At 64.8% G+C, this 114,513-nt stretch carries 100 protein-coding genes and 2 riboswitches (1 of these 102 only partly in view); of the genes, 43 read left to right on the top strand and 57 right to left on the bottom strand.

All coding sequences use genetic code 11. The features are described from left to right. Positions 1-723: 723 nt before the first annotated feature. Together ABZO33_RS00005 and orn are read right to left on the bottom strand one after the other, a co-directional pair. Positions 724-1,335: a trimeric intracellular cation channel family protein gene (locus ABZO33_RS00005; protein ID WP_203648189.1), complete on the bottom strand. Its 612-nt coding sequence runs from the start codon at positions 1,333-1,335 to the stop codon at positions 724-726. Between the two features lie 88 nt (positions 1,336-1,423). Then, positions 1,424-1,966: an oligoribonuclease gene (gene orn / locus ABZO33_RS00010; RefSeq protein ID WP_414534368.1), complete on the bottom strand. Its 543-nt coding sequence runs from the start codon at positions 1,964-1,966 to the stop codon at positions 1,424-1,426. A gap of 109 nt (positions 1,967-2,075) precedes the next feature. Here orn and rsgA point away from each other — a divergent pair, with 109 nt between their 5' ends. Further along, a complete protein-coding gene (gene rsgA, locus ABZO33_RS00015; protein ID WP_102682170.1) occupies positions 2,076-3,107 on the top strand; it encodes a small ribosomal subunit biogenesis GTPase RsgA in 1,032 nt (343 codons plus the stop codon). Between the two features lie 146 nt (positions 3,108-3,253). After that, entirely contained in the window at positions 3,254-3,733 is a 480-nt protein-coding gene (locus ABZO33_RS00020; RefSeq protein WP_414534369.1) for a molecular chaperone Tir, read from the top strand. A 32-nt stretch (positions 3,734-3,765) separates the two neighbouring features. Here the strand turns inward: ABZO33_RS00020 and motB are convergent, their stop codons facing one another. Both motB and motA read right to left on the bottom strand, forming a co-directional pair. After that, entirely contained in the window at positions 3,766-4,782 is a 1,017-nt protein-coding gene (gene motB / locus ABZO33_RS00025) for a flagellar motor protein MotB (RefSeq protein ID WP_414534370.1), read from the bottom strand. Between the two features lie 3 nt (positions 4,783-4,785). Continuing rightward, positions 4,786-5,637, bottom strand: coding sequence for a flagellar motor stator protein MotA (gene motA, locus ABZO33_RS00030; protein ID WP_414534371.1), 852 nt, complete (start codon positions 5,635-5,637; stop codon positions 4,786-4,788). 130 nt (positions 5,638-5,767) lie between these two features. Between motA and ABZO33_RS00035 the strand changes: the two genes are divergently transcribed. Genes ABZO33_RS00035 through asd form a run of 3 tightly spaced genes read left to right on the top strand, consistent with a single transcriptional unit; the run spans position 5,768 to position 9,031 of the window. Beyond that, complete coding sequence (locus ABZO33_RS00035; protein WP_414534372.1) at positions 5,768-7,303, top strand: HDOD domain-containing protein; 1,536 nt, start codon at positions 5,768-5,770, stop codon at positions 7,301-7,303. Positions 7,304-7,348: 45 nt separating this feature from the next. Beyond that, the gene (gene rhdA, locus ABZO33_RS00040; protein WP_414534373.1) at positions 7,349-8,158 is read left to right on the top strand and encodes a thiosulfate sulfurtransferase; all 810 of its coding nucleotides are present in this window, start codon (positions 7,349-7,351) and stop codon (positions 8,156-8,158) included. Between the two features lie 9 nt (positions 8,159-8,167). Next, positions 8,168-9,031 (top strand): archaetidylserine decarboxylase, encoded by an 864-nt coding sequence (gene asd, locus ABZO33_RS00045; protein WP_414534374.1) that lies wholly within the window; start codon positions 8,168-8,170, stop codon positions 9,029-9,031. 86 nt (positions 9,032-9,117) lie between these two features. Here the strand turns inward: asd and serB are convergent, their stop codons facing one another. Beyond that, the gene (gene serB / locus ABZO33_RS00050; RefSeq protein ID WP_414534375.1) at positions 9,118-10,332 is read right to left on the bottom strand and encodes a phosphoserine phosphatase SerB; all 1,215 of its coding nucleotides are present in this window, start codon (positions 10,330-10,332) and stop codon (positions 9,118-9,120) included. Positions 10,333-10,468: 136 nt separating this feature from the next. Here serB and ABZO33_RS00055 point away from each other — a divergent pair, with 136 nt between their 5' ends. Continuing rightward, positions 10,469-11,920, top strand: a complete 1,452-nt coding sequence (locus ABZO33_RS00055) for a histidine kinase (protein WP_414534376.1) — start codon at positions 10,469-10,471, stop codon at positions 11,918-11,920. 180 nt (positions 11,921-12,100) lie between these two features. Here the strand turns inward: ABZO33_RS00055 and ABZO33_RS00060 are convergent, their stop codons facing one another. From ABZO33_RS00060 to ABZO33_RS00100, 9 genes are all read right to left on the bottom strand, one after another. Beyond that, positions 12,101-12,811 (bottom strand): membrane integrity-associated transporter subunit PqiC, encoded by a 711-nt coding sequence (locus ABZO33_RS00060; protein WP_414534377.1) that lies wholly within the window; start codon positions 12,809-12,811, stop codon positions 12,101-12,103. A 176-nt stretch (positions 12,812-12,987) separates the two neighbouring features. Further along, entirely contained in the window at positions 12,988-15,246 is a 2,259-nt protein-coding gene (gene parC, locus ABZO33_RS00065; RefSeq protein ID WP_414534378.1) for a DNA topoisomerase IV subunit A, read from the bottom strand. 10 nt (positions 15,247-15,256) lie between these two features. Beyond that, positions 15,257-15,775: a TIGR02281 family clan AA aspartic protease gene (locus tag ABZO33_RS00070; protein WP_414534379.1), complete on the bottom strand. Its 519-nt coding sequence runs from the start codon at positions 15,773-15,775 to the stop codon at positions 15,257-15,259. Further along, the gene (locus ABZO33_RS00075; protein ID WP_414534380.1) at positions 15,772-16,758 is read right to left on the bottom strand and encodes an esterase-like activity of phytase family protein; all 987 of its coding nucleotides are present in this window, start codon (positions 16,756-16,758) and stop codon (positions 15,772-15,774) included. The genes ABZO33_RS00070 and ABZO33_RS00075 overlap by 4 nt, the downstream gene beginning before the upstream one ends. Then, positions 16,755-18,659 carry a DNA topoisomerase IV subunit B gene (gene parE, locus ABZO33_RS00080; RefSeq protein WP_414534381.1) on the bottom strand — a complete coding sequence of 635 codons (1,905 nt, stop codon included), beginning with the start codon at positions 18,657-18,659 and terminating at the stop codon, positions 16,755-16,757. Before parE ends, ABZO33_RS00075 begins: the two co-directional genes overlap by 4 nt. Positions 18,660-18,692: 33 nt before the next feature. Next, complete coding sequence (locus tag ABZO33_RS00085; protein WP_414534873.1) at positions 18,693-19,301, bottom strand: YqiA/YcfP family alpha/beta fold hydrolase; 609 nt, start codon at positions 19,299-19,301, stop codon at positions 18,693-18,695. 110 nt (positions 19,302-19,411) lie between these two features. Next, entirely contained in the window at positions 19,412-20,215 is an 804-nt protein-coding gene (cpdA, locus tag ABZO33_RS00090; protein ID WP_414534382.1) for a 3',5'-cyclic-AMP phosphodiesterase, read from the bottom strand. An 85-nt stretch (positions 20,216-20,300) separates the two neighbouring features. Next, on the bottom strand, positions 20,301-20,753 hold the full coding sequence (locus tag ABZO33_RS00095; RefSeq protein ID WP_023630808.1) for a DUF1249 domain-containing protein: 453 nt from the start codon (positions 20,751-20,753) through the stop codon (positions 20,301-20,303). Then, complete coding sequence (locus tag ABZO33_RS00100; RefSeq protein WP_414534383.1) at positions 20,744-21,361, bottom strand: NUDIX domain-containing protein; 618 nt, start codon at positions 21,359-21,361, stop codon at positions 20,744-20,746. The genes ABZO33_RS00095 and ABZO33_RS00100 overlap by 10 nt, the downstream gene beginning before the upstream one ends. A 184-nt stretch (positions 21,362-21,545) precedes the next feature. Between ABZO33_RS00100 and ABZO33_RS00105 the strand changes: the two genes are divergently transcribed. After that, positions 21,546-22,292, top strand: a complete 747-nt coding sequence (locus ABZO33_RS00105) for an RsiV family protein (protein WP_414534384.1) — start codon at positions 21,546-21,548, stop codon at positions 22,290-22,292. Here the strand turns inward: ABZO33_RS00105 and cytX are convergent. Both cytX and thiC read right to left on the bottom strand, forming a co-directional pair. Next, entirely contained in the window at positions 22,261-23,544 is a 1,284-nt protein-coding gene (gene cytX / locus ABZO33_RS00110; protein WP_414534385.1) for a putative hydroxymethylpyrimidine transporter CytX, read from the bottom strand. The two genes, ABZO33_RS00105 and cytX, sit on opposite strands and share 32 nt — an antisense overlap. A gap of 142 nt (positions 23,545-23,686) precedes the next feature. After that, on the bottom strand, positions 23,687-25,567 hold the full coding sequence (thiC, locus tag ABZO33_RS00115; protein WP_414534386.1) for a phosphomethylpyrimidine synthase ThiC: 1,881 nt from the start codon (positions 25,565-25,567) through the stop codon (positions 23,687-23,689). A gap of 157 nt (positions 25,568-25,724) precedes the next feature. Then, positions 25,725-25,831, bottom strand: a riboswitch (TPP riboswitch). Between the two features lie 162 nt (positions 25,832-25,993). Here thiC and ABZO33_RS00120 point away from each other — a divergent pair. Beyond that, positions 25,994-27,430 carry a TolC family outer membrane protein gene (locus ABZO33_RS00120; protein ID WP_414534387.1) on the top strand — a complete coding sequence of 479 codons (1,437 nt, stop codon included), beginning with the start codon at positions 25,994-25,996 and terminating at the stop codon, positions 27,428-27,430. A 135-nt stretch (positions 27,431-27,565) separates the two neighbouring features. Here ABZO33_RS00120 and waaA read toward each other — a convergent pair whose 3' ends face one another. Then, positions 27,566-28,837, bottom strand: coding sequence for a lipid IV(A) 3-deoxy-D-manno-octulosonic acid transferase (waaA, locus tag ABZO33_RS00125; RefSeq protein WP_414534388.1), 1,272 nt, complete (start codon positions 28,835-28,837; stop codon positions 27,566-27,568). A gap of 38 nt (positions 28,838-28,875) precedes the next feature. Then, on the bottom strand, positions 28,876-29,766 hold the full coding sequence (locus ABZO33_RS00130) for a LysR family transcriptional regulator (protein WP_414534389.1): 891 nt from the start codon (positions 29,764-29,766) through the stop codon (positions 28,876-28,878). 90 nt (positions 29,767-29,856) lie between these two features. Here ABZO33_RS00130 and ABZO33_RS00135 point away from each other — a divergent pair, with 90 nt between their 5' ends. From ABZO33_RS00135 to ABZO33_RS00150, 4 genes are all read left to right on the top strand, one after another. Next, on the top strand, positions 29,857-30,189 hold the full coding sequence (locus ABZO33_RS00135) for a DMT family transporter (RefSeq protein ID WP_023632892.1): 333 nt from the start codon (positions 29,857-29,859) through the stop codon (positions 30,187-30,189). Positions 30,190-30,326: 137 nt separating this feature from the next. After that, positions 30,327-31,502 (top strand): NAD(P)/FAD-dependent oxidoreductase, encoded by a 1,176-nt coding sequence (locus tag ABZO33_RS00140; RefSeq protein WP_414534390.1) that lies wholly within the window; start codon positions 30,327-30,329, stop codon positions 31,500-31,502. After that, on the top strand, positions 31,499-32,311 hold the full coding sequence (locus tag ABZO33_RS00145) for an aldo/keto reductase (protein ID WP_414534391.1): 813 nt from the start codon (positions 31,499-31,501) through the stop codon (positions 32,309-32,311). The genes ABZO33_RS00140 and ABZO33_RS00145 overlap by 4 nt, the downstream gene beginning before the upstream one ends. A 37-nt stretch (positions 32,312-32,348) precedes the next feature. Then, positions 32,349-33,317: a metal ABC transporter ATPase gene (locus ABZO33_RS00150; protein ID WP_414534392.1), complete on the top strand. Its 969-nt coding sequence runs from the start codon at positions 32,349-32,351 to the stop codon at positions 33,315-33,317. 63 nt (positions 33,318-33,380) lie between these two features. Here ABZO33_RS00150 and hldE read toward each other — a convergent pair whose 3' ends face one another. Next, a complete protein-coding gene (hldE, locus tag ABZO33_RS00155) occupies positions 33,381-34,802 on the bottom strand; it encodes a bifunctional D-glycero-beta-D-manno-heptose-7-phosphate kinase/D-glycero-beta-D-manno-heptose 1-phosphate adenylyltransferase HldE (RefSeq protein ID WP_414534393.1) in 1,422 nt (473 codons plus the stop codon). A 131-nt stretch (positions 34,803-34,933) separates the two neighbouring features. Next, the gene (gene msbA, locus ABZO33_RS00160; RefSeq protein ID WP_414534394.1) at positions 34,934-36,736 is read right to left on the bottom strand and encodes a lipid A export permease/ATP-binding protein MsbA; all 1,803 of its coding nucleotides are present in this window, start codon (positions 36,734-36,736) and stop codon (positions 34,934-34,936) included. Positions 36,737-36,846: 110 nt separating this feature from the next. Between msbA and ABZO33_RS00165 the strand changes: the two genes are divergently transcribed. Beyond that, positions 36,847-37,485 (top strand): phosphotransferase, encoded by a 639-nt coding sequence (locus tag ABZO33_RS00165; protein WP_414534395.1) that lies wholly within the window; start codon positions 36,847-36,849, stop codon positions 37,483-37,485. Positions 37,486-37,521: 36 nt separating this feature from the next. Here ABZO33_RS00165 and ABZO33_RS00170 read toward each other — a convergent pair whose 3' ends face one another. The 9 genes from ABZO33_RS00170 to putP all read right to left on the bottom strand — a co-directional run bounded on the left by ABZO33_RS00170 (position 37,522) and on the right by putP (position 48,286). Beyond that, positions 37,522-38,679, bottom strand: a complete 1,158-nt coding sequence (locus ABZO33_RS00170; RefSeq protein ID WP_414534396.1) for an O-antigen ligase domain-containing protein — start codon at positions 38,677-38,679, stop codon at positions 37,522-37,524. Then, positions 38,672-39,439, bottom strand: a complete 768-nt coding sequence (locus ABZO33_RS00175) for a glycosyltransferase family 2 protein (RefSeq protein ID WP_414534397.1) — start codon at positions 39,437-39,439, stop codon at positions 38,672-38,674. Before ABZO33_RS00175 ends, ABZO33_RS00170 begins: the two co-directional genes overlap by 8 nt. Positions 39,440-39,463: 24 nt before the next feature. Beyond that, on the bottom strand, positions 39,464-40,426 hold the full coding sequence (locus ABZO33_RS00180; protein WP_414534398.1) for a glycosyltransferase: 963 nt from the start codon (positions 40,424-40,426) through the stop codon (positions 39,464-39,466). Continuing rightward, positions 40,423-41,850 carry a PIG-L deacetylase family protein gene (locus ABZO33_RS00185; protein WP_414534399.1) on the bottom strand — a complete coding sequence of 476 codons (1,428 nt, stop codon included), beginning with the start codon at positions 41,848-41,850 and terminating at the stop codon, positions 40,423-40,425. The genes ABZO33_RS00180 and ABZO33_RS00185 overlap by 4 nt, the downstream gene beginning before the upstream one ends. A 2-nt stretch (positions 41,851-41,852) precedes the next feature. Further along, on the bottom strand, positions 41,853-42,749 hold the full coding sequence (locus tag ABZO33_RS00190; protein ID WP_414534400.1) for an antimicrobial resistance protein Mig-14: 897 nt from the start codon (positions 42,747-42,749) through the stop codon (positions 41,853-41,855). Then, the gene (locus tag ABZO33_RS00195) at positions 42,749-43,879 is read right to left on the bottom strand and encodes a glycosyltransferase (protein ID WP_414534401.1); all 1,131 of its coding nucleotides are present in this window, start codon (positions 43,877-43,879) and stop codon (positions 42,749-42,751) included. Before ABZO33_RS00195 ends, ABZO33_RS00190 begins: the two co-directional genes overlap by 1 nt. Further along, complete coding sequence (locus tag ABZO33_RS00200) at positions 43,863-45,620, bottom strand: carbamoyltransferase (RefSeq protein WP_102682199.1); 1,758 nt, start codon at positions 45,618-45,620, stop codon at positions 43,863-43,865. Before ABZO33_RS00200 ends, ABZO33_RS00195 begins: the two co-directional genes overlap by 17 nt. Positions 45,621-45,829: 209 nt before the next feature. After that, positions 45,830-46,666 carry a 23S rRNA (adenine(2030)-N(6))-methyltransferase RlmJ gene (locus tag ABZO33_RS00205; protein ID WP_414534402.1) on the bottom strand — a complete coding sequence of 279 codons (837 nt, stop codon included), beginning with the start codon at positions 46,664-46,666 and terminating at the stop codon, positions 45,830-45,832. A gap of 144 nt (positions 46,667-46,810) precedes the next feature. Continuing rightward, positions 46,811-48,286 (bottom strand): sodium/proline symporter PutP, encoded by a 1,476-nt coding sequence (gene putP / locus ABZO33_RS00210; protein ID WP_414534403.1) that lies wholly within the window; start codon positions 48,284-48,286, stop codon positions 46,811-46,813. On the opposite strand from putP, the gene ABZO33_RS00215 reads away from it, so the two are divergent. Then, on the top strand, positions 48,285-48,551 hold the full coding sequence (locus ABZO33_RS00215) for a hypothetical protein (protein ID WP_414534404.1): 267 nt from the start codon (positions 48,285-48,287) through the stop codon (positions 48,549-48,551). The two genes, putP and ABZO33_RS00215, sit on opposite strands and share 2 nt — an antisense overlap. A 96-nt stretch (positions 48,552-48,647) precedes the next feature. After that, a complete protein-coding gene (gene putA, locus ABZO33_RS00220; RefSeq protein WP_414534405.1) occupies positions 48,648-52,598 on the top strand; it encodes a trifunctional transcriptional regulator/proline dehydrogenase/L-glutamate gamma-semialdehyde dehydrogenase in 3,951 nt (1,316 codons plus the stop codon). Positions 52,599-52,672: 74 nt separating this feature from the next. On the opposite strand, the gene ABZO33_RS00225 is transcribed toward putA, so the two are convergent. From ABZO33_RS00225 to ABZO33_RS00240, 4 genes are all read right to left on the bottom strand, one after another. Next, positions 52,673-52,936, bottom strand: coding sequence for a DUF3077 domain-containing protein (locus ABZO33_RS00225; RefSeq protein WP_414534406.1), 264 nt, complete (start codon positions 52,934-52,936; stop codon positions 52,673-52,675). A gap of 133 nt (positions 52,937-53,069) precedes the next feature. Beyond that, positions 53,070-53,312, bottom strand: coding sequence for a hypothetical protein (locus ABZO33_RS00230; RefSeq protein WP_046854291.1), 243 nt, complete (start codon positions 53,310-53,312; stop codon positions 53,070-53,072). 387 nt (positions 53,313-53,699) lie between these two features. After that, positions 53,700-53,984, bottom strand: a complete 285-nt coding sequence (locus tag ABZO33_RS00235) for a helix-turn-helix domain-containing protein (protein WP_134690357.1) — start codon at positions 53,982-53,984, stop codon at positions 53,700-53,702. A gap of 52 nt (positions 53,985-54,036) precedes the next feature. Continuing rightward, entirely contained in the window at positions 54,037-54,369 is a 333-nt protein-coding gene (locus tag ABZO33_RS00240) for a type II toxin-antitoxin system RelE/ParE family toxin (RefSeq protein WP_414534407.1), read from the bottom strand. A 276-nt stretch (positions 54,370-54,645) separates the two neighbouring features. On the opposite strand from ABZO33_RS00240, the gene ABZO33_RS00245 reads away from it, so the two are divergent. The 7 genes from ABZO33_RS00245 to yccS all read left to right on the top strand — a co-directional run bounded on the left by ABZO33_RS00245 (position 54,646) and on the right by yccS (position 65,893). After that, on the top strand, positions 54,646-56,442 hold the full coding sequence (locus ABZO33_RS00245) for an acyl-CoA dehydrogenase (protein ID WP_414534408.1): 1,797 nt from the start codon (positions 54,646-54,648) through the stop codon (positions 56,440-56,442). A 30-nt stretch (positions 56,443-56,472) separates the two neighbouring features. Next, positions 56,473-57,915, top strand: a complete 1,443-nt coding sequence (locus ABZO33_RS00250) for a TldD/PmbA family protein (RefSeq protein WP_414534409.1) — start codon at positions 56,473-56,475, stop codon at positions 57,913-57,915. Then, entirely contained in the window at positions 57,915-59,246 is a 1,332-nt protein-coding gene (locus tag ABZO33_RS00255) for a TldD/PmbA family protein (RefSeq protein ID WP_414534410.1), read from the top strand. The genes ABZO33_RS00250 and ABZO33_RS00255 overlap by 1 nt, the downstream gene beginning before the upstream one ends. A gap of 103 nt (positions 59,247-59,349) precedes the next feature. After that, positions 59,350-60,777, top strand: a complete 1,428-nt coding sequence (gene mdtD, locus ABZO33_RS00260; protein WP_414534411.1) for a multidrug transporter subunit MdtD — start codon at positions 59,350-59,352, stop codon at positions 60,775-60,777. A 112-nt stretch (positions 60,778-60,889) separates the two neighbouring features. Beyond that, positions 60,890-62,227 (top strand): ATP-dependent RNA helicase DbpA, encoded by a 1,338-nt coding sequence (gene dbpA, locus ABZO33_RS00265; RefSeq protein ID WP_414534874.1) that lies wholly within the window; start codon positions 60,890-60,892, stop codon positions 62,225-62,227. 136 nt (positions 62,228-62,363) lie between these two features. Continuing rightward, positions 62,364-63,545 (top strand): NAD(P)/FAD-dependent oxidoreductase, encoded by a 1,182-nt coding sequence (locus tag ABZO33_RS00270; RefSeq protein ID WP_414534412.1) that lies wholly within the window; start codon positions 62,364-62,366, stop codon positions 63,543-63,545. 164 nt (positions 63,546-63,709) lie between these two features. Next, positions 63,710-65,893, top strand: coding sequence for a YccS family putative transporter (yccS, locus tag ABZO33_RS00275; protein ID WP_046853952.1), 2,184 nt, complete (start codon positions 63,710-63,712; stop codon positions 65,891-65,893). Positions 65,894-65,920: 27 nt separating this feature from the next. On the opposite strand, the gene ABZO33_RS00280 is transcribed toward yccS, so the two are convergent. Next, positions 65,921-66,658 carry a substrate-binding periplasmic protein gene (locus ABZO33_RS00280; protein WP_414534413.1) on the bottom strand — a complete coding sequence of 246 codons (738 nt, stop codon included), beginning with the start codon at positions 66,656-66,658 and terminating at the stop codon, positions 65,921-65,923. Between the two features lie 212 nt (positions 66,659-66,870). On the opposite strand from ABZO33_RS00280, the gene ABZO33_RS00285 reads away from it, so the two are divergent. Then, entirely contained in the window at positions 66,871-67,323 is a 453-nt protein-coding gene (locus ABZO33_RS00285) for a GNAT family N-acetyltransferase (protein WP_414534414.1), read from the top strand. Between the two features lie 31 nt (positions 67,324-67,354). Here ABZO33_RS00285 and ABZO33_RS00290 read toward each other — a convergent pair whose 3' ends face one another. From ABZO33_RS00290 to tkt, 9 genes are all read right to left on the bottom strand, one after another. Next, positions 67,355-67,657 carry a winged helix-turn-helix domain-containing protein gene (locus tag ABZO33_RS00290; protein ID WP_023631707.1) on the bottom strand — a complete coding sequence of 101 codons (303 nt, stop codon included), beginning with the start codon at positions 67,655-67,657 and terminating at the stop codon, positions 67,355-67,357. 14 nt (positions 67,658-67,671) lie between these two features. Next, positions 67,672-68,172 (bottom strand): M48 family metallopeptidase, encoded by a 501-nt coding sequence (locus tag ABZO33_RS00295; protein ID WP_414534415.1) that lies wholly within the window; start codon positions 68,170-68,172, stop codon positions 67,672-67,674. Positions 68,173-68,210: 38 nt separating this feature from the next. Next, positions 68,211-70,328 carry a putative bifunctional diguanylate cyclase/phosphodiesterase gene (locus ABZO33_RS00300; RefSeq protein ID WP_414534416.1) on the bottom strand — a complete coding sequence of 706 codons (2,118 nt, stop codon included), beginning with the start codon at positions 70,326-70,328 and terminating at the stop codon, positions 68,211-68,213. A 238-nt stretch (positions 70,329-70,566) separates the two neighbouring features. After that, positions 70,567-71,631, bottom strand: a complete 1,065-nt coding sequence (gene fba / locus ABZO33_RS00305; protein ID WP_023631710.1) for a class II fructose-bisphosphate aldolase — start codon at positions 71,629-71,631, stop codon at positions 70,567-70,569. A gap of 100 nt (positions 71,632-71,731) precedes the next feature. Beyond that, complete coding sequence (locus tag ABZO33_RS00310) at positions 71,732-72,061, bottom strand: MliC family protein (protein WP_414534417.1); 330 nt, start codon at positions 72,059-72,061, stop codon at positions 71,732-71,734. A gap of 159 nt (positions 72,062-72,220) precedes the next feature. After that, positions 72,221-72,439: a hypothetical protein gene (locus ABZO33_RS00315; protein WP_414534418.1), complete on the bottom strand. Its 219-nt coding sequence runs from the start codon at positions 72,437-72,439 to the stop codon at positions 72,221-72,223. A 32-nt stretch (positions 72,440-72,471) separates the two neighbouring features. After that, the gene (locus tag ABZO33_RS00320) at positions 72,472-73,635 is read right to left on the bottom strand and encodes a phosphoglycerate kinase (RefSeq protein ID WP_414534419.1); all 1,164 of its coding nucleotides are present in this window, start codon (positions 73,633-73,635) and stop codon (positions 72,472-72,474) included. A 12-nt stretch (positions 73,636-73,647) separates the two neighbouring features. Continuing rightward, a complete protein-coding gene (gene epd, locus ABZO33_RS00325; RefSeq protein ID WP_414534420.1) occupies positions 73,648-74,709 on the bottom strand; it encodes an erythrose-4-phosphate dehydrogenase in 1,062 nt (353 codons plus the stop codon). Between the two features lie 129 nt (positions 74,710-74,838). Then, a complete protein-coding gene (tkt, locus tag ABZO33_RS00330; protein ID WP_414534421.1) occupies positions 74,839-76,836 on the bottom strand; it encodes a transketolase in 1,998 nt (665 codons plus the stop codon). A 229-nt stretch (positions 76,837-77,065) separates the two neighbouring features. On the opposite strand from tkt, the gene ABZO33_RS00335 reads away from it, so the two are divergent. The 4 genes from ABZO33_RS00335 to ABZO33_RS00350 all read left to right on the top strand — a co-directional run bounded on the left by ABZO33_RS00335 (position 77,066) and on the right by ABZO33_RS00350 (position 81,627). Next, a complete protein-coding gene (locus tag ABZO33_RS00335; protein WP_414534422.1) occupies positions 77,066-78,058 on the top strand; it encodes an ArsR/SmtB family transcription factor in 993 nt (330 codons plus the stop codon). 19 nt (positions 78,059-78,077) lie between these two features. Further along, positions 78,078-79,268, top strand: a complete 1,191-nt coding sequence (gene metK, locus ABZO33_RS00340) for a methionine adenosyltransferase (protein WP_414534423.1) — start codon at positions 78,078-78,080, stop codon at positions 79,266-79,268. 144 nt (positions 79,269-79,412) lie between these two features. After that, positions 79,413-81,116 carry an NAD-dependent DNA ligase LigB gene (ligB, locus tag ABZO33_RS00345; RefSeq protein ID WP_414534424.1) on the top strand — a complete coding sequence of 568 codons (1,704 nt, stop codon included), beginning with the start codon at positions 79,413-79,415 and terminating at the stop codon, positions 81,114-81,116. 118 nt (positions 81,117-81,234) lie between these two features. Further along, positions 81,235-81,627 (top strand): DUF1090 domain-containing protein, encoded by a 393-nt coding sequence (locus ABZO33_RS00350; protein WP_318861528.1) that lies wholly within the window; start codon positions 81,235-81,237, stop codon positions 81,625-81,627. Positions 81,628-81,681: 54 nt separating this feature from the next. On the opposite strand, the gene ABZO33_RS00355 is transcribed toward ABZO33_RS00350, so the two are convergent. Next, positions 81,682-82,128 (bottom strand): c-type cytochrome, encoded by a 447-nt coding sequence (locus tag ABZO33_RS00355; protein WP_414534425.1) that lies wholly within the window; start codon positions 82,126-82,128, stop codon positions 81,682-81,684. Positions 82,129-82,247: 119 nt separating this feature from the next. On the opposite strand from ABZO33_RS00355, the gene ABZO33_RS00360 reads away from it, so the two are divergent. Next, complete coding sequence (locus tag ABZO33_RS00360) at positions 82,248-83,399, top strand: murein transglycosylase A (protein ID WP_414534426.1); 1,152 nt, start codon at positions 82,248-82,250, stop codon at positions 83,397-83,399. Between the two features lie 61 nt (positions 83,400-83,460). Here ABZO33_RS00360 and ABZO33_RS00365 read toward each other — a convergent pair whose 3' ends face one another. Both ABZO33_RS00365 and ABZO33_RS00370 read right to left on the bottom strand, forming a co-directional pair. Then, positions 83,461-83,847: an MAPEG family protein gene (locus tag ABZO33_RS00365; protein WP_046853941.1), complete on the bottom strand. Its 387-nt coding sequence runs from the start codon at positions 83,845-83,847 to the stop codon at positions 83,461-83,463. Between the two features lie 31 nt (positions 83,848-83,878). After that, on the bottom strand, positions 83,879-84,712 hold the full coding sequence (locus ABZO33_RS00370; protein WP_414534427.1) for an EamA family transporter: 834 nt from the start codon (positions 84,710-84,712) through the stop codon (positions 83,879-83,881). Between the two features lie 217 nt (positions 84,713-84,929). On the opposite strand from ABZO33_RS00370, the gene ABZO33_RS00375 reads away from it, so the two are divergent. Further along, on the top strand, positions 84,930-86,165 hold the full coding sequence (locus ABZO33_RS00375; protein WP_414534428.1) for a cation:proton antiporter: 1,236 nt from the start codon (positions 84,930-84,932) through the stop codon (positions 86,163-86,165). Between the two features lie 33 nt (positions 86,166-86,198). On the opposite strand, the gene ABZO33_RS00380 is transcribed toward ABZO33_RS00375, so the two are convergent. Beyond that, positions 86,199-86,600 carry an acyl-CoA thioesterase gene (locus tag ABZO33_RS00380; protein ID WP_003257757.1) on the bottom strand — a complete coding sequence of 134 codons (402 nt, stop codon included), beginning with the start codon at positions 86,598-86,600 and terminating at the stop codon, positions 86,199-86,201. Between the two features lie 177 nt (positions 86,601-86,777). Beyond that, positions 86,778-86,874, top strand: a riboswitch (S-adenosyl-L-homocysteine riboswitch). Between the two features lie 21 nt (positions 86,875-86,895). Here ABZO33_RS00380 and ahcY point away from each other — a divergent pair. From ahcY to ABZO33_RS00400, 4 genes are all read left to right on the top strand, one after another. Then, entirely contained in the window at positions 86,896-88,305 is a 1,410-nt protein-coding gene (gene ahcY, locus ABZO33_RS00385; protein WP_414534429.1) for an adenosylhomocysteinase, read from the top strand. 141 nt (positions 88,306-88,446) lie between these two features. Then, complete coding sequence (gene metF / locus ABZO33_RS00390) at positions 88,447-89,292, top strand: methylenetetrahydrofolate reductase [NAD(P)H] (RefSeq protein ID WP_046853938.1); 846 nt, start codon at positions 88,447-88,449, stop codon at positions 89,290-89,292. A 116-nt stretch (positions 89,293-89,408) separates the two neighbouring features. Then, the gene (locus tag ABZO33_RS00395) at positions 89,409-90,191 is read left to right on the top strand and encodes a substrate-binding periplasmic protein (protein WP_414534430.1); all 783 of its coding nucleotides are present in this window, start codon (positions 89,409-89,411) and stop codon (positions 90,189-90,191) included. 222 nt (positions 90,192-90,413) lie between these two features. Beyond that, complete coding sequence (locus tag ABZO33_RS00400; protein WP_414534431.1) at positions 90,414-92,327, top strand: DEAD/DEAH box helicase; 1,914 nt, start codon at positions 90,414-90,416, stop codon at positions 92,325-92,327. 93 nt (positions 92,328-92,420) lie between these two features. Here ABZO33_RS00400 and ABZO33_RS00405 read toward each other — a convergent pair whose 3' ends face one another. The 3 genes from ABZO33_RS00405 to ABZO33_RS00415 all read right to left on the bottom strand — a co-directional run bounded on the left by ABZO33_RS00405 (position 92,421) and on the right by ABZO33_RS00415 (position 95,640). Then, the gene (locus ABZO33_RS00405) at positions 92,421-92,999 is read right to left on the bottom strand and encodes a YceI family protein (RefSeq protein WP_414534432.1); all 579 of its coding nucleotides are present in this window, start codon (positions 92,997-92,999) and stop codon (positions 92,421-92,423) included. Between the two features lie 34 nt (positions 93,000-93,033). Continuing rightward, entirely contained in the window at positions 93,034-93,585 is a 552-nt protein-coding gene (locus ABZO33_RS00410) for a cytochrome b (protein ID WP_094012344.1), read from the bottom strand. A gap of 213 nt (positions 93,586-93,798) precedes the next feature. Further along, entirely contained in the window at positions 93,799-95,640 is a 1,842-nt protein-coding gene (locus tag ABZO33_RS00415; protein WP_414534433.1) for an FAD-dependent oxidoreductase, read from the bottom strand. Positions 95,641-95,844: 204 nt separating this feature from the next. Here ABZO33_RS00415 and ABZO33_RS00420 point away from each other — a divergent pair, with 204 nt between their 5' ends. From ABZO33_RS00420 to ABZO33_RS00430, 3 genes are all read left to right on the top strand, one after another. Then, positions 95,845-96,276: a hypothetical protein gene (locus ABZO33_RS00420; RefSeq protein WP_414534434.1), complete on the top strand. Its 432-nt coding sequence runs from the start codon at positions 95,845-95,847 to the stop codon at positions 96,274-96,276. A 73-nt stretch (positions 96,277-96,349) separates the two neighbouring features. Then, complete coding sequence (locus ABZO33_RS00425) at positions 96,350-97,756, top strand: adenosylmethionine--8-amino-7-oxononanoate transaminase (RefSeq protein WP_414534435.1); 1,407 nt, start codon at positions 96,350-96,352, stop codon at positions 97,754-97,756. Positions 97,757-97,837: 81 nt separating this feature from the next. Next, the gene (locus tag ABZO33_RS00430) at positions 97,838-98,557 is read left to right on the top strand and encodes a 16S rRNA (uracil(1498)-N(3))-methyltransferase (RefSeq protein ID WP_258599736.1); all 720 of its coding nucleotides are present in this window, start codon (positions 97,838-97,840) and stop codon (positions 98,555-98,557) included. Here the strand turns inward: ABZO33_RS00430 and trhA are convergent. The 7 genes from trhA to pilG form a co-directional block, all read right to left on the bottom strand. Next, positions 98,554-99,171: a PAQR family membrane homeostasis protein TrhA gene (gene trhA / locus ABZO33_RS00435; protein WP_414534436.1), complete on the bottom strand. Its 618-nt coding sequence runs from the start codon at positions 99,169-99,171 to the stop codon at positions 98,554-98,556. The genes ABZO33_RS00430 and trhA overlap by 4 nt on opposite strands. 68 nt (positions 99,172-99,239) lie before the next feature. Then, entirely contained in the window at positions 99,240-99,713 is a 474-nt protein-coding gene (locus ABZO33_RS00440; RefSeq protein ID WP_414534437.1) for a chemotaxis protein CheW, read from the bottom strand. Next, complete coding sequence (locus tag ABZO33_RS00445) at positions 99,706-105,000, bottom strand: Hpt domain-containing protein (protein WP_414534875.1); 5,295 nt, start codon at positions 104,998-105,000, stop codon at positions 99,706-99,708. The genes ABZO33_RS00440 and ABZO33_RS00445 overlap by 8 nt, the downstream gene beginning before the upstream one ends. An 11-nt stretch (positions 105,001-105,011) precedes the next feature. Beyond that, the gene (locus ABZO33_RS00450) at positions 105,012-107,036 is read right to left on the bottom strand and encodes a methyl-accepting chemotaxis protein (RefSeq protein WP_102682257.1); all 2,025 of its coding nucleotides are present in this window, start codon (positions 107,034-107,036) and stop codon (positions 105,012-105,014) included. A 63-nt stretch (positions 107,037-107,099) separates the two neighbouring features. Further along, positions 107,100-107,654: a chemotaxis protein CheW gene (locus ABZO33_RS00455; protein WP_046853926.1), complete on the bottom strand. Its 555-nt coding sequence runs from the start codon at positions 107,652-107,654 to the stop codon at positions 107,100-107,102. Then, positions 107,651-108,016: a twitching motility response regulator PilH gene (pilH, locus tag ABZO33_RS00460; protein WP_217867447.1), complete on the bottom strand. Its 366-nt coding sequence runs from the start codon at positions 108,014-108,016 to the stop codon at positions 107,651-107,653. The genes ABZO33_RS00455 and pilH overlap by 4 nt, the downstream gene beginning before the upstream one ends. Before the next feature lie 46 nt (positions 108,017-108,062). Continuing rightward, entirely contained in the window at positions 108,063-108,464 is a 402-nt protein-coding gene (gene pilG, locus ABZO33_RS00465; RefSeq protein ID WP_046853924.1) for a twitching motility response regulator PilG, read from the bottom strand. A 184-nt stretch (positions 108,465-108,648) separates the two neighbouring features. Here pilG and gshB point away from each other — a divergent pair, with 184 nt between their 5' ends. The 7 genes from gshB to ABZO33_RS00500 all read left to right on the top strand — a co-directional run. Then, complete coding sequence (gene gshB, locus ABZO33_RS00470) at positions 108,649-109,602, top strand: glutathione synthase (protein WP_046853923.1); 954 nt, start codon at positions 108,649-108,651, stop codon at positions 109,600-109,602. Positions 109,603-109,742: 140 nt separating this feature from the next. Further along, positions 109,743-110,642, top strand: coding sequence for a TonB family protein (locus ABZO33_RS00475; RefSeq protein WP_414534438.1), 900 nt, complete (start codon positions 109,743-109,745; stop codon positions 110,640-110,642). A 95-nt stretch (positions 110,643-110,737) separates the two neighbouring features. Beyond that, positions 110,738-111,307 carry a YqgE/AlgH family protein gene (locus tag ABZO33_RS00480; protein ID WP_046853921.1) on the top strand — a complete coding sequence of 190 codons (570 nt, stop codon included), beginning with the start codon at positions 110,738-110,740 and terminating at the stop codon, positions 111,305-111,307. Then, positions 111,307-111,732, top strand: a complete 426-nt coding sequence (gene ruvX / locus ABZO33_RS00485) for a Holliday junction resolvase RuvX (protein ID WP_414534439.1) — start codon at positions 111,307-111,309, stop codon at positions 111,730-111,732. Before ABZO33_RS00480 ends, ruvX begins: the two co-directional genes overlap by 1 nt. A 52-nt stretch (positions 111,733-111,784) precedes the next feature. Further along, positions 111,785-112,303, top strand: a complete 519-nt coding sequence (gene pyrR, locus ABZO33_RS00490) for a bifunctional pyr operon transcriptional regulator/uracil phosphoribosyltransferase PyrR (RefSeq protein WP_046853920.1) — start codon at positions 111,785-111,787, stop codon at positions 112,301-112,303. A gap of 12 nt (positions 112,304-112,315) precedes the next feature. After that, complete coding sequence (locus tag ABZO33_RS00495; protein WP_102682236.1) at positions 112,316-113,320, top strand: aspartate carbamoyltransferase catalytic subunit; 1,005 nt, start codon at positions 112,316-112,318, stop codon at positions 113,318-113,320. Further along, on the top strand, positions 113,317-114,513 hold the 5' portion of the coding sequence (locus ABZO33_RS00500; RefSeq protein WP_414534440.1) for a dihydroorotase. Its footprint extends 75 nt past the window's final position; 1,197 of the gene's 1,272 nt are visible here — the first part of the coding sequence; the start codon lies at positions 113,317-113,319; the stop codon falls past the right edge of the window. Before ABZO33_RS00495 ends, ABZO33_RS00500 begins: the two co-directional genes overlap by 4 nt.

A 114,513-nucleotide genomic window follows, 5' to 3' on the forward strand; every position in this document is an offset into this window, starting at 1 on the left:
CAAGGCATGGTCAGATCCTCGAAAACCGACCCTGCCAGTTAAAGACTGTTACCTATGTGCGTGAACTGATTTGTAACCCATGTGGGTGAGTCATACCCGCAGCGTTTTTTGGTTACTTTTTGTCGCGTTTGACAAAAAGTGACTCGCCGTAAGGGCGAAAAGGTGATTATGCGTCACCATAGCAAATGAATGCGTTTACATCTGTAGACACCCACGCCGACCGACCTTGACTTTGACTTTGACTTTGACTTTGACTTTGACTTTGACTTTCAGAGCGTGAGCTTTGAAAGTTATACGCGCATTCATTGACGATACCGACGCATAATCACCTTTCCGCCCTTACGGCGGGTAACTTTTTGAAGGATCAAAAAGTCACCAAAAAATCCTCGCTCCATCATCCGGCCCCTACGCTTCGCTCCGGGGTTCCCTCGCTCCGTTCTTGCTCCCGGGAGGACCGCGCTGAACGCCCCATCCTGGGGCGCAGCGCTTGACGGGCATCCATGCCCGTCACCTCCCTCCGCAAGAACTCCGCTCGTTCTCCTGAAGTCGCAATTTGTGTCGCCTGAACTATCGCGCACTTAGAAGCAAGAGCAGATCAAGATCAAGATCAAAAGACTTTTTAGTTAGCGAACGAGCCACTGACAGTGAGTCCATAGTTGCACCATCACGCCACCATGCCGACTCCCACAGCGACAACTTAACGCTCAGCGAACCGCAATAAACTTACTGCTGATCATTGTAATGAAACTTCGGCATCTCCCAATGAAACCGAATCGCCAACAACCGCACCAGAAAACCACCAAACAGTGTCAGCAACATGGCCTGTTCCGCAGGTACGTTGAAGTAAACACACCCCAGATAGAACCAAGCCGCCGCGAACGAAACACTGGCATACAGCTCCCGCCGAAACACCAACGGTATGTCGTTACAGAAGATATCCCGCAGGATCCCGCCAAACACCCCGGTAATCACCCCACTGATCGAAGCAACCAGGAACCCCTGCCCCATCTCCAGCGCCGTCATGCAACCGATCAAGGTGAACGCCACCAGCCCCAAGGCATCGAGCACCAGGAACAACGAACGCAGGTGGCGCATCAACGGCGCGATAAAGATGGTCAGCAGCGCCGCAAAGCTGGTCAGCACCAGGTACTCGGGATGCTTCACCCAGGTCAGCGGGTAATGCCCAAGCAACACGTCACGCACCGAGCCGCCACCGAGGGCGGTAACGCAGGCGATCAGCACCACACCGAACCAGTCCATGCCGCGGCGGCCAGCGGACAAGGCGCCGGTCATGGCTTCGGCGGTGATGGCGATGAGATAGAGCATCAGCAACATGGTGCAGGTCCGTGCGGGAAAGGCGCGCAGTCTACCCAGTCACGCGGGGCACCAAAAGGGGCGCGCCGACGATCATCGGCGCACAAGGTCAGACCTTGATGAAATGCTCGCGGTAGTGACGCAGTTCACCAATCGACTCACGGATATCATCCAGCGCCAAATGGGTGTTGCCCTTCTTGAAGCTGTCACGCACTTCTGGCGCCCAGCGCGCGGCCAGCTCCTTGAGCGTGGACACATCGAGGTTGCGATAGTGGAAGTAGTTTTCCAGCTCACGCATGTGGCGATAGAGGAAACGGCGGTCCTGGCAGATGCTGTTGCCACAGATCGGCGACTTGCCCTTCGGTACCCACTGCTCGAGGAAGGCGATGGTCTGCGCCTCGGCCTCGGCCATGCTCACCTTGCTCTCGCGCACGCGCTGGGTCAGGCCCGAGGCGCCATGGGTGCGGGTGTTCCACTCGTCCATACGCGCCAGCACCTCGTCGCTGTGGTGGATGGCGATCACCGGGCCTTCGGCCAGGGTGTTCAGCTCGCTGTCGGTGACGATGGTGGCCATCTCGATGATGACGTCACTGTCCGGGTCCAGGCCGGTCATCTCCAGATCGATCCAGATCAGGTTCTGTGGATTTTGCATGAAAAGGCTCCTCGAATAGCCCGTCATATTAGCCTAGCGGGGCAGCTCGTGGGCGTGCCGTGCTAAACTGCCTGCCGTTTTCTTTCTGCCCCGCCTACTCGGAACCTTCATGGCCAAACGCCAGCTCAACCGCCGCCAGAACTGGCGCATCGAAAAGATCCAGGGTGAACGCGCCGCTCGCGCCGCCAAACGCGAGCAGCATGTGCTGCAGGAACTGGAGGGTGGCGACCTGGGACCGGAGCAACTGGGCCTGGTGATTGCCCACTTCGGCGTGCAGGTCGAGGTCGAGGCCCAGGACGGCGAGGTTGCGGGCCAGGTGTTCCGCTGCCACCTGCGGGCCAACCTGCCGGCGCTGGTGACCGGCGACCGTGTGGTCTGGCGCGCCGGCAACCAGGGCATCGGCGTGATCGTCGCGCAGATGCCGCGCAGCACCGAGCTGTGCCGGCCGAACAACCATGGTCAGCTCAAGCCGGTGGCAGCCAACGTCGACCTGATCGTCATTGTCTTCGCCCCAGCGCCCGAACCGCACCCCAACCTGATCGACCGTTACCTGGTCGCCGCCGAGCATGCCGGCATCCGCCCGCTGCTGCTGCTGAACAAGGCCGACCTGATCAACGACGAGAACGCCCCGACTCTCAACGCCATGCTTGAGGTCTACCGAGGCCTGGGCTACCCGCTGCTGGAAGTTTCGGCGCACCAGGGCGATGGCATGCAGCGCTTGCAGCAGACGCTCGATGGTCATATCAGCGTGTTCGTCGGCCAGTCGGGCGTGGGCAAATCCTCGCTGGTCAACAGCCTGCTGCCTGATGCGGGCACCCGTGTTGGCGACCTGTCGGAATGGTCCGGCCAGGGCACCCACACCACCACCACTGCACGCCTCTACCACTTCCCCAATGGCGGTGACCTGATCGACTCGCCAGGCATCCGCGAATTCGGCCTGGGCCATGTCAGCCGTGATGATGTCGAGGATGGCTTCATCGAATTCCGCGAACTGATCGGCAACTGCCGCTTCCGCGACTGCAAGCATGACCGCGAGCCTGGCTGTGCGCTGCTCAAGGCCCTGGAAGACGGCAGCGTTACGCAACAGCGAATGAACAGCTACCGCTCGATCATCGCCAGCCTGCCGGAAGACACCTATTGAGGTGGCGGCAAGCACGCCAGCATCGTAGGAAATTTTACCGGAGCAGGTAGGACCGCTCCGGTTTCGCGGTCACCTATTGTCCCTCCCGCTGCTTTCCCTGATGGTCATGACTTTGTCGTCGGTATTGATCAGGGAGGGCAGCACAGATGCCGGTATTCATCAGTTACCACCAGAACGAACGGCTCGATGCCTTCATCCTCAACGAACGTTTGCTACTAGAAGGCATTCCCACCCAACTCGTCCCCTTCGACAGTGAAGGACAGACCCACGACGACCTGCATGGCAGTTTTTGCCAACACATGGCCGATGCCACTCACTGGATCGGACTGCTCTGCGAGGCCCATGCTGAAGACTGGTGGACGGCCTGGCTACTGGGCGCAGCGGCCATGGCGCATCGACGGGTGACTTTCTACCACGCTGGCTCGACTGACCTGCCGCAGCGGCTGGGCAAGTGGCCAGTAATGCGCGAGCGAGAGCATATAGACCTGTTCGTGCGCGCCTATCATGACGAGCAGACCTTTGGCCGGGCCATGGCTTCGCCCGCCGGGGGTGGCGTAGTGTCGGACAGGGACAATGCGGATTTCTTCCATGCCGATCTCAAGGCCAAGATCAGGCGGGGGTTCTGAATGCATCGGGGCCGCAAAGCGGCCCCTGTTGCTTACTGGTCTTTGGCCTCATCCATCTTCAGCACGCCATCCTCGAAGATGTTCAGCTTCTGACGCAGCTCGCGCGGCTGCATCGGCGTATCGCCCGGTGTCGCGGCCGCACCTGGCGCAGCGCCCGCAGGCGGTGTGTCAGCGGCAGGCGGCGCAGCCTCCGGCTTGCCCTGTTCACCCTCGATATCGCGCTGGGCCTTCTTGGTGAGGACGATGATGTCGATACGGCGGTTGACCGGGTTGAACGGGTTGGCACGGTCGAACAGCGACGACGAAGCATAACCGACCACGCGGGCCACCTGCTCATCCGGATAGCCACCGGCGACCAATGCACGACGCGCCGCGTTGGCACGGTTGGCCGACAGCTCCCAGTTGCCGAAGTCGCCGGTGCCGGAGTACGGCTTGGCATCGGTATGGCCACTGATGCTGATCTTGTTCGGCACCGCCTTGATGGTGTCGGCCATGGCCAGCAGGATGTCTTCGAAATACGGCTGCAGGCGTGCGCTGCCCAAGTCGAACATCGGCCGGTTCTCGGCGTCCATGATCTGGATGCGCAGGCCGTCCTGGGTGATCTCGAACAGGATCTGGTCCTTGAACTTCTGCAGTTGCGGGTTTTCCTCGACCTTGTTCTGCAGCTCCTGCAGCAGCAGCTCGAGGCGCTCGCGCTCGACCTGTTCGGCCATGGTCTCTACCTGGTCCTTGTCCAGCTGCAGGCTGGTGTCGGGCGTCGGCTCGGACTTCACTTCCGGGTTGATGGTCTTTTCCGGCGCCAGTTCTGGCGAGCCACCCAGATCGATGATGTAGGGCGTGCCACTTTCGGAGAAGCCGATCGGGTCCTTGAAGTAACCGGCGATGGCGATCTTCTGCTCGGGCGTGGCGGTCGACAGCAACCACAGCACCAGGAAGAACGCCATCATCGCCGTGGCGAAGTCGGCGAAGGCGATTTTCCAGGCGCCGCCGTGATGGCCGTCGCCAAAGCGCTTGACGCGCTTGACGATGATGGGCTGATTGTTCTCCATGGCTTAGCGACCGCGTACTGCTTGTTCCAGCTCGGCGAAGCTCGGGCGGTGCGCCGGGTACAGCACCTTGCGCCCGAACTCGACCGCCAGCGACGGCGGCATGCCGGAAGCCGAGGCCACCAGCGAGGCCTTGATCGCCTCGTAGACGTTCAGCTCTTCCTTGGCATCGTGGCGCAGGGCGTTGGCCAACGGGCCGAAGAAGCCATAGGCAGCAAGAATACCGAAGAAGGTACCGACCAACGCCGCACCGACGTGCAGGCCGATGGACTTCTGGTCACCGTCACCCAGCGAGGCCATGGTCACCACGATACCCAGTACCGCCGCGACGATACCGAAACCAGGCATGCCGTCGGCGATGCCGTTGACCGCATGGGACGGGTGCTCCAGCTCTTCCTTCATGCTCAGCAGCTCCATGTCGAACAGGCCTTCGAGCTCATGGGGCGCCATGTTGCCGGTGGACATGATGCGCAGATAGTCGCAGATGAACGCGGTCATGCGCTCATCGCCCAGCACGGCCGGATACTTGGCAAAGATCGGGCTGGCCGCGGCGTCCTCGATGTCCCCCTCGATGGCCATCATGCCTTCACGACGGCTCTTGTTGAGGATCTCGTACACCAGGCCCAGCACTTCCAGGTAGAAGGTATGGGTGAAACGGGTGCCGAACATCTTCAGCGACTTCTTGATTACATGCATGGTCATGTAACCAGGGTTGGCCTGGAGGAACGCACCAAAGGCCGCGCCGCCGATGATCAGCACTTCGAACGGCTGGATCAGTGCCGCGATCTTGCCGTGGGAAAGCACGTAGCCGCCAAGCACGCTCGCGAATACGACGATGATGCCGATAATTTTAGCCATAAGTTGGAAGCACTTGCTGTCGTGGTCAGGATAGGGAACGGAAGCTTGAAAACTCTTCTTCTACTTATCGGCAGAACTGCGCCAGACTATAGCCACTCATTGCGAAAAGCCAGTTCGGACTGATGTCAATATGCCAATTGAAACCAAGGTGCCAAGTCAGGTTCCGTCGAGTCTAGAGGCCTGGATCAAGCTACTCGACGGGATCCGCGTACCGGTGCCAAAAGAGAGCCATGATCGCGTGCTGCAGGCTATCAACGACAGCAGCCGCTCCCTGCGCGATATCGCCGAACTGATGCAGGACAGCCCCGCGCTGGTGCTCTGCGTGCTGCGCGAGGCCAACCACCCGGCCAACGCCAGCCAGGCGGAACCGGCCGAAAGCCTGGAAATAGCCCTTAACCGCCTTGGCCTGGCCCGCGTCAGCAAGCTGCTGGCACGCCTGCCATCGCTGCCGGCCGACGAGATCCCGCCGGTGCTGCGCCAGTTCCTGCTGATCAGCCAGCATGCCACCCAGCAGGCCAACGGTCTGTTCGCCAGCCGCCTGGCGCGGCTGTGGCAGGAAATCCACTGGGGCAGCCTGTTGTTCCTCTCGCCCCTGTGGCCCCTGGCCCTGGCCTATCCCAAGCTGCTGGACACCTGGGAGCTGCGAGTTATCCACAAGGGCGAGGAGGCTGCCGAAGTCGAGCAGCAACTGTTCGGTGTGCGCATCATGCAGTTGTGCCAGGCCATGGCCGAGCACTGGCGCCTGCCCGAGTGGGTCACCCAGGGTTACCGCCTGTTGATGGGCGAGCGCGAACAACTGGCGCAGGTGCTGAACATCGCCCGCGAGCAGGACCCGCTGGTCCAGCAACAGCGCCTGGACGAAGAGCCGGCCCTGCGCCGCTGGTTCAACCAGCCCCCAAATACCGTGCTGCTGGCCAACGGCCTTGCCCTCGCCGCCCAGGTTGGCTGGGACAACCCGCATTTGCTGCGCTGGCAGTTGCTTACCGCCCTTTATCTGCAGACCACGCTGGATGATGTCCAGCAGCAGGTTCACCAACAGGCCGCGGCCAGTGCCCGCCATCACGCCCGGCATGCCCTGTTCCACCCGGCCGAGGCGCTGATCTGGCCCTGGCACCAGCGCCGTCCGCACCCGGACATGCTGACACCACCGCCACCCAGCACCGAAGATCTTGGCCGCTGGCGCACGTTGTGCCAGGAACTGCTCGCCCAGCCGAGCCCGTTCAGCAATACCGTGCACCTGGCCACCCAGGCCCGTGAAGCGCTGCTGGCGTGCGGCATGCAGCGCCTGATGCTGCTGAGCCTGGACAAGGCTACCGACTACCTGCGGGTGCAGCAGACTGCGGGCCTGCCCAAGGAAGCCGGCGTCATTGCGTTGCCGATCGCGCAGAACAAACTCCTGCAGAAACTGATGAGCAAGGCCGGGCAATTGCGCCTGACGCCGGACAATCACGCCCAGTTCACCGCGCTGCTGCCGGCGCCACTGCGCGTATTCTTCCGCAGCGAACACCTGCTGCTGCGCTCGCTGGCGGTCGGCGACCAGGTGCTGATGCTGGCAGTGGCCGACCAGGACGGCAAACCGCTGGCCGATGTCAGCGTGCAGGCCTTCGGTAAAACCGTGCAATGCATCGAGCGCGCCCTGGCCCTCTTCGGCAACCGCCATTCATGATTGCCTTGCGCTACAATCGCCCCCTTTGCACCCTGGAGACCGTGGATGACTGACTTTTCCGGCTTGCCTCTGGTGATCGAAGCCGAGGACCTGCTGCCGCGCCTGGAATCGCCGCAACTGATCCTGGTCGACCTGACCAGCGTCAACCGCTATGGCAGCGGCCACATCCCCGGGGCGCGCTTCGTCGATCCCAAGCGCACCCAACTGGGCCAGCCACCAGCGCCTGGCCTGCTGCCGGCACGCGCCGACCTGGAAAAGCTGTTCGCCGAACTCGGTCATCGTGACGATGCGGTCTACGTGGTCTACGACGACGAAGGCGGCGGCTGGGCCGGCCGTTTCATCTGGTTGCTCGACGTGATTGGCCACCAGCACTACCACTACCTGAACGGCGGCATACAGGCCTGGCCGGCGGACAGACTGTCCACCGAGGTGCCCGCCAGCATGGGCGGCGCGGTGAGTCTGCGACTGCACCCGGAGCCCACCGCCACCCGCGAATACCTGCAAAGCCGCCTGGGCGCCGCCGACCTGGTCATCTGGGACGCCCGCGGGCCACTGGAATACAGCGGCGAGAAAGTGCTGGCCGCCAAAGGCGGGCATATTCCTGGCGCGATCAACTTCGAGTGGACCGCCGGCATGGACCTCAACGACCACCTGCGCATCCGCAAGGACATCGCCGTAGTCCTGCAAAACCTGGGCATCACCCCCGACAAGGAAGTGATCACCCACTGCCAGACCCACCACCGCTCCGGCTTCACCTACCTCGTGGCCAAGGCCCTAGGCTATCCACGGGTGAAGGGCTATGCCGGTTCCTGGGGCGAATGGGGCAACCACCCCGACACGCCCGTCGAAGTTTAAGGACGCTCAATGAAATCCCGCTTGTTCATCATCAGCCAGTACCTGCTGCCGCACCACCTGCTGTCGCGGCTGGCCGGCTGCGTCGCCGAGTGCCGCGCCCGCTGGTTCAAGAATGCCTTCACCGCCTGGTTCGCCAAGCGTTACCAGGTGAACATGTCCGAGGCACTGGTCGAAGACCTCAGCGCCTACGAGCACTTCAACGCCTTCTTCACCCGTGCCCTCAAGCCCGGCGCCCGCCCGCTGGACGAGACCTCCGGCGCGATCCTCTGCCCGGCCGACGGCGCGGTCAGCCAGCTCGGCCCGATCGAGCACGGCCGCATCTTCCAGGCCAAGGGCCACGGCTACAGCGCCCTGGAGCTGCTGGGCGGTGATCCGGCCCTGGCCGCGCCGTTCATGGGCGGCGAATTCGCCACCATCTACCTGTCGCCCAAGGACTACCACCGCGTGCACATGCCGCTGGCCGGCACCCTGCGCGAGATGGTCTATGTGCCGGGCCGGCTGTTCTCGGTCAACCAGACTACCGCAGAAAACGTACCGGAGCTGTTCGCCCGTAACGAGCGCGTGGTCTGCCTGTTCGACACCGAGCGTGGGCCGATGGCCGTGGTGCTGGTCGGCGCGATGATCGTCGCCTCGATCGAAACCGTCTGGGCCGGCCTGGTCACGCCGCCGAAGCGCGAGCTGAAGACCTTCCGCTATGACGAGGCCAGCCGTGCGCCGATCCATCTTGAGAAAGGCGCCGAGCTGGGCCGCTTCAAGCTGGGCTCCACCGCCATCGTGCTGTTTGGGCCAGAGCAGGTGAAATGGGCCGAGAGCCTCGGTGCCGGCTCCGCCGTGCGCATGGGTGAGCTGCTGGCGCAGCCGGCCCAGGCCTGATCATCCGGTAAGCAAAAGGCCCTGCATGATTCACGTCATGCAGGGCCTTTTTCATAGGGCCGGCTTTGCAGCCCCAGGGCTCAGGATCATCCGCGTGCTTCGCGATCGCGTACGCCGAGCAGGTACAGCACACCATCCAGGCCCAGGGTCGAGATCGCCTGCTTGGCCGACTGACGCACCAGCGGCTTGGCGCGGAATGCCACACCCAGGCCGGCCAGGGACAGCATCGGCAGGTCGTTGGCGCCGTCGCCGACGGCAATGGTCTGCTCGAGCTGCAGGCCCTCTTCACTGGCCAGTTGCTGTAGCAGATCAGCCTTGCGCTGTGCATCGACGATCGGCTCGACAGCCACGCCGGTGACCTTGCCGTCCACCACTTCCAGCTCGTTGGCAAATACGTAGTCGATGCCCAGGCGCGCCTGCACCTGCTTGGCGAAGTAGGAGAAGCCGCCGGAAAGGATCGCAGTCTTGTAGCCCAGGCGCTTGAGCTCGCCGAACAGGTGCTCGGCACCCTCGGTCAGGCGCAGCGAGGCGCCAATCTGGTCCAGTACGCCCACGTCCAGGCCCTTGAGCAGCGCCATGCGCTCTTTGAAGCTGGCCCGGAAATCCAGCTCGCCACGCATCGCGCGCTCGGTGATCGCCGCCACCTGCTCACCGACACCGGCAGCCTTGGCCAGCTCGTCGATGACTTCAGCCTCGATCAGCGTCGAGTCCATGTCGAACACCGCCAGGCGGCGGTTGCGGCGGAACAGGTCGTCGCGCTGGAAGGCGATGTCGATGTTCAGCTCTTCGGACAGGGCGAAGAAGTCGGCGCGCAGGGCCTGGGCGTCGCTGGCTTCGCCACGCACGGAGATTTCCAGCGCGGACTTGCCCTTCTCGATCTGGGCATCCAGGGCCACTCGGGCCGACAGGCGCTCGATGCGTTCGATGGTCAGGCCGTACTGGCTGATGATGGCGCTGACCCGCTGCAACTGTTGTGGGGTGACCCGGCGGCTGAGCAGGGTGACGATATGGCGGGCCTCGCCCTGGCTGTCGGCCCAGTGCTGGTAGTCGGCCTCGGAAATCGGCGTGTAGCGCGCCTGCAGGTTCAGCTCATGGGCCTTGGCCTGTACGCTCTGCAGCAGCGCGGTGGCCACCTCGTTGTCGGGGATGTCGACCAGAATGCCGAACGACAGCGTGCCGTGCATGACCGCAAGGCCGATGTCGAGAATATTCACACCGCCCTGGAGCAGGACGCCGGTGATGGCCGCGGTGAGACCTGGACGGTCTTCACCAGTGATGTTGATCAGGACGATTTCGCGCAAGACCGGGGCTCCAACTCGATGAAAAATGCGCATTCTACCGATTTTCCATGACCATCGGGCGCCAACGCTACTTTGCCGACAAAACACGTATCGCTATACTGCGCAGCAACTTTCTCGCCATAAAGAGCCGAGCTCTGTGAACCGGCCCACGCCCGTAAAACCCGACAACTTCTTCCTGATGATCTACCGAGCCCTGAGCCAGCGCCGAATCCCACTGGCCCTGCGCATTGCCAGCCATAACATCTTCCTGGTGGCCCTGGCCTTGGTGATCTATGCCTGCGTGATGGGCTTGCAGTTCAAGCAGGCCATGCACGAGCAGGCCGATGCCGTTGGCCAGAGCCTGACCACGCAAACGGCCACATCGGCCACCGAGCTGCTGGTGTCCAACGACATCCTTAGCCTCAACGTGCTGCTCGGCAACCTGGTGAAGAACCCGCTGGTGGCCCATGCCGCCATCTACAGCGTGGACAACCGCATCCTCGCCGAGGCCGGCCAGCGCCCACGCAATAGCTTGCTGGGCGAAACCGAAGGGGTCTACCAGACCAAGATCACCTTCCAGGACGTGACCGCCGGCCAGTTGCGCATCAGCCTGGACATGAGCCAGTTCCAGCAACCGATGCTGATCAGCCTGCAGAGCATGGGCATCCTTGCCGCGATCCTGTTGGCCCTGGCACTGACCCTCAGCCTGCGTCTGGGTCGCTTCATTTCCACCCCGCTGCTGCAACTGCGCGTCTGGTTGCGTGATCCGCACCCTTACACACCGGGCATCGACCGCCAGGACGAAATCGGCGATCTGGCCCGCCAGCTGCACGCCCGTCTCGCCCCGCCGCCGCCACCAGAGCAGGAAGAAGCGGATGTGGAAGACGATTTCGATGACATGCCTGCGCCCAAGGTTGACCCACGGGCGAAAACGGCAGTAGCGACGACCGATCACGATGAGGATGACGACGCGTTCGCCGACCTGATGGATGAGGAAAGCGTTCCGGCCAAAGCTGCCATCGTAGATTCCGACGAACCACAATACAGCGCCGTGCTGGCCGTGCAGCTGGGCTCCCAGGAGCAACTGCGCCGCCTGCCACGCACACGCCTGACCGAGCTGCTGGAGCGCTACCGCGACTGCCTGGACCAGGCCGCCTCGCTGTACGAAGGTGAGGTCCACACCCTGAACGACGGCAGTACCCTGCTGCTGTTCCACAGCCGTGACAGCGGCGAGGACTATCTGACCAACGCCATCTGCTGTGGCGAGCTGCTACGCGCCCTGGGCCACGCTCTGCAGATCGAGGTAGCCGACAGCGGCATCACCCTGCAACTGCAGCTCGGCCTGGTGCTGGCCGACGACCTGCAAGGCATGGATCAGGTCGACTTGCTGATGACTGAACAGGCTCAGGACGCCCTGGCCCTGTCGCAGCACAGCCGCAACCTGCTGCTGGTGGAACGCCGCATCAGCGATGACGCCCTGGTACGCCAGCGTGCGCGTATTCGGCCGATTGCCAGTCCTGAGGGCGCTTGCTGCGTCGAGCGCTTGATGGAGCCTTATCCGTCCATGCTGGAGCGCCAACTGGCGCGGATGCACGAGCGCCGCGCCTGAACCAACTCTGATTCAAGGCCTGCGTGGGAGCGGGCTTGCCCCGCGATAACGTCGGGGCAGGCAATGTTGCTGTCTTGGCGAGCCCTATCGTGGGGCAAGCCCACTCCCACGCCGTCCCGATCACATGGCGACGCCCACAAAAAAGCCCGCATCACTGCGGGCTTTTTCATGTCTGTCATATCAGAAGCGGAACACTTCCATATCGGTACGAATCGGTGAAGCCATCGGAATCTTTGGCTTCTCCGGCTCTTTCTTCACCTGCACCGGCGCGGCTGGCTTGCGTGGCGTCTCCTCGGCGATGGCCGGCTGGTTGGCCAGCGGCTTGACCGTGGTGCTCAGCTGTTCGACCAGCTTCTGCAGCAGCTGCCCCTGGGCTTGAACCTGCGCCGACTCGCTGCCCGCATGGGGCTGTTCGAGGTGGACGATACGGTTGTCACGCACCTGGCCACGGCGGTCCAGCACGCGCCACTGCGCATCGAGGATCGCCGGCTGGTTCTTGCCCGAGTCCAGGCGGGTGATAGACAGCAGCACCTGCACGTCCGGCGTGAAGCCGGCACTTGCCGGCGCCAGCACCACGCGTTGGCTGTCCAGGCGCCAGGCCAGCTGACGTACCAGCAACTGGTCGATATCCGACGAAAGGCTACCGGCCCAGCGACCGTCGGTCGCCGCAGTCAGGCTGCCATCGGTCTGACGCTGCAAAAAGGTTTCGCGTTGCAGGTAGTCGGCCACTGAAACAGGGCCAAGTACCACCGCCATGCCCGCAGCCTGGGTCGGCTGGCCGGGATCACCACTGTCGAGCTGATACAGGGCAACCGGCTGGTGCATGCTGCACCCGCTCAGGCCCAGCAAGCCAGTCATCAGCAGCGCAAATGGAAGGCGCAGAAATTTCATTCATCCCATCCAGGCGGTCGTCACCAGACTGACCGCAGTGATACTCATGTAGATTCATCCGGGCACTCGGCCACGCCGGCGCCAACGAGGGCCCTATCATCCGCGAAATAGTCGCCCGACTCCAGCATTTCCGCCCGAAGCGGCGTCGAAAACGCCGCAACAGACGGCCCATCCACTCAAGCAGGGGTTTCCACCAGCAACCCATCGACGCGCTGGAAACCACGTGGCAATTTGCTACCACGGCGACCCCGCTCGCCCTTGTAGTGCTCGAGATCATCCGGCTTGAGCGAAAGGGTACGCTTGCCAGCCTGCAATACAAGGGTCGAGCCCTCGCTGATCACCGCCAAGTCGGTCACGTACTCTTCGCGGCTGGCCACCCGATCACCCGGCACGCCGATGATCTTGTTGCCCTTGCCTTTACCCAGCTGCGGCAGGTCGGCGACCTTGAACACCAACAGGCGGCCCTCGGTGGTCACCGCGGCGAGCCAGTCCTGCTCACGATCGGCCACCGGACGCGGGGTCATCACCTTGGCGCCGTTGGGCAGGCTGAGCAGGCCCTTGCCGGCCTTGTTCTTGGCCTGCAGGTCCTCACCCTTGACCACGAAGCCGTAACCCGCATCGGACGCCACGACATACAGGGCGTCATCCTCCGGTAGCAGCACACAGTCGAAGGTGGCGCCCGGCGGCGGCGTCAGGCGGCCAGTCAACGGCTCGCCCTGGCCACGGGCCGACGGCAGGGTGTGGGCGGCCAGCGAATAACTGCGCCCGGTGGAGTCGATGAGCACGGCAAACTGATTGGAGCGCCCCGCTGCGGCGGCCTTGAAACCGTCACCGGCCTTGTACGAAAGGCCCGTGGCATCGATATCGTGGCCCTTGGCACAACGCACCCAGCCTTTCTCCGACAACACGACGGTGACCGGCTCGGTTGGCATCAGCTCGTTTTCCGACAGGGCCTTGGCCTCGGCGCGCTCGACGATCGGCGAGCGGCGGTCGTCGCCGTAGGTCTCGGCGTCCTTGATCAGCTCGCTGCGCACCAGCTTGCGCAGTTTGCTGTCGCTGCCCAGCAGCGCTTGCAGTTGCTTCTGTTCCTTGAGCAGTTCGTCCTGCTCGCCGCGGATCTTCATCTCTTCCAGACGCGCCAGTTGACGCAGGCGAGTCTCGAGAATGTAGTCGGCCTGGATCTCGCTCAGGTCGAAACGGGCGATCAAGGCCTGTTTGGGATGCTCCTCGGTGCGGATGATGTGGATCACTTCATCCAGGTTGAGGAACGCGGTGAGCAAGCCTTCCAACAGGTGCAGGCGCTTCTCGACCTTGTCCAGGCGGTGCTGCAGACGACGCCGCACGGTACCGATGCGGTACTCCAGCCACTCCAGCAGCAGCGCCCGCAGGTTCTTCAGCTGCGGACGGCCGTCGAGGCCAATGATGTTGACGTTGACCCGGTAGGTGCTCTCCAGGTCGGTGGTGGCGAACAGGTGCTGCATCAGCTCGGCGGCATCCACGCGGTTCGAGCGCGGGATGATGACGATGCGGCAAGGGTTCTCGTGGTCCGACTCGTCGCGCAGGTCGGCGACCATCGGCAGCTTCTTGGCTTGCATCTGCGCGGCGATCTGCTCGAGCACCTTGGCGCCGGAGACCTGGTGCGGCAGCGCGGTGACGACGATGTCGCCGTCCTCGATGCGATACACCGCGCGCATGCGGATCGAGCCTTTGCCGCTCTCGTAGATCTTCTGGATATCCGCGCGCGGGGTGACGATCTCGGCTTCGGTCGGATAGTCCGGCCCCTGGATATGCTCGCAGAGCTGCTCGATAGTGGCCTTGGGCTCGTCGAGCAGGCGCACGCAGGCGCTGGCCACTTCGCGCAGGTTGTGCGGCGGCACGTCGGTGGCCATGCCCACGGCGATGCCGGTGGTGCCGTTGAGCAGGATGTTCGGCAGACGCGCGGGCAGCACGGCCGGCTCCTGCAAGGTGCCGTCGAAGTTCGGTACCCAGTCGACGGTGCCCTGGCCCAACTCTGTGAGCAGCACCTCGGAGTAGCGCGACAGGCGCGCCTCGGTGTAACGCATGGCGGCGAACGACTTCGGATCGTCCGGCGCACCCCAGTTACCCTGGCCGTCGACCAGGGTATAGCGGTAGCTGAACGGCTGGGCCATCAGCACCATGGCCTCGTAGCACGCCGAGTCGCCGTGGGGGTGGAACTTGCCGAGCACGTCACCGACGGTACGCGCCGATTTCTTGTGCTTGGAGTCGGCATCGAGCCCCAACTCGCTCATGGCATAGACGATGCGTCGCTGGACCGGTTTGAGGCCGTCGCCGATGTGTGGCAGGGCGCGGTCCATGATCACGTACATGGAGTAGTTGAGGTAGGCCTGTTCGGTGAAGTCAGCCAGGGAACGGCGTTCGACGCCGTCGAGACTGAGTTCGAGTGAGTCGCTCATGCGGGCCTCGTCATTTCAGGTTCTGGCGCAGCAGCATGGTGCCGCCGCGCTGGGTAAATTCAAGTTGTTTCAGGGCACTCATGCCCAGCAGCACGCCCTGGCCATCCAGGCCGGGCACCACCAGCGCGCGCACGTCGCGCAGGTGGATATCGCCCAGTTGCAGGCTGTCGAGCCGCGTGCGGTAGCCTTGGGTACGGCCATTGGCGGTGCTCAACTGCACCGCGGCGCCACGCGCCAGGCCCAGGTCGCGGGCCAGCGCCTCGGGGATCGCCACGTCGGTGGCGCCGGTATCGAGCATGAAATGCACCCGTCGCCCATTGATCGCGCCATCGGCGACGAAATGGCCCTGGCCGTTGCTCAGCAGGCGCACCTCGACGAAGCCGTCGCCCTGCTCGCTCTGGACCACGCTGTTGGGGTTCTGCTGACGCTCTTCCCACTGGCCGAAAAAACGCGTGGCAAGGAACATCGCCGCCGCCCAGGCGACAATCATCAACACCCTGCCCGCGCGCTTGCCCGGTGGCTGGCTCATGGCTTGGCGCTCCAGCCGCCTTGCGGCGCATCGAAGCGCCAGACGATCGGCCGTGTTTCACCATCCACCCGCGGGCGGTCATTGTTGTCCACGCCGATCCAGGCACCACTCTTGTCGATCACCAGCGCCTCGGCCAGGCCGTAAGGCTGCGAGTAACGCCGCGATTCCATCAGGGCATCGGCGGCGAACGACCAGCAGCGCTCCACGGCGCCGGTGTCGGCATCCCGTCGGCAAATGCGGTAGGCATTGCGCTCGAGGGTGTACAGCTTGCCTTCGAACCAGGCCAGGTCGGCAAAGTCACGTGATACCGGGCGTGCCTCGGGGAACTGCGGCGGCTGCATCTCGACACCCGCCTCGCTGAGCAGCACGCAGCCGCGCCCGCAGGTCCACACCGATTGCTGGCGCTGCACCGCGAGCAGGCCACGGCGCTCGCGCTCGGCGGCCAACCACAGGCGATCGCCCGCCGGGTTGATCGCCAGCCCCTCGAACAGTGCGTTGAAATGCAGCAGCATGCCGCTGGCCCGCGCCTGGCGCACCATGGCCTGGTCGATTTTCAGCCAGTCGGGCTCACCGTCCACGGGCAACTGCAGCACGGCGGCGTGCGCCTCGCTGACGATAAAGAGGTTGCCGGCCTGATCGCAGGTGATGCCCTCGAAGTCCAGCTCGCCGCCGCGGATGTAGGACGCCGCCCAGTTGCGCGACTTGAGCCCCCAGGGCAGGCCGGTATCGGGCGCTGCCGGCGGGGTGAAGGTCAGTGGCTGGGCCTGCCACGTCGCGCCCTCCTGGTCCAGGCGGTAGATCCGGTCGTCATCGCGGTCGGACACCGCCCACAATGCCCCACGGCACCAGGCCAGACCCGACAGGTTGCCGCCGCGCATGCCATCGACCGCATGCTCGGCGCTGAGCTTGAGCTGCGGCCAGTCGCCTGCCTGGGCCTGCAGGGCAAACCACGCCAGGCAGGCCAGGAGCAACGGACGAATCAAACCAGGACCTCGGCCAGGTTGCCTTTGGTCTCCAGCCAGCTCTTGCGATCGCCCGCCCGCTTCTTGGCCAGCAGCATGTCCATGATCTCGGTGGTGCCCTGCACATCGTCCAGGGTCAACTGGACCAGGCGCCGGGTGTTCGGGTCCATGGTGGTTTCGCGCAGCTGCGGCGGGTTCATCTCGCCCAGGCCCTTGAATCGGGTGACCTGCGGCTTGCCGCGCTTCTTCTCGGCGACCAGGCGGTCAAGGATGCCGTCACGCTCGGCTTCGTCCAGGGCGTAGTAGATCTCCTTGCCCAGGTCGATGCGGTACAGCGGCGGCATGGCCACGTACACGTGCCCGGCCTCGACCAGCGGGCGGAAGTGCTGGACGAACAGCGCGCACAGCAGTGTGGCGATGTGCAGGCCGTCGGAGTCGGCGTCGGCGAGGATGCAGACCTTGCCGTAGCGCAGCTGCGAGAGGTCGGCTGCGCCCGGGTCGACGCCGATCGCCACGGCAATGTTGTGCACTTCCTGGCTGGCCAGGACTTCACCACCATCGACCTCCCAGGTGTTGAGGATCTTGCCGCGCAGCGGCAAGATGGCCTGGAACTCCTTGTCCCGCGCCTGCTTGGCCGAGCCACCGGCCGAGTCACCCTCGACCAGGAACAGCTCGGCGCGCATCGGGTCCTGGCCGGCACAATCGGCCAGCTTGCCAGGCAATGCGGGGCCCTGAGTGATGCGCTTGCGCTCGACCTTCTTGCTCGCTTTCAGGCGACGGCCGGCGTTGCTGATGGCCAGTTCCGCCAACTGCATGCCCAGCTCGGGGTGGGCATTGAGCCACAGGCTGAAGGCGTCCTTGACCACGCCGGAAACGAACGCCGCCGCCTCGCGGGACGACAGGCGCTCCTTGGTCTGGCCGGAGAACTGCGGCTCCTGCATCTTCATCGACAGCACGAAGCTGATGCGTTCCCAGACGTCCTCAGGGGCCAGTTTGACCCCGCGCGGCAGCAGGTTGCGGAACTCGCAGAACTCGCGCATGGCGTCCAGCAGGCCTTGACGCAGGCCGTTGACGTGGGTGCCACCTTGGGCGGTGGGGATCAGGTTGACGTAGCTTTCCTGGATGCTGTCGCCGCCTTCGGGCAGCCACAGCAGGGCCCAGTCCACGGCTTCCTTGTTGCCGGCCAGGCTGCCGCAGAACGGCTCGTCGGGCAGGCGCAGGTACTCGCTGACCGAATCGACCAGGTAGGAACGCAGGCCGTCCTCGTAGTGCCACTCGACCTTCTCGCCGGTGCCCTTGTCCTCGAAGCTGATGGACAGCCCCGGGCACAGTACGGCCTTGGCCTTGAGCACATGCTTGAGGCGGCTGATGGAGAACTTCGGCGAGTCGAAGTACTTCGGATCGGGGCTGAAGTACACGCTGGTGCCGGTGTTGCGCTTGCCGACGGTGCCGACCACCTCCAGCTCGCTGGCCTTGAAGCCGTCGGCGAAGGTCATCTGGTACTCGTTGCCGTCGCGCTTGACGCGCACGCGTACCTGGCTCGACAGGGCGTTGACCACCGAAATGCCGACGCCGTGCAGGCCGCCGGAGAACTGGTAGTTCTTGTTGGAGAACTTGCCGCCGGCGTGCAGCTTGGTGAGGATCAGCTCGACGCCGGAAACGCCCTCTTCGGGGTGGATGTCCACCGGCATGCCGCGACCGTCGTCGCTGACTTCCAGCGAGTGGTCGGCGTGCAAAACGACCTGCACGGACCGTGCGTGGCCGGCCAGGGCTTCGTCGACGCTGTTGTCGATGACTTCCTGGGCCAGGTGGTTGGGCCGGCTGGTGTCGGTGTACATGCCCGGCCGCTTGCGGACCGGGTCAAGGCCCGAGAGGACTTCGATGGCGTCTGCGTTATAGGCGCTAGCGCTGGGATTGGCCATGGGTTCTCGTCGTCAGTCTGGTGAATGCAAAAGTCAAAATACAGAAAAGTCCAGCGCCGCGTACTGCCCACGGGCAATGCCGGCGAACGCCAGCAGGGCCGGCAACTGTTCGGCGAAGCCCTGGTAACTGTGGTCGCCACCGGCCTGGATACGCAGGGCGCAGGCGCGGTAGTAGCGCTCGGCCTGGCGATAGTCCAGGGTTTCATCGGCGGTCTGCAACCACACTTGATAGCGGGCGGCGTCCTGCGGCGGCGGCACTTCCAGTTCGGCCAGGGCGTCCACGTGGTCGTGGGTAAGCTCCCAGGCTTCATCGGTATAGAGGTTGCGCTGGGTGCCGAGGTAACCGTCGAACAGCTTGTGCGGGGCCACCGCCGGGTTGATCAACAGCGCCTTGAGCCCGTGTCGCTCGGCCAGGTGGGTGGCATAGTAGCCGCCGAGTGAGCTGCCGACCAGCAAGGGCGCGCCGAGCTCGGCGATGGCCGTCTCCAGTTGGGCGATGGCCTGCCGCGGATGATGGTGCAGGGCCGGGACGCGCAGTTGCTCGGCCAGGCCGAGCTGCTGCATCACCGCTTCGAGCTGGCGTGCCTTGGTCGACAGCGGCGAGCTGTTGAAGCCATGGATATAGAGGATGGAACCCGACATGCTGCCCCCGGACGCAAAGACGCGCAGTGTAGCGTGTTCGATGGTCATTGGCGCAGCCTGGGGATTTTCGCAACAAATTCTTCAAATGACAGGGGCAACTGCGCGGCCCTTCAGTAGCCGGGGCTGTCGAAATCCAGCTTCACCACGAAATCCCGCGCCCGCTCCACCCCAGTCTCCAACCGCCCGTCGGCATGCAGGCGCAGCCAGCGGTAGCCCGGCTGTTCCTCGCTCACCTTGAAGTCCTCGCTGTGCGGCGCGAACTGGATGCAGGTCGAAGGCGTGGCAAGGAAACGGACGCCGTCACGCACTTCGTCCCATTCCTGGTGGATATGCCCCCACAGCAGTGCCTTCACCTGTGGATAACTGCGCAGACGCCGCAGCAGCTCATCGGCATTATGCAGCCCGATCGGCGCGATCCAGGCACAGCCGATATCCACCGGCTGGTGATGGCAGCACACCAGGCAATGGCGCTCGCCCGCACCGCTCAGTGCCTGGTCCAGCACGACCAACTGGTCATCGGCCAACAGACCGAAGGTGGCACCGACCACTGCCGAGTCGAGCATGACGATGCGCCAGGCACCGATATCGGTCACTGCCTGTACCAGTTCCGGCGCCACCTCGGCCATGACCCGCGCCTCGTCATGGTTACCTGGCAGCCAACGCGCCGGCGCGCCGAGCGTCGACGTCAGCTCGCGAAAGGCCGCGTAGGATTCGCCGCTGGCATCCTGAGAAAGATCGCCCGTGCACAGCAGCAGGTCGATGCGCGGTTGTTCGCGGCGAACCTGGCCGACCACGTGCCCGAGGCTTGCGCGGGTATTGAGGCCCAACAAGGTGCCCGCCGGTTCGGCAAACAGATGGGCATCGGTCAGTTGCACCACATGGACAGGTGACGGAGGTGAAAGTGGTTGCGGCAACGGCCGTCTCCTCGAACGGATTCAGCACGGATTATGGCGGCGGATCGCTTTCGAGCAAATACTCGAAACCGACGCGCATCACATTTCAGCGCACGGCTTCCAGTTCGTGGCCGCAGGCCAGGCAGTGGCTCAGCCATTCACCGAGGAACAGATTGAGCTGGGCCTTCTCGTCCGGCTGGTGCATCGCCGTGTTGGGATAGGGGTAGATGCTGCGCAGGCGACGCGCATGTTCGGCACTGACCACCTCGGCCATGCGCGCGTCATGGTAGACCTGCACCTCGAGCTCGGGCACCGGCAGCCAGGGCAGGCTGTGCTCCTGGCGCACCTTGAGCGTGGTGGTGTAGGGGCAGGCCAATAGCACTTCAAGCACCAGCACGCCGAGCATCTGGTCGCCCTGGGTCATGCCGATACGGCGCGAGCTCTGCGTGGTGCGCATGTCGGGCAACAGGCGCATCAGGCGGGCATAGTTGGCCTCGCAGGCGGACTGCAGCCCGACCAGGTCGACTCGATAGCGCTCGCGCAGCAGGTTCACTTCCACATACCTCGTACTTCGTCACGGTTCAGCGCCAGCCATTGCAGGCCGATGATCGTGGCGGCGTTGCAGATACGCCCGTCGCGTACGGCCTGCAGGGCATCCTCGAACGACCACACGCGCACGCGAATGTCTTCGCTTTCCTCTTCCAGGCCATGCAGGCCACCGGCCCCCTCACTGACGCAACGGCCCAGGAACAGGTAGACATACTCGTCGCTGCCGCCCGGTGACGGGAAGTACCGGGTCATCGGCCACAGCGCCGAGAAGGTCAGGCCCGCTTCTTCCTCGGCCTCGCGGTGGGCAACCTGTTCGGGTTGCTCGTCCTTGTCGATCAGCCCGGCGACCATCTCGATCAGCCAGGGGTTGGCCACCTTGCCCATGGCGCCCACACGGAACTGCTCGATTAGCACCACTTCGTCGCGCTGTGGATCGTAGGGCAGTACACAGACCGCGTCATGGCGCACGAACAGTTCACGGGTGAACTCGCGGCTCATGCCCCCGGCGAACAGTTCGTGGCGCAGGTGAAGCTTGTCGAGCTTGTAAAAGCCCTTGAACAGCGGCTCCCGCCGAGCGATCTCGACCTGGGTAGGCACTGTATTGTGCGTGTCCGTCATGCAAACTCCTCATGCCTCGTTTACCGCATCGCGCAATCCTACTCTGCGCACGGCCCGGTTTCATCCCTTTCCGCTGACCGTTCGGGCAGCCGGGACAGGCGTGTCACTCTCTGTTAGCTTAGTGGCGAACTGAAGGCCGCGCAGGCGGTCCAAGGCCGATCATCACCGTTGTGAAAGAGGCAACATGACGCTTGTCAAACTGACTTCCGTGGCCATCCTGGCACTGGCGCTCGGCGCCTGCCAGAGCCTGTTCACGCCCAACTACCGGGCCCCGCTCGAGGTCAAGCGCGAGGCCTGGGAGCACGTCAAGCCCGGCTGCAGCGAAAGCGACTGCCCGCTGGTCAACATCGACGTCGTGCACTTCCCAGCCCTGCCCAAGCTCGACGGCATTGTCGAGAAGCGCCTGCTGATGCTGACCGAGGACAACCAGCGCGGCACCCCGCCAGCCTCGCTGCAAGCCTATGAGCAGCAGTACCTGGCCCGCGCCGACAAGCGCAACAGCAGCTACCTGCAGGCCAAGGTACGCGAGCAGCATGACGGGCTGGTGATCGTCGAACTGTCCAGCTACCTGGACAGCGGCGGTGCCCACGGCATGCCTGGGCGCGGCTTCATCAACTACTCACGCAAGCTGGACAAGGTACTGACCCTGGACGACATGCTGGTGCCCGGCCAGGAGGCGACCTTCTGGAAGACCGCCGAGGAATCCCACCGCGCCTGGCTGATCAGCACCGGCATGGACAAGGACCCCGAGTTCGTCAAGACCTGGCCGTTCAAGCAGTCCCCGCACATCGCCCTGACCTACGGCGCGGTGATCGTGAAGTACGAGGTCTATGCCATCGCGCCCTACTCCATGGGCCATGTCGAGCTGAAGATCCCCTACCCGCGCCTCAATGGCGTGGTCAAGCCCGAGCTGTTTCCCGGCCGCGGCTGAGCGATAGCAGCAGGTGCAGTACCCCTGCCAGCAACAGTGCCGGCAGGGTCGCCCCCAGCTCCGGCGCCTGGCTGGCCATCAGGTGATAGGCCGCCACCCCCACGCCCCAGGCCAGCAGCGCCTGCCAGTGCAAACCCTCGACCAGCGCCGGCAAGCGGCGGCGGCGAATCACGAAGTGATCCACCAGCACCACGCCGAACAGCGGCGCAAACACCGAGCCGATCAGCAACAGGAAGTTCTGATACTGAGCCAGCGGCGCCAGCAGGGCTATCAGCGTGCACAGCATGCCGATAGCCAGGGCCAGGTGCTCGACCTTCATTTTCACCAGCAGGCCGGTGGACACCGCCGCCGAGTGGATATCGGCAAAGGCGTTTTCCGTCTCGTCCAGCAGGATCAGCAGCAGCGGAATTCCCAGCCCGGCGCCGGCCAGCGCCAACAACAGGGCATTCACCTCTCCGCTGGGCGCAAACGCCAAGGTGTAGGCCACACCCAGGCTCATCAGCCAGGCATTGCCGATGAAGAAGCCCAGCGCGGTACCGCCGAACACCCGGCTGGCGCGCTGGCCAAAGCGCGAATAGTCGGCGATCAGCGGCAGCCACGACAGCGGCATGGCGATGACGATGTCGAAACCCAGGGCCAGGGACAACGATCCATCACCGGGCTGACGCCACAGCTGGGCCAGGTCAGCCTTGGCGAACAGGTTCCAGGTCAACCAGGCGCAAGCGCCCAGCAGCAGCCAGATCCCCCATTTGCGCAAGACCTTGCGCACGAACGCCAGCGGCCCGCTGACCGCCAGCAGTGTGGCCAGGGCGCCAAAGCACAAGGTCCACAGCAGCGGGCTGCTCCAGCCGCTGCCCTCGCCGAACGCACGTGCGCCCAGCAGGCTGGCGGCATCACGCATGACGATGATCTCGAACGAACCCCAGCCCACCAGTTGCAGCAGGTTGAGCAAGGCAGGCAGGCGCGCGCCATGGCTACCGAGCGTGAGGCGCAAGGTCGCCATGGCCGACAGGCCGGTATCGCTACCGATCACCCCCACCGCTGCCAGCAGCAATACCCCCACCGCCGTGCCCAGGGTGATCGCCAGGATCGAGCCCGCCAGGCCCAGGCCCGGCGCCAGCAGACCGCCGACCTGCAGGACCATCAGGCCGATACCAAGGGAAAACCACAGCGAGAACAGGTCGCGGGCGCCGAACTGGCGATGGTGGGAGGGAACCGGGTGGTCGGGGGAGAAGTGGCTGGGGGTTGTCATTGTCTTGTTCGCCGGATGCCTGGAAGAGGGATAAAACGTGGGAGCGGCCTTGCCCCGCGATGGCGTCGGTAGACCCGACATCGCCATCGCGGGGCAAGTCGGGCCGCCGAACCGCCGCTCCCACGTTGTTACAACTGACGCGTCAAACTTTCTGATACAACTGGCTACCTTCCTGGCGGAACCGCTCGGACTGCTCGCGCATGCCCTGTTCGACTGTCACGTCAACGGTTTCGATCTTGGCCGCGTACTCACGCACTTCCTGAGTGATCTTCATCGAGCAGAACTTCGGCCCGCACATCGAGCAGAAATGCGCGACCTTGGCCGACTCCTTGGGCAGCGTCTCGTCGTGGAACGCACGGGCGGTGTCCGGGTCCAGGCCGAGGTTGAACTGGTCTTCCCAACGGAACTCGAAGCGCGCCTTGGACAGCGCATTGTCACGGATCTGCGCGCCCGGGTGGCCCTTGGCAAGGTCGGCGGCATGGGCGGCGATCTTGTAGGTGATGATGCCGGTCTTGACGTCGTCCTTGTTCGGCAGGCCCAGGTGCTCCTTGGGCGTGACGTAGCAGAGCATGGCGCAGCCGAACCAGCCGATCATCGCCGCGCCGATGCCGGAGGTGATGTGGTCGTAGCCCGGGGCGATATCGGTGGTCAGCGGGCCGAGGGTGTAGAACGGCGCCTCGTCGCAGCACTCGAGCTGCTTGTCCATGTTTTCCTTGATCAGTTGCATCGGCACGTGGCCGGGGCCTTCGATCATGCACTGCACATCGTGCTTCCAGGCGATCTTGGTAAGTTCGCCGAGGGTTTCCAGCTCACCGAACTGCGCCGCATCGTTGGCGTCGGCGATCGAGCCCGGGCGCAGGCCGTCGCCCAGCGAGAAGCTGACGTCGTACGCCTTCATGATTTCGCAAATCTCGTCGAAGTGCGTGTACAGGAAGTTTTCCTTGTGGTGCGCCAGGCACCATTTGGCCATGATCGAGCCGCCGCGGCTGACGATGCCGGTGACGCGCTTGGCGGTCAACGGCACATAGCGCAGCAAGACGCCGGCGTGGATGGTGAAGTAATCCACGCCCTGCTCCGCCTGTTCGATCAGGGTGTCGCGGAACAGCTCCCAGGTCAGGTCCTCGGCTACGCCATTGACCTTTTCCAGGGCCTGGTAGATCGGCACGGTACCGATCGGCACCGGCGAGTTACGGATGATCCACTCGCGGGTTTCATGGATGTGCTTGCCGGTGGACAGGTCCATGACCGTGTCCGAGCCCCAGCGGATGCCCCAGGTCAGCTTGGCCACTTCTTCCTCGATTGAGGACCCCAGGGCGCTGTTGCCGATGTTGCCGTTGATCTTCACCAGGAAGTTGCGGCCGATGATCATCGGCTCCAGCTCGGTGTGGTTGATGTTGGCCGGGATGATCGCGCGACCGCGAGCGATCTCCTCGCGGACGAACTCGGGGGTGATCTCTTTCGGGATGCTGGCGCCGAAGCTGTGGCCGGCGTGCTGCTGGCTCAGCAGGCCGGCGGCGCGGGCTTCCTGCAGCTTCATGTTCTCGCGGATGGCGACGTATTCCATCTCGGCGGTGATGATGCCCTGGCGGGCGTAGTGCATCTGCGAAACGTTGGCGCCAGCCTTGGCCCGGCGCGGGTTGCGCACATGGGCGAAGCGCAGCTTGGCCAGCTCGGCGTCGTTCAGGCGCTGCTGGCCAAAGTTGGAGCTCAGGCCACCCAGGCGCTCAGTGTCGCCACGGGCGTCGATCCACGCCGAGCGCACATCGTCCAGGCCCTTGCGCACGTCGATGATGACATTGGGGTCGGTGTACGGGCCGGAAGTGTCATACACCAGCACCGGGGCGTTTTTCTCGCCGCCGAAGTCGGTGGGGGTGTCGTGCAGGCTGATCTCGCGCATGGGCACGCGGATGTCGGGGCGCGAACCTTCGACATAGACCTTGCGCGAATTGGGCAGGGGTTGCACGGACTGTTGGTCGACTTGGGCCGACTCGCTCAGACTGATCGTTTTTTCTTGTTTGCTCATCACAGGCTCTCCAGACAGCTTCCTAGCGGGCGGAATGTCGGGGTGAACCTGAAAGGCGCGGACGCACCCGTGTTGACGAGTGCAGTGCCGGACAAGGGGTGCCGTGGGCTGCAAGCAGCTGTGGCGATCCCGGACCTGGCACAAGAGGCTCCCGGGATGTGAGAGCAATCTTGTTCCCTACGCAGGCGCTAACCTGATCAGGTTCAACGGGATCCGCAACTTTGCGATCTCAGCCTTTGCATCAAGGCACCCCGACAAGAACCTGCGCAGTCTAGACTGGAGTGGCCGGCAAAGCCAAGCGGGTAAATCCGGGGGGGTGATAAATGGCACATGCGGCGGATTGTTGAGGACGGCGTGCGGCACTACACTGGCGCATCGCTCGATACCCGAAAGTACAGTAAATAAAATTTGATCAAGGATTGCCCTATGCTGCGCAAACTCTCACTGGCAATTGCCGTGTCTTGTGCGTCCCAAGGAGTGGCCTGGGCAGTGGATACGCCCACGACGGTGAAGACCGACCTGGTCAGCGTCTATCAGGAAGCGGTGGACAACAACGCCGACCTGGCCGCCGCCCGCGCCGACTACGGCGCCCGCCGCGAGGTGGTGCCCCAGGCCCGCGCCGGCTTGCTGCCCAACCTTTCGGCCGGTGCCGAGATGATGAACACCCGCACCAAGCTCGATGAACCGTCAGTCACCTCCAACCGCAGCGGCAACGCCTGGAGCGCCACCCTGGCGCAGCCGATCTTCCGCGCCGACCGCTGGTTCCAGCTGCAGGCTGCCGAGGCGGTCAACGAGCAGGCCGCGCTGGAACTCTCGGCCACCGAGCAGAACCTGATCCTGCAGAGCGCCGAGAATTACTTCGCGGTATTGCGCGCCCAGGACAACCTGGCCTCGACCAAAGCCGAGGAATCGGCTTTCAAGCGCCAGCTCGATCAGTCCAATGAGCGCTTCGACGTCGGCCTTTCGGACAAGACCGACGTGCTCCAGTCCCAGGCCAGCTACGACACCGCCCGGGCCAACCGGATCATCGCCGAACGCCAGGTGCAGGATGCCTTCGAGGCGCTGATCACCCTGACCAACCGCCAGTACAGCGCTATCCAGGGCGTGGTCCATACCCTGCCGGTACAAGTGCCAACACCCAACGACGCCAAGGTCTGGGTCGAGACCGCCGGGCGACAGAACCTCAATCTCCTGGCGACCAACCACGCGGTGGCGGCAGCCGAGGAAACCGTGCGCCAGCGCAAGGCCGGCCATGCGCCAACCCTGGATGCCGTGGCCAAGTACCAGAAGGGCGACAACGACAACCTCGGGTTCACCAATTCACAGCTGCAACCGAACGTGCGCTATGGCGGTGACGTAGAGCAGACCAGCGTCGGCCTGCAGCTGAACATCCCGATCTACAGCGGCGGCCTGACCAGCTCCCAGGTGCGCGAGGCCTACGCCCGCCTGACCCAGAGCGAGCAGCAGCGCGAAAGCCTGCGTCGCCAGGTGGTGGAGAACACCCGCAATCTGCACCGCGCGGTGAACACCGATGTGGAGCAGGTACAGGCACGCAAGCAGTCGATCATCTCCAACCAGAGCGCGCTGGAAGCCACCGAGATCGGCTACCAGGTCGGCACCCGCAATATCGTCGACGTGCTCGACGCGCAGCGCCAGCTGTACACCTCGGTGCGCGACTACAACAACAGCCGCTATGACTACATCCTCGACAACCTGCGCCTGAAACAGGCGGCCGGCACCCTGAGCCCGCAGGACCTGCAGGACCTGGGGCGCTACTTGAAGGCCGACTACAACCCGGACAAGGATTTCCTGCCACCGGACCTGGCGGCGGCGGCGGCGAAAAACTTCGAACGCAGGCCTTGAAGGTCATAGACCACCTGTAGGTATGGGCTTCGTGGGAGCGGGCTTGTCCCGCGATAGGGCCCGATCAGGCAGTGATACTGCCTGGTCCGGCCCTATCGCGGGACAAGCCTGCTCCCAAGGATTACTACAAGGTCATCAGTTCAGAAGTCGCCCCAACCCATCGAGCAACCGCTGCAACGCCCCCTGGTTGGCCTGCATCACCGCCCTGCCCGCCTCACCCATGCGCCGCGCATCCTGCGGTAGCTCGACCAAGCGGCGCACCGCCGCGGCCAGCCCTTCGGCATCGTCCACCTGCTGCAACGCTCCCGCCTCGCGCAGCATCGCGCTGATCTCGAGGAAATTGAACACATGCGGCCCCATCAGCACTGGCAGCGCCAGCGCCGCCGGCTCCAACGGGTTGTGCCCGCCCGTGGGGACCAGGCTGCCACCGACGAAGGCGATATCGGCCAGGGCGTACAGGAACAGCAATTCACCCATGGTGTCGCCCAGCAGCACCTGGGTCTGCGCCGTCACGGCATCGCCTGTCGAACGACGCACCGTGGAGAACTGGCCGGCGCACAGTTCATGTACCGCCGCGAAACGCTCGGGATGGCGCGGCACCAGCAGCAACAGTGCATCGCTGTGTACGCTCAGCAGCTGCCGGTGGGCTTCGAGGATCAACCCATCCTCGCCATCATGGGTACTGGCGGCGATCCAGATCGGGCGCTCGCTGGCCCCCCACTGCTCGCGCAACTGTCGGGCGCTAGGCATCAACTGGTCGTCGACCTTCAGGTCGAATTTGATCGAGCCGGTCACCTGCACGCACGCCTGGCGCGCACCGAGCGAGCGGAAACGCTCGGCCTCGGTTTCGGTCTGTACCGCGATCAGGCTCATCTCCTCGAGCATCGGCCGGGTCAGGCCGGCGAAACGCGCATAGCCTCGGGCCGAGCGTTCGGACAGCCGCGCATTGGCCAACGCCACCGGAATACCGCGCCTGGCGCACTGGTGGATATGGTTGGGCCACAGCTCGGTTTCCATGATGATGCCCAGGCGCGGGCGCACATGGTCGAGAAAACGCCCCGCCGCCCATGGCAGGTCGTACGGCAGGTAGCAGTGCTGCACCCGTGGCTCACCGTCGAACAGCGCACGGATGCGCTCGGAGCCGGTTGGGGTCATGCAGGTCAGCGTGATCGGCAGGTCCGGGTACTGCTTGAGCAGCGCCCGCACCAATGGCGCCGCGGCGATGCTCTCGCCCACCGAGACCGCATGCACCCAGATACCGCCCTGGCGCATGGGTGGCAAGCCACAAGCGAAGCGCTCGGCGATCCGCGCACGGTAGGCAGGCGCCTTGCGCCCGCGCAAGAACAGGCGCAGCGCGACCAGCGGCAGGCCCAGATGGAAAAGCAGGGTATAGAGGGTTCTGTTCATGGCGGCGGAGTTTACTAGGAACTGGATGAAAAGGCCTGTCAGCCAATGGCCCTCAGGTGCACGGCGAAGCGCTCGGCCAGCCACTGCGCCGCAGGGCCCAAGGGCTCGTCACGGCGCCAGGCCAGTTCCGCCACCAGCGCCGGCGGGCGCCACTCACTGTCCAGTTCGACCATCTGAGTCTGGTAGGTGGGGTACTGCACCACATGCCGCGGCAGCCAGGCCCAGCCCAGGCCACGCATCAGCAACTCGGCCATGGCGTAGAAACTGTCGGCGCGCCAGACCTGCGGGCTAATCGCCTCGCCGCCGGGGTAGCCGCTCTGCTGCGGCGTGATCAATAACTGGCGGTGGCGAGCCAGTTGCTGTCGGCTGACCTTGGCCAGGTGTGCCAGCGGGTGATCGATGGCGCACACCGTGACCATCTCGACGCTGCCCAGGGCCCGTCTCTCCAGCGAGGCGGGAATGCTTTCGTGGTGGAAGAACAACCCCAGGTCGGCGCGCCGCTCCACCAGCTTGCGCGCCACATCGCCCTGGGCACCGCTGGCCAGTTGCACCTCCAGGTAGGGATAGCGCGCTGCCAACTCGTCGAGGCTGTCGATCACCGGCTGGTAGGGCATGGCTTCGTCCTGGGCCACCCGCAGCAGCGCTTCCTGGCCACGCATCAGCGCCAGCGCCCGACCGTCCAGACGCTCGCACTGGCGCAACAGCTCGCGAGCGTCCTCCAGCAGCGCGGCGCCGCTTTCGGTCAGGCGTGGCTGGCGGCCGCTGCTGCGTTCGAACAGCGTCACGCCCAGGTCCGTCTCGAGCAGGGCGATGGCATTGCTCACCGCCGACTGCGCCTTGTGCTGCTCGCGGGCCACGGCGGAAAACGAACGCAGCTCCGCCGCGCGCACGAAGAGGCGCAACTGTTCCAGGTTCCAGTGCTCGGTCATCACCAGCCTATCTCCATAGCAGATAGGTAATGACTTTACCGCATTCGGAGATCCTCTAGAATGCCCATCCAGCACCGGAGGACCCGCACCATGAACGCCTATACCTATCTCGCCATCGCCATCTGCGCCGAAGTCATCGCCACTGCCTCCATGAAGGCGGTCAAGGGCCTGAGCACGCCACTGCCGCTGCTGCTGATGGTGTGCGGCTACGGCGTGGCGTTCTGGATGCTGACCCTGGTGGTGCGCAGCATTCCGGTGGGGATCGCCTATGCGATCTGGTCGGGGCTGGGGATCGTGTTGATCAGCGTCGCGGCCCTGGTGATCTACGGTCAGAAGCTGGATGTGCCGGCGATGCTGGGCATGGCCATGATCGTCGGCGGGGTGGTGGTGATCCAGGTGTTTTCCAATACTGCCGGGCACTGAGCACAGAACGGGGCGTGGGAGCGGGCTTGCCCCGCGATAGGGCCGCATGGGTATCGCGGGGCAAGCCCGCTCCCACGGTCCTCTCCCCGGTTACAGCCTGTATACTGCGCACCTGTCCCAGTTTTCGAGGTGCCCGCATGCCATCCGCCATTACCACTGACGTGCTGATCGTCGGCGCCGGGGTCGCAGGCCTCTGGCTCAATGCCCGACTGCGCCGCCTGGGTTACTCGACAGTACTGGTGGAACGCGCCAGCCTCGGTGGCGAGCAGACCATCAAGTCGCAAGGCATCATCCACGGCGGCACCAAGTACGCCCTGCACGGGGCACTGACCGGCGCCTCCGAGGCCATCGCCGACATGCCGCGGCGCTGGCGCGAAGCGTTGGCCGGCAACGGCGAGCTGGACCTGAGCGGCACCCGCCTGCTGTCCGAGGCCCATTACCTCTGGTCCCCCGGCACCCTGGCCGGCAACCTCACCAGTTTCTTCGCCAGCAAGGCCGTGCGTGGCCGGGTCGACCAGGTCAAGGGCGAGCAGCTGCCGCCGGCCCTGCAGGATCGCGCCTTCAAGGGCAAGGTCTACCGCCTGGCCGAACTGGTCATCGACGTGCCCAGCCTGCTGGCCAACCTCGCGCAACTGGCGGGTGACAGCCTGCTGGCCGGCGAGCGAATCGAACCGCTGCGCGACGGCGAAGAGCTGGCCGGCCTGGTGGTCGATGGCCGCGAGATCCGCGCCCAGCGCATCGTCCTCAGCGCCGGCGGAGGCACCGAAGGCCTGCTGCACGCTCTGGGGCTGGACCAGCCGGCCATGCAACGCCGCCCGCTGCACATGGTCCTGGCCAAGGGGCCCAACCTCAAGCCCCTGTATGCCCACTGCCTGGGCGGTGGCCCCAAGCCACGCATCACCGTGACCACCCACCCGGCCGCCGATGGCCAATGGGTATGGTACCTGGGTGGCGATATCGCCGAGGCCGACGGCGTTGCCCGCGAGCCCGAGGCGCAGATCGCCGCGGCGCAGAAGGAGGTCGCCAGCCTGTTGCCTTGGGTCGATCAAAGCCTGGTCCGCTGGGCCACCCTGCGCGTCGATCGCGCCGAGCCCGCGCAATCGGGCCTGGTACGCCCGGACAACGCCTTCCTTGCCGACCAGCAGCGCCTGCTGGTCGGCTGGCCGACCAAGCTGGCCCTGGCGCCGGACTTCGCCGATCGCGTGCTGGCCAACTTCGAGCGCGATGGCATCCGCCCGGCGAGCCAGCCGGMCCTTGCCGACCTGCCGCGCCCGCCGCTGGCGCTGCCAGCCTGGGAGCAACTGCTGCCATGAGCTTGCCGACCCTGCACGATCACCACCGCCCCTTGGGCAGTACCGGCCTGCGCGTATCGCCGCTGGGCCTGGGCACGGTCAAGCTTGGCCGCGACCAAGGCGTGAAGTACCCCAACGGCTTCACCATCCCCGATGACCAGGCCGCGCGCCTGCTACTCGCCCAAGCCCGCGAGCTGGGCATCAACCTGATCGACACCGCCCCGGCCTATGGCCGCAGCGAGGAGCGTCTCGGCCCGTTGCTGCGCGGCCAGCGCGAGCAGTGGGTCATCGTCAGCAAGGTCGGCGAAGAGTTCGAGGACGGCCAGTCGCACTTCGACTTCAGCGCCGCCCATACCCGTCGCTCGGTCGAGCGCAGCCTCAAGCGCCTGGAAACCGACCGTATCGAACTGGTGCTGGTGCACTCCGATGGCAACGACCTGGCGATCCTCGAGCAGGAGGCGGTGTACGAAACCCTCGCCGCGCTCAAGCGCGAAGGCAAGATCCTCGGCTACGGTTTCTCCGGCAAGACCGCCGCGGGTGGCCTGAAGGCCTTGGAACAAGGTGATTGCGCCATGGTCACCTACAATCTCAACGAGCAGGCGGAGCGGCCTGTGCTCGACTACGCTGCCGAGCACGGCAAGGCCATCCTGGTGAAGAAGGCCCTGGCCAGCGGCCATATCTGCCTGGCCCCGGGGGTCGACCCGGTGCAGGCCAGTTTCGAGTTGCTGTTCGCCCATCCCGGCGTGTGCAGTGCCATCGTCGGCACCATCAACCCGGTACACCTGGCCCACAACGTGGCCACCGTCGCCCGCATCCTGGGCCGGCCCTGAGCCGCCCGGGCGGGGGCCCAACGCAAGGAGGAGCCTCGTGCCGCGTACGCTGATCCGCAAGAATCCGAGCAACTTCAAGACACTGCCGCTGCACGTCGAAGCCACGCCCGATGGCCTGACCTACCAGAGCATCGGCATGCCGCTGAACTTCGCCCAGACCCTGCAGCGGCGCAAGGCCATCCAGGTCGCCAACCCCGAACACTTCGTGGCGGAGCTGGCCAACCTCGGCGTGTCGGTGCGCCTCACCCTGAACTGGCAAGGCCGCGACTACTGGGTGCTGGTGCGCCAACGCCGCCAGGACCGTGGCGATGTGGTGCTCAAGCTGATTTCCGGCTATGTCCCGGCCCACGAGCTGAACCTGCCGCTGCACACGGCGATCCAGGAAGTGGCCGAGGAGTGCCTGCTGGAAACCCCCGAGGGCTGGCTTGGCGGGCGTTTCAACGACACCTGGCTGCCAGCGCCCTATGCCGCTGCCCTGCACTATCGCGAGGCCGTACCGTTCGTGCTCTCACCCGAGTCCGGCGCCGCCCGCCCGGTGCATTGCGCCCGGCTGACCCTGCTGGAGCGGCCACGGGCCTACGTACACCTGCCCACCGCATCGTTGCAGCTGATCTACGACCTGCGCCTGCAGGTGCCCAAGGAAGCCAAGTCACTGAGCCTGTTCCATGTCGATGAACGACTCGAGGGTGACCAACTGGTGGCGCGACTCGACCGCAAAAGACCAGACCTTTACTTGATGCCGTTGAAGGACGGCCAACCGATGGCAGAGCTCTATACCCTGAAGAAGGACCAACTGCTGCCGGCGAGCACACGCGGCCTATGGCTGGCTGAAAGCTTTGCACCACAGGTAGGCTGGGTGGTTCGGGAAGAGCGGGTACGCTGGAGGGATTGGTTGAAGCAACAAGGCCTGGCCGAGCACAAACGCGAACCGGCTTCGCACCTGGAGCGCTTCAGTGACAAGGCAAGGGCGTTGCTGGAGCGGGCGCGGGACACGCTGCACAAATGAACGCGGGGCCAGCCCGCCCCACCAACATCGTGGGAGCGGGCTGGCCCCGCGATTGCAACTGATTCAGTGCTTGCGGATCTTCTCGACGATCGCCGTGGTAGAGCTGTTCTCCACCAGGCCGAGCACCTTCACCGTGCCGCCGTAGGCCTTGACGATATCGGCACCGACCACCTGGTCGATACCGTAGTCACCGCCTTTGACCAGCACATCCGGCTTGACCTGGCGCAGCAGGTTCTCGGGAGTGTCCTCAGGGAAGCTGATAACCCAGTCCACCGCACCGAGCCCGGCCAGCACGGCCATGCGCCGATCGACGCTGTTGATCGGACGGCCCGGCCCTTTCAGGCGGCTGACCGAAGCATCGTCGTTGATGGCAACGATCAGGCGGTCGCCCTGGGCACGGGCCTGCTCCAGGTAGGTCACGTGGCCCGCATGCAGGATATCGAAGCAACCATTGGTGAAGACGATGCTCTCGTTGTGCGCACGGGCATCATCGATGGCCAGCAGCAACTGCTCCAACCCCAGCACGCCGCGCTCGGAGCCTTCTTCACGCTGGATCGCCCGGCGCAGTTCGGGTGCGCTGATAGCGGCGGTACCCAGCTTGCCGACGACGATGCCGGCGGCCAGGTTGGCCAGGGCGACCGCGTGCGGCAGGTCTTCGCCTGCGGCAATGGCGGCGGCAAGCGTCGAAATCACTGTATCGCCGGCACCGGTGACATCGAACACCTCACGGGCACGGGCCGGCAGGTGCAGCGCCGGGTGGCCAATGCGCAGCAAGGTCATGCCATGCTCGCCACGGGTCACCAGCAACGCGCCCAAGTCCAGTTCCTCGAGCAGCTTCAGGCCCTTGGCCACCAGCTCGGCTTCGTCGGCGCAACGGCCGACGATGGTCTCGAACTCGCTGAGGTTCGGGGTGATCAGGCTGGCGCCGCGGTAGATCGAGAAATCCTTGCCCTTGGGGTCGGCCAGCACCGGGATGCCCTTGGCGCGGGCAGCCTGGATCAGCGACTGGTGGTTCTTCAGCGCGCCCTTGCCGTAGTCGGACAGCACCAGCACCTTGACCCCTTCGAGCAAGGTATCCACTTCCGCCCCCAGCGACAGCGGGTCGGTAGCGAAGGGCTCTTCGAAATCGATGCGCAGCAACTGCTGGTGGCGGCTCATGACCCGCAGCTTGACGATGGTCGGCTGATGGGCGATGCGCTGGAAGATCGAGCGCACGCCCGCCGCCTGCAGGCTGTTGGCCAGGCTGTCGGCGGCTTCGTCCTGGCCAGTGACGCCAACCAGCGCGGCTGGGGCACCGAGGGCGGCGATGTTCAAGGCCACGTTGGCGGCGCCGCCAGGGCGGTCCTCGATCTGATCGACCTTGACCACCGGCACCGGCGCTTCAGGCGAGATACGCGAAGTACCGCCATGCCAGTAGCGGTCGAGCATGACATCGCCGACCACCAATACCGGGGCTTGATCGAAACGCGGCATGGACAACTTCATGGGCAACCCATCATTGGAAAAGTGAACAGGGGCAGGATATTAGCACAGGGTTGCGCAGGGCTTTACGGCCAACCGCGGCAATGCTGTATCGATTGACTGGCGGGGCCGCGAAGGCCCCACCCTACGGCCGATCAGGTGATATCGGCCTTTTCCGCTTCGTCCAGGCCCATGGCGTGCAGGCGGGCATAATGGCCATTGGCCTGGAGCAGCTCGGCGTGGGTGCCACGCTCCACCAGACGGCCCTGGTCCATGACCAGGATCAGGTCGGCCTTCTCGATGGTCGACAGGCGGTGGGCGATCACCAGGGTGGTGCGACCTTCCATCACGTGGTCCAGCGCCGCCTGGATGTGGCGCTCGGACTCGGTATCCAGGGCCGAGGTCGCCTCGTCGAGGATCAGCAGCGGCGCGTTTTTCAGTAGCGCCCGCGCAATCGCCAGACGCTGGCGCTGACCGCCGGAAAGCAGCACGCCGTTCTCGCCGACTTCGGTATCGAAGCCCTTGGGCAACTGGTCGACGAACTCTTTGGCATAGGCATCGGCGGCGGCGGCCTCGATATCCGCCCGCGGCGCGCCGGCCAGATCGCCGTAGGCGATGTTGTTGGCCACGGTGTCGTTGAACAGGGTGACATGCTGGGTCACCTGGGAAACATGGCGGCGCAGGTTGCGCAGGCGGTATTCCTCGATCTCCACGCCGTCGAGCAGGATCTGCCCTTCCGTGTGGTGGTAGAACCGCGGGATCAGTGCCGCCAGCGTCGACTTGCCACTGCCCGAGCGCCCTACCAGGGCGATCATCTGCCCGGGCTCGGCGGTGAAGCTGATATCGCTGAGCACCTGACGCTCGGTACCCGGATAGGTGAAGCTGAGTTTGCGCACCTCCAGGCGCCCCTCGACCCGATCCTTCTCGATGGTGCCGTTGTCGACTTCGGGCTTCTCGTCCAGTTGCTCGAAGATGCTCTCGGCGCCGGCAAGGCCCTTCTGGATGGTCGAGCTGACTTCGGACAGCTGGCGAATCGGCTTGGGCAGCAGGCCTGCCGCGGTGATGTAGGCCACCAGGTCACCCGCCGAAGCCTCGCCGCGCAGGAACAGCACCAGGAACATCAGCGCCGCCATGGCGGTATAGATCACCAGCTGCAGCATTGGCGTGTACAGCGCGCCGGTCTTGGTCATGCGCAGCTGCTTGTCGGTGTTGCTCTGGCTGGCGGCGCCAAAACGGCGCTCCTCGTAGCTTTCGCCACCGAAGCTGCGCACCACGCGGTAACCCTGGATGGTCTCGGAGGCCACGTGGGTGACGTCGCCCATTGCCACCTGGATTTTCTTGCTCTGCTTGCGGAATTTCTTGCTGGCGGTGCTCACCATTACCGCGATCAGCGGCAGGATCGCCACCATCACCAGGGTCAGCTGCCAGTTCATCCACAGCAGGTAGGCGAACAGGAACACCACCGTCAGGCCCTCACGGATGACCACCTTGATGGCATCGGTGGCGGCGCCGGTGACCATGGTCACGTTGAAGGTGATGCGCGAGATCAGGTGCCCGGAGTTGTGGTTGTCGAAATAGCGGTTGGGCAGCACCAGCAGCTTGTTGAACAACTCGACCCGCAGGTCGTGCACCAGGCACAACGACACCTTGGACAAATAGTAGTTGCCCAGGAACGAGCCCAGGCCCTGCCAGGCAGCAATCAGGATGATCAGCAGCGGCACCGCCTGCAGCAACTGCAGGTCACGCAGGTAAGGCACGTTGGGGAACAACACCGCCTGGGGGTTGCTCAGGCCGTCGACGAAGTACTTGAGGATCCCGGCCAGCATCGGTTGGGTCGAGGCGAAGATCACGAAACCGACGATGCTCAGCAGGAAGATGCCGATGTAAGGTTTGACGTAGCCCAGCAGGCGCAGGTAGATCTTCAGGCTCGCAGGCGAAGACGATTCGGGAACTGTCATGAGAATCCGTCGGGTCAAAAAGAGTCGGGATTATAACACACGCGGTGTCTCGCACCGCCCGCTGCAGGTAAGATAGGCGGCTGTCCCGAACCCATGGCCCTGGAGGCTAGATGCACGCACTTGACCACGCCCGCTACCTTGCCCTGCGCGAGGGCGCTCATGTCCTCGAAGCCGACGGCACTGGCGACAAGGTCCTGCGCCTGCGCGACGGCACGATGTTCAAGCTGTTCCGGCGCAAGCGCCTGATCAGCTCGGCGGCCTGGTATCCCTATGCCCGACGCTTCGCCGACAACTGCAAGGCCCTGGCCGCGCGCGGCATCCCCTGCCCACAGGTCAAGGCGGTCTACCGTATTGCCGAGATCGCCCGCGATGCCGTGCATTACGACCCGCTCCCAGGGCATACGCTGCGTCAACTACTGGAACAACCCGGCGAGCATCCCGAGCTGCGCGACCAGCTCGGGCAGTTCATCGCGACCCTGCACGAGGCAGGCGTGTACTTCCGCTCCGCGCATCTGGGCAACGTGGTACTGACGCCCGAAGGCAAGCTGGGGTTGATCGATGTCGCCGACCTGCGCATGTACCGCAAGCCACTGCGCCGATCACAACGCCAGCGCAACTTCCGTCACATGCTGCGGTATCGGCAAGATCGGGAATGGTTGCTGGGTGACCGCGACAACCTGTTCATCGAGGCCTACCTGGCCAGCCAGCAGGTCTGCCGTCGCCAGGACCTGGCCAGCGCACTGGCCTGAACGAAGATGGCCGCCCGGAGGCGGCCATCTTCATCATCAGCGCAAGCGTCGCTGCTGCAACCCACGGCCCAGCACCATGGCTGCCGGCAGCAGGACCAGCGGCCACAACTCGTCAGGGTTGCCGACCAACTTGCTGCCATCGAAGTTGAGCATCACCAGGGCACAGGCCAGGTACATGCCCCAAGGGTCACGAAGGCGCAACGCCTGCACCAGGGTCATCGCCACAATGACCAGGAACAGGACCAGCGAGACTCCACCGGTATAGAGGCCCAGCGCAACGAAGATATTGTGTGGATGCTGGATCGGCATGAAGCCGCTCAGCAGCTTGTCGGTATGGAACTCGACACCGCAGCCAATCATCCAGCCACAGTTCTGCCACTCACCGACCATCACGTGGAACAACTCGCCGCGATAGGAGTCACCACGCTCGAACAGCGAATGGAACCAGGCCATGTCCTTTACCAACCAGAGGGCGATGCCTCCAAGTACCGCAAACACCAACATCCAGCTCCCGGCCACACGCGGGAAGCGCCACAACGCCCAGCACGCCCAGGCGGCAAACAGGAAGGCAGCGCCGACCATGGCGGTACGCGTCTGCAGGACGAAGGTGATCGCCACCACCGACAGCGCCACCGCGGCAAACGCTTCGATCCAGCGACGACGGTGCAACCATCCCGGCATTGCCAATGCCAACGCACAGAGCAGCCATATACTGGTGTAGATCACGTTCTGCATGCGCGCGGGCATCAGACTGACCCGCTCACCCAAGGCATATATGCCAGTCAGGTAAGCGAAAGCCGAATAGCCGAAGATGTACAGGCAGATGACCCAGAACAGCGCACGGGCGAACACCTCCGAGCGGAAGAAGCCCTGATTCGTCAGCCCTGCCACAGCGAACACAAAGAGCGCAACATAAGCGATGTGCTTGTAGAACTGCCCATCGCCAGCAATCGCCGCAGGCACCAGGAACCAAAGCAGGAACAGCAGCCACGCCAGGCCAAGCTTGTCGCTGAACAGTCCCGCACCGCGCTCCTTGACCAGGAACACCAGGCCAGGCAGCGCAATGAACGCGTAGAAAATGTTGTTGGTCCATTTCGATGAGGCCATCAGCACGAAGCTGGCCAGGAACACGATCAACGCCGCGCTGAAATAGCGCCGACTCGTGCGGTTATCGCTAGCAATCCCTTCAAACATCCTTCACCACCCATCCAAGCAATAGTCCAATAAACAACACGCCCAGCAGGCGGATGCGATCCATGCGCTTGCGTCGAGCCTTCTTGATCTTTTCTTCCGGCATTTCCACATGCTCACCGAACCCGGTGTGCAGCACCGCGTCGTTCTCGAGGATCAGCGCGTAGCGGTCGCGCTCGGCGTAGAGGCGCGACAGGCTCTTCTCGCCCGAATGCGCGGCGTACGGCGCATGCGCCTGGTAGTCGGCGAGCCTGCGCAGGCCCGGGTTGAAGGAAAAGCCCTGCCACTCCGCCTTGTTCGAACCCAGCTTGTGGAAGGGGATACCCTGCAGCACTTGGCGCGCCTCCAGGAACACGTAGGGACTGTGCACCTGCAAGTCATGGTTGAAACTGCGCAGCCAGACCTGCAAGGCTTGCGGGTCGGCTTCGAGCAAGGCCTGGGACTCCTCGACGAAACCCGGGCGATAGAACGCCCAGTCATCCTCGCAGTGGAACACCCAGAACGTCTTGACCTGCGAGTAGGCAGCATCCACCGAACGCAACTGCCCGAGTTTGGGATTGTTGACGATGAAGGTGGTGTGCTCGCGCCAGTGCTCGGGAATGCAGTCGCGTACCGCTTCGTCACCGGAGTCCTCGGTGATGAACACTTCGCGGATGGGCGCCGTGTTGTAGAGATCGAAACTCTCGAGCGTGCGCTTGAGCAGTTCGAAACGACCACAGCTGGTCACCACCAGTGTGATCTCGCTGTTTTCACTGAAGACCATGGCTTCCTCGATGTGTTTTAGGGCTTAACGCGACAATCCGATGGCACGCAACAGACGCTCCACCGGGCCGGGTTTGCTGGCCGGGCGTAGCGGCGCGCGCATGGCCTCGGTGATTGCCTGCCCAAGCGCGTGAAAGGTATAACGCCGCTCGGCCAGTTGCTGGCCGTTGCGCGAGATACGCTCGGCCAGGGCCAGGTCGCCACGCAGCCGGGCGAGCTTCTCGCGTAGTTGTTCAAGGTCGCGATAGAGCACGATGTTGTGCATGTCGACGAAGCCAAGCGCCTGGTTCTCTTCCTCGCCCTGGTCGTAGGCGAACAGCACGCAGCCACAGGCCATGGCTTCGAAGTTCTTGATCATGTACTCGCCCATGCCGACGTCGGCACTGACGAAAAAGCGGATGCGACTGAGGGTCTGGCTGTATTCCTCGCCCGACTTGGTGCGGGTGATCAGCAGGTTCTCGACCGCCGCGATCGACTCGAGCATCTGCTTGCGCCCAGAGTAGGCCACGCTGCGCAGGCTGCCGACGAACGCCAGTTCGATGTCGCGCTCGCGGTTCTCGTTGCGCAACAGTGCCTGGTCGTAGCCCTTGGGCACGAATACCGCATCGAAACCTTCATCACGCAGGCGACGGGTAACCACCGCACCTGAAGTGATGACCCGTGCCCACGGCAACCGGCTGTAGTACTCGCTGAACTTGCCGGTGTACTTGCACGGTATGTAGTTCTGGTAGGCATCATGCTCGAGGATCACCAGGTTCGGGAGCGTACGGATGAAACGCGCCTGGCGGATTTCTTTCTTGAACCGCAGGAAGAACAGGATGCGGTCGTACTGATCGACTTGCACATGTTCGCGGAAATAACTCCGCAGGTCGGCCTGCTGGTCACCGGTAAGCCAGCGGATATCGCATTCGCAGTCAGCCGCGATGCCTTCGTAAAGACGGTCCAGGATGGCACGTTGCTCTTTCTGGACCAGGAACAGGACTTTCACCGTGGCTCTCTCTTGTCGATCACTGTACCGACCCACAGCAGTTCGTGGCGCCGTACGGCCTTACGGAAGAATTCATTGTCACCGAATGCCGGCCAGCGCCGAGCGGCCAGACAGCGCTGCAGGAAGCGACGAACCCTGCGTTTGAATGGAGCCGCGGGCTGCAGGTCGTGCATCATACCCAAAGCGATGGCCTTTTGCCTCTGCTGCTGCGCGCCAACCCCGAGCACCCAGGGGCGCATAGGTAGGCTTGCATCGAAGAACGGTGGCAAAGGCACCCCGGTACCGGCATCGCCCATCGGCCAGCGGTCATTGTCGTGCAGGTGATTGGCGTACAACAGCAAGGTTTGTGGCTGCCAACTCGCCCCTAGCAACGCTTGCTGCAGGGCGTCATGGGCGCACACGTGGTCCGGGTGTGGGTCGAGCGTCGGGTGCGGCATCACGATGGTTGCCGGGCGCGCATGCTCGATCAGCTCGCGCAGGTCCTGGACCAGGTTGTTCCAGGTCGGCCGGCCATTGGCATCGCTGTGCAGCGCGACCTCATTGAAACGGCGGAATGGACGGGTATCGACCAGGTCAGCCTCGCGCGATGCCACAGCTGCTTCGGGCTCGGCCTGCATGGCCGGCAGTTGCATGCAGAAATACCCCAGTTGCACGCACTGATTGGAAGGCACCCCGGCCCAGCGGGGTACGGCGATGCTGTCCCAACTGCGCAACTCGCCCTTGAATCGGGCCGCCTCGACCAGGTCGAGGCCGAAGGTTTCGCGATAATGCTCGTTCTCGATCTCGCCTGCGGTCAGGGTCACGATCCAGCTGCTTTTTGCCTGGGAATAGGCGGCGAACGCCGCAAGCTCGGCATCGTCGGCATGGGGTGCGATGACCATCAGCGAGTCGGCCAGGTAGTCGGCGTGACGGAAAACCAGCAACTCCATCTCCGGCGCCACGCGGCAGTGCCGGCCACTCAGGCGCAGCCGCCCGGCGCCCAGCGCCTCGGACTGGCCACCGAGGTTCAGGTAGCGCACACCGCGGACACCACGCTCGAAGGCCTGGCAATCGGCGACGCCACCTTCGATGCGTACCGCAGGGTCGAGCAGGCGCCCCAACCAACCGGCGCGCAGATTCACCCGCAGCAACAGGGTCTCGCTGCCGTCCAGCTGGCAACCTGTCGGCAACGCCAGCACCCCGCCACGACTGTGCAGCGCATGACGCTCGCTGGCCTGCAACTCGTACTGATAGTCGCTGCCGGGCACGTAGAACAGGTGGTCGGAGAACCAGGCCTCATGGGCCACCCACAACAACACCGCGAGGACTGGCGGCAACCACCATGCCCACAGCGCCGTGAGCAACAGCGCGACAAGCAACACCAGCAGGATCACCCGCTTGCGCTTGCGATGGCGTTTGAGCAGTTGCTGCTTGTTGGCGCTCATGTTCAGACCTGGAAGACGTTGACGGGGTTGCACCAACGATCCTTGTACTCTCGATCGGCCCGGCCGAAGGAGAACCGCAGCGCCTTGCCACGGGCATTGGCATCTTCCCAGGCAGCCTGGGTATTGAGGAAGCTCAGTACGCTACCAGGGCTGAAGGCCTTGGTCTCTGGATCGACACCGCCGTTTACATATTCGACGCTGATCCATTGTGGCGCTTCGACGCGATAGACCAGTTGGATCGCGATCGGCGCCCCTTCCAGGAACAATACAGAGCCTATCAGCAGTTCGCGCAGGCGCTCGACCACCTCGGCCATGCGTGCCGCACCGGTGGCCGGGAACCCCCAGCGACGCTGGAACAAGTCACAGTACATCGCCGCGATCTCGGCTGCAGTGAAATCGCCAATCGGTCGCACCTGGCCGCCGGCCTCTTCCAGCAGGCGCAGCTCACGGCGCTGGTTATAGCGAAACTTCTTCGACAGATCCTCGTGCGCACGCGCCATGGCCAACTGCTCGGGCTGCGCCTTGAGGCCGCTGAAACGGCCCTGGTTCAGCTCGGACAAGTAACGCCCGGCGTGGCGCAACGGCGCCCCGGCATCGATGGCCGCCGGCAGGATGATCTCGGCATTGCCCAGGTCGAACAGACCCTTCTTGCCTTCGCGCTTGAGCACGTCCTTGGCCAGCGCCAGGTGGCGCCCCCAGGTTGGCAGTGCGGCCTTGAGCTCGCTGCCCTGGAGCCAACCGAGGTAACGCACCGGGATCTGTGCCAGGTCGGCCAGTTGCTCGACCACCAGCGGGTGCGTGGCGACACTGCCGCCGAAACGTTGCCAGGCATCGTTGTACTCGGCCGCGTCGATCACTTGCCAGCCGCGTTCGCGCCAGGCCTTGAGGTGATTGAGCATCAGGCCTCCGCCACCAGCGCACGCACCTGCGGCAACTGCCAGAAGGCATCGCGCACCGCCTGGTCGCTGAAACGCTGCTGCAAGCGCTGCAGCATGTGCAAAGCACAGGTTTCGCGCTGCCCGGCGTCCAGCCCGGCCATATGCTTCAGGCCCTGGGCCAACTGCGCGGCATCCCCCAGCGGGAACAGCACGCCCACACCCTCGACCACTTCCCGGGCGCCGCCGCAGGCGGTGGCCAGCAACGGTATGCCAGCGACCATGGCTTCGAGCAGGACCATACCGAACGGCTCATGGTCGGAGCTCAGTGCAAATACATCGAAGGCGCGGAAGTAACGGCGGGCGTCCGGCACCTGCCCTAGGAAGTCCACCTGCCCGGCAATGCCCAGCTCACTGGCCAATGCCTTGAGCGGCGCCTCGAGGCGGCCCTTGCCCAGGATCGCCAACCGCGCGCCAGCCGGCAGGCCAGGCAAGGCTTCGGCGAAGCCGCGCAACAGCGTGGCCTGGTCCTTGTCCGGGTGCAGGCGGCCGACATTGCCGACCACCCAGGCCTGCTCATCCAGGCCCAAGGCACGCCGCGCTTCGTCACGCGGCACCAGGCTGGCCTGCAGCGCCTCGACGTCGATGCGGTTGTACAGGGTCTGGATACGCTCGGCCGGCCATTGGCCCAGGCAGCGACGCATGTCGTCGCGCACAGCATCCGATACGCCGAGCAAACTCAGGCGCTTACGGAACAGGTTGGCGAACAGCCGCCGCCCTTTGCGCTCATAATCGCCGAAGGCATGGTGCACGCCGATCACCGGCAAGCCGGTCGCCAACAGCGCGACATAGATCGGCTTGAAGCGATGGGCGATGCAAAACGCGAAATTGCGTTGCGCGGCGATCTTGCGCAGCGCGGCGATGGCGCCCAGCTTCAGGCCACGCACTGCCTTGGAACTGAACTCCAGGAACAATACCTCGTCCGAGGCGCAGCCAGCCGCGACCTGCGCGTCAGCTGCCCCGGTGAGGAACACGGTGGTGACCTTGTAGCCGCTGCCCTGGAACAGGCTGGCATATTGACGGGCGCAGTCGAGGAACGGCCCGTCATAACCATGGCAGAACTGCAGGATCCGCGGTTCAGAGCGGCTGGTCATACGGCGCTGCGCCTTCCTTGACCACCAGGATGTCTTCCATGATCAGGTACTGCAGGTCCGAACCGAAGAACATGTTCAGGGCATCGGTCGGCGAGCAGATCATCGGTTCGCCACGGCGGTTGAGCGAGGTGTTCAGCGACACGCCGTTGCCGGTCAGGTTTTCCAGCGCCTTCATCATGTCGTAATAGCGCGGGTTGTACTCGCGCTTGAGCACCTGAGCGCGCGAAGTACCGTCCTCGTGGACCACTTCCGGCACGCGGGTCTTCCACTCTTCAGCCACTTCAAAGGTGAAGGTCATGAACGGGGCCGGATGATCGATCTTGATCATCTGCGGCGCGACGGTGTCGAGCATCGACGGGCAGAAAGGCCTCCAACGCTCGCGGAACTTGATCTGGTGGTTGATGCGGTCGGCGACGCCCGGCACGCTCGGGCAACCGATGATCGAGCGACCACCCAGTGCGCGCGGGCCGAACTCCATGCGGCCCTGGAACCAGGCCACCGGGTTGCCGTCGACCATGATCTTGGCGATCTGCTCGGGCATGTTCTCGAGCTTGCGCCATACCGGCTTGCTCGGGTGACGGGCACAGGCGGCGATCACGTCTTCATTGGAGTACGCAGGGCCGAGGTAGACGTGCTCCATCTTCTCGACCGGCACGCCACGGGCATGGGAAACGTAGGCCGCAGCACCTACCGCGGTACCGGCGTCGCCGGACGCTGGCTGGACGAACAGCTCCTTCACGTCATCACGGGCGATGATCTTCTGGTTCAGCTTGACGTTCAGCGCGCAGCCGCCGGCGAAGGCCAGCTTGCCGGTCTCTTTCAGGGTATCGCCCAGGTAGTGGTCGATCATCTGCAGGGCGAGCTTCTCGAACAATGCCTGCATGCTCGCCGCGTAATGGATATACGGCTCGTCGGCGATATCGCCTTCGCGTTTCGGGCCCAGCCACTCGATCAGCTTGGGCGAGAAGTAGAAGCCCTTGCCCTTCTCTTTATAGCGGCGCAGGCCGATGACGTTGGCGTACTCGGTGTTGATCACCAGTTCGCCGTTTTCGAAGCTGGCCAGGCGCGAGAAGTCATACTTGCTGGCGTCGCCATACGGCGCCATGCCCATGACCTTGAACTCGCCATCGAGCATCTCGAAGCCGAGGAACTCGGTGATCGCGCCATACAGGCCACCCAGCGAGTCCGGATCGAAGAATTCCTTGATCTTGTGGATCTTGCCGTTTTCGCCGTAGCCGAAGAAGGTAGTAGCGTACTCGCCCTTGCCGTCGATGCCGAGGATCGCGGTCTTCTCTTTGAAGCCCGAGCAGTGGTAGGCGCTGGAGGCGTGGGCCAGATGGTGCTCGACCGGTTCGATCTTGATCTTCTTCGGATCGAAGCCCAGCTGCTCCAGGCACCAGACGATCTTCTTGCGGTAGCGCTTGTAGCGGCGGTTGCCCATCAGCAGCGCGTCGAGGGCGCGGTCCGGGGCGTACCAGTAGCGCTTGGCGTAGTGCCAGCGAGCCTTGCCGAACAGGCTGATCGGGGCGAAAGGAATGGCCACCACGTCGACGTCCGACGGCTTGATGCCAGCCTGTTCCAGGCAGAACTTCGCCGACTCGTAGGGCATGCGGTTCTTCGCATGCTTGTCACGCACGAAGCGCTCTTCTTCGGCGGCGGCAATCAGCTTGCCGTCGATGTACAGGGCCGCGGAAGGGTCATGGCTAAGGGCGCCGGACAGGCCAAGAATCGTCAGTGCCAAGGGGTTAGCCTCTCAAATCGGTATGAAGTGCGCCACCGGCTATTCAGGCGGATGGCGGCTAAAGGGCGGGATTATAACGCAAAGATGGTAAGGCGCGATGCACTCTCGTGGGAGCGGGCTTGCCCCGCGATTGCGGCAGATCTACCAGCGCTATCGCGGGGCAAGTCGGGCCGCCGCATCGCCGCTCCCACGGTGCTTGCGACGCCTGTTTATTCGGCGATCAGCCAGTCCATGCGGAAGCTGCCGGCGGTCTGTGCCAGCTCCTTGGCCAGCCACGGCAGCAGTGCCTTGAGCTCGTCTTCCAGGCCCCACGGCGGGTTGGCGATGGCCAGGCCCGAGCCGTTCAGTCCCTGCGGGCTGTCCTGGTGATGCACGTAAAGCTCCACGCGCAGCAACTTGGGTGCCCCGGTGCTGGTGAGGTCCTGATAGAAGCGGGTCAGCGAGCGCTGGTCCTTGATCGGGTACCAGATGGCCGCGACCGTCTGGCGCATGCGACCGATCGCCTCTTTCATGGCAACGGTGCAGCGCTTGAGCTCGTCGGCCTGCTCGAATGGCGGGTCGATCAGCATGATCGCGCGTTTCTCCGGCACTGGCAGCAAAGCCCGCGGGATGTGCCAGCCTTCGCCGAGGTGCACGGTGACGCGCGGGTCCTTCTTCATGTTCTCTTTGAGCAGCACGCCGTCTTCAGGGTGCTTTTCGTTGAGCTGCGCACGGTCCTGGTCACGCATCAGGCGCCGGGCCAGTTCGGGGGAGCCCGGGTAGTAGCGCAGCTCGCCGTTCTTGTTCAGGCGCTTGATGACGCCCAGATAGTCGGCGGTGACGGCCGGCAGGTCGTCGCGATTCCACAGACGGGCGACGCCTTCGAGGTATTCACCGGTACGGCTCGCCTGATCGCCCTGCAGGTCATACAGACCAAGGCCGGCGTGGGTGTCGATGTAGGCGAACGGCTGCTCCTTGCGCGACATCAAGGCGATGAGGCGGGTGAGCACGATGTGCTTGAGGACGTCGGCGTGGTTGCCGGCGTGGAAGGCGTGACGATAGTTCATGGCAGCTCCTGCGAAGGCGGCAAGTTTACCTTGCCTTGGCGGCCGCAAAAAGCATCGCGGGGCAAGCCCGCCCCCAAGCCACCTGTAGAGGCTGCGTGGGAGCGGGCTTGCCCCGCGACAGGGACAACGCCGAATCAGCAGGTATTACTTGTCGGCGTGATACTGCGCATCAGCGGTTTCAAAACGCGAAACCATGCTGTTCGACGGACTGCCCAGCTTGCTCACCAGGAAGATGGCGATGCTGGCGAACAGGAAGCCCGGGATGATCTCGTACAGGCCGGTACCCAGCTGCTTCCAGACGATCACGGTCAGCGCACCGACCACGATGCCCGCCAACGCGCCATTGCGGGTCATGCCTTTCCACAGCACCGAAAGCAGCACAACGGGGCCGAAGGCGGCGCCGAAGCCAGCCCAGGCGTAGGCCACCAGGCCCAGTACGCGGTTCTCGGGGTTGGCGGCCATGGCGATGGCGATCAGCGCGACGGCCAGCACCATCAGGCGGCCGACCCACACCAGCTCCCGCTGCGAAGCGTTCTTGCGCAGGAACGCCTTGTAGAAGTCCTCGGTCAGGGCACTGGAGCACACCAGCAGCTGGCAGCTCAGGGTGCTCATCACCGCCGCCAGAATGGCCGACAGCAGCACACCGGCGATCCATGGGTTGAACAGGATCTTGGCCAGTTCGATGAACACACGCTCATGGTTCTCGGTGACCGGGCCGGCGAGGTCCGGGTGCGCCGAGAAGTAGGCGATGCCGAAGAAGCCCACGGCACAGGTACCGGCCAGGCACAGAATCATCCAGGTCATGGAGATGCGGCGGGCGTTGGCGATCGACTTGACCGAGTCGGCGGCCATGAAGCGCGCCAGGATGTGAGGCTGGCCGAAGTAGCCCAGGCCCCAGCCCATCAGCGAGATGATGCCGATGAAGGTCGCGCCCTTGAACATGTCGAAGTGCGCCGGGTTCACCACGTCAATGGCGGCGAAGGTCTGGTCGAAGCCGCCGGTGGAGATCAGCACGATCACAGGGGTCAGGATCAGCGCGAAGATCATCAGCGTGGCCTGAACGGTATCGGTCCAGCTCACCGCCAGGAAACCACCGACGAAGGTGTAGGCGATGGTCGCCGCGGCGCCGGCCCACAGGGCGGTCTCGTAGGACATGCCGAAGGTGCTTTCGAACAGACGGGCGCCGGCAACGATGCCGGAGGCGCAGTAGATGGTGAAGAACACCAGGATGACGATGGCCGAGATGATTCGCAGCAGGCCGCTCTGGTCTTCGAAGCGGCTGGAGAAGTAGTCCGGCAGGGTCAGGGCGTCACCGTTGTGCTCGGTCTGCACACGCAGACGGCCAGCGACGAACAGCCAGTTCAGATAGGCGCCGACGGTCAGGCCGATGGCGATCCAGGCCTCGGAAAGGCCGGCAAAGTAGATGGCGCCCGGCAGGCCCATCAGCAGCCAGCCGCTCATGTCCGATGCGCCGGCGGAAAGCGCGGTGACCACGCTGCCGAGACTACGGCCGCCGAGAATATAGTCGGAAAGGTTATTGGTGGCGCGATAGGCCGCGAAGCCGATCAGTACCATTGCCGCGATGTAGATCACGAAGGTGATCGTGATTGGATTGCCCATGAGTTGTGCCCTGGCGTTGTTTTTATCTCTGCGACCCGCCGTGCACGACGGCGGTTGCACCCAGGCGGCGAATCCTATGCAACAACATGAATCAGGTGCAACCATTTTTCATTTGCAAGTTGCACCCAAGCCTGCATTTTCAGATAAAACCGCTTTCTTGCTTCTTTTCGGAGCAAAAACGACATTTCTCATACTTAAATGCAGCAAAAACAGCCATTTCGACGGTTCAGAAACACCCTTCAGACGAGTTGCACCTGGGGCATGAAAAATTCGGGTTGCACCCGGTTGCACCCCAATTGTCCTACAGGCTAATCTTGCCGCCAGCTTAGGCCACATCCGTGGCCAATAACGAGGATAAGAAATGGCGACGACCACCCTTGGGGTCAAACTCGACGACCCGACCCGTGAGCGACTCAAAGCAGCTGCGCAGTCCATCGACCGCACGCCGCACTGGTTGATCAAGCAAGCGATCTTCAACTATCTCGAGAAGCTCGAGGGTGGCGCCACCCTTAACGACCTCAACGGCCATGCCGCCGCTGGCGATGACGCCGGCGAAGTCGCCGCCGACCACGCCCACCAGTGTTTCCTGGAATTCGCCGAAAGCATCCTGCCGCAGTCGGTACTGCGCTCGGCAATCACCGCCGCCTACCGCCGCCCCGAGCAGGAAGTGGTGCCGATGCTGCTGGAGCAGGCACGCCTGCCGGCCGCCCAGGCCGAAGCCACCAACAAGCTGGCCGCCTCCCTTGCCGACAAACTCCGCAACCAGAAGAGCGCCGGTGGCCGCGCTGGTATCGTCCAGGGCCTGCTGCAGGAGTTCTCGCTGTCCTCCCAGGAAGGCGTGGCGTTGATGTGCCTGGCCGAAGCCCTGCTGCGCATCCCCGACAAGGGCACCCGTGACGCGCTGATCCGCGACAAGATAAGCACCGGCAACTGGCAGCCGCATCTGGGCAACAGCCCATCGCTGTTCGTCAACGCCGCCACCTGGGGCCTGCTGCTGACCGGCAAGCTGGTCAGCACCCACAACGAATCCGGCCTGACCTCCTCGCTCACCCGCATCATCGGCAAGAGCGGCGAGCCAATGATCCGCAAGGGCGTCGACATGGCCATGCGCCTGATGGGCGAACAGTTCGTCACCGGCGAGACCATCGCCGAGGCCCTGGCCAACGCCAGCAAGTTCGAAGCAAAGGGCTTCCGCTACAGCTACGACATGCTCGGCGAAGCCGCGCTGACCGAGCACGACGCACAGAAATACCTGGCCTCCTACGAGCAGGCGATCCACTCGATCGGCAAGGCCTCGCACGGCCGTGGCATCTATGAAGGCCCGGGCATCTCGATCAAGCTCTCGGCCCTGCACCCGCGCTACAGCCGCGCCCAGTACGAGCGCGTGATGAGCGAGCTTTACCCGCGCCTGCTGTCGCTGACCCTGCTGGCCAAGCAATACGACATCGGCCTGAACATCGACGCTGAGGAAGCCGACCGCCTGGAGCTGTCGCTGGACCTGCTCGAGCGCCTGTGCTTCGAACCGTCGCTGGCCGGCTGGAACGGCATCGGCTTCGTCATTCAGGCTTATCAGAAGCGCTGCCCGTACGTGATCGACTACGTCATCGACCTGGCCAAGCGCAGCCGCCACCGCCTGATGATCCGCCTGGTGAAGGGCGCCTACTGGGACAGCGAGATCAAGCGCGCCCAGGTCGAAGGCCTGGAAGGCTACCCGGTCTACACCCGCAAGGTGTACACCGACGTTTCCTACGTCGCCTGCGCGCGCAAGCTGCTGGCCGTGCCAGAAGCCATCTACCCGCAGTTCGCCACCCACAACGCCCACACCCTGTCGGCCATCTACACCATCGCCGGGCAGAACTACTACCCGGGCCAGTACGAGTTCCAGTGCCTGCACGGCATGGGTGAACCGCTGTACGAGCAAGTCGTGGGCAAGATCTCCGAAGGCAAGCTGAACCGTCCGTGCCGTGTGTACGCGCCGGTCGGTACCCACGAAACCCTGCTGGCCTACTTGGTCCGCCGCCTGCTGGAAAACGGCGCCAATACCTCGTTCGTCAACCGCATCGCCGACCATTCGATCTCGATCCAGGAACTGGTCGCCGATCCGGTCGCCAGCATTGAGCGCATGGGCACCCAGGAAGGCAGCATCGGCCTGCCGCACCCGCGCATCCCGCTGCCACGTGAGCTGTACGGCAGCGAGCGGGCCAACTCGGCCGGTATCGACATGGCCAACGAACACCGCCTGGCGTCGCTGTCCTGCGCCCTGCTGGCCACCGCTCACAACGACTGGAAAGCCACGCCGCTGCTGGCCTGCGCCGCCAGCGAGCAGCCGGCCGCGCCGGTGCTCAACCCGTCCGATCACCGCGATGTGGTCGGCCATGTACAGGAAGCCACCGTCGCCGACGTCGAGAATGCCATCCAGTGCGCGCTGAACGCCGCGCCGATCTGGCAGGCCACCCCACCCGCCGAGCGCGCCGCAATCCTCGAACGCGCCGCCGACCTGATGGAAGCCGACATCCAGCCGCTGATGGGCCTGCTGGTGCGCGAAGCCGGCAAGACCTTCGCCAACGCCATCGCCGAAGTGCGCGAGGCCGTGGACTTCCTGCGCTACTACGCGGTGCAGGCACGCAACGACCTGCGCAACGACAGCTGCCGCCCGCTGGGCCCGGTCGTGTGCATCAGCCCGTGGAACTTCCCGCTGGCGATCTTCTCCGGCCAGGTGGCCGCGGCCCTGGCCGCCGGCAACCCGGTACTGGCCAAGCCGGCCGAACAGACCCCGCTGGTCGCCGCCCAGGCCGTGCGCCTGCTGCTGGAAGCCGGCATCCCCGAAGGCGTGCTGCAACTGCTGCCAGGCCAGGGTGAAACCGTCGGTGCCGGCCTGGTCGGTGACGAGCGCGTCAAGGGCGTGATGTTCACCGGCTCCACCGAAGTCGCCCGCCTGCTGCAGCGCAACATCGCCGGTCGCCTGGATAACCAGGGCCGCCCGATCCCGCTGATCGCAGAAACCGGTGGCCAGAACGCCATGATCGTCGACTCCTCGGCGCTGACCGAACAGGTGGTGATCGACGTGGTGTCCTCGGCCTTCGACAGCGCCGGCCAGCGTTGCTCGGCCCTGCGCGTGCTGTGCCTGCAGGAAGACTCCGCCGACCGTGTGATCGAAATGCTCAAGGGCGCCATGGCCGAAAGCCGCCTGGGCAACCCGGAGCGCCTGTCCGTGGACATCGGCCCGGTGATCGACGCCGAAGCCAAGGCCGGCATCGAGAAGCATATCCAGGGCATGCGCGACAAAGGCCGCAGCGTCTACCAGGTGGCCATCGCCGAAAGCGAGGAGATCAAGCGCGGCACCTTCGTGATGCCGACCCTGATCGAGCTGGAAAGCTTCGACGAGCTCAAGCGCGAAATCTTCGGCCCGGTGCTGCACGTGGTGCGCTACAACCGCAAGGACCTGGACCAGCTGATCGAGCAGATCAACGCTTCCGGCTACGGCCTGACCCTGGGCGTGCATACCCGCATCGACGAGACCATCGCCAAGGTGGTGGACAACGTCAACGCCGGCAACATGTACGTCAACCGCAACATCGTCGGCGCCGTGGTCGGCGTGCAGCCGTTCGGCGGTGAAGGCCTGTCCGGCACCGGCCCGAAAGCCGGCGGCCCGCTGTACCTGTACCGTCTGCTGTCGACCCGCCCGGCCGACGCCATCGCCCGCCACTTCCAGGCCGACGACGCGCGTGTTGCCGCCGACACCACTCTGCGCGACCAGCAGCTCAAGCCGCTGACCACCCTCACGGCCTGGGCGGCCAGCAGCCAGATGAGCGACCTGACCGCGCTGTGCGAGCAGTTCGCCGAGCAGTCGCAGAGCGGCATCACCCGCGTGCTGCCAGGCCCGACTGGCGAGCGCAACACCTACACCGTGCTGCCACGCGAACACGTGCTGTGCCTGGCCGACAACGAGGCCGACCTGCTGGCCCAGCTGGCAGCGGTACTGGCCGTGGGCAGCTCGGCGGTGTTCCAGGACGGCGAGCCGGCCAAGACCGTGCGCGGCCGGCTGCCGAAGGAGCTGCAAGCGAAGATCAAGCTGGTGGCCGACTGGAGCAAGGACGAGGTCGCCTTCGATGCGGTCATCCACCACGGTCACTCCGACCAGTTGCGCGGCGTCTGCGAGCAGGTGGCCAAGCGTGCCGGAGCGATCGTCGGCGTGCATGGGCTGTCCAGCGGCGATCACCAGATCGCCCTGGAGCGCCTGGTGATCGAGCGGGCGGTGAGCGTGAATACCGCGGCAGCGGGTGGTAACGCCAGCCTGATGACCATTGGCTGACGCTGACGGTCGTTGAACGGAAAAGGAGAGCTCAGGCTCTCCTTTTTTATTGGCCTGCACTGACAGCACAGATCTCAGCGCTTCATGCCGAGCTCGGCATCATCCATCAGTGCCTTGGCCAGGGCGCTCAGGTAATACGAAGCCCAGAGCAACTGGGGCTTTTCCTCCATGATCCCGGTGATGGTCAGGTCGCGTACGCAGCCCATCAGTTCCGAGGCCTGGTCGCGGGCGTGCTGGCAGGGGATTCCGGGTTCGATGCAGAACAGCGGGTCGGTCATGCCTTCGCCCTGGTAGAACTTGGTTTTGCCGACGGTGGTGTGGGTGTCGAATGTAGTCATGATTTTTCTCCCTGAAATGGTCGGTGCCTGTGCAGACGCTATCGCGGGGCAAGTCGCAGCGGCGAACCGCCGCTCCCACGCCAGGACTTCGCAGTACTTGCTGCGTGGGAGCGGGCTTGCCCCGCGATCAGGCTTAATGCAGCGTCGGCGCCTGCGCCGGCATCTGCACTTGGATCAACGCCGCTTCGAGCAACACACGCAGCGACTCCATCTCATGCATCGACGCCATCATCAACACGGCAGCGGGCGACCTGGGTTTGAGCTGCACGGCGTGATGGGCCACGGTCAAGGCGCACAGGGCGTACTCGGTGGCCTGGATGAGGGTGTCTTCGAGGGAATGAGGGTTGTGGGGTGGATCTGGAACGATCTTAAGCATGGTCAAGGTCCTGTTCGTGGATAAGGACCACCACCGGTTGCTGTCAAACAAGAAGGTGGCAGCTGTACATGGGTTGACAGACCGGTGAACAAGACCAGAAACCGGCGCACACGAGGTGCCCCACGCACAGCCGCCATAAAACAGCGCCATGCGGTTTTGTTCAGAGCGGCCTGTCAAAGCCGGTCGCTGATTTTGCAGCGACCGTCCGAGACTAGAGACCAACCCAGAGCACCGCAATGGCTTGAAAGGGCTTGGGAGTATGTTTGGGAATTGGACTACATGGAATAGGGAAAGTCTTGGAATCTGCGTAGGAAACGCACTTCGGCTCGGCCATTAGAGCCATAGGATCGACTGGAAAACTGCGATCAATTTGAGGCTAAGCGGCCATCAGGCCGATTTCTTTTTTACCGTAAAATCAACTTCCAGATCGGCGTTCGCCAGAATGTTCACCAGTGCATCCAGCGAGAACTTGTCTATCTTGCCATTGAGCAAGTCACTCAAGCGTGGCTGAGTCAGATGCAGTCGCCGTGCTGCATCTTTCTGCGGCAGATCCCAGGATCGGACCATCTTGGTCAACACCCGCATCAGCTTCGCCCGAAGCCGCAGGTTCTCGGCCTCTTCGGGTGAGTCGAACAGCGCATCCCATACCGAAGTGGAGCGTTCGTTTGTCATCGCAAATCCCTCTGTGCATCCATCTTGTTCAAACAGTACTGCCGGCTCTGGCTCAACAGACACCCAACAATTTGTATCGCGCTCTCGCCAGATCGATATCACGCTTTTCCGTCCTCTCGGTCGTCTTGCGAAACGCGTGCAGGACGTAAACCGCTTCTGGTCGACTCACAACGTAAAACACTCGAAATGCTCCGTCCCGACACTTGATGCGGATTTCTCGCGCCCCCGGACCAACGCTTTCCATTGGCTTCCAGTCGAAGGGGTCTTCACCGTCCTGGATCAGCTCCAGCTGATACCCGGCCCGCTGCCTTGCCACAATCGGAAAGTCCCGCAGGTCCTGCCTGCTGCTACCCAACCATTCGATTGGCTTTTGCCCATCATGCATCCTGCACGCTCCCGCCAATGCACTCGCCTGGCTTGTCCTTATCGGAGGCGTAAGCTCTCCATCAGCGGCAAAGATAAAACTATATCGATATCGATATAAGCGCAATTGCGTGACAAGGCTTTGCGACGAGTAACACCCAGGTCCATAGCGCCCGGCGCAACCCAAGGTGAACTGGGCGAAGGCTACTTCTGCCCCCATATCACCCACACCAATTAACCTGTCCCCTGCCCTACCACCCCGCCTAGACTCGCTGCATCCCGAACCAGGAATGCCGCCATGTCCGAGCAACTCCTCAGCAGCCGCAACCTCGCCTTCGAACTCTACGAAGTCCTCGACGCCGAGGCCCTGACCCAGCGCCCACGCTTTGCCGAGCACAGCCGCGAGACCTTCGACGCGGCGCTGACCACCGCCCGCACCATTGCCGAAAAGTACTTCGCCCCGCACAACCGCAAAGGCGATGAAAATGAGCCGCGCTACGTGGACGGCCGTGCCGAGCTGATCCCGGAGGTAAAACCTGCGGTCGACGCCTTTCTCGAAGCCGGCTTCCTCAACGCCAACCGCGACTTCGAGGTCGGCGGCATGCAGTTGCCAAGCCTGGTATCGCAAGCCTGCTTTGCCCACTTCCAGGCGGCCAACGCCGGCACCACGGCCTACCCGTTCCTGACCATGGGCGCGGCCAACCTGATCGAGAGTTTCGGCACTGAGGAGCAGAAGCGCCTGTTCCTGCAACCGATGATCGAGGGCCGCTACTTCGGCACCATGGCCCTGACCGAGCCCCATGCCGGCTCGTCGCTGGCCGATATCCGCACCCGCGCCGAACCCGCAGGCGACGGCACCTACCGGCTCAAGGGCAACAAGATCTTCATCTCCGGCGGCGACCACGAGTTGTCCGAGAACATCGTGCACATGGTCCTGGCCAAGCTGCCGGACGCGCCAGCCGGGGTGAAGGGCATCTCGCTGTTCATCGTGCCCAAGTACCTGGTCAACGCCGACGGCAGCCTGGGCCCGCGCAACGATGTGCTGCTGGCCGGCCTGTTCCACAAGATGGGCTGGCGCGGCACCACTTCTACCGCGCTCAATTTCGGCGACAACGGCCAGTGCGTCGGCTACCTGGTCGGCCAGCCGCACCAGGGCCTGGCCTGCATGTTCCAGATGATGAACGAGGCGCGCATCGGCGTCGGCATGGGCGCGGTGATGCTCGGCTACGCCGGTTACCTGTATTCACTGGAGTACGCCCGTCAGCGCCCACAAGGCCGATTGCCGGACAACAAGGACCCGCACAGCCCTGCCGTGCCTATCATCGAGCACAGCGACGTAAAGCGCATGCTGCTGGCACAGAAGGCCTACGTGGAGGGTGCTTTCGACCTTGGCTTGTACGCAGCCCGGCTGTTCGATGACACCCACACCGCCGCGGATGCAGAGGCTCGCCGGCAAGCCCTGGAGCTGCTCGATCTGCTTACGCCCATCGTCAAGTCCTGGCCCTCGGCGTTCTGCCTGAAAGCCAACGAACTGGCAATCCAGATCCTCGGCGGCCACGGCTACACCCGCGAGTACCCGGTCGAACAGTACTACCGCGATAACCGCCTCAACCCGATCCACGAAGGTACCGAAGGCATCCAGTCCCTCGACCTGATCGGGCGCAAGCTGGCGCAAAACAACGGTGCAGGTCTCAAGCAACTGATCCGCCTGATCGCCGGCACCTGCGAGCGCGCCAGCCATCACCCGAACCTCGATCCGTTGCGCCAGCCCCTGGAGCACCTGGTCAACCGCCTGCAGAGCGTGACCCTCGCCCTGCTCGGCGACCTGGCCGCCGGCAAGGTCGCTGGCGCGCTGGCCAACTCGGCGCTGTACCTCAAGGTGTTCGGCCACTGCGTGATCGGCTGGCGCTGGCTGGAGCAGGCCATTCATGCCGAGGTCGGCCTGCTCAAGGGCAGCGATCGCGACTTCTACCTGGGCAAACTCCAGGCCGCGCGTTATTTCCTCACCTGGGAAGTGCCGGGCTGCCATAATGACCTCGCTTTGCTCGAGGCCCGCGACGACACCTGCCTCGCGATGCAAGAGGGGTGGTTCTAGGGGGAACCACCGCACACACGGAGGTTTCCGATGTTCGACTCCAGCACCCTGCTGCGCCAGCGCTTTGCCGCGCTGCGCAGCACGGCCGAACTGTTCTCGCTTCGCCATGTGAAGCAATCGCACCAGTCACTGTCGGTTCGGCGCAACGTCGCCGAGCCACCCTTCTTCAGCCAGGACGAAGGCGCCATGCTCACCGTGCGGGTGGATGGCGTCGAGGCCTACGCGGCCACCGCCGACCTGTCCCAGGCTGGGCTGCAACGTGCCCTGGAGCAAGCCGAGGCGCTGGCCCGACGGATCAAGGCCAGCAGCCTGCTCGACCTGAGCAGCCAACCGGCCCCGGACGGGCGCCACGACCATGTCTCGCCCAACTTCGATCAGCCCTTGCCCAACCTCGCCGACTGCCTGGAGCTGCTAGCCGCCGAGTCCGCCAGCGTACCCAGGGACGAGCGCCTGGTGGACTGGCAGGCGAGCCTGGGCTTCAGCGTGGTCGAGCAGACCTACCTGAACTCCGCCGGCGCCGAACTGCGCCACGCCCAGCGCTTCGTCTACCCGGGCCTGGGCGTCACCGCCAGCGACGGCCAGGACAGCCAGAGCCGCAGCCTGGGCCGGGAGAACTTCGGCCAGCAAGGCGGCTTTGAAGTGGTCGAGCGCTGCGGCCTGGTCGGCGCGGCCCGACGCGTGGCTGACGAGGCCTTGCAACTGCTGCTGGCACCGAACACCCCGGGAGGTAAGCGCGACCTGCTGCTGATGCCCGACCAGATGATGCTGCAGATCCACGAATCCATCGGCCACCCGCTGGAGCTGGACCGCATCCTCGGCGATGAGCGCAACTACGCCGGCACCAGCTTCGTCAAAGCCAGCGACTTCGGCCACCTGCAGTACGGCTCGAAACTGCTCAACGTGACCTTCGACCCGACAATCCACGAGGAGCTGGCCAGCTATAGCTTCGATGACGACGGCACCCCGGCCAGCAAGCAGTTCCTGATCCGCGATGGCCTGCTGGTGCGCCCCCTGGGTGGCGCCCTGTCGCAACTGCGCTCGGGCCTGGACGGCGTGGCCAACAGCCGCGCCTGCGGCTGGAACCGCGCGCCGATCGACCGCATGGCCAACCTCAACATCGAGCCGGGCGACCAGACGCTTGCGCAACTGATCGCCGGCATCGAGCACGGCATCCTGATGCGCACCAACCGCTCCTGGTCCATCGATGATGCGCGCAACAAGTTCCAGTTCGGTTGCGAGTGGGGCCAACTGATCGAGAACGGCGAACTCAAGGGCGTGGTGAAGAACCCGAACTATCGCGGCATCTCCGCCGACTTCTGGCGCAACCTCTCGGCGGTCGGTGACCGCAGCACCTTCCAGGTACTCGGCACGCCCAACTGCGGCAAAGGCGAGCCCAACCAGGTGGTGCGGGTCGGCCATGCCTCGCCGGCCTGCGTGTTCCGCCAGATCGACGTATTCGGAGGGGACGCCTGATGAGCACCGTTTACCAGCAACGTTTCGAAAGCTTGCTCGATAGCCTGAACGCCGCCGTGCAGCCCGGCGAGCAGTTCACCCTGGGCTACAGCGCCGAGCACTCGCAGTTCGTGCGCTTCAATCATGCCAAGGTGCGCCAGGCCGGGCTGGTCAGCCAGGCCAGCGTGCAGTTGCGGCTGGTCCGCGAAGGACGCCAGGCCGAGCAGCAGATCACCCTGGGCGACGATGCCGAACTCGACCGCCAGCGCCTGCACGACGCCCTGGCGCAACTGCGCCAGACCCTGCCGCTGCTGGCGGTGGATCCCTACCTGAACCTCGACGACAGCGCCTGGCACAGCCATAGCCTGCTGGAGCAGCCACTGCCCGAGCTGGACGAAGTGCTGGCGTTGGTCGAGCGTGAAGCCGGCGACCTGGACCTGGTCGGCATCTATGCCGCCGGCCCCATCTGCCGCGGCTTCGCCAGCTCGTTCGGCGCCTTCGGCTGGCACCAGGCCAACAGTTTCAATTTCGACTGGAGCCTGTTCCACGCCAACGGCCAAGCCGTCAAAGCCAACTACGCCGGGCAGGCCTGGCGCGGCGAAACCTTTGCCGCACGCCTGCGTCAGGCTCGCGAACAACTGGCGCACCTGGGGCGCCCGGCCGTCACCCTCAAGCCCGGCAGCTACCGCGCGTACCTGGCGCCGGCGGCGATGGACGAAGTCGCCGGCATGCTGTGCTGGGGAGGTTTCTCGGCACAGGCCCTGGCCACTGGCAACAGCCCGTTGCAGCGCCTGTACAACGGCGACGCGCAGTTGAGCCCGCTGGTGAGCTTCAGCGAACAGGTCAGCGGCTCGCTGAGCCCGGCGTTCTCCGACGAGGGCTCGCCGCGCCGCGACCTGCTGCTGATCGGTGAAGGGCGGGCGCTGGAGCGACTGGTGAGTGCGCGCAGCGCCGCCGAGTTCGCCCAACAAGCCAATGGCGCCGACAGCTACGAGTCGCCCTGCGCGCTGAGCCTGGCGCCAGGCAACCTGCCCGGCGAGCAGGTTCTCGAGCGTCTGGGCACCGGCCTTTACATCAGCAACCTCTGGTACCTGAACTACTCGGACCTGCCGGCGGCGCGCATGACCGGGCTGACCCGCTTCGCCACCTTCTGGGTGGAGAACGGGCAGATCCAGGGCCCGGTGAGCACCATGCGCTTCGACGACAGCCTGTACAGCCTGCTGGGCAGCCAGCTGGAAGACCTGACCCAGGAGCGCGAGATGATCCTGTCGACCAGCACCTACGGGCAGCGCAGCACCGGGTCGAGTCATCTGCCGGGGGCACTGGTCAAAGGGTTGACCCTCACCTTGTGACACCCGTGGGAGCGGGCTTGCCCCGCGATGACGCCATCGCGGGGCAAGCCCGCTCCCACGGGCCTACTCCCACAATGGGCCCTACACTCGCCTGAGGTTTCTCATGCCCGACCGTGCCCCGCTGGACCCCGTCACCGCCCGCTGGATCCCCTGGGTGGTGGCCATCGCCTTCTTCATGCAATCGCTCGACGGCACCATCCTCAACACCGCGCTGCCGGCCATGGCCCGCTCGCTGGCCGAAGACCCGCTGCGCATGCAGGGGGTGATCATCGCCTACATGCTCACCGTGGCCCTGCTGATCCCGGCCTCGGGCTGGATCGCCGACCGTTTCGGCACCAAGCGCATCTTCTTCAGCGCGATCCTGCTGTTCAGCTTCGGCTCGCTGTTGTGCGCCATGGCCAACAGCCTCGGTTTCCTGATCTTCGCCCGGGTGGTGCAAGGCCTGGGCGGCGCACTGATGCTGCCGGTCGGCAGGCTGGTGGTGTTGCGCGCCTACCCGCGCAGCGAACTGGTGCGGATCATGAGTTTCATCACCATCCCCGGCCTGCTCGGCCCGCTGCTCGGCCCGACCGTGGGCGGCTGGCTGGTGGAAATCCTCAGCTGGCACTGGATCTTCCTGCTCAACCTGCCGGTGGGCGCCGTGGGTTGCTATGCGGTGTGGCGGTTCATCCCCGACCTGCGCGGCGCCGAGCGCACCACCTTCGACGGGCCGGGCTTCCTGCTGTTCGGCGCGGCGATGGTGCTGATCACCATCGCCATGGAAGGCCTGGGCGAACTGCACCTGCCGCACCTGCGGGTAATGCTGTTGCTGTTCGCCGGCATGGCCTGCCTGGCCGCCTACTGGCTGCGTGCCGGGCGCGACCCGGAGCCACTGTTCTCGCCGTCACTGTTCCGCGTGCGCACTTTCGCCATCGGCATCCTCGGCAACCTGTTCGCCCGCCTGGGCAGCGGTGCCCTGCCCTTCCTGGTGCCGTTGCTGCTGCAGGTGGCGCTGGGCTACTCGCCGGCGCAGGCCGGCATGAGCATGATTCCGCTGGCGGCGGCGGCGATGCTCGCCAAGTCGGTCGCCCGGCCGCTGATCGAGCGCCTCGGCTACCGCATCGTGCTCACCGGCAACACCCTGCTGCTGGGCCTGCTGCTGGCCAGCCTGGGGCTGGTCGACGAACAGACGCCGTATGCGCTGCTGCTGGCGCAACTGGCGATGCTGGGCGCGGTGAACTCGATGCAGTTCACGGCGATGAACACCGTGACCCTGATCGACCTCGACGACGCCAGCGCCAGCAGCGGCAACAGCCTGCTGTCAGTGGTCGCGCAACTGTCGCTGAGCCTGGGCGTGGCCTGCGCCGGCGCGCTGCTCGGTGGTTTTACCGCGGCCGGCAGCGCCGAAGGCGTGGAAAGCACCTTGGGGGCGTTCCAGCTGACCTTCGTCACCATCGGCGTGATGGCCATGCTGGCAGCGGCGATCTTCCTGCAACTGGCGCCGACGGACGGAAGGCGCGCTCGTCGTCCGGAACATCACGTCGAGTCGTAGGGCGAATGGCCACGAGGCTGGTAGACTGTGCGACATTTTTCGCTTCGCACCGCAGGCCCGCCTCGTGACCGTTGAAACCACCGCCTTTGCCACCCTCCCGCTGTCCACCGCCATGCTGGCCAACCTGGACGCCCTGGGCTACGCCTCGATGACTCCGATCCAGGCCCAGAGCCTGCCGGTGATCCTCAAGGGCCAGGACCTGATCGCCCAGGCCAAGACCGGCAGCGGCAAGACCGCCGCCTTCGGCATCGGCCTGCTCAACCCGATCAACCCGCGCTACTTCGGTTGCCAGGCGCTGGTGCTGTGCCCGACTCGCGAGCTAGCCGACCAGGTGGCCAAGGAACTGCGCCGCCTGGCCCGCGCCGAGGACAACATCAAGATCCTCACCCTGTGCGGCGGCGTCTCGCTGGGCCCGCAGATCGCTTCGCTGGAGCACGGCGCGCACATCATCGTCGGCACCCCAGGGCGCATTCAGCAGCACCTGGACAAAGGCACCCTGGTGCTCGACGGTCTCAACACCCTGGTACTGGACGAAGCCGACCGCATGCTCGACATGGGCTTCTTCGACGCCATCGCCAGCATCATCGGCAAGACCCCGTCGCGCCGCCAGACCCTGCTGTTCTCGGCCACCTACCCGGCCGGCATCGAGCAGTTGGCCAAGGATTTCATGCGCCAGCCACAGCAGGTCAAGGTCGAGGCGCTGCACAGCGACAGCCAGATCGAACAGCGCTTTGTCGAAATCGATCCGCAACAACGCCTGGAAGCGGTGACCCGCGTGCTCGGCCACTACCGCCCGCAGTCCTGCGTGGCGTTCTGCTTCACCAAGCAGCAGTGCGAGGACGTGGTCGCCCACCTGACCGCCAAGGGCATCGTCGCCCAGGCCCTGCACGGCGACCTGGAGCAACGCGACCGCGACCAGGTGCTGACGATGTTCGCCAACCGCAGCAGCTCGGTGCTGGTAGCCACCGACGTCGCCGCCCGCGGCCTGGACATCGATGGCCTGGACTTGGTCATCAACGTCGAACTGGCGCGTGACGCCGAGATCCATGTGCACCGCGTTGGCCGTACCGGCCGGGCTGGCGAGAAAGGCGCGGCAATCAGCCTGGTGGCCCCGGCCGAGGGCCATCGCGCACAAGCCATCGAAGACCTGCAGAAGCAGCCGCTGCGCTGGGAACAGCTGGACAACCTCAAGAGCAAAGGCGGCGAGCCGCTGCTGCCGGCGATGACCACCCTGTGCATCGGTGCCGGACGCAAGGACAAACTGCGCCCGGGCGACATCCTCGGCGCGCTGACCGGCGATGCCGGGTTGCCGGGCAAGCAGGTGGGCAAGATCGCCATCTTCGACTTCGTGGCGTTCGTGGCCGTGGAGCGGGCGGTGGCCAAGCAGGCCATGCAGCGGCTGAACAGCGGCAAGATCAAGGGTCGCGCCCTGAAAGTGCGCATCATTTAAACCGTTTCACCGATTATTCGTGGGAGCGGGCTTGCCCCGCGATGAGGCCAGCCCAGGCAATCATGTTGCCCCTGCTGACGCCATCGCGGGGCAAGCCCGCTCCCACGCACCCTCTACTTTGCCAAAGGTTCCAACCGTGCACTCCACCGACGTGATCATCCTCGGCGCCGGCGCCGCCGGCCTGATGTGCGCCCAGCTCACCGCCCGCCGTGGCCGCCGGGTGCTGCTGCTCGACCACGCCAATAAACCGGGCAAGAAGATCCTCATGTCCGGCGGCGGGCGCTGCAACTTCACCAACATGTACACCGAGCCGGCCAACTTCCTCTCGCACAACCCGCATTTCTGCAAGTCGGCGCTGGCCCGCTACACCCAGTGGGACTTCATCGAGCTGGTGTGCAAGCACGGCGTGCCGTACCACGAGAAGAAACTCGGCCAGCTGTTCTGCGACAACAAGTCCAGCGACATCCTCGACATGCTCCTGGCCGAGTGCGACCAGGCCGGCGCCGAGTTGCGCATGAACACCAGCATCGACAAGATCGAAAAGACCGAGGCCGGCTACACTCTGCAGACCAGCGCCGGCCCATTCGCCTGCCAGTCGCTGGTGATCGCCACCGGCGGCCTGTCGATCCCGACGCTCGGCGCCAGTGGTTTCGGCTACCAGGTTGCCCGCCAGTTCGGCCACGAACTGCTGCCAACCCGCGCCGGCCTGGTGCCGTTCACCATCACCGAGCCGCAGCTCAAGGCACTGTGTACCGAGTTGTCGGGCACCTCGCTGGATTGCATCGCCAGCTGCAATGGCACGAGCTTCCGTGAAAACCTGCTGTTCACCCACCGCGGCCTGAGCGGCCCGGCGATCCTGCAGATCTCGTCATTCTGGGAGGCCGGCGACACGGTGGAGATCAACCTGCTGCCCGATCGCGACGCCTTGGAATGGCTGCAAGACCAACAAGCCGAGCGTCCCAACAGCGAGCTGAAGACCGTGCTGGGCGAGGTGTTCACCCGTAAACTGGCCAACTTGCTGGCCGAGCAGTGGTTCGAGTCCAAGCCGCTGAAGCAATACACCCCTGCGGAACTGGCGCAGGTCGCCGATAAATTGGCGGCCTGGCAGGTAATACCGGCCGGCACCGAAGGCTATCGCACTGCGGAAGTGACCCTGGGCGGTGTGGATACCCGCGAAGTGTCTTCGAAAACCATGGAATCGCTGAAAAGCCCCGGGCTGTACTTCATCGGCGAAGTGCTGGATGTCAGCGGGCACCTGGGCGGTTTTAACTTCCAGTGGGCCTGGGCTTCGGCCAACGCGGCGGCGCAGTTCGTGTAGAGTAGAATCCATTCAGCAGCACGGAACGCTTCTTGCTGGTCCATCGCTGCGAAGGGTGAAAACCATCGCGGGGCCAGCCCGCTCCCACGTCAGAAGGCGTGGGAGCGGGCTAGCCCCGCGATGAGGCCCCAGAGATTCTTTTACGAACTGCCCAGCAGGCCATCATGTCATCGAGCTCGTTCCGCCATTCATTGCGTCGCCTGTGGGGCCAAGACAAGTTCAGCTACGCCATCCGCGTGACCATTGCCCTCACCGGCAGCATGGCCTGGTGCTGGTACCAGAACGAGATGAGCCTGCTTATCCCGCTGTTCCTCGGCATCATCGCCAGCGCCCTGGCCGAGACTGACGATGGCTGGCAGGGCCGGCTCAGTGCCCTGCTGGTCACCCTGGGCTGCTTCGCCATTGCCGCGCTGTCGGTCGAGCTGTTGTTCCCCTACCCCTGGATCTTCGCGGTTGCGCTGGCCCTGGCGGCGTTCTCCCTGACCATGCTCGGGGCCCTGGGCGAACGCTATGGGGCAATCGCCTCGGCCACCTTGATCCTCTCGGTCTACACCATGATCGGTGTCGACCAGCGCGGCGGCGAAGTCAGCGATTTCTGGCACGAGCCTCTGCTACTGGTGGCGGGAGCGGCGTGGTACGGGCTGCTGTCGGTACTGTGGCAGGCATTGTTCGCCAACCAGCCGGTGCAACAGAGCCTGGCCAGGCTGTTCTACGAGCTGGGCAGCTACCTCAAGCTCAAGGCCAGCCTGTTCGAGCCGGTCCGCACCCTCGATGTCGAGGCCACGCGCCTGGAACTGGCCAAGCAGAATGGCAAGGTAGTGGCCGCGCTCAACGCCGCCAAGGAGATCATCCTGCACCGGGTCGGCAACAGCCAGCCCAACTCCAAGGTCAGCCGCTACCTCAAGCTGTACTTCCTGGCCCAGGACATCCATGAGCGGGTCAGCGCTTCGCACTATCCGTACAACGGCCTGACCGAAGCGTTCTTCCACAGCGACGTGATGTTCCGCTGCCAGCGTCTGCTGCGCAAGCAGGGCTCGTCCTGCCAGGAGCTGGCGCGTTCGATCCGCCTGCGCCAGCCGTTCGTGCTGGCCAGCGGCTACCCCGAGGCCCTGGAAGACCTCAACGCCTCGCTTGAGCACCTGCGCACCCAGAACAACCCGGCCTGGCGCAGCCTGTTGCGCTCGCTGCGGGCTCTGGCTGCCAACCTGGCCACGCTGGACCGGCTGCTCAGCGCCGCCAGCAACCCGGACAGCCTGGCCGATGCCAGCGACAGCAGCCTGCTCGACCGTTCGCCGCGCAACTTCAAGGATGTGTGGAAACGCCTGCGCACCCAGCTGACGCCCACCTCGCTGCTGTTCCGCCACGCCCTGCGCCTGTCGCTGGCATTGTCGGTGGGCTATGGCATGGTTCACCTGATCCACCCGACCCAGGGCTACTGGATCATCCTCACCACGTTGTTCGTCTGCCAGCCCAACTATGGCGCGACGCGGCGCAAACTGGTGCAGCGGATCATCGGCACCGCCATCGGCCTGACTGTGGGCTGGGCGCTGTTCGACCTGTTCCCCAACCCCATCGTCCAGTCGCTGTTCGCGGTGGTCGCGGGGGTGGTGTTCTTCGTCAACCGCACCACCCGCTATACCCTGGCCACGGCGGCGATCACCCTGATGGTGCTGTTCTGCTTCAACCAGATCGGCGATGGCTACGGTTTGTTCCTGCCACGCCTGTTCGATACCCTGGTCGGCAGCCTGATCGCCATCCTCGCGGTGTTCCTGTTCCTGCCTGACTGGCAGGGCCGGCGGCTGAACAAGGTGCTGGCCAACACCCTGGCCTGCGCCAGTGAATACCTGCGCCAGATCATGCAGCAGTACGCCCATGGCAAGCGCGACGACCTGGCCTACCGCCTGGCCCGGCGCAATGCGCACAATGCCGACGCGGCGCTGTCGACCACCCTGGCCAACATGCTCATGGAGCCTGGGCATTTCCGTAAGGAGGCCGACGTCGGCTTCCGCTTCCTGGTGTTGTCACATACCTTGCTGAGCTACCTCTCGGGGCTGGGCGCGCACCGCGACACAGCACTGCCGGCCGAGGTCCACGAGCAGCTGATCGATGGTGCCGGGCGGAGCCTGGCCAGCAGCCTGGACGAGATCGCCAATGGCCTGGCGGCACGCTTGCCGGTGGCGATCCACAGCGACGCCGAGGAGGCGCTGGCCAACGCGCTGGAACAGATGCCCGAGGAGCTGGACGAGCATCAGCGCCTGGTGCAGACGCAATTGGCGCTTATCTGCCGACAGTTGGGGCCGTTGCGGACCTTGGCCGGGCATCTGATCAAGGAAGGTCAACCCGCCTGATCGCTCGCTCCCACGCCAAGAGCGGGCTTAGAACCCATGCTGGCGCATCAGGCGGGCATAACTGCCGTCGGCCTTCATGGTGGCGATGGCCTTTTCGAACCGCGCCACGATCTTCTTGTGCTCCGGGTGCTTGAGGCTCACCAGGATGTGCAGGCTGTTCTCGCCCAGCGGCGGCTCGACAAAGGCCACGCCTTCACGCACCTGCTGCGGCTCGCGCTGCAGGTTGTAGCGCGCCACGTATTCATCCTCCACCGCCAGGTTCACCCGCCCGGCCGCCAGCATGCGCACCGCCGATGAAAAGTTGCGCACCAGCACCTTGTTCAGGCGTTCGTCGCTGTCAAATTCGGGGGAATAGGCGTAGTCGCGCACCACGGCGATGGTGTACGGGTACAGGTCAGCCTGGCGGGCATAGGCAAAAGCCTCGCCTTCACGCTTGAGCAGGCGGATACGGTTGACCAGGTAGGTCGCGGAGAACTGGCCGATCAGGGTGCGCTCCTGGTTGTACCAGGCATTGATCAGCACATCGTAGCGCCCCTCGCCCACACCCATCAGTGCCCTGGCCCAGGGCACCTCCTCGAACTCGGTGGCGTAGCCGGCACGGGTCAGCGCCGTGGTGACGATGCTGGTGGCCAGGCCGCCACCGGGCATGCCGGTGTCGGTGAAGGGCGGCCAGCTGTCGGCCACCAGCCGCAGCTTGCCATGGGCCAGGGCAGGCCCCGCGCACAACAGTCCCAGTAAGCCAAGAACGCAAAGCAGTGGCCGCATGCTCAAATCCTTTCGCAGTTGGGGGCCCACGCTGGTGACGGCGATCTCTACTAGCAACAAAGGTTGCAGATTACACAAGCCAAATCCTGGCGACAGCGGACGATAATGTCATTTAGCCTCTATTTTGGCCGAATCCTGGACGGCGTCATTCTCCCTCGTCGTGACCGCCTGGATTTGCGATGATCGACGGTCAACCGAAGGAGTCCTCCCCCATGTCCATCGAGTGGATCTGCAAGCACCATGGCGACCTCGCCAAGGAACAACTCTACGCCATCCTGCAACTGCGCACCGAGGTGTTCGTGGTCGAGCAACGATGCGCCTACCAGGAAGTCGACGGGCTCGATCTGCAAGGCGACACCCTGCACCTGATGGGCTGGGACGGGGATCGACTGGTGGCCTACCTGCGTTTGCTCGACCCGCAATCACACAATGGCGACGTGGTTATCGGCCGGGTGGTGACCGCCCCCTCGGCGCGTGGGGGTGGGCTGGGGCATCAACTGCTGCTCAAGGGGCTGGAGTGCGCGGCGCACTGCTGGGCGGGGACGCCGGTATACCTGTCGGCCCAGGCGCACCTGCAGGGCTACTACAACCGCCATGGCTTCGAGGTGGTGGGCGAGGAATACCTCGAGGACGATATTCCGCATATCGGCATGCGCAAGGGCTGAGAATATTGTCGCGGGGCAAGCCCCGCGATGCTCATGGGTAGCCCAGCACGTCACGGATCTGCCGCAGGTGCTGGATGATCCACTGCTTGTCGATCGCGCCCCAGTCGTGAATCCGGTAATGCCCGGCATGGTTGCGCGCACCGGCCTGCTGCTCGAACTCGCAGATGATGTCCAGGTCGGCCAGGGCGGCGATGGTGTCCTGGGCGGTACGCCGGGGCATGCCGGTGGCCTCCATCAACGCCGGCACACTGGTGGCGGTCTGGCTGTCGATCAGCCAGGCCACGTAAAGGCGGCGGTAGAAGCTGCTGCGGGTCTTGCTCACTTCCGTGGTCATGGGGTGCTTGTCCCTCAGGTGTTGCCCGGCAGTTCCCGATAGGTCAGGTAGACGCGCAGGTCGAATTCAAGTTGATGGTAGTCCGGCTCCATGTGCTGACAGAGCTGGTAGAACGCCTTGTTGTGATCGCGCTCCCTCAGGTGCGCCAGCTCATGCACCACGATCATGCGCAGGAACTGCGGCGCTGCCTCGCGGAACAACGAGGCGACGCGGATCTCCTTCTTGGCCTTGAGCTTGCCACCCTGCACCCGCGATACCGCCGTGTTCAGGCCCAATGCACGGTGGGTGAGGTCCAGGCGGTTGTCGAACAGGACCTTGTCCAGCGGCGGCGCACTGCGCAGGTACTGCTGCTTGATCTCCTGGGCAAAACCGTACAGGGCCTTGTCGCTCTGCACGTCATGGCGTTCGGGATAGCGCTGGCGCAGGTAGTCGCCCAGACGATCGCTGGCGATCATCTGGCGCACCTGCTCCTGCAGGTGCGGCGGGTAGGCTTGCAGGTAACGTAGGGCGGTCATGGCAGGCGTTCGGAACGAGAAGACGCGAGTTTAGCCAATCACGACGTCCATGGGAAAAACGCTGGAAAATCGCCAGCGGCGTCGGCAGTGAGCGGCCGCGCCACCAGGAACCCCTGCACGTAGGCGCAACCGGCGCCCTTGAGCCATTCGGCCTGGGCCCGGGTCTCGACACCCTCGGCGATTACCGTGATGTCGTAGGCCGCGCACAGGTCGATGACACTGCGCACCAAGGCGATATCCGCCGCCGAGTCCGGCAGCCGCGCGACCAGGTGCCGGTCGAGCTTGAGCGTGTCGATAGGCAGGTCGCGCAGCATGCGCAACGAGCAGTCGCCTGCGCCGAAGTCGTCCAGCGCCACGCGAATGCCCAGCTCGCGCAGGCGATGCACCTGCTTCACCGCCGCGTCGATGTTGTACATCAACGAGGTCTCGGCAACCTCCACCTCCAGCTGGGCGGGTTGCAGTTGATGCTTGTCGATCACCTGAGCCAATTCATCGACCAACCCCGGCATGGTGAACTGGGCGCGGCTCAGGCTGATGCCCAGCACCAGCTGCGAACCGAAGCGATCGCTCCAGGCATTGCGCTGCGCGGCACCCTTGCGGTAGATCCAGCTGGCCAGGCGGTTGATCAGGCGGGCCTCCTCCAGCAACGGGATGAACAGCCCGGGCGGCACGTCGCCGACGCTCGGGTGCTGCCAGCGCAACAGCGCCTCGAAGCCGCGCAGCCGGCCATCGGCGAACGCCACCTGAGGCTGGTAGACCAAACTGAAATCATTTTGCTCGATGGCCGTACGCACGCTGTCCTCGAGCATCAACCGTGAGCGGGCGCGACCATTGAGTTCCTGGTCGTAGAAGCGGTACTGCTGGCGCCCAGCCTGCTTGGCCGCGTACATCGCCGCATCGGCCGCGCGCAACAGACCCTCCACGTTGGCACCGCAATCGGGGTAGGTGGCGATGCCGATGCTCACTCCCAGGTTGACCTCGAGCCCATCCACCTGCTGGAAGCTCGACATGCGCTCCAGCAGCTTTTCCGCATAGCGGCCGGCCTGCTCGGGGTACGGCAGGCCATCGAACAACGCGGTGAACTCATCGCCGCCCATACGCGCCAGCAGCGCCTCGCTGCCCAGGCACTCCTTGAGCTGGTCGGCCACCCAGCGCAGGACCTTGTCGCCGGCCTCATGGCCGAGCAGGTCGTTGATCCGCTTGAAGCCGTCCAGGTCCATGTACATCAGGGCCTTGGCCTTGTCCGAACGCTCGTTGCGCAACAACGCGCTTTCGGCGGTCTGGTAGAAGCCACGGCGGTTGAGCAGCCCGGTCAGCGGGTCGGTCACCGCCTGGTACTCCAGTTGCTGGTGCAGGCTGCGCACCACCGACATGTCCAGCACCGTCACCACCATGGCCTTCTGTTCGGCGGGCAGCGGCGCGCAGGACAATGCCACCGGCACCGGCTGGCCACCGAGGGTGCGCAGTTGGGCATCGTGCACCCGGAAGATCTGCCGCCGCAAATAGGCCTGGTAGAAGTCCGACTCATGCCACAGGTTGGCGCAGGGGAGCTGGATCAGGTCCAGCATGTGCGCGCCCTGCAGCTTCTCCACCGGCGCATCGAGCAGGCGCGAGATGGCCGGGTTGGCGAAGCCGATGCAACCCGTTTCGTCCACCACCAGGATGCCCTCGGCGGCATTTTCCAGGATCGAGGCGTTGAACGCCCGCGCCGACTCCAGTTCACGAGTCAGCCGTTGCAGCATGCGCCTGCTGCGCTGCTGCTCCAGCAGGGCCTGGACCTTGGGCTTGAGAATCTGCGGATCGAACGGTTTGAACAGGTAGTCCACCGCGCCGCTGGCATAGCCCTTGAGCACGGCGGCGTCGGACTGCTCGTTGGCAGTCAGGAAAATGATCGGGGTCAAACGCGTGCGTTGGCTGCCGCGCATCAGGCGGGCAACCTCGAAACCGTCCATTTCGGGCATCTGCACGTCGAGCAGAACCAGATCGACCTCGTGCTCGAGCAGGGTGCTCAGGGCTTCCATCCCTGAACTGGCAGTCAATACCTGCCAATCCTGGCGGGACAGCAAGGCCCGCATGCTGATGAGGTTCTCCGGATAGTCGTCTACGACCAACAGAACCGAACTGCTTTCCGGTGTTTGAGAATAAGCGCCATCCATGTTGCTTCTCTTGGTAAGTCCAACTGCGACTTGTTATTGGATCCGATTGTTACTCTAGTCTCGGCCTCCGAAGACGCAATGCAGGTGGATGGCTATAAGCCACTGGAGTTGATGTTAGCCGACTAACGGTATAAGCGCCGGACAGGCGACGCACGGCCCAGGCCTGAGCGTTCGGCACAAGGCAACAGGCACAAAAAAGCCCGCATCGCTGCGGGCTCTTGCGTTGAACGGTGCCGGATCAGTTGATCTTGGCCGCCAGTTCACCTTTGGCATAGCGCTGGAACATGCCTTCCAGGGAGATCGGCTTGATCTTCGAGGCATTACCGGCGGTGCCGAAGGCTTCGTAGCGGGCGATGCACACGTCACGCATGGCCTTGACGGTTTCACCGAAGAACTTGCGCGGGTCGAACTCGCTCGGGTTCTGCGCCATCAGACGGCGCATGGCGCCAGTGGAGGCCAGGCGCAGGTCGGTGTCGATATTGACCTTGCGTACACCGTACTTGATGCCTTCGACGATCTCTTCGACCGGCACGCCGTAGGTTTCCTTGATGTCGCCACCGTACTGGTTGATGATCGCCAGCCACTCTTGCGGCACCGAGGACGAGCCGTGCATCACCAGGTGGGTGTTGGGGATGCGCTTGTGGATTTCCTTGATGCGGTCGATCGCCAGCACGTCGCCGGTAGGTGGCTTGGTGAACTTGTAGGCGCCGTGGCTGGTACCGATGGCGATGGCCAGGGCGTCCACCTGGGTCTTCTTGACGAAGTCGGCCGCTTCTTCCGGGTCGGTCAGCATCTGGCTGTGATCGAGCACGCCTTCGGCGCCGATGCCGTCCTCTTCACCGGCCATGCCGGTTTCCAGCGAACCCAGGCAGCCCAGCTCGCCTTCTACCGAAACGCCGCAGGCATGCGCCATGGCGACGGTCTGCTGGGTGACACGGACGTTGTACTCGTAGTCGGTCGGGGTCTTGCCGTCTTCACCCAGCGAGCCGTCCATCATCACCGAGCTGAAGCCCAGCTGGATGGAGCGCTGGCACACGTCAGGGCTGGTGCCGTGGTCCTGGTGCATGCACACCGGAATGTGCGGGAACTCTTCGATGGCCGCCAGGATCAGGTGGCGCAGGAACGGCGCACCGGCGTACTTGCGAGCGCCAGCGGAAGCCTGGACGATGACCGGGGAGTCGGTCTTGTCGGCGGCTTCCATGATCGCGCGCATCTGCTCGAGGTTGTTGACGTTGAAAGCCGGAACGCCGTAGCCGAACTCGGCGGCGTGGTCCAGCATCTGGCGCATGCTAATGAGTGCCATTGTGTATCTCTCTCCCGACAAGCGTCGTTTGTTTCGTGCAAGCCTGCCGCAGGGGCGGTTGCTGTTCAAGTAGTGTGGGCCACCTGCGCGGCCCGGCCAGTCACGGTGCCTTGCAGCCCCGCCCAATCAGATCGTTGGTCGCCACCCAGTACACCAGGCCTTCTTCACCTTTGGTGTGGAAGGCCAGCATGCCATCGCTGTACAGCGCGCCGGAGGCGCCCGGCTCGGCCTTGAGCCGGTAGACCTGGTCGCCGCCACCCAGGCGTACATCGACCGCGTCCTGTTGTGCATCGGCGAAGCGCCACAGCACCTCGGCCTGGCTGTCGCAGACCCAGCGGGTCCAGTTGTCCGCCACCGGGGCGGGTGCTGGCTGCAACAGCGAGCAGCCTGCCAGGGTCGCCAGGGCCAGTGTGGCCAGAAGCGCTTTCATTAAACATCCTCGTAGCGAGCCTGCTACATCGGCCCCATCGCGGGGCAAGCCCGCTCCCACGCATGACAACGTGGGAGCGGGCTTGCCCCGCGATGGGGCCGCAACGGCAGGCCCTATGTTCAAGACCACAAAACAGCCTTCAGGTTGCCTAACGCCCGATCAAGGGCAGCCCGGCGCCTTGCGCTGGTGCTCGTCGTCGTACTTTTCCAGGCCGTCCGGGCCCAGGCGCGTGTTGATCACCGGTGCCGTCTCGGCCTGCCACTGGGACTGGTAGCAACCGCCCTTGGGCGGCTGCGCCGGGTCAGCCTCGCTGCCCGTGTTGCTGGAGCAAGCGCCCAGCAACACGGCCACGATCATCACAGGCAATTGCTTGACCATCAGGTCGCTCCCTTTGCCAGGCGCCTTCAAACTCAGGCCTTGGCCCGTTCTTCCAGGATTGCCACGGCTGGCAGGACCTTGCCCTCGACGAACTCGAGGAACGCGCCGCCACCGGTAGAAATGTAGGAGATATCGGCGCCAACGCCATACTTGTCGATGGCCGCCAGGGTGTCACCGCCACCGGCGATGGAGAATGCGGCGCTGTCGGCGATGGCCTTGGCCAGTACCTTGGTGCCGTTGCCGAACTGGTCGAATTCGAACACACCGACCGGGCCGTTCCACAGGATGGTCTTCGAGGTCTTCAGCAACTCGGCGAACTGCTCGGCGGTCTTTGGACCGATATCCAGGATCATGTCGTCGGCGGCTACGTCGGCGATCGACTTGACAGTGGCTTCGGCGTCTTCGGCGAATGCCTTGGCGACCACCACGTCCACCGGCAGCGGCACGCTGACCTTGGCGGCGATGGCCTTGGCGGTCTCGATCAGGTCAGGCTCATACAGCGACTTGCCGACCGGGTGACCGGCGGCGGCGAGGAAGGTGTTGGCAATGCCGCCACCGACGATCAGTTGGTCGCACACGGTGCTCAGGCTGTTCAGCACGTCCAGCTTGGTGGAGACCTTGGAGCCGGCAACGATGGCCGCCATCGGCTTGGCCGGGGCCTTCAGAGCCTTGCCCAGGGCGTCCAGCTCAGCGGCCAGCAGCGGGCCGGCAGCTGCGACCTTGGCGAACTTGGCGACGCCATGGGTCGAACCTTCGGCGCGGTGGGCAGTGCCGAAGGCGTCCATGACGAACACGTCGCACAGGGCGGCGTACTGCTGCGCCAGCTCATCGGCGTTCTTCTTCTCGCCCTTGTTGAAGCGCACGTTCTCGAACAACACCAGGTCACCGGCCTTTACCTCGACGCCGTCGAGATAGTCGGCGACCAGCGGAACGTCGCGGCCCAGGGCCTTGCTCAGGTAGTCGGCAACCGGCTTGAGGCTGTTCTCGGCGGAGAACTCGCCTTCGGTCGGGCGGCCCAGGTGCGAGCAGACCATTACCGCCGCGCCCTTCTCCAGGGCCAGCTTGATGGTCGGCAGCGCTGCCAGGATACGCGCGTCGCTGGTTACCACACCGTCCTTCACAGGCACGTTGAGGTCTTCGCGGATCAGTACGCGCTTACCTTGCAGGTCGAGGTCGGTCATCTTCAACACGGTCATGAATGCAGTCCTTCAGGGCTGTTTGCTGCGGGTAGAGTGGACGACGTGCAGATAATGTTCGGCAACGTCGAGCATACGGTTGGCGAACCCCCATTCGTTGTCGAACCAGGCCAGCAGGTTCACCAGGCGTGGGCCGGAAACGCGGGTCTGGCTGGCATCGACGATGGCCGAATGCGGGTCATGGTTGAAATCACAGCTGGCGTGGGGCAGCTCGGTGTAGGCCAGCAGGCCCTTGAGCGGGCCATCCAGGGCGGCCTCGCGAAGCACCCGGTTGACCTCTGCGGCGCTGGTGTCGCGGGAGGTCTGCAGGGTGATGTCCAGGCACGACACGTTGACGGTCGGCACGCGTACCGCTTTGGCCTGGATTCGCCCGGCAAGTTCCGGCAGCAGGCGTTCGATACCACGCGCCAGACCAGTGGACACCGGGATTACCGACTGGAACGCCGAACGGGTGCGGCGCAGGTCTTCGTGGTGATAGGCATCGATCACCGGCTGGTCGTTCATCGCCGAGTGGATGGTGGTGATCTGCACGTATTCAATGCCGAACGCCTGGTCCAGCACCCGCAGCAGCGGCACGCCGCAGTTGGTGGTGCAGGAGGCGTTGGACACCAGCAGCTCGCTGCCGGTCAGGCAGTCCTGGTTGATGCCGTAGACCACGGTGGCGTCGACATCCGCCTCGCTGGCCATGGGCTGGGAGAACAGCACCCGCGGTGCACCGGCATCGAGAAAGCGCTGGCCGTCGGCGCGGGTGTTGTAGGCGCCAGAGCACTCCAGCACCAGGTCGACATCCAGGGCGGCCCAGTCGATGCCTTCGGGGGTGGCGCTACGCAGCACTTTCACGCAGTCACCATTGATATGCAGACAGTCGCCGTCGACTTTCACCTCACCGGGAAAACGCCCGTGGGTGGAGTCGAAGCGCGTCAGGTATTCCAGGCTGGCCTGGTCGGCCAGGTCGTTCAGCGCGACGATCTCGAAACCGGCCTTCGCCCCCCGCTCGAACAGTGCGCGCAGGACACAGCGGCCGATGCGGCCGTAACCGTTGAGTGCAACTTTGTAGGGACGCGGGTGGGGCATTCGATACTCACGTGCAGGTGCGTTGAACGACCATCGCGGGGCAAGCCCGCTCCCACAAGGCACCGGGATGCCTTGTGGGAGCGGGCTTGCCCCGCGATCAGGCGAGAGGCTCAAGGCCTCCCGGGTGCATCAGTCTTCCAGCAGCTCTTCGGCGGTGCCCAGGATGTTGTCCAGGGTGAAGCCGAACTCCTCGAACAGCGCAGAGGCCGGTGCCGACTCGCCGTAGGTAGTCATGCCGATGACGCGACCTTCAAGGCCGACGTACTTGTACCAGAAGTCGGCATGGGCAGCCTCGATGGCGATACGCGCACCGACTTCCAGGGGCAGGACCGACTGCTTGTAGGCAGCGTCCTGGGCGTCGAACACGCTGGTGCTCGGCATCGACACGACGCGGACCTTGCGGCCCTCGGCGCTCAGCTTGTCGAACGCCTGGACGGCCAGGCCCACTTCGGAACCGGTGGCGATCAGGATCAGCTCAGGCTCGCCGGCGCAGTCCTTGAGCACGTAACCGCCACGGGCGATATCGGCGATCTGCTGGGCGTCGCGGGTCTGGTGCTGCAGGTTCTGGCGCGAGAAGATCAACGCCGACGGGCCGTCCTTGCGCTCCAGGGCGGCTTTCCAGGACACGGCGGACTCGACCGCATCGGCCGGGCGCCAGGTGTCCAGGTTCGGCGTGCTGCGCAGGCTGGTCAGCTGCTCGATCGGCTGGTGGGTCGGGCCGTCCTCGCCCAGGCCGATGGAATCGTGGGTGTAGACGTGGATCACGCGCTGCTTCATCAGCGCCGACATGCGCACGGCGTTGCGGGCGTATTCCATGAACATCAGGAAGGTCGCGCCGTATGGCACCAGGCCGCCGTGCAGGGCGACGCCGTTCATGATCGCGGTCATGCCGAACTCGCGCACGCCGTAGAACACGTAGTTGCCGCTGGCGTCATTGGCCTCGACACCCTTGCAACCTTTCCACAGGGTCAGGTTGGAGCCGGCCAGGTCTGCCGAGCCACCGAGGAACTCCGGCAGCAGCGGGCCGAAGGCGTTCAGGGTGTTCTGGCTGGCCTTGCGGCTGGCGATGGTTTCACCCTTGGCAGCGACTTCGTTGATGTAGGCCTGGGCCTTCTCGGAGAAGTCCGCCGGCAGGTCACCTGCGTCACGGCGCTTGAACTCGGCAGCCAGTTCCGGGTAAGCCTTGGCGTAGGCGTCGAAGCGCTCGTTCCAGGCAGCTTCGGCCTTGGCGCCAGCGGCTTTGGCGTCCCACTCGGCATAGATGTCGGCCGGGATCTCGAACGGACCGTGGTTCCAGTTCAGTTCCTTGCGGGCCAGGGCGATTTCGTCGTTGCCCAGCGGTGCGCCGTGGCAGTCTTCCTTGCCCTGCTTGTTCGGCGAGCCGAAACCGATGATGGTCTTGCAGCAGATCAGGGTCGGACGGTCGCTCTTGCGCGCGGTCTCGATGGCGGTCTTGATCTCGTCGGCGTCGTGGCCGTTGACGTTGCGGATCACCAGCCAGTTGTAGGCCTCGAAGCGCGCCGGGGTGTTGTCGGTGAACCAGCCGTGCACTTCGCCGTCGATGGAGATGCCGTTGTCGTCGTAGAAAGCGACAAGCTTGTTCAGGCCCAGGGTGCCGGCCAGCGAGGCGACTTCGTGGGAGATGCCTTCCATCATGCAACCGTCGCCGAGGAACACGTAGGTGTTGTGGTCGACGATGTTGTGGCCTTCACGGTTGAACTGGGCGCCCAGTACCTTTTCCGCCAGGGCAAAGCCCACGGCATTGGCCAGCCCCTGGCCCAGGGGGCCGGTGGTGGTCTCGACGCCTGGGGTGTAGCCATACTCAGGGTGACCCGGGGTGCGGCTGTGCAGCTGACGGAAGGCCTTGAGGTCGTCGATGGTGACGTCGTAGCCAGTCAGGTGCAGCAGCGAATAGATGAGCATCGAGCCGTGGCCGTTGGACAGCACGAAACGGTCACGGTCGGCGAAGCTTGGGTTGCTCGGGTTGTGCTTCAGGTAGTCGCGCCAAAGCACTTCGGCGATATCCGCCATACCCATGGGGGCACCTGGGTGGCCGCTGTTGGCCTTTTGCACGGCATCCATGCTGAGGGCACGAATGGCGTTGGCACGTTCACGACGGCTGGGCATCGCTGAGTCTCCTGGGGCTTGAAAGGGTGGTGATGCGAAAAAAGGCGACCATTTTCGCCCACAGGGGGGGCCGGGGGCAATGACGTATGGTCGCAGTCGGGCTTTTTTCCTGTGTTTGGCCTGCTTTTCACGAGAAATGCGCCTGCACAACCACCACCCATCCAGCAATATCAAAACTTTTTGATATTGCTATTGCGACGACAGCATCCCCTGACTAGACTCCCGCCCCATGAACCTCAATGCGCCCATCACCCCGCAACGCAGCGACGAGCTGGCTGCCCTGTGCAAGGCCGGCGGCGACCCGCTGCGCCTGAACGTGCTGCGCGCATTGGCCAACGACTCGTTCGGCGTGCTGGAGCTGGCGCAGATTTTCGACATTGGCCAGTCGGGCATGAGCCACCACCTCAAGGTACTGGCGCAGGCCGACCTGGTGGCGACCCGCCGCGAAGGCAATGCGATCTTCTACCGCCGCGCCCTGCCCGACAGTCAGCGCCTGGGTGGCCGCCTGCATACGGCGCTGCTCGAGGAAGCCGACGACCTCGCGCTGCCCGTGGACGTACAGGCACGTATCGCCCTGGTGCAACAGCGCCGCGCCGCCACCAGCCAGGACTTTTTCCAGCGCGTCGAAGAGAAGTTCCGCGCCCAGCAGGACCTGATCGCCGGCTTGCCGCAGTACCGCGAAAGCCTGCTGGCGCTGCTCGACAAGCTCAGCTTCAGCATCGGCGCCAGCGCCTTGGAAGTGGGGCCTGGCGACGGCGGTTTTCTGCCCGACCTGGCCCGTCGCTTCGACCAGGTCACGGCCATGGACAACAGCCCGACCATGCTCGAGCTGGCCCGCCAGGTCTGTGAGCGCAACGAATTGAGTAACGTAAACCTGCAGTTGGCCGATGCACTGGGTGCAACGGATGTGGAAGCCGACTGTGTTGTGCTGAACATGGTCCTGCACCATTTCAGCGACCCGGCCCTGGCCTTGCGCCTGCTGGCCAAACGGGTGAAGGCGGGCGGCAGCCTGCTGGTCACCGAGCTGTGCAGCCATGACCAGGGGTGGGCGCGCGAAGCCTGCGGCGACCTGTGGCTTGGCTTCGAGCAGGACGACCTGGCCCGTTGGGCCAACGCTGCAGGGCTGACCCCCGGGGACAGCCTCTACGTGGGCTTGCGTAACGGTTTTCAGATCCAGGTCCGGCATTTCCAGCGGGCCAATGGCGACATACAACATCGGTAAATTTCAGGAACCCATCGAGATGAGCGAATACTCCCTTTTCACCTCCGAGTCCGTGTCCGAAGGGCATCCGGACAAGATCGCCGACCAGATCTCCGACGCGGTGCTGGACGCCATCATCGCCCAGGACAAGTATGCCCGCGTGGCCTGCGAGACCCTGGTCAAGACCGGTGTCGCCATCATCGCCGGTGAAGTCACCACTTCGGCCTGGGTCGATCTGGAAGACCTGGTGCGCAACGTGATCATCGACATCGGCTACAACAGCTCCGACGTCGGCTTCGACGGTGCCACCTGCGCCGTGATGAACATCATCGGCAAGCAGTCGGTGGACATCGCCCAGGGCGTCGACCGCTCCCGCCCGGAAGACCAAGGCGCCGGCGACCAGGGCCTGATGTTCGGCTATGCCAGCAACGAGACCGACGTGCTGATGCCGGCGCCGATCTGCTTCTCGCACCGCCTGGTCGAGCGTCAGGCCGAGGCGCGCAAGTCCAAGCTGCTGCCTTGGCTGCGCCCGGACGCCAAGTCCCAGGTCACTTGCCGCTATGAAAACGGCAAGGTCGTCGGCATCGACGCGGTCGTGCTGTCGACCCAGCACAACCCCGAGGTCTCGCAGAAGGACCTGCAGGAAGCGGTGATGGAGCTGATCGTCAAGCACACCCTGCCTGCCGAGCTGCTGCACAAGGGTACCCAGTACCACATCAACCCGACCGGCAACTTCATCATCGGTGGCCCGGTGGGCGACTGCGGCCTGACCGGCCGCAAGATCATCGTCGACTCCTACGGCGGCATGGCCCGTCACGGTGGTGGCGCGTTCTCCGGCAAGGACCCGTCCAAGGTCGACCGTTCCGCCGCCTACGCCGGCCGCTACGTGGCCAAGAACATCGTCGCCGCGGGCCTGGCCGAGCGTTGCGAGATCCAGGTGTCCTACGCCATCGGCGTGGCCCAGCCGACCTCCATCTCGATCAACACCTTCGGCACCGGCAAGGTCTCGGACGAGAAGATCGTGCAGCTGGTGCGCGAGTGCTTCGACCTGCGTCCGTACGCCATCACCACCATGCTCGACCTGCTGCACCCGATGTACCAGGAAACCGCTGCCTACGGTCACTTCGGCCGTACCCCGCAGCAGAAGACCGTGGGTGATGACACCTTCACCACCTTCACCTGGGAGTGCACCGACCGCGCCGCCGCCCTGCGCGACGCCGCCGGCCTGTAAGTCTCCTACAGCAGTAAAAGAAAGCCCCTGCCGAGCAATCGGCAGGGGCTTTTTCGTGACATATCGCCTGACAATGCGGCACGTCACACCGGGCAGCTGACACCTAGGCTGAGGACTCCTTACCGCCTCGCAAGGATGCCGGCCATGCCGTTGCTGCTGATACTCATGCTCCTGCCGACACTCTTCGCCAGTGCACAGGCCGGCCAGTGTCCGGACTGGAGCCCATCGCAGGCTAATGCCGAAATGGCCCGGCTGGGCGAGACCCTGGCCCGCTGGGACGATCACTACCATCGTCAGGGCAAGTCATTGGTAGCCGACGAGCTCTATGACCAGAGCCGCCAACGCCTGCTGCGCCTGCAACATTGCTTCAACAACCTGCCAGACGCGGCGCCCGACCCGCTGGCCAGCGCACGTGGCCCGATACCCCACCCGGTCGCACACACCGGTGTCGACAAGCTCCCCGACGAACAGGCGATGCGTCGTTGGCTGGCCGGCAAACGCGATGTCTGGATTCAACCCAAGGTCGATGGCGTCGCGGTTTCCCTGATCTACCAGCAAGGCCGGCTGGTCCGACTGCTCAGCCGTGGCGATGGCGTCCAGGGCCATGACTGGAGCCGGCATATTCCCTCGCTCGGCGCCATCACCCGACAGCTGCCACAACCTGTGGACCTGGTGCTGCAAGGGGAACTGTACAAACGCCTGGAGGGCCATGTGCAGGCTCAGGCAGGCAGCCTCAACGCTCGCGGCAACGTGGCCGGGCTGATGGCACGCAAGCAGCTGGACACCGCGCTCGGCGCGAGCATCGGCCTGTTCGTCTGGGACTGGCCACACGGGCCGCAAACCCAGGCGGAACGCCTCGAGCGACTGGCCGCCATGGGCTTTGCCGACGGCCAACGCTACAGCGTCGCCATCGCCAGCCCGGAGCAGGCCGCCGAGATGCGCCTGCACTGGTATCGCGCCGCCCTGCCCTTCGCCACCGATGGCGTGATCCTGCGCCAGGACAGTCGCCCGCCCGCCGAACGCTGGCAGGCCAAGGCCCCTTACTGGATTGCGGCCTGGAAATACCCCTTCTCCCAGGCACTGGCCGAAGTGCGCGAAGTGCGCTTTCGCATTGGACGCACTGGCAAGGTAACCCCCATCCTGCACCTGACGCCTGTCGAGCTGGACGACCGTCAGGTTTCCCAGGTCAGCCTTGGCTCCCTGGCACGCTGGCAGAAACTCGATATTCGCCCTGGCGACCAGGTGGCCATCAGCCTTGCCGGCCTCACCATTCCGCGGTTTGACGACGTGGTACAGCGCACGGTCGTGCGACAGCCCGTCGCCTCACCGGCTGCCGGCCAGTATGACGCGCACACTTGCTGGCAGGCTGGCGCTGGCTGCGAAGAGCAATTCATCGCCCGATTGAACTGGTTGAGCGGCAAGCAGGGCCTGGCCCTGCCAGGGATCGGGCCGGGCACCTGGCGCCGACTGGTGGATGCCGGCCTGGTGACCACCCTCGTGGACTGGCTGGAGCTCGATACCCAAGTTCTGGCGGCGGTGCCGGGTCTCGGCGATGCCAGAGCTCGACAGCTTCATGACAGTTTTAGCGCGGCCCGCCTACGCCCTTTCTTCCAGTGGTTGAAAGCGCTGGGCGCGCCCTTGCCTCACGGCATGCCCCTGGAGGCCGACTGGTCGACGCAGGCAACGCGATCAGCTGACGCATGGCAAGCCTTGCCGGGCATCGGTGGCGCAAGATCGAAACAACTCGAGTTATTTTTTGCAACAGAAGATGTTCAAGCCCTTGCCGCGCAACTGGGCGGGTATCGTATCGCCGGCTTCCAGCACCCGGACGACACCGCCGAACAATGACGAGCGTAGGGTAACTCCGAGTTTGCCGCTTAAAGACCTACCAAGGGTTCCTAAATCCGGCAAACCAAGGCAGGATTCCACCAACTTTTGCTGCCCCGCCCCGCTCAGGAGGCTATTCATGACACGTTTCACCGCTCTTTTCCTGCTGGCAACCCTTGGCCTGGCGACCGGCGCCGCGCAAGCCGCCCAGCCGGATGCAGGCCTGACCGGCTGCGCCGCCAAGCGCAGCGCCATCGAGAACCAGCTGAAGATTGCCCGTGACCATGGCAACAGCGACCAGGTTGCCGGGCTCGAAGAGGCGCTGCGTGGCGTGGACAACTGCACCGAAGCCGGGCTGCGCAAAGAGCGCGAGCAGAAGGTGCTCGATGCCCGCCACGAAGTGAACCAGCGCACCAAGGACCTGGACAAAGCCATGAAGAAAGGTGACGCGGAAAAGATCAACAAGCGCAAGGACAAGCTGGCCGAGGCGAAGAAAGAACTGCAGGAAGCCGTGGACGAGCTCGAGCGCTGACCTGACAGCCTCCGAAGTGGGAGCGAAGCCGCTCCCACGACAGCCTCCCACGGCTCAGTGATTACGAAACTCGCTATGACAGGCCTTGCACGCCGCCTCGACCTTGTCCATCGGAGCCTTCATCTGCGCTGCGTCCAGCGACGGGTTGCGGGTCATCGTCAGCAGTTCGCCGGTAACGCCCTCCAGCTGCCTGGCCAGGTCCTGAAACCGCGCCTGGCGCTCCCAGACCTCGGCCCGCGCACTGCTGTCACCCTCGTCGCGCACCTGCGGGAAGTGCTGCCACGGCTCATGGGCCAGGGTATCCAGCTTCACCGCGCTCTCGGCGAACTTCACGCCATCGAAGGGCAACCGCCCGCGCAGCATGCCACCCATGTCTTCACTGGTCTTGAGCATCTGCTTGAAGATCGCCTTGCGCTGGCCCAGCGGCGAGTTGGGGTCGACGCCGTCACAGGCAGTCAGGGCGAGGGCGGCGAGCAGTACTACGGTCAATCGCTTGAACATCACGGTCTCTTTGGCCAGGCAAACGGGTGGCCAGTATCGCCGCCTGCCGGGCAAAGACCAATAGCCACACAGAAAACAAGGGCGAATGTTCATTTTTCGCCCAGCACAGGACCCACCCGATGAAATCTGCATTGCGCCATCTCGCCTGGGCCCTGCCCGCCCTCGCGCTCCTGGCCGGCTGCAACGGCGGCGAAAGCGCCAAGCCCGAGCCTCATGCCATCGCCACTTACGTGCCAGCCACCTGGAAGGACCTGCCCCAGGTCAGCGACGACGACCTGCTGGCCGGTTTCTATGCCTGGCGCAACGGTTGCGAGAAGCTCAAGCGCGATCCGGTGTGGGCCGCAACCTGCGAGGCAGCCGGCTCAGCCACGGCGAACGCTGATCAGGTCCGCACCTTCCTCGAGCAGAATCTCCAGGTGTACGGGCTGCGCTCGGCGCAGAACAGCGCCAACGGCCTGATCACCGGGTACTACGAGCCGGTCTACCCCGGCAGCCTGGAACGCACCGAAGCCGCGCATGTACCTGTGTACGGCGTACCCGAGGACATGATCGTGGTCGATTTGGCCAGTGTGTATCCCGAGCTCAAGGGCAAGCGCCTGCGCGGGCGCCTCGATGGCCGCGTGCTCAAGCCTTATGACACCGCAGAAGTGATCAACCGCGACGGTGCCAAGGCGCCGGTACTGGCCTGGCTGACCGACCCGATGGACTTGCAGTTCCTGCAGATCCAGGGCTCCGGTCGCATCCAGCTGGAAGGTGGCCGCCAGCTGCGGCTGGGGTACGCCGACCAGAACGGCCACCCCTATCGGCCGATTGGCCGCTGGCTGGTAGACCAGGGCCAGCTGCCCAAGGAACAGGTGACCATGGGCAGCATTCACGCCTGGGCCCAGGCCAACCCGCAGCGCGTCCCTGAGTTGCTGGCCAGCAACCCGAGCTATGTGTTCTTCAGCACCCGTCCGGATAGCAACGAAGGTCCACGCGGCTCGCTCAACGTGCCGCTGACCGCTGGCTACAGCGTGGCCATCGACCGCAAGGTGATCCCGCTGGGCAGCCTCCTGTGGCTGTCCACCACCCGCCCCGACGGCAGCCCGGTGGTGCGCCCCGTGGGGGCGCAGGACACGGGCGGGGCGATTACCGGTGAAGTGCGTGCGGACCTGTTCTGGGGCACCGGGCCAGAGGCCGGTGAACTGGCAGGCAACATGAAACAACAGGGGCAGATCTGGATGCTGTGGCCTAAGGGCCAGCCTTTGCCCGAAGTACCAAAGGTACCCTGACGGGCGCTATCGCGGGGCATGCCCACTCCCACTACGGGAGCGGGCTTGCCCCGCGATGCAGTCAGATCGAAACGACAAAGAACGACACGATCAGCGCCATCCCGACGAACCACACCAGCGAGCGCAACACCGCCCAATCCGCCAGGTAACAGATGATGTAGAGCAACCGGCTGGTGATGTACATCACGCCCAGCACGTCCTGGGTCACTTGTTCGGCATTGCCGACGATATCGGCCACCAGCACTGCCGCGGCAAACGCGGGAAACGCCTCGTAGCCATTCAACTGAGCAGCATGGGCCCGCCGTGGCAGCCCTTCGAGCTTGTCCAGGAACGCACGCGGGTCGTGATTGGCACGCAGGCCGAAATACCCGCTGCTGAGCTTGGCGATCAGTGCACACAGCGGCGGCAGGACCAGCGCGACGAGAATGCACCACAGGGCTACGGTCATCTACAGGACTCCTTGTTCATAGAGGTTCGCTTCAGAGCTTCATCACCAGCATGCCGGCCAGCACCAGCCCGCAAGCTAGGAGTCTTGGCCCGCCAAAAGGTTCTTTGAGGTAGCGCATGCCCAACAGCACCACGAGGATCACGCTCAACTCGCGCAACGCTGCCGCTTCGGCCACAGAGCCCAGATGCATGGCCCAGAGCACCAGAGCGTAGCTGAACAATACGCAGAACCCGACCGCCAGGCCCAGCTTCCATTGGGTTCGCCAGAACAGCATGAACGGCCCTCGTCGGGCCACCACGGCCAGCAGCGGGAACGGCCAGGAGCTGAGCAGGCTCAGCCACACCAGGTAATCCCACGGTTTGCCCCATAGGCGTACGGCCTGGCCGTCGAACCAGGTGTAACAGCCGATGCACAGGCCGATCAGCGCCACCACCGGCAGCATCGACCAGGGCAGGCGGTCGCCGCCGCCACCCTGCCAGAGCAAGCACGCCATGCCACAGGGGATCAGCAGGATGCCGATGATCTGCTGCTGGCTCAGCGATTCGCCAGCAAAGGCCAGGGTCAGGCCCAGTACCACCAATGGCGACAGGCCACGCATCAACGGATAGACCAGGCCCAGGTCGCCGACCCGATAGGCCTGGATCAGCAGAAAGCGGTACAACTGCTCGGCCAGCGCCGAGGCCAGCAGCCACGGCCAGATCTCGGCGGGCGGAAAATCTACGAAGGCCACCGCCAGTAGGGCGAAACTCAGCGCCACCACGTCCATGCTGGCGATCACCAGCAAGCGCTCGGCGCTGAACTTGATCAAGGTATTCCAGGTGGCATGGAGCAGGGCTGCGACCAGTACGAGGGAAGTTGCCAGCACGCCTTGGAATCCTTGTGGTCGTTTGGTGCGGACACTATATAGCGCCTGGCCTGTCATGGCCTCATCGCGGTGCAAACCCGCTCCCCCACCATCGCCTGGCAGGAACCAATTGGAGAAATCCGGTCATAAGGTGTGTCCCGACTGCCGCGCCAGGTCATCAAAGAACTGCCCGAGCCCTTCGGGTAATGACTTGGAAGCCACTTTCACAGGATTCGGGATGCTTGAATTAGTTGCCGCGTTTATCTGCCTCACCACCCTCCTCACTTATGTGAACTACCGCTTCATCGGCCTGCCGCCGGCCATCGGCGTGATGGTCACCGCATTGCTGTTCTCCCTGATGCTGCAGGGCCTGAGCCTGATCGGCTTCCCTGGCCTGGAAGAACGCGTCGAAGGCCTGATGAACCAGATCGACTTCAACGACCTGCTGATGCACTGGATGCTGTCGTTCCTGCTGTTCGCCGGCGCCTTGCACGTCAACCTCGCCGACCTGCGCAGCTACCGCTGGCCGATCGGCCTGCTGGCCACCATCGGGGTGCTGATCGCCACCGTGGTGATCGGCTACCTGGCGCACTGGGTATTCGCCCTGTTCGGCTGGAACGTGCCGCTGATCTACTGCCTGCTGTTCGGCGCGCTGATCTCGCCGACCGACCCGATCGCCGTGCTCGGCGCACTGCGCACCGCCAACGCCTCCAAGCCGCTGAAGACCACCATCGTCGGTGAGTCGCTGTTCAACGACGGCACCGCAGTCGTGGTGTTCACCGTGCTGCTGGGCATCATCCAGCTGGGCGAGACGCCGAGCGTCGCCGACACCGCCATCCTGTTCGCCCGCGAGGCCCTGGGTGGCATCGCCTTCGGCGGCCTGATCGGTTACGCCACCTACCGCATGATCAAGAGCGTCGAGCAGTACCAGGTGGAAGTGATGCTGACCCTGGCGCTGGTGATCGGCGGTTCGGCCATGTGCTACGAGCTGCACGTGTCGGCGCCGATCGCCATGGTGGTGGCCGGCCTGATCATCGGTAACCTGGGGCGCAACCTGGCGATGAACGACATGACCCGCCGTTACATGGACGGTTTCTGGGAACTGATCGACGACATGCTCAACGCCCTGCTGTTCGCCCTGATCGGCCTGGAGCTGTTGCTGCTGCCGTTCAACTGGCTGCACCTGGCGGCCGGTGGCGTGCTGGCGGTGGCGGTGCTGGCCTCGCGGCTTTTGACCGTGGCGCCGGCGATCGTGCTGTTGCGGCGCTGGCGCAGCGTGCCGCAAGGCACCATTCGCGTACTGACCTGGGGCGGCCTGCGCGGTGGCGTTTCGGTGGCCCTGGCACTGTCGCTGCCGCAGGGTGCCGAGCGTGACCTGCTGCTGTCGATCACTTACATCGTGGTGCTGTCGTCAATCCTGATTCAAGGCCTGACGGTCGGCAAGGTGGTGCGCAAGGTCAGCGCACAACCATGAAAATACCGGGGCCGCATTGCGGCCCCAGCTTTATCACTCGACAGCCGAATCGGGGAACTGATCCTGGATGTACTTGATCTCGGTGCGCCCGTGGGCGGCCGGCAGGCCATCCTCACCCAGGTTGACGAAGACCATCTTGTCGACGGTCAGGATCGCCTTGCGGGTGATCTTGTTGCGTACTTCGCACTTGAGGGTAATCGAGGTGCGGCCAAACTCGGTGGCGGTGATGCCCAGCTCGATGATGTCACCCTGACGCGAAGCACTGACGAAGTTGATCTCGGAAATGTACTTGGTCACCACGCGCTGGTTACCCAGCTGGACGATGGCGTAGATCGCCGCCTCCTCGTCGATCCAGCGCAGCAGGCTGCCGCCGAACAGGGTGCCGTTGGGGTTGAGGTCTTCAGGTTTTACCCATTTGCGGGTGTGAAAGTTCATCTGTACTCCTGACCTGCTTGCTGACATGCGCTAATGATGGCAGACCGCTCGGTCACGCTCCATTGAACATCGACTATCGTCTCGATTAATCGACAGAAAGTCTTGGGTGTGTCACACGCCCGCGGCTATAATCTCGCCGTTTCACATGGTCCCCCACAGTGGTGGCCATCCCGCCACCCATCCGAGGGGCGCTGCAGCAGGCTTGGCCTGTCAGGCTCGGTTGGGGCGTTGTCCGCGCAAGCGGACGCTCAACGCACAACGGCGCCCATTCGCACACTACGAATGGAGGCTCTCAATGAGCGCTGTAAACACGCCTGCAGGTTTTTCCGACTTCAAGGTCGCCGACATCTCCCTGGCCGACTGGGGCCGCAAGGAAGTCATCATCGCCGAATCGGAAATGCCCGCGCTGATGGGCCTGCGCCGCAAGTATCAAGCCGAGCAACCGCTCAAGGGCGCGAAGATCATCGGCTGCATCCACATGACCATCCAGACTGCCGTGCTGATCGAGACCCTGATCGCCCTGGGCGCCGAAGTGCGCTGGTCGTCGTGCAACATCTTCTCCACCCAGGACCAGGCCGCCGCCGCCATCGCTGCCGCCGGCATCCCGGTATTCGCCTGGAAAGGTGAAACCGAGCAGGAGTACGAGTGGTGCATCGAGCAGACCATCCTCAAGGATGGCCAGCCATGGGACGCCAACATGGTGCTGGACGACGGCGGTGACCTGACCGAGATCCTGCACAAGAAATACCCGGCCATGCTGGACAAGATCCACGGTGTGACCGAAGAGACCACCACCGGCGTGCACCGCCTGCTGGACATGCTGGCCAAGGGCGAGCTGAAAGTCCCGGCGATCAACGTCAATGACTCGGTCACCAAGAGCAAGAACGACAACAAGTACGGCTGCCGTCACAGCCTGAACGACGCCATCAAGCGCGGCACCGACCACCTGCTGTCGGGCAAGCAGGCCCTGGTGATCGGCTACGGCGACGTGGGCAAGGGCTCGGCCCAGTCCCTGCGCCAGGAAGGCATGATCGTCAAGGTCACCGAAGTCGACCCGATCTGCGCCATGCAAGCCTGCATGGACGGCTTCGAAGTCGTCTCGCCGTTCAAGGACGGCATCAACACCGGTACCGAAGCCGGTATCAACAAGGACCTGCTCGGCCGCATCGACCTGATCGTCACCACCACCGGTAACGTCAACGTCTGCGACGCCAACATGCTCAAGGCCCTGAAGAAGCGCGCCGTGGTCTGCAACATCGGCCACTTCGACAACGAGATCGACACCGCTTTCATGCGCAAGAACTGGGCATGGGAAGAGGTCAAGCCACAGGTGCACAAGATCCACCGCACCGGCGCCGGCGTGTTCGACCCGCAGAACGACGACTACCTGATCCTGCTGGCCGAAGGCCGCCTGGTAAACCTGGGCAACGCCACCGGCCACCCAAGCCGCATCATGGACGGTTCGTTCGCCAACCAGGTTCTGGCGCAGATCTTCCTGTTCGAGCAGAAGTTCGCCGCGCTGCCCGCCGCGAAGAAGGCCGAGCGCCTGACCGTGGAAGTGCTGCCGAAGAAGCTCGACGAAGAAGTGGCCCTGGAAATGGTCCGCGGCTTCGGCGGCGTGGTCACCCAGCTGACCCCGCAGCAGGCCGAGTACATCGGTGTGACCGTCGAAGGCCCGTTCAAGCCGGACGCTTACCGCTACTAAGCGGCTGGTTGCCAGTGCCAGGTATCCTTGCCCGGCACTGGCAGGCAACGTTTCGAACCGATGTCCGAGCCAGGCCGGCCCCCACCGTCCTGGCTTTTATTTGCAGGCAGCAGCCCAGGCTCACTGCCGAAGGAACCAGAGATGTCACAAGAACGCCGCTACAGTTTCGAATTCTTCCCCACCAAGACCGATGCCGGTCACGAAAAGCTGATGGGCGTTGCCCGCCAGCTGGCCAGCTACAACCCGGACTTCTTCTCCTGCACCTATGGTGCCGGTGGCTCGACCCGCGACCGCACGCTCAACACTGTGCTGCAGCTGGAAAATGAGGTGAAAGTCCCCGCCGCCCCGCACCTGTCCTGCGTGGGTGACAGCAAGGACGACCTGCGCGCCCTGCTCGCCGAGTACCAGGCCGCCGGCATCAAGCGCATCGTCGCCCTGCGTGGCGACCTGCCGTCGGGCATGGGCATGGCCAGCGGCGAACTGCGCTACGCCAGCGACCTGGTCGAGTTCATCCGCCAGGAAACCGGCAACCACTTCCACCTGGAAGTCGCCGCCTACCCGGAGATGCACCCGCAGGCGCGCAATTTCGAGAGCGACCTGGCCAACTTCGTGCACAAGGTCAAGGCCGGTGCCGACAGCGCCATCACCCAGTACTTCTTCAACGCCGACAGCTACTTCTATTTCGTCGAGCGTGCGCAGAAGCTGGGCGTCGAGATCCCGGTGGTGCCGGGCATCATGCCGATCACCAACTACAGCAAGCTGGCGCGTTTCTCCGACGCCTGCGGCGCCGAGATCCCACGCTGGATCCGCAAGCAGCTGGAAGCCTATGCCGACGACACCGCCAGCATCCAGGCGTTCGGCGAGGAAGTGATCACCCGCATGTGCGAACAACTGCTGCAAGGCGGCGCACCGGGCCTGCACTTCTACACCCTGAACCAGGCCGAGCCGAGCCTGGCAATCTGGAACAACCTGAAGCTGCCACGCTGATGGTCGCGAACAAGGCTTTGGCACAGGTCAAAGCCTTGTTCGTTCGCGCTCGCGCCGCACGTTTCCATAGCCAGCGTTCACTGGTCTTGCCCGGGCTTGCAGCGTACTCTCACGCCATGCGCACGCTCATCCTCCCTCTCCTGCTGTTGCTGCTCGCCGGCCTGAGCCCGTTGGCCCATGCCGAACGCCTGCGCATCGTCAGCGACGACTGGGCCCCTTACCTCTACCAGGAGAACGGCCAGGCCAAAGGCATCGACTACGAGATCACCAACGAGGTGTTCAAACGCCTGGGCGTCGAGGTTCAGTGGCAGTTCCTGCCCTGGAAACGCTGCCTGGCCATGGTCGAACAGGGCCTGGCGGATGCCGTGATGGATATTTTCCAGGTCGACTCGCGCAAGGGCTACCTGGTCTATCCGGACGAGCCGATGTCCGAGGTCGAGTTCGTCCTCTACCAAGCGCGTTCACGGCCACATCCGGTCAAGCGCGTCGAGGATCTGGCCGGGCTGACCGTCGGCACCTCGCCGGGCTACGTCTACGACGGCACTTTCGCCGAATCGCCGCTGTTCCGCCGCGAACCCGCGCCCAGCCACGAGGCCAACTTCGGCAAGCTGGCGCTCGGACGCGTCGACCTGCTGGTGACCGACCGCCGGGTCGGCCGCTATGTGAGCCGCCGACTGGGCCTGGAGCAGACCGTGGAAGAGCTGCCCCTGGTGGTCAGCCGTCGCCCGCAGTACCTGGGACTGGCCCGCAAGCCCGGCCGCGAGCAGTTGGCGCGGGCCTTCAGCGAGGAGCTGCGGCGCTTCAAACAGGAGCCAGCCTATGCGGCGATCAGTGCCCGCTACCTCGGCAATCAGGATTTTCCTTTCGCCGTTGAGCAGCAGGAACGCGGCACACGCTGATTGCTCTGTTATACTCGGGCCTTCCCGCCCGGCTCACGCCCGGACGCTCGGCCTCGCAACAGGCATCTCGACCCGCAGCCGCGCACCTTTGGTGCCCGCCCGCCGGTTCCAGGATGCGCAGTGAACGCCCAGCTGGACCGGACGCGATCGCATCCCTCCGATGCCCGTCGCGCCAGGCAGAACACCCCATCGGGCCTAGCCCCCACGAGAACAGGATTGCCCATGTCCTTTGCTTCCCTCGGTCTCTCCGAGGCTCTAGTCCGCGCTATCGAGGCAGCGGGCTATACCCAGCCCACTCCGGTGCAACAGCGGGCCATTCCCGCCGTGTTGCAAGGTCGCGACCTGATGGTCGCCGCGCAGACAGGTACTGGTAAAACCGGCGGCTTCGCGCTCCCTATTCTTGAGCGCCTGTTCCCGGGTGGCCACCCCGACAAATCGCAACGCCATGGCCCGCGCCAGCCGCGCGTGCTGGTGCTGACGCCCACCCGCGAGCTGGCTGCCCAGGTGCATGACAGCTTCAAGGTCTATGCCCGCGACCTCAACTTCATCAGCGCCTGCATCTTCGGCGGCGTCGGCATGAACCCGCAGGTCCAGGCCATGGCCAAGGGCGTCGACGTCCTGGTCGCCTGCCCGGGCCGCCTGCTCGACCTGGCCGGCCAGGGCAGCGTCGACCTCTCGCGGGTCGAGATCCTGGTGCTGGACGAAGCCGACCGCATGCTCGACATGGGCTTCATCCACGACGTCAAGAAAGTGCTGGCGCGCCTGCCGGCCAAGCGCCAGAACCTGCTGTTCTCGGCGACTTTCTCCAAGGACATCACCGACCTCGCCGACAAGCTGCTGCACAACCCCGAGCGCATCGAGGTCACGCCGCCCAACACCACCGTCGAGCGTATCGAGCAGCGGGTCTACCGCCTGCCGGCCAGCCATAAACGCGCCCTGCTGGCACACCTGATCACCCTGGGTGCCTGGGAACAGGTACTGGTGTTCACCCGTACCAAACACGGCGCCAACCGCCTCGCCGAGTACCTCGAGAAGCACGGCCTGACCGCCGCGGCGATCCACGGCAACAAGAGCCAGAACGCCCGCACCAAGGCACTGGCCGACTTCAAGGCCAACACCGTGCGCGTGCTGGTCGCCACCGACATCGCCGCCCGCGGCCTGGACATCGACCAGTTGCCCCACGTGGTCAACTTCGAGCTGCCCAACGTCGAGGAAGACTACGTTCACCGCATCGGCCGTACGGGCCGTGCCGGTCGCTCCGGTGAAGCCATTTCGATGGTCGCGCCGGACGAAGAAAAGCTGCTCAAGAGCATCGAGCGCGTCACCCGCCAGAAAATCCCGGATGGTGACCTGATGGGCTTTGACGCGTCGCAGGTCGAGGCCGAGAAGCCCGAAGTGCGCGAGCGCCAGCCGAACAATGGCCGCGGTGGCCGCAACCAGCAACCTCGCGGCGAAGGCGGCAAGGAAGGCAGTGGCGGACGCAAGGACAAGGGCAAGGACAAAGGCCGCAACAAGCCTTCGTCCGAGAAGTCCGCGGAAAAGGACAAGTCCGGCGAGAAACAGCAGCAGGGCCAGCAGCGCAAGCCGCGCGACCAGAAGCCACGCCAGCAGCAGAACAACGGCCAGAAAGCCGCGCCTGTCGCCGCACCCAATCGCGACCCTGAAGAGTTCCTCGACGACGACGTCGACAACTTCGGCAACCGCGCCGACTACGTAAGTCCCTACCAGAATGCCAAGAACCAGGGGCGCAATCGTCGCCCAGGCGGCAACGGCGGCCAAGCCCAAGGGCAAGGCCAGCGCAGTGGTGGCGGTGGCGGTGGCGGTGGCGGCCAGGGTCAAGCCCAAGGCCGTGGCAATGGCCAGCAGCGCCAGGGCCAGGGCTCCGGTGAAAAGCGCCCACGCAACGGCGGCGGCAGCAATGGTGGCGCCCGACGCGACAACAACGGCGGCCGTGCTCGCCGTGAAGACTCGTCCCGCCAGGAACCGGCCGTGCGCAACCCGCGCGAGTCGCAGAGCGCACCGGTGATCATCCGCAAGGAATCCAAGCTCGACCGTTACCCGACGCCCGAGCAACTGGACGACCTGCCAAGCCGCCCACGCGGTGAGCGCCCGGCGCTGCTGACCCGCAAGGGCTGAGCCCGCCATCGCGGGCCTGCCCCGCGATGAGGCCATGCAAAGCCAACAAAAACGCCGCCCAATGGGCGGCGTTTTTGTTGCTGGCGAAGCGAATTACTTCTGCTTCACGCCTTCGACGCTGATATCCAGGTCCAGGGTCTGCGAAGTCGGGCCTGGGCCCTTGATGCCGAAGTCGTTCAGGTTCAGCGTGGTGGTGGCGTTGAAGCCAGCGCGCTCGCCGCCCCATGGGTCCTTGCCCTCGCCATTGAACACGGCCTTGAAGGTGACCGGCTTGGTCACACCGTGCAGGGTCAGGTCGCCGGTCACATCGGCAGTCTTGTCACCGGTCGACTTGACGCCGGTGGAGACGAACTTGGCTTCTGGATATTTTTTGACATCCAGGAAGTCCTTGCTGGCGATGTGCTTGTCACGCTCGGCGTGGTTGGACCACAGGCTGGCAGTCTTCAGGTCGACGCTGATCTTGCTCGCCTCGGGTTTGGCGCTGTCCCAGGTGAAGCTGCCGTCGAAGTCCTTGAAGGTGCCGTGGATGAAGCTGTAGCCCAGGTGGCTGATCTTCCAGTCAACGAACGCGTGCTGGCCTTCCTTGTCGATCTTGTAATCGGCGGCCATGGCCTGGCCGGCGGAGATCAGGGCGGTACCGAGCGCCAGAGCGGCAAAAGTCTTTTTCAACATCCTTACTTCCTTCCTTTGCAATTGAGGTTGAGAGTCAAGCTTTGCGGCCCAGCATGCGGGTCAGGGTCGCGTCACGGTCGATGAAATGATGTTTCAGTGCCGCCAATGCGTGCAGTACGGCAAAAATCACCAAGCCCCAGGCCAGCCAGAGGTGGATCACCCCCGCCAGGTCGGCTTGGTCGGGCAGGTCGCTGACCAGCGCGGGAACGTCGAACAGGCCGAACACCGGTATGCCCACGCCGTCGGCGGTGGAAATCAGATAGCCCGCTATCATCACCGCGAACAGGCCCAGATACAGCGCCAGATGGCCCAGCTTGGCGGCCAGCCGGGTGACCTTGCCATGGTTGGCCGGTGCCGGGGGCGGCGGGCTGACGAAACGCCAGACTACCCGCAACAGCATCAGTGCCAGCAACACCAGGCCGATGCTCTTGTGCAGGTCGGGGCCGGACTTGCGCCATGGGTCGTAGTAATCGAGGCCGACCATCCACAGGCCCAGGCCAAACAGCCCGAAGACCGCCAGCGCCACGCCCCAGTGCAGGACGATACTGACCAGACCATAGCGAGAAGATGAATTGCGTAGTTGCATATTGGCGTATTTCCCCGTGAAAGCTGTGCACAAGACTAACGCGTAATGCATCGAATAAAAGCGTAAAAAACAGCTTCTGATTATCGAAAAACCAGATATTAATTCTGCAATCTTCCTATTAAGGAAACATTAACGATAGACGTTTGGAAGATCCGACGCCATCGCGGGGCAAGCCCGCTCACACAGGGCCCCGCGCTGGCGGCTATACCGAGATCAGCCGGCTTTGGCCTGGCTGTTGACCACCGGCTTCTTGGCCGGTTCCGACTTGGCGGTGGCCTTCTTCACCGGCGCCGGTTTGGCTGCAGGCTTGTGGGCCTGCTTGGCCGCAGGCTTGGCTTGAATGGGCTTGGTGACGGCAGGTTTCACCGGTTCATCCTTGGCCACAGGCGCCGGAGCGACCGGCACGGGTGCCGGTGCAGGCACCGGTGCAACCTCTTCGGCCTTGGCGATCGGCGCAGCCTTTACCTCTGGCTGGTCACCGCCACCAAACAGGCGCGAGAAGAAGCCCGGCTTGTCCGGCTTGGCCTGCTCGACCTTCACTGGCTCTGCCTTGGCGGGGGCCTTGTCGGACGAGCCGCCGAACAGGTTGGAGAAGAACCCACCTTTGTCCTTCGCGGCCGCAGCGCCGGCCGCTCCAGTAGCCGCCGCGGCGGCTACCGATGCAGCCTTGGCCGGGTCGAAGGACTTGCCCGCCGCCAGATCCTGGACCTGCCCCGCGGCACGCTGGCCGCTACGCAGGGCCCCTTCGAGGGTACCTGGGTAAAGCGCATCGGTGTGTTCGCCGGCAAAAGCGATCCGTTGTACCGGGCGCTCCCACAGGCGCCAGTATTTGCTGATCTGCCCCGGGCCGTAGGCCAGGTAGGCACCGCCCATGCCGGCGTCGGTGCTGTAGCGGCGGATCTCATAACCGGTGAAGGCGCCGCGTGCCTGTGGGTAGAAGGCGTGCAGGCGGATCAGCACCTGGTCGACCATCTGCTTGTCACCGAAAGCCTGGAGCAAGCGGGCGTTATCGCCGGACAGGTTGATCACCACGTTGGCGCCGCCCTTGAGCGCCGGCTCGATCCACAGCATGCCCAGGCCAGTGTTGCTGAAGATCTCGCCGGACATGCGTGCACGGCTTTCCCATACCGGGTTCTTGAACTTGAGCATCAGCTGGTCGCGCCAGCCGTAGTTGGTGCCCTTCAAGGCGGCCAGGTGCTGCCCGTCCAGGCCCGGGGTCATCTGGATCTTGGCCAGTGCACGCAGCGGTACGGCCATGACCAGATAGTCAGCCTGGTAGCCGACGCCGCCGACCTTGACGGTCACACCGTCCTTGTCCTGGACGATGGCGGTGACCGGCGAGCTGGTCTTGATGGTTTTCAGCTGCTTGACGAAGGCCTGGGCCAACACCGGGCTGCCACCAGGCAGGCGCGCGGCGCGCAGGTCACGGTCGCTGACATTGCGGTAGACCCGGCCCTGCTGGGCGAAATACAGCAGCGACAGGCGCGACGGTTCGTCATAACGGGTGCGGATCTGCTGGTTGACCAACTGGCGGGCGGTAGCTGGCAACTGCAGCTTGTCGAGCCAGGTGGACACGTTCATCTGGTCGAGGGCGAACAGGGTGCTGTTTGCCGCAGGATTGAGCGGGTCTTCGATGGAACGGGCCAGGTCGTCGAGGGTTTTCTCGTAGCGTTTGAGCGCTTCGGCAGTGGCCGGCTGCTTGGCCGCCAGATCGATGGCGCTGAAATATTCACCATCGATCAGGTAGCCGGGGTTGCGCACGAACTCCGGGGCCGGCAGGGTGGCGACCTTGAACTGCTCCAGGTACTGGTTGAGCACCGGCTGGGTCTTGCTGTTGCCGACCCACTCGCTGGTGGCCAGGCCCGAACGCCCGCCCATGCCCGACTTGGCTTCCAGCAGGGTTACCTGCCAGCCCTTGCTCTGCAGCTCGTAGGCCGCGGTCAGACCCGCCAGGCCACCACCGACGACGATTGCCGTCTTGTCCTTGGCCAGCGCGACGCCGCTGGTCACCCCGATCAATACCAACGCGCACAGGCGCACCCAAGCAGCAGCCATGATGGCGAACTCCGGTTAGAGAAGCGATAGAAGAGACGGGGAACAATGCCCCGGGAGAGATGCGTTAAGAATACGTCACCTCTGCCCACCCTGCCACCGCAGTGACATCAAGTGCCTTTGGCAACTGGTAATTTTGTCAGTGGCGGTAGTTGGCCGGGTCGTGCAGCCTTGGCTGGCATTCAAGCATCGAGCCGGGGAACAGCAGTGATCTACACCGAAGACTTTGCCAGGTGGACGCCTTCGGCGCCGCTGCCCGAATGCACCTGGCGCGCGCCCACCGGCCTGAGCATCGTGTCCAATGGCATTGTCTACAGCGCGCGCTATCAGACCGACGAGGGGCGGATCGGCACGGAATTGATCATCCATGGCCAGTGCGATATCGAGTTCATCTTCGGCCAGACGGTCGATTGCCTGCTGCTCGAAGTGGACATCAACACGCTCGGCAAGGCCGTCTCGACCGCCTACTGGTTGACCCTGCGCGACCAGGACTACACCGAGTTCACGCCCGGCCCCGGCACCCACGGCACCTCCTGGCACGACGTGCCCGGCCCGCTCGACCGCTTGGCCCTGTCCACCCTGCCGCAGTGCACGGTGCATATCCGCCAACTGGAATGGCGCCCCGCCTGGCGACATTGAGCGGTTGTCCTGCCCCCCGGCATTGCTTAGGCTTACGCGGTCAAACCGAGCCGTAACGCCAGGAGAAGTGCCCATGGGCCTCAACGATCAGTGGATGCAGCGCGACCTGAAGGTCCTCTGGCACCCCTGCACCCAGATGAAAGACCACGAACAGCTGCCGCTGATTCCGATCAAGCGCGGCGAGGGCGTGTGGCTGGAGGACTTCGAGGGCAAACGCTACCTGGACGCCGTCAGCTCATGGTGGGTCAACGCTTTCGGCCATGCCAACCCGCGCATCAACCAGCGCATCAAGGACCAGGTCGACCAGCTCGAACATGTGATCCTCGCCGGCTTCAGCCACCAGCCGGTGATCGAGCTGTCCGAACGCCTGGTGGCGATCACCCCGGCCGGCCTGGAGCGGGTGTTCTACGGCGACAATGGCTCGTCGTGCATCGAAGTGGCGCTGAAGATGAGCTTCCACTACTGGCAGAACACCGGCAAAGCGCAGAAGAAGCGCTTCGTCACTCTGACCAACAGCTACCATGGCGAGACCATCGCCGCGATGTCGGTGGGCGACGTGCCGCTGTTCACCGAAACCTACAAGGCGTTGCTGCTGGACACCATCAAGGTGCCAAGCCCGGACTGCTACCTGCGCCCGGAAGGCATGGGCTGGGAAGAACACTCGCGGAACATGTTCGCGGCCATGGAGCAGACCCTGGCCGAACACCACGCCAGCATCGCCGCGGTGATCGTCGAACCGCTGATCCAGGGCGCCGGCGGCATGCGCATGTACCACCCGGTGTACCTCAAGCTGCTGCGCGAGGCCTGCGACCGTTACGACGTGCACCTGATCCATGATGAGATCGCCGTCGGCTTCGGCCGCACCGGCACGATGTTCGCCTGTGAGCAGGCCGGCATCACCCCGGACTTCCTGTGCCTGTCCAAGGCCCTGACCGGCGGCTACCTGCCGTTGGCCGCCTGCCTGACCACCGACAAGGTCTACCAGGCGTTCTACGACGACTATCCGACCCTGCGTGCCTTCCTGCACTCGCACAGCTACACCGGCAACCCGCTGGCCTGCGCCGCGGCCCTGGCCACTTTGGACATCTTCGAGCAGGACAACGTGATCGAGGCCAACAAGGCCTTGTCGGCGCGCATGGCCAGCGCCACCGCGCACCTGACCGACCATGCCCACGTCGCCGAGATCCGCCAGACCGGCATGGTCCTGGCCATCGAGATGGTCCAGGACAAGGCCACCAAGGCCGCCTACCCCTGGCAGGAGCGCCGCGGCCTGAAGGTCTTCGAGCACGCCCTGAGCCGTGGCGCGCTGTTGCGCCCGCTGGGCAGCGTGGTGTATTTCCTGCCGCCTTACGTGATCACACCCGAGCAGATCGACTTCCTGGCCGAGGTGGCCAGCGAAGGGATCGATATCGCTACCCGCGACAAGGTCAGCGTTGCCGTGCCGGCCGACTTCCATCCGGACTTCCGCGATCCGGGCTAGCCCCAGACCAACCCGAAACCTGTAGGTGCCGGCTCGTCCGCTCCTACAGGATCTGCGTCAGCCTTTTTCCAGAGCAAGCCCATGAGACTCTCCCGCTTCTTCATCGACGCCCCACTGGGCCTTGGCGAGCACGAGCTCCCCGAAGCCCAGGCCCACTACATTGGCCGCGTGCTGCGCATGGCCGCTGGCGACGCCGTGCAGCTGTTCGACGGCAGCGGCCAGGAATACCTCGGCCAACTGCTCGAAGTCGGCAAGAAAACCGTGCGCGTCAGCCTCGACCAGGCCCTCCCCGGCCAGGCCGACTCGCCTTTGCACATCCACCTCGGCCAGGGCCTCTCCCGCGGCGAGCGCATGGACTGGGCAATCCAGAAAGCCACCGAGCTGGGCGTCAATGAAATCACCCCGATCGTCAGCGAACGCTGCGAAGTACGCCTGAAGGACGAACGCGCCGACAAGCGCCTGGCCCACTGGCGCCAGGTGGCTGTCAGTGCCTGCGAGCAGTGCGGGCGCTCGACCTTGCCGGTGATCCACCCGCCCGTGACCCTGGCCGAGTGGCTGAAAAGCACCGAAGCCGACCTCAAGCTGGTGCTACACCCGGTGGCCGAGCCACTGACCAGCCATGCCAAACCGGCCAGGCTGGCCTTCCTGATCGGCCCCGAGGGCGGTCTGAGCGAAGCGGAAGTCGAGCAGGCCAAGGCCGCCGGCTGCCACGCCGCCCGCCTCGGCCCTCGCGTGCTGCGCACCGAAACCGCCCCAGTGGTAGCACTGTCGGTGGCACAGCAACTGTGGGGCGACTTCTAACGCACGTAGAAAGATACCGCGACAAAGTGCATCAGGCTGCCGGCAATCACGAACAGGTGCCAGATGCCGTGCCAGTGGCGGAATCGGCTGTCGAAGGCGAAGAAAATAATGCCGACGGTGTAGAACACACCGCCGGCCGCCAGCCAGGCGAAGCCCGCTGCACCCAGGCTGTGCAGCAGCGGTTTGACCGCCACCAGCACAATCCAGCCCATCAATGCGTAGATGACGATCGACAGGATCCGCGCCTCCGAGCGCGGCTTGATCTCCTGCAACATGCCGATCAGCGCCAACCCCCAGACCACCCCGAACAGGCTCCAGCCCCAGGGGCCGCGCAGGCTCACCAGGCAGAACGGGGTGTAGCTGCCGGCGATCAACAGGTAGATGGACAGGTGGTCGAGCTTGCGCATGACCCGCTTCGCCCGCCCGCGGGTGCTGTGGTAGAGGGTGGAGATGCTGTAGAGCAACAGCAGGGTGAAACCGTAGATGGAGAAACTGACGATCTTCCAGGGATCGCCCTGCAGGCCCGCCACGACGATCAGCCAGACCGCGCCAATGCAGGCCAGTACCGCGCCGACCAGGTGGGTCCAGGCGTTGAAGCGTTCACCGTAATACATGCAAGCACAGACCTCGCGCAGCGGTCAGGGTTCCTGAGCCCCGTGATAGGGCCCGTTCTACCATTATCCTAGCCAGCTACAGATTGCAGATCAGCGTCACGCACCAATCTTTCCAGCCCGGCCAGGTCCGGCACCCGCGCCACCTGCTCGCCCACCTGCACTGCCGCCAGCTCCAGCGCGGCCAGCGGCACATCAACATAGTTCAACTGGCTGTCGAGCTTGCACGAGCGCGGTATACCCTGCAGCAGCAACGCCAGGAAGCGCAGGCCGGTATCGCCCAGTGCATTGAGCACCACCACCCGTGCCCGCTCTCCGCAGGTGGTCTGCCCGCCACAGGCCGCCTCGAAACCGATCAACGGCAAACGCTGCTGGCGCCAGTCCACCCAGCCCAGGTGCCAGGCCGGCTCGCCTGGCTCGCAGGCGATGGCGCGATGACCAATCAATTCAGCCACCGCCACGTTGGGCAGTACCAGGGTGCGGTCGCCCAGGGGCAGCAGCAGGCCGGTGAGGCTGCTGCGCTGGCCGGCGATATGTTCAAGCATGGGGTTGGCTCCAGTGGGCGATGCTCTGCAACAGGACCGACTCCTGGTAGGGCTTGCCGAGGTATTCGTTGACGCCAATGGCCATGGCCCGGTCGCGGTGCTTCTGCCCGGTGCGCGAGGTGATCATGATGATCGGCAACTGTGCCAGGCGCTCGTCGCGGCGGATGCGCGTGGCCACCTCGAAACCGTCCATGCGCGGCATCTCGATGTCCAGCAGCAACACGTCCGGGCGGTGCTCTTCGAGCAGCGCCATGGCATCCACCCCGTCCTTGGCGGTCAGCACACTCATACCGTGGCGTTCGAGCAGGCGGCTGGTGACCTTGCGCACGGTCACCGAGTCGTCCACCACCATCACCAGCAGTGGCCGACGCGGCACGGGACCAGTCAGCAGATGTTGCCCCTGCGCTACGCCTGGCAGGCGCGCCAGGCGCCGCTGCTGGCCACGCAACTGGCCGAGCAGATCGAGAATCAGCACCACCCGCCCGTCGCCAAGCAGGGTGGCACCGGACAGCCCCGGCACCGCCGCGAACTGCGGGCCCAGGCTCTTGACCACGATCTCGCGGCTGGGCGACAGGCTGTCGACCTGGATCGCGAACGATTGCTCATGGGAATGGGTGAGCAGCACCGGCAGCGGTACGCTCTGGCCCAACAGGTTGGGTTGCGTGCCCTCCTGCAACAGTTCGCCGAGGTAACGCAGCGCGTAGTCATGCCCGGCATAGCTGTAGCGTGGCGGGTCCAGCCGGTAGCAGGCTTCCAGCTCCGCTGGCGGCACGCGCACGATGCCCTCGATGGTGTTCAGCCCAATAGCGTATTGCTCATCCTCCACATGCACCATCAGCGCCCGGTTCACCGACACGGTGAACGGCAGGCGGATCAGGAAGCGCGCGCCCTTGCCGGGGCTGGACTCGATGCTCATCGAACCGCCCAGCTGCTTGACCTCTTCATGGACCACGTCCATGCCCAGGCCGCGCCCGGAGATCTGGGTGATCTTCTCGGCCGTGGAAAACCCCGGGCGCAGGATGAACTGCAGGATCTCGTGGTCGCTCAGACGCGCCTGCGGATCGAGCAGGCCGCGTTTGATCGCCTTGTTGCGCACCGCCTCCAGCGGCACCCCGGCACCGTCGTCGCTCATCTCGATGACAATGTCAGCGCCTTCGTGCAGCAGGTTCAGGTGGATGGTGCCCTGCTCCGGCTTGTCGGCTGCCAGGCGCGCCTCGCGGCCTTCCAGGCCATGGTCGACGGCATTGCGCAGCATGTGCTCCAGCGGCGCGACCATGCGTTCGAGCACGCTGCGGTCCAGCTCGCCCTCGGCATTGCCGACCACCAGCTCGACCTGCTTGCCCAGCTCGCTCGCCACCTGCCGCACCACCCGTTGCAAACGCGGCACCAGGCGTTCGAACGGTACCATCAAGGTGGCGGTCAGCCCCTCTTGCAACTGGCTGTTGACCCGCGCCTGCTGCTGCAACAGGCTGTGCGCCTCCTGGGCCCGCTGCAGCAGGGTTTCCTTGAGGTCGAGCAAGTCTGAAGTGGACTCGAACAGCGCCCGCGACAACTGCTGCAACTGCGAATGGCGATCCATCTCCAGTGGGTCGAAGTCGTCATAGGCATCACCCTCGAACTGGTGCCGGCTGGAGATCCGCCCCTGGGTCTCGATATCCAGGCGCAGCAGTTGGTCGCGCATGCGCTCCAGCGTGGTTTCCATTTCGTTGAGGGCGAACTGCGCATCGTTGACCTGCTGCTCGATGCGCCCGCGGATCACAGAATGCTCGCCGGCCAGGTTGCCCAGGTCGTCAAGCAGTTCGGCATCGACCTTGACCATGTCCCCGGCCCGCTCGGGCGCGATAGCCGGGGCTTCGGCCGGGGCGGGCTCGGCCTGGGGCTGCCCGGCGGCGCTGTCGGTCAGCGCGGCGCTGGAGAAGTTGCGGATATAGTCGATCAGCGCCGTCGCCGCATGCAGCGGCTCGCCCAGGCGCGCCGCGTCGAGCATGTGCGCCAGGCGGTCATGGCAGTTCTGCAGCAGGCTGAACAAAGCCGGCGTCGACGGCAGCCGTGCGGCCGCCAGCAGCTCGTAGAGAAATTCCAGCTCATGGGCCAGGTCGCCGATGGCGGCGATCTCGACCATGCGCGCCCCACCCTTGAGGGTATGCAGGTCGCGCAACAGGTTCTCCACCTCGACCGTGTTGCGCGGGTCGGCCTGCCAGCGCGCCAGGGACTGGGCCGCGCTTTCGAGGATATCGGAGCTCTCCTCGAGGAAAACCTCCAGCAGTTCCTGGTCGCCTTCGCTTTCCTGCGTGTCGTCCTGCGCCTCGGCCGGGCCAGGGGGCGGAGCGTTGTGGCGGAAATCGCGCAGCTCACCCAGCAACTCCACCGCCGACAGCGGTGGCTGGCCCTCGCGCAAGCTGCGCAGCATCTCGGCCAGGGTGTCATGGCTGCGTGCGAGCAACTCGAACAGCCCCAGGCTTGCCCCGATCCGCCGGTCCACCAGCCCTTCGTAGAGCAGCGCGAGCTCCTGGGCAAGCACTTCGATGGCACCGATCGCAGCCATCTGCGCGCCGCCCTTGAGGGTCAGCACATCATGTTGCAACGCAGACAGCGGTGACAGGCTTTCGGGATCGTCCTTCCATTGCCGCAGCGCCTGGTCGGCACCCTCGAGAATATCGGCGGCTTCCTCGAGGAACAGTTCGACGACCGCGGGGTCCGGTAGCTGACCTGCGATAGGCAGCGTTGTCGCGCCAGCTGCGCCGACCAGCCCCAGGGCCGCCGGGTCGAGGGCATCGTCAAGCAAGCCATGCAAGGCGGCCAGGCAATCGGGGCGGGCGGTCGGATCCTGCCCGGCGGCGATTTCGTCGAACAGGTCGAACAGCGCTTCGTGGGCCTGCCGGGCGATTGCGAAGAAACGCGGCGTCACCGCAAGGCTGCCCTCTTCGACCGCGCCATACAGGTCGAGCAGCCCTTCGCAGACTTCATCCACCTGCCACAGCTCGGCCTGGTGCGCGCCATGGCTGAGGGTGGTCATTTCCTCGAGCAACAGGTGCAGCTCATGATGCTGCGTGGGGTCGGCCTGCCAATTGGCCAGCCGCGCCTCGGCGTCGAGCAGGATATCCATGCCCAGGGTCAGGAAAGTGGCCGTCAGTTGCGGGTCACGCCGGGCCCGGCGTGCCGGGAGCACCTCGGCCTGATGCCTGGCCAGCCTGGCATCGACCGTTTGCCCGACCTGCTCGATCAACGCCGCAGCCCCCACAATGGCAGCCAATGGCGTGCTGTCCAGCTGGGCCAGCCCCAGGTGGAACAGTGTACGCGCAGCCTCCAGCAGTTCGGTCTCGGCCTGCTGCAAAGGCAGGTGATGACCTTTGTATTCGCGCACCAGACGGTCGAGCGCGGTGGCCAGCTCCGCCACCGGCATCACGCCGGCCATGGCGGCGCTGCCCTTGAGGGTGTGCAAGGCACGTTGCAGGCTGTCGCTGACCACTGTGCCTTGAGCATCAGCCACCTGCAGGAAAGCATCGAGCCCGGCCAGGTGCCCTTGGGCCTCGTTACGGAAAATCTCCAGCAGCTGCGGATCGAGACCGTCGATGCTGGCACTGGCCGGCGTATCGTTGAGCGCCAGCGCGTGCAGATGCCCGGCCAGTTGCTCGATCTCCGCAGTGGGCGGCAGCTGGCTGGCGGCAAAATCGGCGAGCAGGTCGGGCAGGCGCACGAAGACCTGCTGCAAGGCGACCAGGCCTTCGGCGCTCAGCGTGATGCGCCCCTCCAGCACCCGGTTCAGCAGGTGCTCGGCGCCCCAGGCAAGCTCCGCCACGGCCTCTGCGTGGACCATCCGCCCGCTGCCCTTGAGCGTATGCAGCGCGCGACGCACCTCGATCAATGAATCACGCAAACCGTTGTCGGCACGCCAACGCAGCCATTGGCGCTCGATTTCAGGCAACAGTTCGCCGGCCTCTTCGAGAAACACCTCGCGCAACTCGTCATCGATGCCGTCCGCTGTCCGGGCGCCAGCCGAAGGTCGTTCGAGGCGCGGGCATTGCACGCCCAGGGAGGTCAGGCTGGCGTGGGCCATGTCGATGAAACGCTGGGCATCGGCCAGTGGATCGGCCACCCGCCACTGCAACCAGGCCTCGCCGGCGCACAGGGCATCGGCCAGATGGGCCAGCTCATCGGGCAGCGGCTCGTCCTCCACATGGCCCAGCCAGCCCTGCACATATCCCGCGCACCCACCGAACACTTCGGCGGCAGCCGGCAGCATCAGCATCGCCAACGCCCCGCGCACCTGCTGCAACAACCCGGGCAAGGCCTGCAGGCGCGGACGCGACCAGTCCGACTCCAGGCAGTCGCCGATCAGGTCCTTGGCCTGCTGCAGCACATTGAGCGACTCGTTGAGTACCAGTTGGCGAATCTCGGCCAGGTCCGAACCCGGCAGGTTGCCTGGCGAGGTTTCCTCCAGCGGGCCGACCATGCCGTTGAGGGTCGCCTCGACGTACAACAGCGCCCCGGCGACATCCATCAACAGCGCCTCGTCCACCGCGCCGTCCTTCTCGACCTGCGCCTGCAGCGCCAGCACCTGGTCGATAATCACCCGGCGTGGCTGCTGGAAACCCAGCACTGCCAGAGTGTCGGCGACATGGCGCAGGGGCGGCAGCAACGTCTCCAGAGGTTCGCGTGGCGGATGCTCGCCACTGACAAAGGGATCGAGACGGTCCTTGATGCGCATCAGGTCATCGCACAGCGCCATCACCACCGAACGCAGCGCGTCGCGCCCTGGGCCGGCCTGCATGTGTTCACGCCAGCTCCCCAGGGAAAGGTCGAGGTTGGCCAGGTCCGCCGCGCCAGCCAGACGCTGCCCGAGGTCGCCCAGCAGGCTGCCTTGGGCCAGGGGTTCGGCACCGCGGCAGATCCGCAGCTGGTTGAGCAGGGGCATGACCACCAAGGGCAGGTCGTGGCGTGCCCCGCGCAGGCGATCCAGGTAGGGCGGCAGTTGCTCGAGCCCTCGGAACAGCGCGCCCAGGCAGTCGCCCCGGGGGCTCACCTGGCCCTCGGCCATGGCCCGCCCAAGCAGCTCCAGTTCTTCGGCCAGGCGCGTCGCGCCCGGTAATTCGAGCAGGTGCAGGCAACCGTGCACCTGGTGCAGGTTGTCGACGAAGAACGCCAGCATCGACAGGTCGCCAGGATCTGCCGAGAAACGCTCCAGGGCCTGGCGCGCCTGCGCCAGGCAATCAAGGATGGGGGCCTTGATCCAGGCCAGGGCCACCGTGTCGTGGCGCTCGCCGGCCGTACTGCCCGGGCCGGCCATGCTCGCCCCGCTCACGATCGCTCCACCGGTTTGGGCAGGGTGAAACCGGATACCGAACGGCGCATCTCGCTGGCCATGCGTGCCAGGTGGCGGATGCTGTCGGCCGTGGCGCCGGAACCGGCGGAGGTCTGCGCGGTGATCTGCTGGATCACCGCCATGGTGTGGGAAATCTGCCCGGCAGACGACGTCTGCAACTGAGCGGCATCGGAGATGCTGTGAATAAGGTCGGCCATCGTCTGCGATACGCCTTCGATCTCTGCCAGGGCCACGCCGGCATCCTGGGCCAGGCGCGCGCCGCGCACCACTTCGGCGGTGGTCTGCTCCATGGAGATCACCGCCTCGTTGGTGTCGGCCTGGATGGTGCGCACCAACGCCTCGATCTGCCGGGTTGCCGAGGATGAACGCTCGGCCAGGCGCTGCACCTCGTCGGCGACCACGGCAAAGCCGCGGCCGGCCTCGCCGGCAAGCGACGCCTGGATGGCCGCGTTGAGGGCGAGGATGTTGGTCTGCTCGGCAATATCGTCGATCAGGCTGACGATATCGCCGATCTCCTGGGAGGATTCACCCAGGCGCTTGATCCGCTTGGCGGTGTCCTGGATCTGCTCGCGGATGTTGTCCATGCCGTGGATGGTGTTGTGCACCACCTCGTTGCCCTTGTTGGCGATGGCCACCGAGCGCTCGGCCACCTTGGCCGATTCATAGGCATGCGCGGAGACCCGGTCGATCGACTCGACCATGTCGCCCACCGCTTCGGACGCCTCGCTGATCTGCTCGGCCTGGTGCTCGGACGCCTTGGCCAGCTGGCGAGCGGTGTTCTGGGTGTCCTGCACGGCAGCGGCGACCTGCTCGGCACTGTGGTTGATGGTGGCCACCAGGTCGCGTAGCTGGTCGACCGAGAAGTTGATCGAGTCGGCGATGGCGCCGGTGAAGTCCTCCGTCACCGAAACGGTCACGGTCAGGTCGCCGTCGGCCAGCTCCTCGATCTCGTCGAGCAGGCGCATGATTGCCTGCTGGTTGCGCTCGTTCTTCTCGGCGGTCTCGCGTAGCTGGCGGTGGGTGGCGCGCACCATCACCAGGCCGATGAGGATGATCGAGGCCAGTGCCAGCAGGCCAAGTACGTAGCCACCTACGGTATCGAGGGTACGCCCGCCAGCCAGGTTCTCGAAGCCGTTGGCCAGGTGCGAGGCTTCGTCGAGCAGGGTCTGCGACAGGCTGAAGATGTTGCCGGCAGCCTCGCGCACGCGGAACAGTTCGGGCGAAGTCTCGAGAATTTCGTCCACCGAGCCCGAGACGAACTGGAACAGTTCGGCGATTTCGGCCAGTCGCGCCCGGGCATCGGCGTCCTCGACGCGGGTGACCTGGATTGCCGGGTTGCCGGCGAGCATGCCCTCGAGCACCTGGCCGAAGCGGCTGGCGTCGCGGCCGAAGGCATCGGCGGCCTGCACCGAGGTTTCGTCACCGGCGAGCACGGTGTTGACCGAGCCGAGAATGCGCTCGGCCAGCAGCAACTGGCGCTGGGCCACGGCCACCTGATTGGCCGGCGCGCCGCTCTGCAGCAGGATTTCCACCACTTTCTCGTATTCAACCTGCAACTGCGGAACGGTCTCGGCCAAGGTGGCCGCGACCTGGTGCAACGACAGCACGGTCTGTTCGCTGGCAAGAATGGTGTCGGTGTTCTTGCGCAGGTTTTCCCAGTCCTGGCGTACCGCGTCCATTTCGTCGCGCACCGTGGCGGGTGCTGCGGGCAGGCCGGTGGTCTTGTCACCTTCGCGCAGGTAGCTCCAGCGCCGCTCGAAGTCGTTGCGCGCATCGCTGAGCAGCCTGAACGCCAACGCCTTGCCCGCCGCCGCCTCGGTGGCGTTCTTGGCAATGCGCTGGGACAGTACGCGCAGCTCGCCGGCGTGGCCGATGTACTGCTTGTCGTGGTTGGCCTGGGTGTTGAGGTAGGCGAAGTTGGCGAACAACAGGACGATCGACAGGATCAGCACCACGAACAGCACGGTAATCTGCGCGGTGCTGCGCGGGCGTTGGGCCACGGCGGCGGGCGAGACGCCGGCTGCGGCAACGGTGGGTCCTGGCTTGTTCACGTCGAAAGTCCTCTACAACGCCACATCGAGAAAGCCCGGCGCCTGGGCCAGGGCGAACGGGCTGAATATCGCCCAATTGCGCTCACGGGGAAAATGGCCCTGCACGAAGGGCGCGGCCGCACGGATCAACGGTTGCGGCGGTGACAACTCGAGGCTGCTCAGGGCAAAGTGCTGCAAGCCGACCACTTCATCCACCAGCAGCCCGGCGAACAGCTCTTCATGATCCAGCACCAGCACCCGCCGTTGCTTGCCCGCCGCAGCCGGGCCAAGGCCAAAGAACGCACACAGGTCCATCACCGGCAGCAGCCGCCCACGCAAATTGGCCACCCCGCGTACCCAGGGCTGCACACCCGGCACCCGGCTACCGCGGGGCTCGCGCAGCACTTCGGCGACTTCGCCCATGGGCGCGACGAACCACTGTCCGGCAACACGAAAGCCGATGCCGCTCCATTGTTGCAGGCGGATGTCCTGCGGTGGCTGGTCGGCCACCAGCAGGCGGCAGCGCCGGTCGATGTCCAGCAGCAGCTCGAAGGCGGTCAGCGACGCGCCCTGGGGCCGGGTGGTCAAGCCTTGAGCACTTCTTTGAGCTTGGCGATCAGCGCGTCTTCTTCCACGGGTTTGGTGAGAAAGTCGCGGGCGCCCTGGCGCTGGGCCCAGATCCGATCGGTTTCCTGATCCTTGGTGGTGACCACGATCACCGGGATGGCGCTGGTTTCCGGGTCCTTGCTCAACTGGCGGGTGGCCTGGAAACCGTTCATGCCGGGCATGACGATGTCCATCAGCACCGCGTCGGGCTTCTCCTGGCGGGCCAGGGCCACGCCATCGGCGCCGTTGTCGGCCTTGAGCACCCCATAGCCGTGCTTCTCCAGCCATTCGGTCAATCTGTACATCTCTGTCGGCGAGTCGTCGACAATCAGAACTCGGGCCATGCTGTTTCCCCATCAGGAAATAGAGACGCCGCCTTGCATGGGCGCGTCAGGGTGCGTGTGGATCCTGCGCGGCGAAGCCGGGCACGCAGGCACGGATCGCGTCGAGCAGTTCTTCCTTGCTGAAAGGTTTGGTCAGGAACTGGTCGGAACCGACCACCCGGCCGCGGGCCTTGTCGAACAGGCCGTCGCGGGAAGAGAGCAGGATCACCGGGGTGTCCTTGAACTCGCTGTTGTGCTTGATGATGGCGCAGGTCTGGTAGCCGTCGAGGCGCGGCATCAGCACGTCGACGAAGATGACCCGCGGTTTATGGTCGACGATCTTGGCCAGGGCGTCGAAGCCGTCACTGGCGGTGATCACCTCGCAGCCTGCCTCGCCGAGCAACATCTGCGCGGTGCGGCGGATCGTGCGGGAATCGTCGATCACCATCACCTTCAGGGGTTGTTCCATAGTTGCGCTTCTGCCTGGGAGCGAATTCGCCAAAAGGCCGTGCAGGCCATGTGCCTGGCCTTTTTAGCACACTCCCGAAGGCCATTCCATCCGCCCGCCCCTTGACCGTGGGCGCGGCCGGCGCCACCCTGAGCCACTTTTCTTTCGTGCCATCGCGGCCACGCGCCGCCAAGAGGATTTACCCATGAGCGTTCGCCTCGGGATTGTCATGGACCCCATCGCGTCCATCTCCTACAAAAAGGACAGCTCGCTGGCCATGCTGCTGGCCGCCCAGGCCCGTGGCTGGAGCCTGTTCTACATGGAGCAGCGCGACCTGTACCAGGGCCAGGGCAAGGCCCGCGCACGCATGCGCCCGCTCAAGGTGTTCGCCGACCCGGCCCGCTGGTTCGAACTGGGCGAGGAGCAGGACAGCACCCTGGCCGAGCTGGACGTGATCCTGATGCGCAAGGACCCGCCCTTCGACATGGAGTTCGTCTACAGCACCTACCTGCTGGAGCAGGCCGAGGCCGAAGGCGTGCTGGTGGTCAACAAGCCGCAGAGCCTGCGCGACTGCAACGAGAAGCTGTTCGCCACCCTGTTCCCGCAGTGCACGCCCCCCACCCTGGTCAGCCGCCGCCCCGACATCATCCGCGAGTTCGCCGCCGAGCATGGTGATGTGATTCTCAAACCGCTGGATGGCATGGGTGGCACCTCGATCTTCCGTCACCGGGTCGGCGACCCCAACCTGTCGGTGATCCTCGAGACCCTGACCGCGCTCGGCGCCCAGCAGATCATGGCGCAGGCCTACCTGCCGGCGATCAAGGACGGCGACAAGCGCATCCTGATGATCGACGGCGAGCCGGTGGACTACTGCCTGGCGCGCATCCCGGCCAGCGGCGAGACCCGCGGCAACCTGGCCGCCGGCGGTCGCGGCGAAGCCCGCCCGCTGAGCGAGCGCGACCGCTGGATCGCCGCCCAGGTCGGCCCGACCTTGCGTGAGAAAGGCCTGCTGTTCGTCGGCCTGGACGTGATCGGCGACTACCTCACCGAAATCAACGTCACCAGCCCGACCTGCATCCGCGAGATCGACGCCGCCTTCAACACCAATATCGGCGGGCAGTTGATGGACGCCATTGATCGCAAGCTTCAGGCGCGCTGACCGAGGACACGTGGCAACACCGCGCAGTGGGGTATGATGCGCAGCCGCAAGCTGCAAGCCGCAAGTATGTACAGGCCTGCACCGAGCCGCTTTTACTTGAAGCTTGCAGCTTGTGACTCGAAGCTGCCTTTGGATACCCGATGACGCTCCCCGCTGACATCCCACCCGACCTGCTGCCACCGCGCGTCCGCCCGGTGGACCGGCTCGGTTTCACCCTGTTCCTGGCCGCCCTGGTGCACCTGGCGCTGATCCTGGGCGTGGGTTTCACCGTGGTCAAACCGGCCGAGATTCGCCACGCCATGGACATCACCCTGGCCACCTTCAAGAGCGAGAAAGCGCCCGAGAAGGCCGACTTCCAGGCCCAGGACAACCAGCAGGGCAGCGGCACCCTGGACAAGAAGGCGGTGCCCAAGACCACCGAGGTCGCGCCGTTCCAGGACAGCAAGATCAACAAGATCACCCCGCCCCCGGCGGCGAAACCGCAAACGCCCCCGGCACCGGCCAAGGCCGTGGTCGCCACCCAGGCGCCGAAGCCGCAGAAAGTCGAGCCCAAGCCGAAGGAAAGCAAGCCGCAACCCCAGGCCCAGGCCAAGGTTCCGGACTTCGACAGCTCGCAGCTGTCCAGCCAGATCGCCAGCCTCGAGGCCGAACTGTCCCAGGAACAGCAACTGTACGCCAAGCGCCCGCGCATCCACCGCCTGAACGCCGCCTCGACGCTGCGCGACAAGGGCGCCTGGTACAAGGAAGAGTGGCGCAAGAAGGTCGAGCGCATCGGCAACCTCAACTACCCCGAGGAAGCCCGGCGCCAGCAGATGTACGGGAGCCTGCGGATGATGGTGTCGATCAACCGCGACGGCTCGCTGTACGAGGTGCTGGTGCTGGAGTCCTCCGGCCAGCCAGTGCTGGACCAGGCCGCCCAGCGCATCGTGCGCCTGGCGGCGCCCTTCGCGCCGTTCACCGGGGACCTGGCGGAGTTCGACCGCCTGGAGATTATCCGTACCTGGCGCTTTGCCCGGGGTGACCGGTTGTCGAGCAACTGATCGGGGCCGCGTTGCGGCCCATCGCTGGCAAGCCAGCTCCCACAGGGACAGCGCATGGCTTGTCAGCCTCGTCACCTGGCGCCACACTAGCGGACATGAAGACCCTCGCCCCCAGCTACCTCAAGCACCAGTTCCTGATCGCCATGCCGCACATGGCCGATCCGAACTTTGCCCAGACCCTCACCTACATCGTCGAGCACAATGCCCACGGCGCCATGGGCCTGGTGGTCAATCGCCCGCAGGAGCTGAACCTGGCCGACATCCTCGAACAGTTGCGCCCGGACGACGAGCCGCCGGCCAGCACTCTGCACGTCCCGATCTACCAAGGCGGCCCGGTGCAGACTGACCGCGGCTTCGTGCTCCACAGCAACGACCGCAGCTACCAGGCCACGGTCGAGCTGGAGGGCCTGTCGCTGTCCACCTCCCAGGACGTATTGTTCGCCATCGCCGCCGGCGACGGTCCGCGCAAGAGCCTGATCACCCTGGGCTACGCGGGCTGGGAAGCCGGCCAGCTGGAGGCCGAGCTGGCCGACAACGCCTGGCTCAACTGCCCCTTCGACCCCGAGATCATCTTCGGCATGGCCAGCGACATGCGCCTGGGCGCCGCCGCCGCGAGCCTGGGGATCAACCTCAGCCTGCTGACCAGCCAGGCGGGCCACGCCTGATGACCGAACTGCGCTTGCTGCTTGGCTTCGACTACGGCACCCGGCAGATCGGCGTGGCCGTCGGCCAGGTGATCACCGGCCAGGCCCGAGAACTGTGCACGCTCAAGGCACAGAACGGCGTGCCGGACTGGAACCAGGTCGAGAAGCTGATCAAGGAATGGAAACCCGACGCCATCGTCGTCGGCCTGCCGCTGAACATGGACGGCACGCCCAGCGAGATGAGCGAACGCGCCGAAAAATTCGCCCGTCGCCTGCACGGCCGCTACAACCTGCCAGTACACACCCACGACGAACGGCTCACCACCTTCGAAGCCAAGGGCGAGCAGATGGCCCGTGGCGGCCGTCACGGCAGCTACCGCGACAATCCGGTCGATGCCATCGCCGCGGCCCTGCTGCTGCAAGGCTGGCTGGAGGCCAACACTTAAATCCGCTTTGCCGCCGGCGGCTTGCCGGCGCCCGCCTTCCGAGGAGCACGCAATGAGCCTACCCAATCCCGCCGACCTGATCCGGCAGATGGCCGTCGACCTTCGCGCCCACCTGGCCCGCCGCGCCATCGCCGAGCCACGCTTCATCGGTATCCGCACCGGCGGCGTGTGGGTGGCCCAGGCTCTGCAGGCCGAGCTCGGCGACCAGAGCCCACTGGGTACCCTGGACGTCTCCTTCTACCGTGACGATTTCAGCCAGAACGGCCTGCATCCGCAGGTGCGCCCCTCGGAACTGCCTTTCGAGATCGAAGGCCAGCACCTGGTGCTGGTGGACGACGTGCTGATGAGCGGGCGCACCATCCGCGCCGCCCTCAACGAGCTGTTCGACTACGGCCGCCCGGCCAGCGTGACGCTGGTGTGCCTGCTCGACCTGGATGCCGGCGAACTGCCGATCCGCCCGAATGTGCTTGGCGCCACCCTGTCCCTGGCCGCCCATGAACGGGTAAAATTGACCGGACCCACGCCGCTCGCCCTCGAGCGCCAGGACCTCGCTCCCGCATCCGCCCTTTAAGAGTCCCCCGCGATGACGCCATTCGACGCCAAGCGCCCGCTGCAGCTCAATGATCAGGGCCAGCTGCGCCACTTCCTCTCGCTCGACGGTTTGCCCCGCGAACTGCTGACCGAAATCCTCGATACCGCCGATTCGTTCCTCGAAGTCGGCGCCCGGGCCGTGAAAAAAGTCCCGTTGCTGCGCGGCAAGACCGTGTGCAACGTGTTCTTCGAGAACTCCACCCGTACCCGCACCACCTTCGAACTGGCCGCCCAGCGCCTGTCGGCCGACGTGATCAGCCTGAACGTGTCGACCTCCTCGACCAGCAAGGGCGAGACCCTGTTCGACACCCTGCGCAACCTGGAGGCCATGGCCGCCGACATGTTCGTCGTGCGCCACTCCGACTCCGGCGCCGCCCACTTCATCGCCGAGCATGTATGCCCGGACGTGGCGGTGATCAACGGCGGTGACGGCCGCCACGCCCACCCGACCCAGGGCATGCTCGACATGCTCACCATTCGTCGGCACAAGGGCAGCTTCGAGAACCTGTCGGTGGCCATCGTCGGCGACATCCTGCACTCGCGCGTGGCCCGCTCGGACATGCTCGCGCTCAAGGCGCTGGGCTGCCCGGACATCCGCGTGATTGGCCCGAAGACGCTGATCCCGATCGGTATCGAGCAGTACGGTGTGAAGGTCTACACCGACCTTGCCGAAGGCCTCAAGGATGTCGACGTGGTGATCATGCTGCGCCTGCAGCGTGAGCGCATGGCCGGCGGCCTGCTGCCCAGCGAAGGCGAGTTCTACCGCCTGTTCGGCCTGACCACCGCGCGTCTGGCCGGCGCCAAGCCCGACGCCATCGTCATGCACCCGGGCCCGATCAACCGCGGCGTGGAGATCGAGTCGGCAGTGGCCGACGGCCAGCATTCGGTGATCCTCAACCAGGTCACCTACGGCATCGCCGTGCGCATGGCGGTGCTGTCCATGGCCATGAGCGGGCAGAACGCGCAACGTCAATTCGAGCAGGAGAACGCCCAGTGACCCTAAGCATCATCGGCGCCCGGGTCATCGACCCTGCCAGCGGCCTGGACGCCATCACCGACCTGCACCTCGACGGCGGACGCATCGCCGCCATCGGCGCGGCCCCGGCCGGTTTCAGCGCCAGCCGCACGATCCAGGCCGAAGGCCTGGTCGCCGCCCCCGGCCTGGTCGACCTCGGCGTCTCCCTGCGCGAACCGGGCTACAGCCGCAAGGGCAACATCGCCAGCGAAACCCGCGCCGCGGTCGCCGGCGGCGTCACCAGCCTGTGCTGCCCGCCGCAGACCAAGCCGGTACTGGACACCTCGGCCGTCGCCGAGCTGATCCTCGACCGCGCCCGCGAGGCGGCCAACAGCAAGGTCTACCCGATCGGCGCCCTGACCAAGGGCCTGGAAGGCGAGCAACTGGCCGAACTGGTGGCCCTGCGCGACACCGGCTGCGTGGCCTTCGGCAACGGCCTGAAAGAGATCCCCAACAACCGCACCCTGGCTCGCGCCCTGGAATACGCTGCCACCTTCGACCTGACCGTGGTGTTCCACTCCCAGGACCGTGACCTGGCCCAGGGCGGCCTCGCCCACGAAGGCCCGATGGCCAGTTTCCTCGGCCTGCCGGGCATTCCGGAAACCGCCGAAACCGTGGCCCTGGCCCGCAACCTGCTGCTGGTCGAGCAGAGCGGCGTGCGCGCCCACTTCAGCCAGATCACCAGCGCCCGTGGCGCCCGGCTGATCGCCCAGGCCCAGCAGTTGGGTCTGCCGGTCACCGCCGATGTGGCGCTGTACCAGCTGATCCTCACCGACGAGGCCCTGCGTGACTTCTCAAGCCTCTACCACGTGCAGCCGCCGCTGCGCACCGCCGCCGACCGCGACGGCCTGCGCGAAGCGGTGAAATCCGGGGTGATCCAGGCGATCTCCAGCCATCACCAGCCCCACGAGCGCGATGCCAAGCTGGCGCCGTTCGGCGCCACCGAGCCAGGCATCAGCAGCGTCGAGCTGTTGCTGCCGCTGGCCATGACTCTGGTCGAAGATGGTCTGCTCGACCTGCCGACCCTGCTGGCGCGCCTGAGCAGCGGCCCGGCCAAGGCCATGCGCCTGCCGGCCGGCGAGCTGAAAGTCGGCGCAGCCGCCGATCTGGTGCTGTTCGACCCGAAAGCCTCGACCGTGGCCGGCGAGCACTGGTTCTCCCGTGGCGAGAACTGC

This window comes from Pseudomonas sp. CAM1A, from assembly GCF_047501685.1.
Lineage (GTDB): Bacteria > Pseudomonadota > Gammaproteobacteria > Pseudomonadales > Pseudomonadaceae > Aquipseudomonas.

What these genes read in the sequence shown, in the direction of transcription:
- ABZO33_RS00005 (WP_203648189.1), bottom strand. Translation starts at nt 1,335, where the DNA reads ATGTTGCTGATGCTCTATCTCATCGCCATCACCGCCGAAGCCATGACC.
- orn (WP_414534368.1), bottom strand. Translation starts at nt 1,966, where the DNA reads ATGCAAAATCCACAGAACCTGATCTGGATCGATCTGGAGATGACCGGC.
- rsgA (WP_102682170.1), top strand. Translation starts at nt 2,076, where the DNA reads ATGGCCAAACGCCAGCTCAACCGCCGCCAGAACTGGCGCATCGAAAAG.
- ABZO33_RS00020 (WP_414534369.1), top strand. Translation starts at nt 3,254, where the DNA reads ATGCCGGTATTCATCAGTTACCACCAGAACGAACGGCTCGATGCCTTC.
- motB (WP_414534370.1), bottom strand. Translation starts at nt 4,782, where the DNA reads ATGGAGAACAATCAGCCCATCATCGTCAAGCGCGTCAAGCGCTTTGGC.
- motA (WP_414534371.1), bottom strand. Translation starts at nt 5,637, where the DNA reads ATGGCTAAAATTATCGGCATCATCGTCGTATTCGCGAGCGTGCTTGGC.
- ABZO33_RS00035 (WP_414534372.1), top strand. Translation starts at nt 5,768, where the DNA reads ATGCCAATTGAAACCAAGGTGCCAAGTCAGGTTCCGTCGAGTCTAGAG.
- rhdA (WP_414534373.1), top strand. Translation starts at nt 7,349, where the DNA reads ATGACTGACTTTTCCGGCTTGCCTCTGGTGATCGAAGCCGAGGACCTG.
- asd (WP_414534374.1), top strand. Translation starts at nt 8,168, where the DNA reads ATGAAATCCCGCTTGTTCATCATCAGCCAGTACCTGCTGCCGCACCAC.
- ABZO33_RS00060 (WP_414534377.1), bottom strand. Translation starts at nt 12,811, where the DNA reads ATGAAATTTCTGCGCCTTCCATTTGCGCTGCTGATGACTGGCTTGCTG.
- parC (WP_414534378.1), bottom strand. Translation starts at nt 15,246, where the DNA reads ATGAGCGACTCACTCGAACTCAGTCTCGACGGCGTCGAACGCCGTTCC.
- ABZO33_RS00070 (WP_414534379.1), bottom strand. Translation starts at nt 15,775, where the DNA reads ATGAGCCAGCCACCGGGCAAGCGCGCGGGCAGGGTGTTGATGATTGTC.
- parE (WP_414534381.1), bottom strand. Translation starts at nt 18,659, where the DNA reads ATGGCCAATCCCAGCGCTAGCGCCTATAACGCAGACGCCATCGAAGTC.
- ABZO33_RS00085 (WP_414534873.1), bottom strand. Translation starts at nt 19,301, where the DNA reads ATGTCGGGTTCCATCCTCTATATCCATGGCTTCAACAGCTCGCCGCTG.
- ABZO33_RS00100 (WP_414534383.1), bottom strand. Translation starts at nt 21,361, where the DNA reads ATGACGGACACGCACAATACAGTGCCTACCCAGGTCGAGATCGCTCGG.
- ABZO33_RS00105 (WP_414534384.1), top strand. Translation starts at nt 21,546, where the DNA reads ATGACGCTTGTCAAACTGACTTCCGTGGCCATCCTGGCACTGGCGCTC.
- cytX (WP_414534385.1), bottom strand. Translation starts at nt 23,544, where the DNA reads ATGACAACCCCCAGCCACTTCTCCCCCGACCACCCGGTTCCCTCCCAC.
- thiC (WP_414534386.1), bottom strand. Translation starts at nt 25,567, where the DNA reads ATGAGCAAACAAGAAAAAACGATCAGTCTGAGCGAGTCGGCCCAAGTC.
- ABZO33_RS00120 (WP_414534387.1), top strand. Translation starts at nt 25,994, where the DNA reads ATGCTGCGCAAACTCTCACTGGCAATTGCCGTGTCTTGTGCGTCCCAA.
- waaA (WP_414534388.1), bottom strand. Translation starts at nt 28,837, where the DNA reads ATGAACAGAACCCTCTATACCCTGCTTTTCCATCTGGGCCTGCCGCTG.
- ABZO33_RS00130 (WP_414534389.1), bottom strand. Translation starts at nt 29,766, where the DNA reads ATGACCGAGCACTGGAACCTGGAACAGTTGCGCCTCTTCGTGCGCGCG.
- ABZO33_RS00135 (WP_023632892.1), top strand. Translation starts at nt 29,857, where the DNA reads ATGAACGCCTATACCTATCTCGCCATCGCCATCTGCGCCGAAGTCATC.
- ABZO33_RS00145 (WP_414534391.1), top strand. Translation starts at nt 31,499, where the DNA reads ATGAGCTTGCCGACCCTGCACGATCACCACCGCCCCTTGGGCAGTACC.
- hldE (WP_414534393.1), bottom strand. Translation starts at nt 34,802, where the DNA reads ATGAAGTTGTCCATGCCGCGTTTCGATCAAGCCCCGGTATTGGTGGTC.
- msbA (WP_414534394.1), bottom strand. Translation starts at nt 36,736, where the DNA reads ATGACAGTTCCCGAATCGTCTTCGCCTGCGAGCCTGAAGATCTACCTG.
- ABZO33_RS00165 (WP_414534395.1), top strand. Translation starts at nt 36,847, where the DNA reads ATGCACGCACTTGACCACGCCCGCTACCTTGCCCTGCGCGAGGGCGCT.
- ABZO33_RS00170 (WP_414534396.1), bottom strand. Translation starts at nt 38,679, where the DNA reads ATGTTTGAAGGGATTGCTAGCGATAACCGCACGAGTCGGCGCTATTTC.
- ABZO33_RS00175 (WP_414534397.1), bottom strand. Translation starts at nt 39,439, where the DNA reads ATGGTCTTCAGTGAAAACAGCGAGATCACACTGGTGGTGACCAGCTGT.
- ABZO33_RS00185 (WP_414534399.1), bottom strand. Translation starts at nt 41,850, where the DNA reads ATGAGCGCCAACAAGCAGCAACTGCTCAAACGCCATCGCAAGCGCAAG.
- ABZO33_RS00190 (WP_414534400.1), bottom strand. Translation starts at nt 42,749, where the DNA reads ATGCTCAATCACCTCAAGGCCTGGCGCGAACGCGGCTGGCAAGTGATC.
- ABZO33_RS00195 (WP_414534401.1), bottom strand. Translation starts at nt 43,879, where the DNA reads ATGACCAGCCGCTCTGAACCGCGGATCCTGCAGTTCTGCCATGGTTAT.
- ABZO33_RS00205 (WP_414534402.1), bottom strand. Translation starts at nt 46,666, where the DNA reads ATGAACTATCGTCACGCCTTCCACGCCGGCAACCACGCCGACGTCCTC.
- ABZO33_RS00215 (WP_414534404.1), top strand. Translation starts at nt 48,285, where the DNA reads ATGAGTTGTGCCCTGGCGTTGTTTTTATCTCTGCGACCCGCCGTGCAC.
- putP (WP_414534403.1), bottom strand. Translation starts at nt 48,286, where the DNA reads ATGGGCAATCCAATCACGATCACCTTCGTGATCTACATCGCGGCAATG.
- putA (WP_414534405.1), top strand. Translation starts at nt 48,648, where the DNA reads ATGGCGACGACCACCCTTGGGGTCAAACTCGACGACCCGACCCGTGAG.
- ABZO33_RS00225 (WP_414534406.1), bottom strand. Translation starts at nt 52,936, where the DNA reads ATGACTACATTCGACACCCACACCACCGTCGGCAAAACCAAGTTCTAC.
- ABZO33_RS00230 (WP_046854291.1), bottom strand. Translation starts at nt 53,312, where the DNA reads ATGCTTAAGATCGTTCCAGATCCACCCCACAACCCTCATTCCCTCGAA.
- ABZO33_RS00235 (WP_134690357.1), bottom strand. Translation starts at nt 53,984, where the DNA reads ATGACAAACGAACGCTCCACTTCGGTATGGGATGCGCTGTTCGACTCA.
- ABZO33_RS00240 (WP_414534407.1), bottom strand. Translation starts at nt 54,369, where the DNA reads ATGCATGATGGGCAAAAGCCAATCGAATGGTTGGGTAGCAGCAGGCAG.
- ABZO33_RS00245 (WP_414534408.1), top strand. Translation starts at nt 54,646, where the DNA reads ATGTCCGAGCAACTCCTCAGCAGCCGCAACCTCGCCTTCGAACTCTAC.
- ABZO33_RS00250 (WP_414534409.1), top strand. Translation starts at nt 56,473, where the DNA reads ATGTTCGACTCCAGCACCCTGCTGCGCCAGCGCTTTGCCGCGCTGCGC.
- ABZO33_RS00255 (WP_414534410.1), top strand. Translation starts at nt 57,915, where the DNA reads ATGAGCACCGTTTACCAGCAACGTTTCGAAAGCTTGCTCGATAGCCTG.
- mdtD (WP_414534411.1), top strand. Translation starts at nt 59,350, where the DNA reads ATGCCCGACCGTGCCCCGCTGGACCCCGTCACCGCCCGCTGGATCCCC.
- dbpA (WP_414534874.1), top strand. Translation starts at nt 60,890, where the DNA reads ATGCTGGCCAACCTGGACGCCCTGGGCTACGCCTCGATGACTCCGATC.
- yccS (WP_046853952.1), top strand. Translation starts at nt 63,710, where the DNA reads ATGTCATCGAGCTCGTTCCGCCATTCATTGCGTCGCCTGTGGGGCCAA.
- ABZO33_RS00280 (WP_414534413.1), bottom strand. Translation starts at nt 66,658, where the DNA reads ATGCGGCCACTGCTTTGCGTTCTTGGCTTACTGGGACTGTTGTGCGCG.
- ABZO33_RS00285 (WP_414534414.1), top strand. Translation starts at nt 66,871, where the DNA reads ATGTCCATCGAGTGGATCTGCAAGCACCATGGCGACCTCGCCAAGGAA.
- ABZO33_RS00290 (WP_023631707.1), bottom strand. Translation starts at nt 67,657, where the DNA reads ATGACCACGGAAGTGAGCAAGACCCGCAGCAGCTTCTACCGCCGCCTT.
- ABZO33_RS00295 (WP_414534415.1), bottom strand. Translation starts at nt 68,172, where the DNA reads ATGACCGCCCTACGTTACCTGCAAGCCTACCCGCCGCACCTGCAGGAG.
- ABZO33_RS00300 (WP_414534416.1), bottom strand. Translation starts at nt 70,328, where the DNA reads ATGGATGGCGCTTATTCTCAAACACCGGAAAGCAGTTCGGTTCTGTTG.
- fba (WP_023631710.1), bottom strand. Translation starts at nt 71,631, where the DNA reads ATGGCACTCATTAGCATGCGCCAGATGCTGGACCACGCCGCCGAGTTC.
- ABZO33_RS00310 (WP_414534417.1), bottom strand. Translation starts at nt 72,061, where the DNA reads ATGAAAGCGCTTCTGGCCACACTGGCCCTGGCGACCCTGGCAGGCTGC.
- ABZO33_RS00315 (WP_414534418.1), bottom strand. Translation starts at nt 72,439, where the DNA reads ATGGTCAAGCAATTGCCTGTGATGATCGTGGCCGTGTTGCTGGGCGCT.
- ABZO33_RS00320 (WP_414534419.1), bottom strand. Translation starts at nt 73,635, where the DNA reads ATGACCGTGTTGAAGATGACCGACCTCGACCTGCAAGGTAAGCGCGTA.
- epd (WP_414534420.1), bottom strand. Translation starts at nt 74,709, where the DNA reads ATGCCCCACCCGCGTCCCTACAAAGTTGCACTCAACGGTTACGGCCGC.
- tkt (WP_414534421.1), bottom strand. Translation starts at nt 76,836, where the DNA reads ATGCCCAGCCGTCGTGAACGTGCCAACGCCATTCGTGCCCTCAGCATG.
- ABZO33_RS00335 (WP_414534422.1), top strand. Translation starts at nt 77,066, where the DNA reads ATGAACCTCAATGCGCCCATCACCCCGCAACGCAGCGACGAGCTGGCT.
- metK (WP_414534423.1), top strand. Translation starts at nt 78,078, where the DNA reads ATGAGCGAATACTCCCTTTTCACCTCCGAGTCCGTGTCCGAAGGGCAT.
- ligB (WP_414534424.1), top strand. Translation starts at nt 79,413, where the DNA reads ATGCCGTTGCTGCTGATACTCATGCTCCTGCCGACACTCTTCGCCAGT.
- ABZO33_RS00350 (WP_318861528.1), top strand. Translation starts at nt 81,235, where the DNA reads ATGACACGTTTCACCGCTCTTTTCCTGCTGGCAACCCTTGGCCTGGCG.
- ABZO33_RS00355 (WP_414534425.1), bottom strand. Translation starts at nt 82,128, where the DNA reads ATGTTCAAGCGATTGACCGTAGTACTGCTCGCCGCCCTCGCCCTGACT.
- ABZO33_RS00360 (WP_414534426.1), top strand. Translation starts at nt 82,248, where the DNA reads ATGAAATCTGCATTGCGCCATCTCGCCTGGGCCCTGCCCGCCCTCGCG.
- ABZO33_RS00365 (WP_046853941.1), bottom strand. Translation starts at nt 83,847, where the DNA reads ATGACCGTAGCCCTGTGGTGCATTCTCGTCGCGCTGGTCCTGCCGCCG.
- ABZO33_RS00375 (WP_414534428.1), top strand. Translation starts at nt 84,930, where the DNA reads ATGCTTGAATTAGTTGCCGCGTTTATCTGCCTCACCACCCTCCTCACT.
- ABZO33_RS00380 (WP_003257757.1), bottom strand. Translation starts at nt 86,600, where the DNA reads ATGAACTTTCACACCCGCAAATGGGTAAAACCTGAAGACCTCAACCCC.
- ahcY (WP_414534429.1), top strand. Translation starts at nt 86,896, where the DNA reads ATGAGCGCTGTAAACACGCCTGCAGGTTTTTCCGACTTCAAGGTCGCC.
- metF (WP_046853938.1), top strand. Translation starts at nt 88,447, where the DNA reads ATGTCACAAGAACGCCGCTACAGTTTCGAATTCTTCCCCACCAAGACC.
- ABZO33_RS00395 (WP_414534430.1), top strand. Translation starts at nt 89,409, where the DNA reads ATGCGCACGCTCATCCTCCCTCTCCTGCTGTTGCTGCTCGCCGGCCTG.
- ABZO33_RS00400 (WP_414534431.1), top strand. Translation starts at nt 90,414, where the DNA reads ATGTCCTTTGCTTCCCTCGGTCTCTCCGAGGCTCTAGTCCGCGCTATC.
- ABZO33_RS00405 (WP_414534432.1), bottom strand. Translation starts at nt 92,999, where the DNA reads ATGTTGAAAAAGACTTTTGCCGCTCTGGCGCTCGGTACCGCCCTGATC.
- ABZO33_RS00410 (WP_094012344.1), bottom strand. Translation starts at nt 93,585, where the DNA reads ATGCAACTACGCAATTCATCTTCTCGCTATGGTCTGGTCAGTATCGTC.
- ABZO33_RS00415 (WP_414534433.1), bottom strand. Translation starts at nt 95,640, where the DNA reads ATGGCTGCTGCTTGGGTGCGCCTGTGCGCGTTGGTATTGATCGGGGTG.
- ABZO33_RS00425 (WP_414534435.1), top strand. Translation starts at nt 96,350, where the DNA reads ATGGGCCTCAACGATCAGTGGATGCAGCGCGACCTGAAGGTCCTCTGG.
- ABZO33_RS00430 (WP_258599736.1), top strand. Translation starts at nt 97,838, where the DNA reads ATGAGACTCTCCCGCTTCTTCATCGACGCCCCACTGGGCCTTGGCGAG.
- trhA (WP_414534436.1), bottom strand. Translation starts at nt 99,171, where the DNA reads ATGTATTACGGTGAACGCTTCAACGCCTGGACCCACCTGGTCGGCGCG.
- ABZO33_RS00440 (WP_414534437.1), bottom strand. Translation starts at nt 99,713, where the DNA reads ATGCTTGAACATATCGCCGGCCAGCGCAGCAGCCTCACCGGCCTGCTG.
- ABZO33_RS00445 (WP_414534875.1), bottom strand. Translation starts at nt 105,000, where the DNA reads ATGGCCGGCCCGGGCAGTACGGCCGGCGAGCGCCACGACACGGTGGCC.
- pilH (WP_217867447.1), bottom strand. Translation starts at nt 108,016, where the DNA reads ATGGCCCGAGTTCTGATTGTCGACGACTCGCCGACAGAGATGTACAGA.
- pilG (WP_046853924.1), bottom strand. Translation starts at nt 108,464, where the DNA reads ATGGAACAACCCCTGAAGGTGATGGTGATCGACGATTCCCGCACGATC.
- gshB (WP_046853923.1), top strand. Translation starts at nt 108,649, where the DNA reads ATGAGCGTTCGCCTCGGGATTGTCATGGACCCCATCGCGTCCATCTCC.
- ABZO33_RS00475 (WP_414534438.1), top strand. Translation starts at nt 109,743, where the DNA reads ATGACGCTCCCCGCTGACATCCCACCCGACCTGCTGCCACCGCGCGTC.
- ABZO33_RS00480 (WP_046853921.1), top strand. Translation starts at nt 110,738, where the DNA reads ATGAAGACCCTCGCCCCCAGCTACCTCAAGCACCAGTTCCTGATCGCC.
- ruvX (WP_414534439.1), top strand. Translation starts at nt 111,307, where the DNA reads ATGACCGAACTGCGCTTGCTGCTTGGCTTCGACTACGGCACCCGGCAG.
- pyrR (WP_046853920.1), top strand. Translation starts at nt 111,785, where the DNA reads ATGAGCCTACCCAATCCCGCCGACCTGATCCGGCAGATGGCCGTCGAC.
- ABZO33_RS00495 (WP_102682236.1), top strand. Translation starts at nt 112,316, where the DNA reads ATGACGCCATTCGACGCCAAGCGCCCGCTGCAGCTCAATGATCAGGGC.